This is a genomic window from Streptomyces cyaneofuscatus (assembly GCF_000718135.1).
In the GTDB taxonomy this organism is placed as follows: domain Bacteria; phylum Actinomycetota; class Actinomycetes; order Streptomycetales; family Streptomycetaceae; genus Streptomyces; species Streptomyces cyaneofuscatus.
Map to the genome: position 1 here is coordinate 1 of NZ_JOEM01000025.1, position 90,873 is coordinate 90,873.

74 protein-coding genes, 3 pseudogenes and 1 riboswitch are annotated in these 90,873 nt (G+C 72.1%); of the genes and pseudogenes, 61 read left to right on the forward strand and 16 right to left on the reverse strand.

The genetic code is table 11. The features are described from left to right. The 11 genes and pseudogenes from IF17_RS0131195 to IF17_RS0131245 all read left to right on the forward strand — a co-directional run. Nucleotides 1-681: pseudogene (locus IF17_RS0131195) on the forward strand (hypothetical protein); the annotation flags it as partial. Beyond that, nucleotides 678-1,385 carry a Pvc16 family protein gene (locus IF17_RS0131200; protein ID WP_030573221.1) on the forward strand — a complete coding sequence of 236 codons (708 nt, stop codon included), beginning with the start codon at nucleotides 678-680 and terminating at the stop codon, nucleotides 1,383-1,385. The pseudogene IF17_RS0131195 and the gene IF17_RS0131200, both read left to right, overlap by 4 nt. Next, a complete protein-coding gene (locus tag IF17_RS0131205; RefSeq protein WP_030573223.1) occupies nucleotides 1,382-3,547 on the forward strand; it encodes an ATP-binding protein in 2,166 nt (721 codons plus the stop codon). The genes IF17_RS0131200 and IF17_RS0131205 overlap by 4 nt, the downstream gene beginning before the upstream one ends. A gap of 119 nt (nucleotides 3,548-3,666) precedes the next feature. Then, the gene (locus IF17_RS0131210) at nucleotides 3,667-4,437 is read left to right on the forward strand and encodes a CoA transferase subunit A (protein WP_030573225.1); all 771 of its coding nucleotides are present in this window, start codon (nucleotides 3,667-3,669) and stop codon (nucleotides 4,435-4,437) included. A gap of 1 nt (nucleotide 4,438) precedes the next feature. After that, nucleotides 4,439-5,101: a 3-oxoacid CoA-transferase subunit B gene (locus IF17_RS0131215; protein WP_030573227.1), complete on the forward strand. Its 663-nt coding sequence runs from the start codon at nucleotides 4,439-4,441 to the stop codon at nucleotides 5,099-5,101. Nucleotides 5,102-5,287: 186 nt separating this feature from the next. Beyond that, on the forward strand, nucleotides 5,288-6,625 hold the full coding sequence (locus tag IF17_RS0131220) for an extracellular catalytic domain type 1 short-chain-length polyhydroxyalkanoate depolymerase (RefSeq protein WP_030573229.1): 1,338 nt from the start codon (nucleotides 5,288-5,290) through the stop codon (nucleotides 6,623-6,625). Nucleotides 6,626-6,652: 27 nt separating this feature from the next. Next, complete coding sequence (locus IF17_RS0131225) at nucleotides 6,653-8,095, forward strand: 3-hydroxybutyrate oligomer hydrolase family protein (RefSeq protein WP_030573231.1); 1,443 nt, start codon at nucleotides 6,653-6,655, stop codon at nucleotides 8,093-8,095. A gap of 89 nt (nucleotides 8,096-8,184) precedes the next feature. Next, nucleotides 8,185-8,982 (forward strand): 3-hydroxybutyrate dehydrogenase, encoded by a 798-nt coding sequence (locus IF17_RS0131230; RefSeq protein ID WP_051104567.1) that lies wholly within the window; start codon nucleotides 8,185-8,187, stop codon nucleotides 8,980-8,982. Between the two features lie 152 nt (nucleotides 8,983-9,134). Next, nucleotides 9,135-10,544, forward strand: a complete 1,410-nt coding sequence (locus IF17_RS0131235; protein WP_030573233.1) for an MFS transporter — start codon at nucleotides 9,135-9,137, stop codon at nucleotides 10,542-10,544. A 79-nt stretch (nucleotides 10,545-10,623) separates the two neighbouring features. Then, on the forward strand, nucleotides 10,624-12,528 hold the full coding sequence (locus IF17_RS0131240; protein ID WP_030573235.1) for a helix-turn-helix domain-containing protein: 1,905 nt from the start codon (nucleotides 10,624-10,626) through the stop codon (nucleotides 12,526-12,528). Between the two features lie 215 nt (nucleotides 12,529-12,743). Further along, nucleotides 12,744-15,824, forward strand: a complete 3,081-nt coding sequence (locus IF17_RS0131245; RefSeq protein WP_157851188.1) for a tetratricopeptide repeat protein — start codon at nucleotides 12,744-12,746, stop codon at nucleotides 15,822-15,824. A 150-nt stretch (nucleotides 15,825-15,974) separates the two neighbouring features. Here the strand turns inward: IF17_RS0131245 and IF17_RS0131250 are convergent. Then, a pseudogene (locus tag IF17_RS0131250) lies at nucleotides 15,975-16,478 on the reverse strand (DUF4394 domain-containing protein); the annotation flags it as partial. Between IF17_RS0131250 and IF17_RS0131255 the strand changes: the two are divergent. Further along, nucleotides 16,477-16,896: pseudogene (locus tag IF17_RS0131255) on the forward strand (glycosyltransferase family 2 protein); the annotation flags it as partial. The pseudogenes IF17_RS0131250 and IF17_RS0131255 overlap by 2 nt on opposite strands. Before the next feature lie 165 nt (nucleotides 16,897-17,061). Here IF17_RS0131255 and IF17_RS0131260 read toward each other — a convergent pair. From IF17_RS0131260 to gcvT, 4 genes are all read right to left on the reverse strand, one after another. Continuing rightward, nucleotides 17,062-18,447 (reverse strand): L-serine ammonia-lyase, encoded by a 1,386-nt coding sequence (locus IF17_RS0131260; RefSeq protein ID WP_030573248.1) that lies wholly within the window; start codon nucleotides 18,445-18,447, stop codon nucleotides 17,062-17,064. Between the two features lie 173 nt (nucleotides 18,448-18,620). Beyond that, nucleotides 18,621-19,880 carry a serine hydroxymethyltransferase gene (gene glyA / locus IF17_RS0131265; RefSeq protein WP_030573251.1) on the reverse strand — a complete coding sequence of 420 codons (1,260 nt, stop codon included), beginning with the start codon at nucleotides 19,878-19,880 and terminating at the stop codon, nucleotides 18,621-18,623. Nucleotides 19,881-19,906: 26 nt separating this feature from the next. After that, nucleotides 19,907-20,284, reverse strand: coding sequence for a glycine cleavage system protein GcvH (gcvH, locus tag IF17_RS0131270; protein WP_018509777.1), 378 nt, complete (start codon nucleotides 20,282-20,284; stop codon nucleotides 19,907-19,909). A 120-nt stretch (nucleotides 20,285-20,404) separates the two neighbouring features. Then, a complete protein-coding gene (gene gcvT / locus IF17_RS0131275) occupies nucleotides 20,405-21,520 on the reverse strand; it encodes a glycine cleavage system aminomethyltransferase GcvT (RefSeq protein ID WP_030573254.1) in 1,116 nt (371 codons plus the stop codon). 177 nt (nucleotides 21,521-21,697) lie between these two features. Beyond that, nucleotides 21,698-21,795, reverse strand: a riboswitch (glycine riboswitch). Nucleotides 21,796-21,959: 164 nt separating this feature from the next. On the opposite strand from gcvT, the gene IF17_RS0131280 reads away from it, so the two are divergent. The 10 genes from IF17_RS0131280 (at nucleotide 21,960) to IF17_RS0131325 (ending at nucleotide 32,334) form a co-directional block, all read left to right on the forward strand. Further along, on the forward strand, nucleotides 21,960-22,658 hold the full coding sequence (locus IF17_RS0131280) for a P-loop nucleotide/nucleoside kinase family protein (RefSeq protein WP_030573257.1): 699 nt from the start codon (nucleotides 21,960-21,962) through the stop codon (nucleotides 22,656-22,658). Nucleotides 22,659-22,728: 70 nt separating this feature from the next. After that, nucleotides 22,729-23,499, forward strand: coding sequence for an enhanced serine sensitivity protein SseB (locus IF17_RS0131285; RefSeq protein ID WP_018509774.1), 771 nt, complete (start codon nucleotides 22,729-22,731; stop codon nucleotides 23,497-23,499). Between the two features lie 313 nt (nucleotides 23,500-23,812). Further along, on the forward strand, nucleotides 23,813-24,562 hold the full coding sequence (locus IF17_RS0131290; RefSeq protein WP_051884176.1) for an enhanced serine sensitivity protein SseB C-terminal domain-containing protein: 750 nt from the start codon (nucleotides 23,813-23,815) through the stop codon (nucleotides 24,560-24,562). Nucleotides 24,563-24,815: 253 nt separating this feature from the next. Then, nucleotides 24,816-26,486 (forward strand): ABC transporter substrate-binding protein, encoded by a 1,671-nt coding sequence (locus IF17_RS0131295; protein WP_030573263.1) that lies wholly within the window; start codon nucleotides 24,816-24,818, stop codon nucleotides 26,484-26,486. An 85-nt stretch (nucleotides 26,487-26,571) separates the two neighbouring features. Then, nucleotides 26,572-27,576 (forward strand): ABC transporter permease, encoded by a 1,005-nt coding sequence (locus IF17_RS0131300; protein WP_030573266.1) that lies wholly within the window; start codon nucleotides 26,572-26,574, stop codon nucleotides 27,574-27,576. A gap of 1 nt (nucleotide 27,577) precedes the next feature. After that, the gene (locus IF17_RS0131305) at nucleotides 27,578-28,540 is read left to right on the forward strand and encodes an ABC transporter permease (protein WP_030573269.1); all 963 of its coding nucleotides are present in this window, start codon (nucleotides 27,578-27,580) and stop codon (nucleotides 28,538-28,540) included. A 6-nt stretch (nucleotides 28,541-28,546) separates the two neighbouring features. Further along, nucleotides 28,547-29,539 carry an ABC transporter ATP-binding protein gene (locus IF17_RS0131310; protein WP_018509769.1) on the forward strand — a complete coding sequence of 331 codons (993 nt, stop codon included), beginning with the start codon at nucleotides 28,547-28,549 and terminating at the stop codon, nucleotides 29,537-29,539. Beyond that, nucleotides 29,536-30,720 carry an ABC transporter ATP-binding protein gene (locus IF17_RS0131315; protein ID WP_030573272.1) on the forward strand — a complete coding sequence of 395 codons (1,185 nt, stop codon included), beginning with the start codon at nucleotides 29,536-29,538 and terminating at the stop codon, nucleotides 30,718-30,720. The genes IF17_RS0131310 and IF17_RS0131315 overlap by 4 nt, the downstream gene beginning before the upstream one ends. An 18-nt stretch (nucleotides 30,721-30,738) precedes the next feature. Next, nucleotides 30,739-31,398, forward strand: coding sequence for a trimeric intracellular cation channel family protein (locus IF17_RS0131320; RefSeq protein WP_030573275.1), 660 nt, complete (start codon nucleotides 30,739-30,741; stop codon nucleotides 31,396-31,398). Nucleotides 31,399-31,461: 63 nt separating this feature from the next. Continuing rightward, nucleotides 31,462-32,334, forward strand: a complete 873-nt coding sequence (locus IF17_RS0131325) for a thioesterase family protein (RefSeq protein WP_030573278.1) — start codon at nucleotides 31,462-31,464, stop codon at nucleotides 32,332-32,334. Between the two features lie 37 nt (nucleotides 32,335-32,371). Here IF17_RS0131325 and IF17_RS0131330 read toward each other — a convergent pair whose 3' ends face one another. Then, nucleotides 32,372-33,037, reverse strand: coding sequence for a TetR family transcriptional regulator (locus IF17_RS0131330; protein WP_030573282.1), 666 nt, complete (start codon nucleotides 33,035-33,037; stop codon nucleotides 32,372-32,374). 122 nt (nucleotides 33,038-33,159) lie between these two features. On the opposite strand from IF17_RS0131330, the gene IF17_RS1000000139380 reads away from it, so the two are divergent. The 3 genes from IF17_RS1000000139380 (at nucleotide 33,160) to IF17_RS0131345 (ending at nucleotide 35,132) form a co-directional block, all read left to right on the forward strand. Next, the gene (locus tag IF17_RS1000000139380) at nucleotides 33,160-33,315 is read left to right on the forward strand and encodes a hypothetical protein (RefSeq protein ID WP_030573285.1); all 156 of its coding nucleotides are present in this window, start codon (nucleotides 33,160-33,162) and stop codon (nucleotides 33,313-33,315) included. Nucleotides 33,316-33,399: 84 nt separating this feature from the next. Further along, nucleotides 33,400-33,810, forward strand: coding sequence for a DUF4190 domain-containing protein (locus tag IF17_RS0131340; RefSeq protein WP_030573287.1), 411 nt, complete (start codon nucleotides 33,400-33,402; stop codon nucleotides 33,808-33,810). A gap of 152 nt (nucleotides 33,811-33,962) precedes the next feature. Further along, on the forward strand, nucleotides 33,963-35,132 hold the full coding sequence (locus IF17_RS0131345; RefSeq protein ID WP_030573289.1) for a cysteine desulfurase family protein: 1,170 nt from the start codon (nucleotides 33,963-33,965) through the stop codon (nucleotides 35,130-35,132). A gap of 9 nt (nucleotides 35,133-35,141) precedes the next feature. Here IF17_RS0131345 and IF17_RS0131350 read toward each other — a convergent pair whose 3' ends face one another. Beyond that, nucleotides 35,142-35,891, reverse strand: a complete 750-nt coding sequence (locus IF17_RS0131350; RefSeq protein WP_030573292.1) for an N-acetylmuramoyl-L-alanine amidase — start codon at nucleotides 35,889-35,891, stop codon at nucleotides 35,142-35,144. Between the two features lie 61 nt (nucleotides 35,892-35,952). Here IF17_RS0131350 and mnmA point away from each other — a divergent pair, with 61 nt between their 5' ends. Further along, nucleotides 35,953-37,086: a tRNA 2-thiouridine(34) synthase MnmA gene (gene mnmA / locus IF17_RS0131355; RefSeq protein ID WP_030573294.1), complete on the forward strand. Its 1,134-nt coding sequence runs from the start codon at nucleotides 35,953-35,955 to the stop codon at nucleotides 37,084-37,086. A 6-nt stretch (nucleotides 37,087-37,092) separates the two neighbouring features. On the opposite strand, the gene IF17_RS0131360 is transcribed toward mnmA, so the two are convergent. Beyond that, on the reverse strand, nucleotides 37,093-37,890 hold the full coding sequence (locus IF17_RS0131360; RefSeq protein ID WP_030573297.1) for an alpha/beta fold hydrolase: 798 nt from the start codon (nucleotides 37,888-37,890) through the stop codon (nucleotides 37,093-37,095). 66 nt (nucleotides 37,891-37,956) lie between these two features. Further along, nucleotides 37,957-38,292: a DUF427 domain-containing protein gene (locus IF17_RS0131365; protein WP_030573300.1), complete on the reverse strand. Its 336-nt coding sequence runs from the start codon at nucleotides 38,290-38,292 to the stop codon at nucleotides 37,957-37,959. Between the two features lie 95 nt (nucleotides 38,293-38,387). Here IF17_RS0131365 and IF17_RS0131370 point away from each other — a divergent pair, with 95 nt between their 5' ends. The 16 genes from IF17_RS0131370 (at nucleotide 38,388) to IF17_RS0131445 (ending at nucleotide 60,040) form a co-directional block, all read left to right on the forward strand. After that, complete coding sequence (locus IF17_RS0131370; protein WP_030573303.1) at nucleotides 38,388-38,927, forward strand: LOG family protein; 540 nt, start codon at nucleotides 38,388-38,390, stop codon at nucleotides 38,925-38,927. A gap of 24 nt (nucleotides 38,928-38,951) precedes the next feature. Beyond that, nucleotides 38,952-39,641, forward strand: a complete 690-nt coding sequence (locus tag IF17_RS0131375) for an SDR family oxidoreductase (RefSeq protein ID WP_030573306.1) — start codon at nucleotides 38,952-38,954, stop codon at nucleotides 39,639-39,641. Nucleotides 39,642-39,720: 79 nt separating this feature from the next. Beyond that, on the forward strand, nucleotides 39,721-40,749 hold the full coding sequence (locus IF17_RS0131380; RefSeq protein WP_030573310.1) for a methionine synthase: 1,029 nt from the start codon (nucleotides 39,721-39,723) through the stop codon (nucleotides 40,747-40,749). A gap of 32 nt (nucleotides 40,750-40,781) precedes the next feature. Next, nucleotides 40,782-43,034 (forward strand): NAD-dependent DNA ligase LigA, encoded by a 2,253-nt coding sequence (ligA, locus tag IF17_RS0131385; RefSeq protein ID WP_030573313.1) that lies wholly within the window; start codon nucleotides 40,782-40,784, stop codon nucleotides 43,032-43,034. Nucleotides 43,035-43,400: 366 nt separating this feature from the next. After that, on the forward strand, nucleotides 43,401-45,554 hold the full coding sequence (locus IF17_RS0131390) for a putative bifunctional diguanylate cyclase/phosphodiesterase (protein WP_030573315.1): 2,154 nt from the start codon (nucleotides 43,401-43,403) through the stop codon (nucleotides 45,552-45,554). A 114-nt stretch (nucleotides 45,555-45,668) separates the two neighbouring features. Continuing rightward, a complete protein-coding gene (gene gatC, locus IF17_RS0131395; RefSeq protein WP_003966094.1) occupies nucleotides 45,669-45,965 on the forward strand; it encodes an Asp-tRNA(Asn)/Glu-tRNA(Gln) amidotransferase subunit GatC in 297 nt (98 codons plus the stop codon). Between the two features lie 5 nt (nucleotides 45,966-45,970). Then, nucleotides 45,971-47,473 carry an Asp-tRNA(Asn)/Glu-tRNA(Gln) amidotransferase subunit GatA gene (gatA, locus tag IF17_RS0131400; protein ID WP_030573318.1) on the forward strand — a complete coding sequence of 501 codons (1,503 nt, stop codon included), beginning with the start codon at nucleotides 45,971-45,973 and terminating at the stop codon, nucleotides 47,471-47,473. Between the two features lie 5 nt (nucleotides 47,474-47,478). Continuing rightward, nucleotides 47,479-47,712: a hypothetical protein gene (locus tag IF17_RS0131405; RefSeq protein ID WP_018509752.1), complete on the forward strand. Its 234-nt coding sequence runs from the start codon at nucleotides 47,479-47,481 to the stop codon at nucleotides 47,710-47,712. A 17-nt stretch (nucleotides 47,713-47,729) separates the two neighbouring features. Beyond that, a complete protein-coding gene (gene gatB / locus IF17_RS0131410; RefSeq protein WP_030573320.1) occupies nucleotides 47,730-49,238 on the forward strand; it encodes an Asp-tRNA(Asn)/Glu-tRNA(Gln) amidotransferase subunit GatB in 1,509 nt (502 codons plus the stop codon). Nucleotides 49,239-49,337: 99 nt separating this feature from the next. Beyond that, complete coding sequence (locus IF17_RS0131415; RefSeq protein WP_032772892.1) at nucleotides 49,338-50,597, forward strand: arsenic transporter; 1,260 nt, start codon at nucleotides 49,338-49,340, stop codon at nucleotides 50,595-50,597. A 123-nt stretch (nucleotides 50,598-50,720) separates the two neighbouring features. Continuing rightward, entirely contained in the window at nucleotides 50,721-52,832 is a 2,112-nt protein-coding gene (locus IF17_RS0131420) for a phosphocholine-specific phospholipase C (RefSeq protein ID WP_030573326.1), read from the forward strand. 179 nt (nucleotides 52,833-53,011) lie between these two features. Further along, nucleotides 53,012-55,252, forward strand: a complete 2,241-nt coding sequence (locus tag IF17_RS0131425; protein ID WP_030573329.1) for an MMPL family transporter — start codon at nucleotides 53,012-53,014, stop codon at nucleotides 55,250-55,252. Beyond that, complete coding sequence (locus IF17_RS0131430; protein WP_030573331.1) at nucleotides 55,230-55,787, forward strand: GNAT family N-acetyltransferase; 558 nt, start codon at nucleotides 55,230-55,232, stop codon at nucleotides 55,785-55,787. The genes IF17_RS0131425 and IF17_RS0131430 overlap by 23 nt, the downstream gene beginning before the upstream one ends. A 71-nt stretch (nucleotides 55,788-55,858) precedes the next feature. Then, the gene (locus tag IF17_RS0131435; RefSeq protein ID WP_030573334.1) at nucleotides 55,859-56,494 is read left to right on the forward strand and encodes a hypothetical protein; all 636 of its coding nucleotides are present in this window, start codon (nucleotides 55,859-55,861) and stop codon (nucleotides 56,492-56,494) included. Nucleotides 56,495-56,762: 268 nt separating this feature from the next. Next, a complete protein-coding gene (locus IF17_RS0131440) occupies nucleotides 56,763-56,954 on the forward strand; it encodes a hypothetical protein (protein ID WP_030573337.1) in 192 nt (63 codons plus the stop codon). Continuing rightward, nucleotides 56,951-60,040, forward strand: a complete 3,090-nt coding sequence (locus IF17_RS0131445; protein WP_030573340.1) for a helix-turn-helix transcriptional regulator — start codon at nucleotides 56,951-56,953, stop codon at nucleotides 60,038-60,040. Before IF17_RS0131440 ends, IF17_RS0131445 begins: the two co-directional genes overlap by 4 nt. Here IF17_RS0131445 and IF17_RS0131450 read toward each other — a convergent pair. Next, nucleotides 60,025-60,951: a sigma-70 family RNA polymerase sigma factor gene (locus tag IF17_RS0131450; protein WP_244890564.1), complete on the reverse strand. Its 927-nt coding sequence runs from the start codon at nucleotides 60,949-60,951 to the stop codon at nucleotides 60,025-60,027. The two genes, IF17_RS0131445 and IF17_RS0131450, sit on opposite strands and share 16 nt — an antisense overlap. A 47-nt stretch (nucleotides 60,952-60,998) precedes the next feature. On the opposite strand from IF17_RS0131450, the gene IF17_RS0131455 reads away from it, so the two are divergent. After that, the gene (locus tag IF17_RS0131455) at nucleotides 60,999-61,358 is read left to right on the forward strand and encodes a DoxX family protein (RefSeq protein ID WP_030573346.1); all 360 of its coding nucleotides are present in this window, start codon (nucleotides 60,999-61,001) and stop codon (nucleotides 61,356-61,358) included. Nucleotides 61,359-61,397: 39 nt separating this feature from the next. Here IF17_RS0131455 and IF17_RS0131460 read toward each other — a convergent pair whose 3' ends face one another. The 3 genes from IF17_RS0131460 to IF17_RS0131470 form a co-directional block, all read right to left on the reverse strand. Further along, on the reverse strand, nucleotides 61,398-61,712 hold the full coding sequence (locus IF17_RS0131460) for a DUF6191 domain-containing protein (RefSeq protein WP_030573349.1): 315 nt from the start codon (nucleotides 61,710-61,712) through the stop codon (nucleotides 61,398-61,400). Between the two features lie 69 nt (nucleotides 61,713-61,781). Further along, nucleotides 61,782-62,993 (reverse strand): PQQ-dependent sugar dehydrogenase, encoded by a 1,212-nt coding sequence (locus tag IF17_RS0131465; protein ID WP_030573351.1) that lies wholly within the window; start codon nucleotides 62,991-62,993, stop codon nucleotides 61,782-61,784. A 123-nt stretch (nucleotides 62,994-63,116) separates the two neighbouring features. Next, the gene (locus tag IF17_RS0131470; RefSeq protein ID WP_030573353.1) at nucleotides 63,117-64,073 is read right to left on the reverse strand and encodes an aldo/keto reductase; all 957 of its coding nucleotides are present in this window, start codon (nucleotides 64,071-64,073) and stop codon (nucleotides 63,117-63,119) included. 163 nt (nucleotides 64,074-64,236) lie between these two features. Between IF17_RS0131470 and IF17_RS0131475 the strand changes: the two genes are divergently transcribed. The 10 genes from IF17_RS0131475 (at nucleotide 64,237) to IF17_RS0131525 (ending at nucleotide 78,808) form a co-directional block, all read left to right on the forward strand. Further along, entirely contained in the window at nucleotides 64,237-65,199 is a 963-nt protein-coding gene (locus tag IF17_RS0131475) for a 2-hydroxyacid dehydrogenase (RefSeq protein ID WP_030573356.1), read from the forward strand. A gap of 325 nt (nucleotides 65,200-65,524) precedes the next feature. Continuing rightward, a complete protein-coding gene (locus IF17_RS0131480) occupies nucleotides 65,525-68,344 on the forward strand; it encodes a putative bifunctional diguanylate cyclase/phosphodiesterase (RefSeq protein ID WP_030573359.1) in 2,820 nt (939 codons plus the stop codon). Between the two features lie 232 nt (nucleotides 68,345-68,576). Further along, on the forward strand, nucleotides 68,577-70,433 hold the full coding sequence (locus IF17_RS0131485) for an acetolactate synthase large subunit (RefSeq protein WP_030573361.1): 1,857 nt from the start codon (nucleotides 68,577-68,579) through the stop codon (nucleotides 70,431-70,433). A gap of 23 nt (nucleotides 70,434-70,456) precedes the next feature. Next, the gene (ilvN, locus tag IF17_RS0131490; RefSeq protein ID WP_006127785.1) at nucleotides 70,457-70,984 is read left to right on the forward strand and encodes an acetolactate synthase small subunit; all 528 of its coding nucleotides are present in this window, start codon (nucleotides 70,457-70,459) and stop codon (nucleotides 70,982-70,984) included. A gap of 109 nt (nucleotides 70,985-71,093) precedes the next feature. Continuing rightward, complete coding sequence (gene ilvC, locus IF17_RS0131495) at nucleotides 71,094-72,095, forward strand: ketol-acid reductoisomerase (RefSeq protein ID WP_030573364.1); 1,002 nt, start codon at nucleotides 71,094-71,096, stop codon at nucleotides 72,093-72,095. A gap of 263 nt (nucleotides 72,096-72,358) precedes the next feature. Beyond that, complete coding sequence (gene serA / locus IF17_RS0131505; RefSeq protein WP_030573368.1) at nucleotides 72,359-73,951, forward strand: phosphoglycerate dehydrogenase; 1,593 nt, start codon at nucleotides 72,359-72,361, stop codon at nucleotides 73,949-73,951. Nucleotides 73,952-74,146: 195 nt separating this feature from the next. Then, entirely contained in the window at nucleotides 74,147-76,585 is a 2,439-nt protein-coding gene (locus IF17_RS0131510) for a Tox-REase-5 domain-containing protein (RefSeq protein WP_030573371.1), read from the forward strand. Between the two features lie 81 nt (nucleotides 76,586-76,666). Continuing rightward, entirely contained in the window at nucleotides 76,667-77,365 is a 699-nt protein-coding gene (locus IF17_RS0131515) for a serine/threonine-protein kinase (protein ID WP_030573374.1), read from the forward strand. Nucleotides 77,366-77,402: 37 nt separating this feature from the next. Next, nucleotides 77,403-77,948, forward strand: a complete 546-nt coding sequence (locus IF17_RS0131520; protein ID WP_030573376.1) for a hypothetical protein — start codon at nucleotides 77,403-77,405, stop codon at nucleotides 77,946-77,948. A 77-nt stretch (nucleotides 77,949-78,025) separates the two neighbouring features. Then, nucleotides 78,026-78,808, forward strand: a complete 783-nt coding sequence (locus IF17_RS0131525) for an isoprenyl transferase (RefSeq protein ID WP_030573379.1) — start codon at nucleotides 78,026-78,028, stop codon at nucleotides 78,806-78,808. 32 nt (nucleotides 78,809-78,840) lie between these two features. Here IF17_RS0131525 and IF17_RS0131530 read toward each other — a convergent pair whose 3' ends face one another. Further along, the gene (locus IF17_RS0131530) at nucleotides 78,841-80,022 is read right to left on the reverse strand and encodes a PucR family transcriptional regulator (RefSeq protein WP_030573382.1); all 1,182 of its coding nucleotides are present in this window, start codon (nucleotides 80,020-80,022) and stop codon (nucleotides 78,841-78,843) included. Nucleotides 80,023-80,234: 212 nt separating this feature from the next. Here IF17_RS0131530 and IF17_RS0131535 point away from each other — a divergent pair, with 212 nt between their 5' ends. Together IF17_RS0131535 and pruA are read left to right on the forward strand one after the other, a co-directional pair. Then, the gene (locus IF17_RS0131535) at nucleotides 80,235-81,161 is read left to right on the forward strand and encodes a proline dehydrogenase family protein (RefSeq protein WP_030573385.1); all 927 of its coding nucleotides are present in this window, start codon (nucleotides 80,235-80,237) and stop codon (nucleotides 81,159-81,161) included. 53 nt (nucleotides 81,162-81,214) lie between these two features. Beyond that, nucleotides 81,215-82,846, forward strand: a complete 1,632-nt coding sequence (pruA, locus tag IF17_RS0131540) for an L-glutamate gamma-semialdehyde dehydrogenase (RefSeq protein WP_030573388.1) — start codon at nucleotides 81,215-81,217, stop codon at nucleotides 82,844-82,846. A gap of 146 nt (nucleotides 82,847-82,992) precedes the next feature. Here pruA and IF17_RS0131545 read toward each other — a convergent pair whose 3' ends face one another. Beyond that, complete coding sequence (locus tag IF17_RS0131545; RefSeq protein WP_030573391.1) at nucleotides 82,993-83,703, reverse strand: nitroreductase family protein; 711 nt, start codon at nucleotides 83,701-83,703, stop codon at nucleotides 82,993-82,995. Between the two features lie 228 nt (nucleotides 83,704-83,931). Between IF17_RS0131545 and IF17_RS0131550 the strand changes: the two genes are divergently transcribed. Together IF17_RS0131550 and IF17_RS0131555 are read left to right on the forward strand one after the other, a co-directional pair. Continuing rightward, nucleotides 83,932-85,008, forward strand: coding sequence for a S1 family peptidase (locus IF17_RS0131550; protein WP_030573394.1), 1,077 nt, complete (start codon nucleotides 83,932-83,934; stop codon nucleotides 85,006-85,008). A gap of 99 nt (nucleotides 85,009-85,107) precedes the next feature. Next, on the forward strand, nucleotides 85,108-85,659 hold the full coding sequence (locus IF17_RS0131555) for a GNAT family N-acetyltransferase (RefSeq protein WP_030573396.1): 552 nt from the start codon (nucleotides 85,108-85,110) through the stop codon (nucleotides 85,657-85,659). 69 nt (nucleotides 85,660-85,728) lie between these two features. Here the strand turns inward: IF17_RS0131555 and IF17_RS0131560 are convergent, their stop codons facing one another. Continuing rightward, nucleotides 85,729-86,742: an NADP-dependent oxidoreductase gene (locus tag IF17_RS0131560; protein ID WP_030573399.1), complete on the reverse strand. Its 1,014-nt coding sequence runs from the start codon at nucleotides 86,740-86,742 to the stop codon at nucleotides 85,729-85,731. Nucleotides 86,743-86,888: 146 nt separating this feature from the next. Here IF17_RS0131560 and IF17_RS0131565 point away from each other — a divergent pair, with 146 nt between their 5' ends. From IF17_RS0131565 to IF17_RS0131580, 4 genes are all read left to right on the forward strand, one after another. Then, nucleotides 86,889-87,806 carry a LysR family transcriptional regulator gene (locus IF17_RS0131565; protein ID WP_030573402.1) on the forward strand — a complete coding sequence of 306 codons (918 nt, stop codon included), beginning with the start codon at nucleotides 86,889-86,891 and terminating at the stop codon, nucleotides 87,804-87,806. 231 nt (nucleotides 87,807-88,037) lie between these two features. Continuing rightward, nucleotides 88,038-88,166, forward strand: a complete 129-nt coding sequence (locus IF17_RS1000000140165) for a hypothetical protein (RefSeq protein WP_018509719.1) — start codon at nucleotides 88,038-88,040, stop codon at nucleotides 88,164-88,166. 116 nt (nucleotides 88,167-88,282) lie between these two features. After that, on the forward strand, nucleotides 88,283-89,326 hold the full coding sequence (locus IF17_RS0131575; RefSeq protein WP_030573404.1) for a 3-isopropylmalate dehydrogenase: 1,044 nt from the start codon (nucleotides 88,283-88,285) through the stop codon (nucleotides 89,324-89,326). Between the two features lie 257 nt (nucleotides 89,327-89,583). Next, entirely contained in the window at nucleotides 89,584-90,687 is a 1,104-nt protein-coding gene (locus IF17_RS0131580; protein ID WP_030573407.1) for a branched-chain amino acid aminotransferase, read from the forward strand. Nucleotides 90,688-90,873: the final 186 nt, after the last annotated feature.

Sequence of the window (90,873 nt, forward strand, 5' to 3'; positions counted from 1 at the left end):
GCCCCGCGCCCCCCGGCCCCCCTGCCGCCAGCGCCCCTGGCCGGCCCCGGCGTCGTGGTGCGGGCCCAACCCAGCCCCGGCTACGTCGGCGGCAAGGTCGTCGTCACGTACACCGTGCGCAACGGCCGGAACGCCACCGCCACCGGCCTGCGGCTCCAGCTCGGCCTGCCCGGAACCATCCCGTCCGGCCCGCTCCCCGCAGGCTGCACGGCCGGACTGTGCACGCTGCCCGACCTGGGACCCGGCGCCTCCACCGTCGTACGCGTCGTCCTCTCCCCGGACCGCGCGCTGCGCACGAGCATCACCGCGACGCTCACCACCACCGGCACGGACGCGAACCGGAGCGACAACCGCTCCCGCATCCCGCTGCGCATCCTCCAGCCCCGCATCATCGCGGTGCCCGCCATCGGCAAGCCCGGCTTCGTCACCTCGGTGCGCGGCAAGGACTTCCCGCCCGGCGCGCCCGTGAAGCTCAGCTGGAAGCCGGGGATCACGGCGGCGGCCGCGCCGACCCTGCCGAACCCGGACGGCACGTTCATCGCCCAGCTGCTCATCCTGGCCAAGGACCGGACCGGGCCGCGCGTCATCACGGCCAAGGGCCCCGGCTTCTCCCCGGTCACGACGGACTTCCTCGTGGTGCTCGGCACCATCACCCCGCCGGACGAGGTGATCCGCCGATGATCCACGAAGTCGACGAAGGGCTCCGGCTGTTGCTGGTCGACGCCGGGCTCGAGGAGAGCGGGGTCGACCTGGTCTTCGACGCACCGACGAAGGACTGGTCGGCCCGGCGCAACGCCCCCACCATCAGCGTCTTCCTGCACGGCATCCGCGAGGACGCGGGCAGGCGGCGCACCGGCACGGCCGAGGAGCACGACGAGAGCGGGATGGTCATCGGCTGGCGCACCCCGCCGCGCTGGTTCGAGCTGACCTATCTCGTCACGGCCTGGACCAACCGCCCGCAGGACGAACACCGTCTGCTCTCCGAGGTGTTGCGCTGCCTGATGCGGCACGACACGCTGCCCGCCCCGATGCTCACCGGCAGCCTCGCCGAACTCGCCCTCACCGTGGAACTGGAGGCGGCGGGCCCGCGCACCGACGGACCCTCGGCCTCCGACGTCTGGTCCGCGCTCGGCGGCGAGCTGAAGGCCGCGATCGACCTGCGCGTCCTCGCCCCGCTCGCCGGCGAACGGGCCCCGGCCGGACCGCCGGTCACCGAGGGCCTCGTGATGAAGGCCGCCCCCGCCGTCGACGGCACGGCGGCCGACGACCCGGGCCGCCGCCTGCGGTACGAGGGAGCGGCCGACCTGGACGCGGAAGGGTTCGCCGCGACACGGGAACGGCAGCTGCCGCCCGGCCGGCGCAAGCGGGGGAGTGCCGCGCGATGACGGTGGCGGAGAGCGCGCCCGGCCTCCCCGCGATGGTGGACGTCGAGGTGCTGTGGGAGCGGCTGACCCGCGTCGAGGAGCGTGTCCGGCACGCGGTGGCGGCCCGGCGCGCCACCGACCCGGAGCCGGACGATCCGTACCGGGGGCAGTACCTCACCCCGGACGCGGTGGAACGCGTCCTGGAGTCGCGGGACGCGTTCGCGCCCGTACCTTCGTACGGTGCCGAGCCACCGTCGTACGTCACCGAGCCCGGTTCCCGGCTCGGCCGGCTGGCCCGGAGCTTCGGTCTTGCGGAGCTCGACGTGGAGCTGCTGCTGGTCGCGATGGCGCCGGACATCGACGCCCGGTTCGAGCGCCTCTACGGCTACCTCAACGACGACCTGACCCGCCGCCGCCCCGCCATCGGCCTGGCGCTGGAACTCTGCGGGCTGCCCGCGGCCGGCTCCGGCCGCTTCCGGTTCCAGCCGTCCGCCCCGCTCGTCGCGGGCGGGCTGCTGGAGGTGACGGACCCCGAACGCCCCTTGCTCTCCCGCACGTTGAGAGTCCCCGACCGCATCACCGCTCACCTCCTCGGCGACGACGAGCCGGACGGACGGCTGCGCGGCCTGGCCCAGGTGCCCGCCCCCGGCAGCACCACCCGGAACGGCCGCGTCCACGACGACAGCACCCGGGACGACGACCGGCCCGAGGCCCACCGCATCGCCGCCGCCCTCGCCACGGGCAGCGGCCTGGTGCACCTGCTCGACCGGGGCGGCGACCCCTCCGGCCTGGCCGTCGAGGCGCTCACCGCCGCCGGCCGACGCCCCCTCGTCGTGGACATCGCGGCGCTCGCGGCGGCCGGTGACCGGGCGGCCGAGCTGGTACGGACCCTGGCGGCCGAGGCCCGCCTCACCCACGGCGGCATCGTGCTCGGCCCGCTCGAAGCGCTCGCCCCCGAACGCCCGGAGGGGGCCCGCCTGCTGGCATCCCTCTGTACGGCGGTGAGCGGCACGCCCCTGATCGCGTACGGGAAGAAGAACTGGGACCCGCTCTGGACCCGGGACAGCCCGGTCCCGGTCGCCGTCCTGCCCCCGGGCCCGGCGGGCGCGGCCCGCCGGTGGCGGCAGGCGCTCGCGGAGGCGGCCCGGTCCGTGGGGCTGCCGGACGCACAGGCGCCGGCCGACGACGACCGCCTGATCGAGGCCACCGCCTCCTACCGGCTCGACTCCGACCAGCTGCGGAAGGCCGCCACCGTCGCCTCCCGCCTCGCCGTTCTGGAGGGCCGCCCGGTCCACCCGGACGACCTGCGCACGGCGGTCCGCGCCCAGAACGGCGCCGGTCTCGAACGGCTCGCCCGCCGCATCGAGCCCGCCGTCGGCTGGGACGACCTGGTCCTGCCCCCGGCCACCCGCACCCAACTCACCGAACTCGCCCTCCGGGCCCGCCACCGCGAACAGGTGCTCGGGCAGTGGGGGATGCGGCCGGGCGGCGGCCGGGGGCGCGGGGTCATCGCCCTGTTCGCGGGCGAGTCCGGCACCGGCAAGACCATGTCGGCCGAGGTGGTCGCCCGCGAACTGGGCATGGAGCTCTACGTCGTCGACCTCTCCACGGTGGTGGACAAGTACATCGGCGAGACCGAGAAGAACCTGGAGCGGATCTTCGTCGAGGCCTCCGACGTCAACGGCATCCTGCTCTTCGACGAGGCCGACGCGATCTTCGGCAAGCGGTCGCAGGTCAAGGACGCCCACGACAAGCACGCCAACGTCGAGTCGGCGTACCTCCTCCAGCGCATGGAGTCCTTCGACGGGATCGCCGTGCTCACGACCAACCTCCGGGCCAACCTGGACGAGGCGTTCACCCGCCGCCTGGACGTGATCGCCGAGTTCCCGATACCGGACGCCGAGCAGCGCCTCGCCCTCTGGGACCGCTGCCTCGGCACCTCGATCCCGCGCGATCCGGCGCTGGACCTGGAGTTCTGCGCGGCCCGCTTCGAGCTGGCGGGCGGCTCGATCCGGGCCTGCGCGGTGACCGCCGCCTACCTCGCGGCGGAGTCGCGGGCCCCGCTGACCATGGACCAGCTGGTCACGGCGGTGCTCCAGGAGTACCGCAAGCTGGGGCGGCTGGTGCTGGAGAGCGAGTTCGGGCCGTGGCTGGCGAAGGAGCGGGAGCGCGGGAAGCGGTAGGGCCTTGCGTGGCCTGCAACCACTCTCACCAGCGGCGATGTGTGGGTCGACGCCATCGCCGTACACCGTCCTCCGTTCCTAGTCTCGTCGCATTCGACGCGGTGGGAGAGGACGGACGGATGAGTGTGGACAAGGTGGTCGCCGACCCGGCGGACGCGATCGCGGACGTGCCGGCCGGGGCGTCGCTGGCGGTCGGCGGATTCGGGCTCTGCGGCATCCCCGGCGTGCTGATCCATGCCCTGCTGGAGCGGGGCGCGGGCGGGCTGCGGGTGGTGTCCAACAACTGCGGAGTGGACGACTGGGGCCTCGGCCTGCTGCTGCGGGCGGGGCTGATCTCCCGGATGACCAGCTCGTACGTGGGGGAGAACAAGGAGTTCGCCCGGCAGTACCTCCACGGTGAGCTGGAGGTGGAGCTGGTCCCCCAGGGCACCCTGGCGGAACGGCTGCGGGCCGGCGGCTCGGGCATCCCAGCGTTCTACACCCCGGCCGGTGCGGGCACCTGGATCGAGGAGGGCGGACTGCCCTGGCGGTACGGTGCCGACGGCTCGGTCGCCGTCGCCTCACCGCCCAAGGAGACCCGGGTCTTCGACGGCCGGGACCACCTCCTGGAGGAGGGCATCACCACCGACTTCGCCCTGGTCCGCGCGGCCGTCGGCGACCGGCACGGCAACCTCCGCTTCCACTCCTCCGCCCGCAACTTCAACCCGCTGGCCGCCATGGCCGGACGCGTCACGATCGCGGAGGTGGAGGAGCTGGTCGAGCCCGGCGAACTCGCCCCCGACGACATCCATCTGCCCGGGATCTTCGTCCAGCGGGTCGTCCCGGTCGCCCCCGGTGATCCGCGCGCGGAGAAGCGCGTGGAGCGCCGGACCGTACACATGGAGGCCTGAGATGGCACTGACCCGTGAGCAGCTGGCGGCCCGGGCCGCCCGGGAGCTGGCCGACGGCAGTTACGTCAACCTGGGCATCGGCCTGCCGACCCTGATCCCGAACTTCCTGCCCGAGGGCGTGGAGGTGGTGATCCAGTCGGAGAACGGCCTGCTGGGCGTCGGCCCGTACCCGGAGGAGGGCGACGTCCTGCCCGATCTCATCAACGCGGGCAAGGAGACCGTGACTCTGCTGCCCGGCGGCTCCTGCGTCGACTCCGCGCTCTCCTTCGCGATGATCAGGGGCGGCCACATCGACGTGGCGGTCCTGGGGGCCATGCAGGTCTCCGCCTCCGGGGACCTGGCGAACTGGGTGATCCCGGGCAAGATGGTCAAGGGGATGGGCGGGGCCATGGACCTCGTCCACGGGGCCCGGCACGTCATCGTGGTGATGGAGCACACCGCGCGGGACGGTTCGCCGAAGCTGCTGGCCGAGTGCACGCTGCCGCTCACCGGGCGGGGCGTGGTGCACCAGGTCATCACGGATCTGGCGGTGCTGGACATCACCGCCGAGGGGTTCCTGCTGCGGGAACTGGCGGACGGCGTGACGGTGGACGAGGTCCGGGCGGCCACGGAAGCGGAGCTGACCGTACGGCTGGATTCCGACGCTCCGGCCGTACGCGTGTAGCAGGGGGGCGCGCGCTCCCGCAACGGGTGGCGGCGCCTCGTTCCGGGCCGGGTTGTGGCGCGCACCGCCATTACCCGGCCCCGCGCGCGCTTCCTACGGTGACGGACCTCGGAGGCTCTGCGGGACAGGGCCGCCGGGGCCACGGGATCACGGGCGATCCCGTGCCGCCGCCCACGGGAGGTCACGTTGCCGTACGTCACGCCATCGCACCCGGCACCATCACCAGGCAGGCCGCGACGCGGCGGGCGCTGGAGCCGCACGGTCTCCGCGCTCGCCGCCGCCGTCACGCTCGCCACCGGAGCCGCGCTGCTCAGCCCCGCCACGGAGGCCCGCGCGGCCGCCGCGCCGACCGCCGGGGCCCAGGCCGCAACTGCCGCGCCGGCTGCCGCTCCACGGGCCGCCGCCCTCGAACGGGTCGCCGACTTCGGCGCCAACCCCGGCGCCCTCACCATGTACGTCCACCGCCCCGCCGCCCTCCCCGCCAAGGCCCCCGTCGTCGTCGCCCTGCACGGCTGCACCCAGAGCGCCCAGCTCTACGCCGACAACTCCGGCCTCAACACCTTCGCCGACCGGCACGGCTTCCTGGTCGTCTACGCCGAGACCACCACCGCCAACAACGCCAACAAGTGCTTCAACTGGTTCCAGCCGGGCGACACCCGGCGGGGCCAGGGCGAGGCCGCCTCGATCCGGCAGATGGTCGCCCACGCCACCACCGCGTACGGCACCGACCCGGCCAAGGCCCACGTCACGGGCCTCTCGGCGGGCGGGGCGATGACCTCGGTGATGCTCGCCGCCTACCCGGAGGTGTTTGCCGCGGGCGCGGTGGTCGCCGGAATCCCCTACGGCTGCGGGGTCGACGTGGTCTCGGCGTTCAGCTGCATGAGCCCCGGCGCCGACCGCACCCCCGCCGCCTGGGCGCAGGCCGTACGCGACGCCCACCCCGGGTTCGCCGGACCCTGGCCGAGGGTCGCCATCTGGCACGGGGACAACGACGCGACCGTGGCCCCGAGGAACGCCGACGAGCTCCGCGACCAGTGGACGGCGGTCCACGGCCTCGGCCAGACCCCGTCCCGTACCTCCACGCTCGGCCCCAACAACACCCGCAGGAGCGAGTACGGGCCGACCCCCGGACAGGCGGCCGTCGAGGTCGACAAGGTGCCGGGCATCGGCCATGGCACCCCGGTCGCCCCGGGCAGCGGCCCGCAGCAGTGCGGCGCCACCGGCACCCAGCACTTCATCGCCTCGATCTGCTCCAGCTACTGGATCACCGCCTTCTTCGGGCTGGACGGTACGACGACCGAGCCGCCCACCGAGCCTCCCGTGGACCCGCCCACCGAGCCCGCCGCCTGCTGGACCGCCAGCAACTACGAACACGTACGCGCGGGCCGCGCCACCACCACCGGCGGCTACGCGTACGCGAAGGGCTCCGGCCAGAACCTCGGCCTCTACAACACCTTCGTGACCCACACCCTCAAGGAGTCCCCGGCGGGCCACTACACGATCGCCACCGGCTCCTGCCCCTGACCCGCTCCGACCTCAAGGAGGCCCCCCGTGCCACCCGCCCCCCAGAGACGCCACCGCCACCGCCCCCGCCGATGGCTCCGCCTCGCAGCCCTCGCCGCAGCCGCGCTGACCGCCTGGACGGCCGCCCCGGCCACCGCCGCACCTCCGCTCCCGGACACCGCCAAGGCCGCCGCCCCCTGCTCCCGTACCGACACGCTCAAGGTCCCGGGAGCCGCCCACCAACGGGCCTCCTGCCTCACCGAGTTGACCACCGCCGGAACCGTCGCCTCGGGCCACACCGACCCCGCCGACTGGGCGGGCCTCACCCCGGCCGGACTGGCCACCCCCACAGGCGTCCCCGGCATCCAGATCGACGGCTACTTCCCCGACACCTCCACCACCAACACCAACCACGGCTGGAACTACGACTCCCAGTTCGTCATCCGCCTCCCCGACCGCTGGAACGGCGGCCTGGTCGTCTCGGGCGCGCCGGGCGTACGCGAGCAGTACGCCAACGACCGGGCCTTCGGGGACTGGGCGGTCGCCAACGGCTACGCGTTCGCCGCCACCGACAAGGGCGCGACCGGCGCCGCCTTCCACCGCGACGGCGAGGCCCCCGGCGACGCCCTGGCCGAAGGCAACCACCGGGTCACCCAACTCACCCGGGCCGCCCGCCAGGTCGTCGCCCGCCGCTACCACCGCCCGCCCGCCCGCACCCTGGCGATGGGCATGTCCAACGGCGGCTACCTGGTGCGCTGGCAGCTGGAGAACCACCCCGAGCTGTACGACGGCGGCGTCGACTGGGAAGGCACCCTCTGGCGCACCGAGGGACCGAACCTCCTCACCTTCCTGCCGCCCGCCCTGCTCCACTACCCCTCGTACGCGGCCGGCGGCGCGGGCGCCGAGCAGGCCCACCGGGCGATGAGGGCGGCGGGCTACCCGGTCGGCTCGGAGTTCCTCTGGCCCTTCCACCACCAGCACTACTGGGACCTCACCCAGCGGATCTACCGGGAGGAGCTGGACCCGGGGTTCGACGGGGCGACGGAGGCCGGGACCCCGTTCTGCGCCCCGAAAACCCCGGCCTGCGACGCCGACTACGTCTACGCCGACCGGCCGAAGGAGGTCAGGAAGGCGGTCGCGAAGATTGCCCTCACCGGCAGGATCGGAAAACCGCTGATCAGCTTCCACGGCACCTACGACGTGCTTCTGCCGATCTCCCGCAGCTCGGACGTGTACGCGCAACTGGTGAAGCGGGAGGGCCGGGGCCATCTCCACCGGTACTACCGGGTCGAGGCGGGCACCCATGTGGACTCGCTCGCCGACGCCTTCCCCGGCCGGGTGCGCCCCCTGGTGCCCTGCCACCGCTCGGCGGCCACCGCCCTGGAACGCTGGCTGGACCACGGCGTACGCCCCCCGTCGAGCCGCACGCTGAAGCTGCCGGCCGGGGCGGACGCCGGGAAGCTGCTCACGTACTGCCCGCTGACCGGCTAGACAGTGGTGGCGGCCGCCATACCGGCCGCCTCCACTGTGGCGATCCGGCCCATGGGATGTCCGGCCGGGTATCTCTAGCGTTTCCGGCCATGACGAGCCAATTTCACGCAGCGTCCGGTCCTCCCGCGCAGGGCCCCGGAGCCGTGGACCTCAGCGGGCGCACCGCCCTGGTCACCGGCGGCGGCAGCGGCATCGGACGGGCCACCGCCGAGGCGCTCGCCGCGGCCGGGGCCCTCGTCCACGTCGCCGACCGCGACGCCGACGCCGCCAAGGCCGTCGCCGCCGCGACCGGCGGGGTGGCCCACGTCGTGGACCTCGCCGACGCGGAGGCGGTCGGGGCGCTGCCGAGAGCCGTGGACATCCTGGTCAACAACGCCGGGCTCCAGCACGTGGCGCCCATCGAGGACTTCCCGGCCGACCGGTTCGAGCTGATCCAGAAGGTGATGCTGACCGCCCCGTTCCTCCTGATGCGGCACTGCCTCCCGCACATGTACGCCGGAGGCTGGGGCCGGCTGGTCAACGTGTCCAGCATGCACGGCCTGCGGGCCAGCCCCTTCAAGTCCGCGTACGTCGCCGCCAAGCACGGCCTGGAGGGGCTGAGCAAGGTGGCCGCCCTGGAGGGCGCCCCGCACGGGGTGACGAGCAACTGCGTCAACCCCGGCTACGTACGGACCCCCCTGGTGGAGGGCCAGATCGCCGCCCAGGCCGCCGCGCACGGCATCCCGTCGGACGAGGTCGTCGCCGATGTCCTGCTGGACCGGTCCGCCATCAAGCGGCTGATCGAACCCGAGGAGGTGGCCGCCGTCTGCGTCTGGCTCTGCTCCCCCCACACCTCGTACATCACCGGAGCCTCCCTCCCGGTGGACGGAGGCTGGGGCGCCCGCTGACCGCACGCCCCCACCGGTCTCCGGCCCCACCGAAACCGGTCGAACGACGAGCACCACCCACACCCCTCGCTCCACCCGCTCTACCTCGCATCACCCGCTCCACCCGCACCCCCGTCCCTGCCCCACCTGCCAACGAAACGCGGTGACTCACCATGGGTTCCCCAACCTCCGCCCAGCCCCCCGCCCCGGCCTCGCCCGGCACCAGCCGCATCGGCCGGATCGTCGCGGCCAGCCTCGTCGGCACCACCATCGAGTGGTACGACTTCTTCCTCTACGGCTCCGCCGCCGCGCTCGTCTTCAACACGCTCTTCTTCCCCAGCAGCGACCCGCTCGTCGGCACCCTCCTTGCCTTCCTGACGTACGCGGTCGGCTTCGCCGCCCGGCCGCTCGGCGGCGTCGTCTTCGGCCACTACGGCGACAAGATCGGCCGCAAGAAGCTCCTGGTCATCAGCCTGCTCCTGATGGGCGGCGCCACCTTCGCCATGGGCCTGCTGCCCACCCACGCCGGCATCGGCGTCTGGGCCCCGATCCTGCTCACCGTCCTGCGCCTGGTCCAGGGCTTCGCGCTCGGCGGCGAGTGGGGCGGCGCCGTCCTCCTCGTCTCCGAACACGGCGGCGACAAGCGGCGCGGCTTCTGGGCCTCCTGGCCGCAGGCCGGAGCCCCCGGCGGCAACCTGCTGGCGACCGGTGTCCTGGCGCTGCTCGCCGCCGTCCAGTCCGACGAGGCCTTCCTCGCCTGGGGGTGGCGCATCCCGTTCCTGCTCTCCGGCGTCCTCGTGATGCTCGGCCTGTGGATCCGGATCTCCGTCGAGGAGTCCCCGGTCTTCCTGGAGGCGCAGAAGAAGGCGCAGGAGCAGGCCGCGGCGGGCGTCAAGGAACAGCCCCCGGTCGTCGAGGTGTTCCGCAGGAGCTGGCGCGAGGTGCTCCTCGCCATCGGCACCCGCTTCGGCGAGAACATCTCGTACTACATCCTCACCGCGTTCCTCCTGGTCTACGTGACCGTGCACCTGGAGATGTCCAAGAGCGACGCGCTGAACGCCGTACTGATCGGCTCGGCGGTCCACTTCGTCACCATCCCGCTGTGGGGCGCCCTCTCCGACCGGCTGGGCCGTCGCCCGGTCACCCTCATCGGCGCCCTGGGCATGGCGGTCTGGGCCTTCGGCTTCTTCGCTCTCCTTGACACCAAGTCGTTCCCGGTGATCGTCCTCTCGGTCACCGTCGGCCTGCTGCTGCACGGGGCGATGTACGGGCCGCAGGCGGCCTTCATCTCCGAGATGTTCGACACGAAGGTCCGCTACTCCGGCGCCTCGATGGGCTCCCAGCTCGCCTCGATCATCGGCGGCGCGCTCGCCCCGCTGATCGCGGTCGAGCTGCTCAAGGACTACCGCTCGTCCGTCCCGATCTCGCTCTACCTCTGCTTCGCCGCTCTGGTCACTGCGGTGACGGTGTGGATCGCGAAGGAGACCCGGGGCCGCGACCTGGCCAAGGACGGCCTGGCGGACTCGGTCCCGGCCGCGCCGGCCGCCACCACCCGCAAGGACTCGGTCAGCCTCGGCGGCTGACCATCCGACCTCCCTCTCCCGCGCGCCCGGCCCCACGGAGCGCGCGGGAGAGACCATTCCTCCGGGAGGCGATCACCGTATGCTCACCGGCGTGACAGCCCCCGGCCCCCAGCACTCTGCAGTGGCCCTGCGCCACCTTCTCGACCTGCTGGCCCAGGGCGCGGCGGCCGAGGAGTTCGACCGGCTCGCCGCCACCGCCCGGGAGGCGGGCGCCCCCGCCGGCGAACTGGCCGGGATCGCGGAGGCCACCACCGTGGCGCTGCGCATCCGGCGCACCCTCAGCCAGCACCGGGTCCGCGAGGCCCAGCTCACCGCCCTCTTCGACACGGCCAGCGACCTCGCGGCCCTGCGCGACCTGGACGCCGTCCTGCGGGCCATCGTCCACCGGGCCAAACTGCTGCTCGGCACCGATGTCACCTACCTCTCGCTCAACGACGACGCGGCGGGCGACACCTATATGCGGGTCACCGACGGCTCGGTGGCCGAGGCGTTCCAGCGGGTCCGGCTCGGCATGGGCGAGGGGCTCGGCGGACTCGTGGCCCAGACGGCCCGCCCGTACGCGACCGGCGACTACGCGGCCGACACCCGCTTCCACCACACCACCACCATCGACAGCGCCGTCCTGGACGAGGGCCTCCGCGCGATCCTCGGCGTACCGCTGCGCCTGGGCAGCCGCATCATCGGAGTCCTGTACGCCGCCGACCGCGCACCCCGCGAGTTCACCGCCGGGGAGGTGGCGCTGCTCTCCTCGCTGGCCGACCACGCGGCCATCGCCATCGACGGGGCCCGGCTGCTGGAGGAGACCCGGGCCGCGCTCGTCGACCTCAACGCCGCCTCCGAGACCATCCGGACGCACAGCGAGGCGATGCGCCGGGCCGAGGAGGCCCACGACCAGCTCACCGACCTCGTGCTGCGCGGCGGCGGCGCGGACGACGTGGCCGCCGCCCTCGCCGACGTCCTGGACGGCGGGATCCTCATCCATGACGCGGACGGCGCCGAACTCGCCCGCGCCCGCACTGGACCACACCCCCCGCCCACCCCGGCGGTCGCCGCCTCCCGGGCGCGTGGCCGCGCCGTGCCGCTCAACGGCACCTGGGTCTGCGCGGTCCTCGCCGGACCCGAACTCCTCGGCTCCATCGCGCTGACCGGCCGGGCGGGCCTCGCGGACGCCGACCGCCTGCTCTTCGAACGGGCCAGCGTGGTGACAGCCCTGCTCATGCTGCTGCGCCGCTCGGTCGCCGAGACGGAGGACCGGGTACGGGGTGAGCTGCTCGGCGACCTGCTCTCCCGCACCGGCGACCCGGGCACCCTGACGGCCAGGGCCCGCCGCCTCGGCGTCGACCTGGGCCGCCTGCACAGCGTGTTCGTGGCCCACAGCGACGCGGCCCCCCGCCACCGCCTGCTGGCCGCCGCCGCACGGTGCGCCCAGACCCGCAACGGTCTGGCCGGCCTCCACCACGACCACGTCGTCCTGGTCGCCCCCTCCGACACCCCGGGCCCCGACGCCCAGGCACTCGCCGCCGAACTGGGCCAGGCGGCCGGCTGCCCCGTCACCGTCGGCGCGGCAGGCCCCGCCACCGGCCCGGCCGAACTCCCCGACACCCACAGCGAGGCGGACCGCTGCCTCTCCGCCCTGCGCACACTCGGCCACACGGGGAGCGGCGGCGCCACGGCGGACCTGGGGTTCATCGGCGTACTCCTGGGCGACCAGGCCGACCTGGGCGGTTACGTACGCAGGACACTCGGCCCGGTCCTGGACTACGACACGGCGCGCTCCACGGACCTGGTCACCACCCTGGACGCGTACTTCGCCCAGGGAGCGAGCCTCACCCGCACCAAGACCCTGCTCCACGTCCACGTGAACACGGTGGTGCAGCGCCTCGAACGCATCGGCCGTCTCCTCGGCCCGGACTGGAACGAGCCGCCGCGCGCGCTGGAGATCCAACTGGCGCTGCGCCTGCACCGGCTGACGCGGGGTGGATAGAGGCCCGGGGACGGCAGAGGACCGATACGGGCAAGGGGCATCGCGCGGACGGAGACGACCGGTGTGAGGCACCATGGCCTGACAACATCTCGGACGGGTCTCGGGGCGGGGGCTGGATGGCGGCGCGGACACCTTCACGCCAGGAACTGATCAGGCGGCGCCGCAGCGGCGGGTTCGTCGGCCGACAGGACCAGATCGCGACCTTCAGAGACTGCATGAGAGGGGCCCCGGAGGACGCGGCGCAGTTCCTCTTCCACATCCGTGGCCCGGCCGGCGTCGGAAAATCCACCCTGGCCCGCCGCCTGGAGGGCATGGCCCGCGAGGAGCGGGCGGTCACCGCCTACGTCGACGAGGCCGCGACCGACGCGGTGGAGGCGATGGAGACGATCAGCGCCCAGTTCGCCCAGCAAGGAGCGGCGCTGAAGGCTTTCGACAAGCTGCTCGCCACCTACCGGCAGCGACGGCACGAGGCCGACGCCGGTGCCGCCGCTCTCAGCGCCGGGCCAGGGGCTGACCCGACGTCGGACGGGACACCCGGAGCGGGCCGCGACGGAGGAGGGCCGGGTCCGTCACCGTCCCCGTCGCCCTCCCCGTCCAGCGTGGTCGCCTCGCAGATCGGCCTGGTGGGACTCGGGATGATCCCCGGCGTCGGCGCCTTCACCGGTGCGGTCGACCCTGGCCACCTGGCGGCCGGAGCGGACCGGGTCAAAGCTCTGCTCAGCGCCAGGCTGCGCAACCACGATGACGTCCGACTGGTGCTCTCCCCGCTCCAGTCCCTGGTTCCGGTCTTCCTCACGGAACTGGCCGAGGTCGCACGGCGCCACCCCTGGCTCGTCCTGTTCTTCGACACCTACGAGCGCTCCGGCCCGCAACTGGACGCCTGGCTCCGGGACATTCTGGTGAGCGACCGGTACGGGGAAATGCCGGCCAATGTGCTGGTGGTTCTGGCCGGCCAGCCGCGGCTGGCCACGCGCACGTGGGAGGACTGGCTCGACGTCGTCACCGACTGGCCGCTGGAGGTGTTCACCGATGCCGAGGCCCGTCAGCTCCTGACGGCGAAGGGCGTGACCGACGAGCGTGTCGTCGATGTGATCCTCACCCTGTCCGAACGGCTGCCGGTCCTCGTCTCGACGCTCGCCGAGGCCCGGCCCGCCGGCGTGTCCGACATCGGAGACCCCAGCGGAACCGCGGTCGAACGCTTCCTCAAGTGGGAGACGGATTCCGTCCGCCGGGCCGCCGCCCTGTCCTGCGCCCTTCCGCAGGAACTGGACGAGGACGTGTACCGCGCCGCGGTCGATGCGGAGGCGTCCGAACTGTTCGGATGGCTGAGGGCGTTGCCCTTCGTCACCGACCATGCGGGCCACTGCCGCTACCACGACGTCGTACGCAACGCCATGCTGCGCCTCCAGCGTCAGCAGTCACCGGCACGCTGGCAGCAGCAGCACACCCGCCTCGCCGACGCCTTCCGGGACAGGCGTACCCAGGTCGAGGAAGGCACGGCCCCTCCCGAAGGCTGGTGGGGCGACGACCGCTGGCGCGCCGCCCGCCTTCAGGAGACCTACCACCGGCTCTGCGCCGGCCCCCACGCCGCTCTGCCCGACGCCCTGCGGGAACTGCTGGACGCCTACGACCACGGGGGCGGCACGCTGCGCCGGTGGATCCAGACACTCTCCCGCGCCGGACGCGACAGCGGCGCGCCCGCCATCGACAGCTGGGGCCGGCGGCTGCTGGCGGCAGTGGAGGAGAGGCACACCGCTATGGGGGTGCTGACCGTCCTCCTCACGCACGGCGGGCTCGATCCCCAGGGCAGGTCCCTTGCCCACACCCTGCGCGGCCGGGACCACCGGAACGCCGGCCGGTACGACGAAGCGGTGGAGGACTACTCCCAGGCCATCGCCCTGGTACCCGACGCCGGACGGGCCCGCTACGGCCGTGGCTGGACCCTCAGCCTCCAGGGGCAGTATGGAGAAGCCCTTGCGGACCTCGACCGTGCCGTCGAGCTGAGCCCGGGCGAAGCCGACACCTTCGTAGCCCGGGGTCTCACGTTGTTCGGCCTGAGGCGGGATGAGGAGGCTGTTGCCGACTACGACCGTGCAATCGAGCTCGACCCGGGCGACTTGCTGACCTTCGGCTTCCGTGGCCGTGCACTCCTGCGGCTGGAAAGACACGACGACGCTCTCGCGAGCTGCGGGCACGCCCTTGAAGGGGATCCCAAGTGTGCCTACGTCCTGGCCGTACGGGGCGACATCCTCCAGGATGTGGGGCGTTCTGATGAGGCTCTGGCTGATTACGGCCGTGCCATCGAGCTCGACCCTCGCGGGAGCTATTGCCTGTCCGGCCGTGCGGAGATTCTCCGTGAGGTGGGGCGTTTCGATGAGGCTCTGGCTGATTACGGCCGTGCCATCGAGCTCGACCCTCGCGGGAGCTATTACCTGTCCGGCCGTGCGGAGATTCTCCGTGAGGTGGGGCGTTTCGATGAGGCCCTGGTTGACTATGGCCGCGCCATCGAGCTCGACCCGAAACCGAGTTTTGTTCTGACGCGCCGCGCGAAAGTCCTCCAGGCAACCGACCGGTACACAGAAGCCTTCGCAGACTTGGACCGCGCCGTCCACGCGGATCCCAGCGACATGTTGGCTCTTGTGCTCCATGCCCGGGCATTGCAGGGCATGGGACGGTACGCCGAAGCCCTCGCCCAGCTCGACCGGGCCCGCGAAATCGACCCGTCCAGTGCCCTCGCGCTCTCCCTACGCGGCAAACTCCATCGCTTGACAGAGCGGTACGCCAACTCGCTTCTCGACCTGGACCGGGCCATCGAGCTGAGTCCGGATGACACGTTCGCGTTGAATGAGCACGCGCTCTCCTGCCATATGACAGGGCGGTACGAGGACGCCGTGAGCGACCTGGACCGCGTGATCGAGATCCGGCCGGACAACTCGTGGGCCCACTACGAGATGGCCATCGTCCTCCGCGTTCTAGGACGGCCCGGGCATGAGCGCTTCCTGTACCGTGCCGCAGAGCTTCTTGCCGCCGAGAGCGACGAGGACGGACAGGACACCGTCTCCGTCGCGCGTGTGGGAAACCGCTTCCTCGTCCAGTTCGCCCTGGGCCACCAGAGTGAGCTGTCGGCCCTCTTCGAGGAATTCCTGCGGATCTGCTCCACACGAGGCCAGATCGACGAACTGCTCGCGGACCTGTCCGCCCTGCTCGACGCCCTGCACTCGGAGGGGGATCGTGCACTTCCCTTCGTCCACCGGCTCCGGGAGGCGCGTACGTCGGTCTCGCCGACGGCCTACTGAGCCGGCGGAACGACGCCGGGCCTTACCGTCGGCCGGACCGCCACGCCCCCCAAGGACGACGTCCCCACGGTTGAAGTCCCGCAACCTCGGCCATGCCGGACTTCGCCTGATCACCTGCGGTCCGGGGCCGATGACTCAGCGGGCTGTTGCTCAGCGCTGCTGGTCGAGGGGAAGGGCGAGGTCGGTCACCTGCCGGCGCTGCGGGAACGCACCGAGATCGCGGGCGGCCCCGGTGAGCACGTCGACCGCGTACAGGCGGGCGGCACCGGCGGTGTTCAGGGCGGCGAAGCCCTGGTTGGTGCCGTACTCGGGCGAGAAGTAGATGTCGAAGCCGGCGTCCGGGCCCGCGTTCACGCCGAGGTTCCCGGTCGGGGCGAGGGTGCCGGCGTTGGCGGGTGACTGGAGGGAGACGCGGTCGGCGAGGGTGTCGATGTCGAACAGGGTCGTCGCGGTGGCGGCGTCGAGGTCGTTGTTGGTGTACGCGGCTCCGGTCACGCCCATGGCGGTGGAGGGCGGCATGGTGGGGTTGGTGAGGGTGCCGTCGGCGGTGGTGCCCAGGGGAGCGGCGCCGTCGTCGATGTTGTGCCGCAGGTTCTGCCCGGTGTTGCTGATGACGCGCAGCCGGTTGGCGGCAGGGTTGAAGTCGACGCCGAACATGGTCCGCCGGGACGCCTACGACCGAGCCGGCGGCTGGCCCGGCGACTTCTTCCTCTTCCACGAAGGCGTCGAACTGGCCTGGCGGCTGTGGGACCTGGGGCGCACCGGCCGGTACGTGCCCGACATCGTCGTCCACCACCCCGCCACGAACCCGGCCCGTCACGACACCTTCTACCGGCTCGACGCCCGCAACCGCGTCTGGGTCGCCCGCCGCAACCTGCCCCGGCTCCTCGTCCCCGTCAACCTCGCCACCTGGCGCCTGATCACCCTCTGGCGCATCCGCGACCGTAAGGCCCTCCGCGTCACGCTCGCAGGGTTCCGCGAAGGGCTCTCCGGTGGACAGGGCCGGAGGCGGCCCATGTCCTGGCGAACCGTGCTCCGGCTCACGACGGCCGGGCGACCGCCCATCTTCTGACGCTCCCGCACCGGCCGGCCCCCTGCACGAACTTCTCGGCGGTCCAGGCCGGCTGAGGGGCCGGTGAATTGGTCAGGTCCGCCGCGAGGGCGCTGGGTGCCGTCGAACGCAGAACCATGTAGCCGTTCACCTACGACCAGCGGTGCTGGGCCGCTTCGAGTCCGGTCAGCACTCGATGATGTTCACCGCGAGCCCGCCCCGGGCCGTCTCCTTGTACTTGACGCTCATGTCGGCGCCCGTCTCCTTCATGGTCTTGATGACCTTGTCCAGGGAGACCTTGTGGCTGCCGTCTCCGCGCAGCGCCATCTTCGCCGCCGTCACCGCCTTCACCGCCGCCATGCCGTTGCGCTCGATGCACGGGATCTGGACCAGGCCGCCGACCGGGTCGCAGGTCAGGCCCAGGTTGTGCTCCATGCCGATCTCGGCGGCGTTCTCCACCTGCTCGGGGGAGCCGCCCAGGACCTCGGCCAGGGCGCCGGCCGCCATCGAGCAGGCCGAGCCGACCTCGCCCTGGCAGCCGACCTCGGCGCCGGAGATGGAGGCGTTCTCCTTGAAGAGCAGGCCGATCGCGCCGGCGGCGAGGAGGAAGCGGACGACGCTGTCCTCCTTCTCCGTCTCGGTGCAGCCGTGGGCCGCGAAGTTCATGTAGTAGTGCAGGACGGCCGGGATGATGCCCGCCGCGCCGTTCGTGGGGGCGGTGACCACGCGGCCGCCCGCCGCGTTCTCCTCGTTGACCGCCATCGCGTAGAGGGTGATCCACTCCATCGCGTGGGCCTGCGGGTCGCCCTCGGCGCGCAACTGGCGGGCGGAGTTCGCGGCGCGGCGGCGGACCTTGAGGCCGCCGGGGAGGATGCCCTCGCGGGACATGCCACGCGAGACGCAGGCCTGCATGACCCGCCAGATGTCCAGCAGCCCGGAGCGGATCTCGGCCTCGGTGCGCCAGGCCAGCTCGTTCTCCAGCATCATCTGGGAGATGGAGAGGCCGGTCTCGCGGGCCAGGCGCAGCAGCTCGTCGCCGGTGCGGAAGGGGTGTCGCAGGGCCGTGTCGTCCGGGACGATCGGGTTCTCGCCCGCCACCGCGTCCTCGTCCACCACGAAGCCGCCACCGACCGAGTAGTACGTCTTCTCCAGGACCGGGGCGCCCTCGGTGTCGTACGCGAAGATCGTCATCCCGTTGGCGTGGTACGGGAGCGCCTTGCGGCGGTGCAGGATCAGGTCGTCGTCGAAGGCGAACGCGATCTCGTGCATGCCGAGCAGGTTGATCCTGCCGGTGGAGCGGATCTCGTCGACCCGGGCGTCGGCCGTCTCCACGTTCACGGTCTGCGGGGACTCGCCCTCCAGGCCGAGCAGGACCGCCTTCGGGGTGCCGTGGCCGTGGCCGGTCGCGCCGAGGGAGCCGTACAGCTCGGCCCGTATCGATGTCGTGTGCGCGAGCAGGCCCTCGTTCTTCAGGCGGCGCGCGAACATCCGGGCGGCCCGCATCGGGCCCACCGTGTGGGAGCTGGACGGGCCGATGCCGACCGAGAAGAGGTCGAAGACCGAGATGGCCACGGGAGGACTCCTTGGGGGGTTGGAAGACGCCGTTGTCTGCCTGGGCGGTGCGGGGACAAGCGGGGCAAGCAGGGTGAAAACTTCGAGCGAGGGGCAAGGAACGGGGCACCGCGCTCACTCTCCTCAGTGTGCGCGGTGCCCCGTCCGGATGCGCGGAACCGCAGGCCAGGGTGCTACTTCAGGCCGGGGTACAGCGGGAACTTCTCGGCCAGCGCCACCACGCGGGCCTTGAGGTCGTCCGCGTCGTACGACGGCTTGAGGGCGGACGCGATGATCTCCGCGACCTCCGTGAAGTCCTCGGTGCCGAAGCCGCGGGTGGCCAGCGCCGGGGTGCCGATCCGCAGGCCCGAGGTGACCATCGGGGGGCGCGGGTCGTTCGGAATGGCGTTGCGGTTGACCGTGATGCCCAGCTCGTGGAGCCGGTCCTCGGCCTGCTGGCCGTCCAGCTCGGAGTTGCGCAGGTCGACCAGGACCAGGTGCACGTCGGTGCCGCCGGAGAGGACGGAGACGCCCACCTCGGTGACGTCCGGCTGCACCAGGCGCTCGGCGAGGATGCGGGCGCCGTCCAGGGTGCGCTGCTGGCGCTCCTTGAACTCCTCGCCCGCCGCGATCTTGAACGAGACCGCCTTGGCCGCGATCACGTGCTCCAGCGGGCCGCCCTGCTGGCCCGGGAAGACCGCCGAGTTGATCTTCTTGGCGAGCTCCTGGGTGGAGAGGATCACGCCACCGCGCGGACCGCCGAGCGTCTTGTGCGTGGTGGTGGTGACGACGTGGGCGTGCGGCACCGGGTTGGGGTGGAGACCGGCCGCGACCAGGCCCGCGAAGTGCGCCATGTCGACCATCAGGTACGCGCCGACCTCGTCCGCGATCCGGCGGAAGGCGGCGAAGTCCAGCTGGCGCGGGTAGGCGGACCAGCCCGCGACGATCAGCTTCGGCTGGGACTCCTTGGCGAGGCGCTCGACCTCCTCCATGTCCACGACACCGCTCTCGTCGACGTGGTACGGGACCACGTTGTAGAGCTTGCCGGAGAAGTTGATCTTCATGCCGTGGGTCAGGTGACCGCCGTGGGCCAGGTTCAGGCCCATGATCGTGTCGCCCGGCTTCAGCAGCGCGAACATCGCGGCGGCGTTCGCCTGCGCACCGGAGTGCGGCTGGACGTTCGCGGCCTCGGCACCGAACAGGGCCTTGATCCGGTCGATCGCGATCTGCTCGACCACGTCGACGTGCTCACAACCGCCGTAGTAGCGGCGGCCGGGGTAGCCCTCGGCGTACTTGTTGGTGAGGACGGAGCCCTGGGCCTCCATGACGGCGACCGGAGCGAAGTTCTCCGAGGCGATCATCTCGAGGGTGGACTGCTGACGGTGGAGCTCGGCGTCGACGGCGGCGGCGACGTCCGGGTCCAGGTCGTGGAGGGAGGAGTTCAGAAGCGACATCAGGGGGTCCCTTAAGGTCTCAGGTCTCAGTTGCCGGAGAACGCGGTGTACTCGTCGGCGGAGAGCAGGTCGGCCGGCTCCTCCGTGACGCGCACCTTGAACAGCCAGCCGCCCTCGAAGGGAGCGGAGTTCACCAGCGAGGGGTCGTCCACGACGTCCTGGTTGGCCGCCGTCACCTCACCGGTCACCGGCGAATACAGATCGCTGACGGACTTGGTCGACTCCAGCTCACCGCAGGTCTCGCCCGCGGTCACCGTGTCACCGACCTCCGGAAGCTGGGCGTAGACGACGTCACCGAGCGCGTTGGCCGCGTACTCCGTGATGCCGATCGTGGCCACGCCGTCCTCGACGGCCGACAGCCACTCGTGCTCCTTGCTGTACCGCAGCTGCTGGGGGTTGCTCATGACCTGAATTCTCCTGTACGCGGGGGAGTGCTGATGAACGGTGGTCTTACGGTGTGAGACGGAGGTACGTCACTTCCGTGACGCCCGAGTGGAGCGAGAGGCCCGGGTTCTTCCGGGATATCACTTCTGGCGCTTGTAGAACGGCAGCGCGACGACCTCGTACGGCTCGTGCGTGCCCCGGATGTCCACGCCCACGCCCTCGGTGCCCGGCGCGGCGAAGGCCGCGTCCACGTACGCCATGGCGATCGGCTTGCCCAGGGTGGGGGAGGGGGCGCCGGAGGTGACCTCGCCGATCACCTTGCCGTCCGCGACCACCGAGAAACCGGCACGCGGGACTCGGCGGCCCTCGGCGATCAGGCCGACCAGCTTGCGCGGCGGGGCGCTCTCGGCGCGCTCGGCGGCGGCCTGGAGCGCCTCGCGGCCCACGAAGTCGCCCTCCTTCTCGAACTTCACGACCCGGCCCAGGCCCGCGTCGAACGGGGTCAGGGCCGTCGTCAGCTCGTGCCCGTACAGCGGCATGCCCGCCTCCAGGCGCAGCGTGTCCCGGCAGGAGAGGCCGCAGGGGATCAGCCCGTGGGACTCACCGGCCTCCGTCAGCGCGCGCCACAGGGCCTCCGCGTGCTCGGGCGCGACGAAGAGCTCAAAGCCGTCCTCACCGGTGTAGCCGGTACGGGCGATGAGCGCCGGGACCCCGGCGACCGTGCCCGGCAGGCCCGCGTAGTACTTCAGCCCGTCCAGGTCGGCGTCGGTGACGGCCTTCATGATGGCCGGCGACTCCGGGCCCTGGACCGCGAGCAGCGCGTACGCGTCCCGGTCGTCGCGCACCTCGGCGTCGAAGCCGCCGACCCGCTCGGTCAGCGCGTCCAGCACGATCTGGGCGTTGCCCGCGTTGGCGACGACCATGTACTCGCTCTCGCCCAGGCGGTAGACGATCAGGTCGTCCACGATCCCGCCGTCCTCCTGGACGATCATCGTGTAGCGGGCCCGGCCGTTGCCGACGGTGGCGATGTTGCCCACCAGCGCGTAGCTCAGGAAGGCCGCGGCCTCGGGTCCGGTGACGGTGATCTCGCCCATGTGCGACAGGTCGAAGAGACCGGCCCGGGTGCGTACGGCGTTGTGCTCGTCGCGCTCACTGGCGTACCGCAGGGGCATGTCCCAGCCCGCGAAGTCGGTCATGGTGGCGCCGAGCGAGCGGTGCAGCGCGTCGAGGGCGGTGAGACGGGGGGCAGTGCTCATGGATACGGCTCCAGGGCATGACGACGTCAGGACGAATCCTCCCCATCTGTCATCGGAACCTGAGAGGTTCGCCGATAGCCCCTGACGGGGTATGCCCCCGGAGAGGGGCGCCCCTGTTCACAGGGCTCGGCTTGCACCTTGGGTGGAGCCGCAGGGCGGCTCGCTTTTCAGATCTGCCTCATCCACGCGGTACGGGGCCTGAGAGATTCAAGGGAGGATCTTGCTCCTTCGGCGCCCGGCTCACACTGTGGCCGGAACTCTCCCGCGCGGATTCGAACGGCCGGTATGCAGTTGGCGGGGTCATCATCGCACGCCTTGCGGCAGAGTGGGGCGGCCGGTCGGCAACGCTTGTGCGAACAGCGAGGACGGTTGTGGAGCCTTGCCATTTCTTTACACTTCAAGGGCAGGCTCGGGTGGCCCGACAGCAGGGGGATGGGCGATGGCGTTGCAGCGGTCGGTACCGACCGCGGGGATCGCGCACAGCGCGATGCCCGCACAGCCCGGCGCACCCGGCCGCGAGCTGCTGAAACCCCGTGCGCCGGTTGTACGCGATCTGCGCGGGCGCACCGACCACGGTCCGTACAGCCTCGACTTCACCCCCGGTGACATCGTGGTCGTCTCCGGGCTGCCCGGCGGGGGCAAGTCCACCCTGATCCGGCAGGCCGTGAGCGGCCCCGCCATCGACTCCCAGAACACCCGCGACCGCTGGGCCGCCGCCCTGCCCCGGTTACTGCCGTACGCCCTCTACCGCCCCCTGGTCCGCGCCGCCCACTACCTCGGGCTCTGGGCCGTCCTGCGCTCCGGCGCCTCCGTGGTCGTCCACGACTGCGGTACGCAGACCTGGGTACGCCGCTGGCTCGCCCTGCACGCCGCCCGCCGGGGCCGCACCCTGCACCTGCTCCTGCTCGACGTGGACCCCGTGACGGCCCGCCAGGGGCAGCGGGAACGCGGCCGGGGCGTCTCCGGGTACGCCTTCGCCCGCCACCGGCACGCGGTGGCCCGGCTGATCCGCGACACCGAGCAGGGCACGCTGCCCCCCGGCTGCGCCTCGGCGGTGCTGCTGGACCGGGAGGCCGCGAGCGCGCTCAGCCGGATCTCGTTCGGCGACGGGGAGGCCCCGGCCGCCTGCGCCGGTTAGGGTTCTGGCCGAGCGACGACAGCCCAGCGGCGACAGCCCGGCGACGACAGCTGAGAGAGGCACAGAGGCAGTGGACATTCCGGCACCGGTCCAGGCGCACCCCCAGCACGCGTGGCCCGCCAACGAGCTCGAAGAGGTGCTGACCGCCTCCCTCGGCGTCGCCGACGCGGGCGGCCGCCTGGTCGAGGTGCTCGGCCGCAGCTCGGTCTGGGTCCCGCTGCCGGCCGGGGGCTCGCCCGCCAGCGCCGATCTCGACCTGCCGATGATGGACATCGACGGCGCCGCGTACGTCCCCGTCTTCAGCTCCGAGGGCCAGTTCCTCAGCTGCGTCGGCAGCCACATGTCCTTCGCCGTGGCCCCCGCCCGCGACTTCGCCCGGGGTCTGCCCCCGCAGGTCGGCATCGCGGTGAACCCGGGCGGCGCGGTCGGCATCCCGCTGCCGCCGCCCGCCGTCGCCGAGCTCTGCCGGGCCGGGCGCACCGCCCTGGACGGGCCCGCCAGCGGCGGGCGGGTCAAGCTCTACGAACCGGACTGGCAGCACGACCCGGTCGACTTCCTCACCGCCGTCTCCGCCGAGTTCGAGGCCACCGGAGTGGTCTCCACCGCCCGCCGGGCGCTCGCCAGCATCGAGGGCGGCGACCCCGTCCTCTTCGTCGGCGTCGAGTTCGCCACCTGGGACGGCGCGGGCCAGAGCGCCCCCATGGACGCCCTGGGACGGGCGCTCGGCCGGATCGAGGTGCCCTGGCCGGTGAACCTGGTCCTGCTGGACGTGGCCCAGGACCTGGTGGGCGACTGGATGCGGGAGAAGGTGCGCCCGTTCTACCGGCGCGAGAGCCACTGAACGTACGGCGCGAAAGCCACAGAACGTACGGCGCGAAAGCCACAGAACGTACGGCGCGAAAGCCACAGAACGTACGGCGCGAAAGCCACAGAACGTACGGCGCGAGAGCCACAGAACGTACGGCGCGAGAGCCACCGACCCCCCAGGGACCGGGCTCCGCCCGACCGTGGCGTCAAGTCGGTGTCAGAAGTGGCGCATAAGCTGGTTTGATGGCGAGGCCGCTCCCGTGTGCCCGGGAGCGTCGACGGAACGATGAGGGGCGGGACCCAGGGTGAGTGCGTCAGGCACTGCGGCGGCCGGTCAGGTCGAGCACATGCTGCGCCAGGTCAGCCCCGGGCGTTACGACGCCTACGAGGCGCTGCTCGCGGCCCTCGCCGACAGCCAGGTCTGGATGCTGCTCTGGCACGGCACGGCCGGCTCACCGGACGCGCAGTACGGCTCCATGGAGGTCGACGGCCTCGGATACGCCCCATGCGTCACCTCCGCCCAGGAGCTCTCCGCCAGCGGCTGGAGCCGGGCCCACGAACTGGTCTCCGGCCGGGACATCGCCCGCACCCTCTTCCCCGACCGCTGGGGCATCTGGCTCAACCCGCACGCCCCCGGCGGCGGCGTCGGCATCCCCTGGCTGGACCTGCGCCGGATCTCCACCGGCCTGGACCGGCTGCCCGCGGGCCCGCTCCGGCTGACCGAACCCGCCGTGGAGCTCCCGCAGTTCTACGCCCAGCTCACCCAGAACGCCCACCGCACCCCGGCCGTCCGCTCGCTACGCCGCGCCTGGGTGCACCCCGCCGTCGGCGTCCCGTACCTCGCGATCGGGCTCGACCTGTACGACACCGGGCGGGCCTCCGTCGACGCGGTGCGCGCGATGATGCGGCAGTCGATCGGCGCGGTCCCCGACGGGCTGCCCGTCTCCACCGTCGCCATGTCCGACGAGTACGACCCGGTCGCGATGTGGCTGCGCGCCAACGCCCGCCCGTTCTACGACCGCGAGGCGCACGCCCCCGCAGGACCCCCGCCGGCCGCCGCCCCCGGTTACGGATATCCGCCCCAGCAGCACCGCTGAGCTCCCAGCAGCACCGCTGAGCTGCGGGTCCATCCGGCGCCGCCGATCCGCGTCACGGGACCGTCCTCACCGAACACCCCCAGATGTCCGGCTTGTTAACCGGGCCCGGAGGGATGTCCCGGAACTGGACGGTTTGTTAACTGTCCGGGTCTCGACTAGGTCTCACCGCTATCCGGACTGTTCTCTTGCGGTGCACCCCGTCTGTAGTGTGCGGCCATCAAACCTCACCACATGGCGAACCAGGGGTGGACCCATGCGCATATTCAAGTCCCGGGCTGTCCGGGCGATCACGACAGCGGTCGCTGTCGGTCTGATCGCCACGGGCTGTTCCAGCGAGCGGGACGAGGGCGGCTCCAAGGGGGGCGACAAGGACACCTTCGTCTTCGCCGGATCCGGTGACCCCGGCTCCCTCGACCCGGCCCTCGCGAGCGACGGCGAGACGTTCCGCGTCACCCGTCAGGCCTTCGAGGCGCTGCTGGAGCACGAGCCCGGCGGCAGCAAGCTGGTCGGCGGCCTCGCCGAGAAGTGGGAGAGCGACGCGGCCGGCAAGGTCTGGACGTTCAACCTGCGCCAGGGCGTGAAGTTCCACGACGGCGAGGCGTTCAACGCCGCCGCGGTCTGCGCGAACTACGACTACTGGTTCAACTGGAAGGGCACGTACCAGTCCAGCGCGGTCTCCTACTACTGGCAGACCATCATGGGCGGGTTCGCGAAGAACGAGGACCCCGAGACGCCCAAGCCGAACTACAAGTCCTGCACCGCCAAGGACGAGAACACGGCCGTCATCGAGGTGAACGAGCCCTCGGCGAACCTGCCGGGCGGATTCTCCCTCCAGGCGCTCGCGATCCACTCGCCGAAGGCGCTCAAGGAGTACGCGAAGCAGAACGCGACCGCCAAGGGCGACGCGATCACGTACCCCAAGTACAGCCAGGAGGCCGGCACGGTCGCCGGCACCGGCCCGTACAAGATCGTGAAGTGGAACAAGGGGAACAAGGAAGTCTCCCTGGAGCGCTTCGACGACTACTGGGGCGACAAGGCCAAGGTGAAGAACCTGGTCTTCCGCACCATCTCCACCGAGGAGACCCGCCGCCAGGCGCTCCAGGCGGGTGACATCGACGGCTACGACCTGGTCGCCCCCGCCGATGTGACGACGCTGGAGAAGCAGGGCTACGAGGTCCCGACCCGTGACGTCTTCAACATCTTCTACATGGGCATGAGCCAGTCGGCCAACCCTGCGCTGAAGAAGCTGGAGGTCCGGCAGGCGATCACGCACGCCATCGACCGCGAGAACCTCGTCAACACCCAGCTGCCCGAGGGCGGCAAGGCCGCGACCCAGTTCGTGCCCGACACGGTCGCCGGCTTCTCCGACAAGGTGAAGACGTACCCGTTCGACACCGCCAAGGCGAAGGACCTCCTCAAGCAGGCCGGCGAGGAGAAGCTCTCCATCGACTTCTGCTACCCGACCGAGGTCACCCGCCCGTACATGCCTGCCCCGCAGGACATGTTCGAGCTGATGAAGGCCGACCTGGAGAAGGCCGGCATCACCGTCAAGCCGAAGGCCATGAAGTGGGCCCCGGACTACCTGGACGCCACCGAGGCGGGCTCCTGCGCCCTGCACCTGCTCGGCTGGACCGGTGACTTCAACGACGGCTTCAACTTCATCGGCACCTGGTTCGCCGGGCCCGACAAGCAGTGGGGCTTCAAGGACAAGAAGGTCTTCGACGCCGTGAACGCGGCCTCCAAGGTCACCGACCCGGCCGGCCGCACCGAGGCGTACAAGAAGGCCAACGAGGCGATCATGGAGTACGTCCCGGGCGTGCCGATCTCGTCGTCGCCGCCGGCCATCGCGTTCGCCAAGAACGTCAACCCGCCGAAGGTCTCCCCGCTGACGCAGGAGAACTTCGCCGAGGTCTCCTTCAAGTAATCGCACACCAGCGGGTCCGCCCGGCCACAGCAGTCAGGTGGCCGGGCGGACCCGCATCGACGCACGTGAGAAAGGGGCATGCGGGGTGCTGCGACTCGTCGTAAGAAGACTTCTCCAGCTCATTCCCACCCTGCTCGGCCTGTCGGTCCTGCTGTTCCTCTGGCTGAACCGACTGCCCGGCGGACCCGCCTCAGCGATCCTGGGCGAGCGGGCCACCGAAGCCGAAGTGGCGAGAATCAACCGTGCACTCGGGCTCGACGAGCCGGTGCACGTCCAGTACTGGCGCTTCCTGAAGCGCATCTTCGAGCTCGACCTCGGAACCTCCACCCAGACCGGACAGCCGGTGTGGGACGAATTCGCCCTGCGCTTCCCGGCCACCGTGGAACTCAGCGTCGCCGCCATCCTGATCGCCGTGGTCGTGGGCATCCCGATGGGCTACCTCGCGGCCAAGCACCGCGGCGGCTGGCTGGACGTCGCGTCCGTCTCCGGATCGCTGCTCGGCATCTGCATCCCGGTCTTCTTCCTGGCCATGCTGCTGCGCGGGATCTTCTCCGTCCAGCTGGGCTGGTTCCCCAGCCAGGGCCGGCTCACCACCGGGCTCAACGCCACCGACGTCACCGGATTCTCGGTCCTGGACGGGTTGCTGACCGGTGAGTTCGACGCGAGCTGGGACGCGATCATGCACCTGATCCTGCCCGCCGTCGCGCTGGCCTCGATCCCGCTCGCCGTCATCGTCCGGATGACCCGCGCCAGCGTCCTGGAGGTGCTCGGCGAGGACTACATCCGTACCGCCGAGTCCAAGGGCCTGGACAAGCGCGTCGTCCGCGGCCGCCATGTGCTGCGCAACGCGCTGCTGCCGGTGATCACCGCCGTCGGCCTGCTGACCGGCAGCCTGCTCTCCGGTGCGGTGCTCACCGAGTCCGTCTTCGACTTCGGCGGCATCGGCTCGTTCATCCGTACCGCGATCGACGGCCGCGACTACCCGGTCCTCGTCGGGTTCATTCTCTTCATCGCGATGGTGTACGTGCTCATCAACCTCCTGGTCGACCTCGCGTACAGCATCATCGACCCGAGAGTGCGGGTGCACTGACGTGACGCTTCTGACCAACAAAGCAGACAAGATCGACCGTCTCGCCGAGCTGACCCAGAGCTCCGAGTCCGTCGCCGGCACCAGCCTGTGGCGCGAGGCGTTCCGCCGGATGCGCTCCAGCAAGATGGCGATCATCGGAGCGGCGATCATCGCCGCCTTCGTCCTCGTCGCCATCGTCGGCCCGATGCTCGCGCCGCACGGCCCCACCGCGCAGAACTGGCGCAGCGAGGTCTTCCCCAACCAGGGCAAGTTCGTCGGCATGCGCGGCGAGAACTGGTTCGGCCTGGACCACCTGGGCCGCGACATGTTCTCCCGCTGGCTCGTCGGGGCCCGGCAGACCCTCCTCGTCGGTGTGGTCTCCATGCTCATCGGCCTGATCATCGGTGCGGCGGTCGGCATCCTCTCCGGCGCCGCCGCCACCCTGGGCGGGAAGATCGGCCAGCGCATCGACACCGTCGTCATGCGGTTCACCGACATCATGCTGTCGCTGCCGTCCCTGCTGCTGGCGGTCTCCATCGCCGCCGTGCTCGGACAGTCGCTGACCACCGTGATGATCGCCGTCGGTGTCGTCCAGATCCCCATCTTCGCCCGCCTGCTGCGGGGTTCGATGCTGGTCCAGGGCGGCGCGGACTACGTGCTCGCCGCGAAGGCGGTCGGCATCCGGCGCAAGCGGATCGTGCTGACCCAGATCCTGCCGAACTCGCTGAGCCCGGTGATCGTCCAGGCGACGCTGAGCCTCGCCACCGCGATCATCGAGGCGGCGGCCCTGTCCTACCTGGGGCTCGGCAACCCCGATCCGGCCGTTCCCGAGTGGGGCGTGATGCTCTCGCAGGCACAGCGCTTCTTCGACAACGAGCCGATGATGGCCGCCTACCCGGCCATCGGGATCATCATCACGGCGCTCGGCTTCACCCTGCTCGGCGAGTCCATGCGCGAAGCCCTCGACCCGAAGCTGCGAGGCTGACGTCCTATGGCACTGCTCTCAGTTGAAGAACTCAGCGTCACCTTCACCGCGCGCGGACGCAAGGACGCCACGGCCGTGGACGGCGTCTCCTTCGACGTCGACCAGGGCCAGGTCGTCGGCCTGGTGGGCGAGTCGGGGTGCGGCAAGTCCGTCACCTCGCTCGCCCTGATGGGGCTGCTGCCGCGCAAGGGTGTACGGATCGGCGGACGGGCGGAGTTCGACGGCCAGAACCTGCTGGGCATCAGCGAGCGCAAGCTCCGCGACATGCGCGGCAGCCAGCTGGCGATGATCTTCCAGGACCCGCTCTCCTCGCTGAACCCGGTCGTCCCCATCGGCATCCAGGTCACCGAGATCCTCCAGCGCCACCGCGGCCTCAAGGGCGAGAAGGCCCGCAAGGAAGCGGCGTCGCTTCTGGACCGGGTCGGCATCCCCGACCCGGACCGGCGGCTCAAGGAGTACCCGCACCAGCTCTCCGGCGGTATGCGCCAGCGTGCGCTGATCGCCATGGCGGTGGCCTGCGCTCCCCGCCTGCTGATCGCCGACGAGCCGACCACGGCGCTCGACGTGACCATCCAGGCGCAGATCCTGGAGCTGCTCAAGGAGCTGGTCGACCAGGAGGGCACCGCCCTGCTGATGATCACCCACGACCTCGGTGTGGTGGCCGGACTCTGCGACGAGGTCAACGTGCTCTACGCGGGCCGGGCGGTGGAATCGGCGGGCCGCCGCGAGCTGTTCGCCCACCCCACCCACCCGTACGCGCACGGGCTGCTCGGCTCCATCCCGCGCCTGGACGCCCCGCGCGGTGAGCCGCTCAACCCGATCCGCGGCTCCATCAACGACAAGATCGCCTGGGCCGACGGCTGCGCCTTCGCACCCCGTTGCGACCACTACACGATGGAGTGCCTCACCGGCACCCCCGAACTGACCGAACCACGCGCCGCCGGACACCAGGTCCGCTGCGTCAACCCGGTCCTGCCCAAGGCGGAGGTCCCGGCATGAGTCTGCTCGAACTGGACGGCGTCAAAGTCCACTTCCCGGTCAAGAAGGGCCTCTTCTTCGACCGTACGGTGGGCCATGTCTACGCCGTCGACGGTGTCTCGCTCAGCGTGGAGGCCGGCCAGACGTACGGCCTGGTCGGCGAGTCGGGCTGCGGCAAGACGACGCTCGGCCGCGCGGTGCTGCGGCTGAACGACATCACCGACGGGGCGGTCGTCTTCGACGGCACCGACCTCGCGAAGCTGCCCTCGGAGGAGATGCGGTCCTTCCGCCGCCGCCTTCAGATGGTCTTCCAGGACCCGCTGGGCAGCCTCAACCCCCGGCAGAACATCGAGTCGATCCTGTCCGAGGGCATGGCCGCCCACAACATCGGCAAGGACCAGGCCGAGCGCCGGGAGAAGATCAAGGAGATCCTCGCCAAGGTCGGCCTGCCGTCCAACGCGATGTCCCGCTACCCGCACGAGTTCTCCGGCGGCCAGCGCCAGCGCATCGGCATCGCCCGCGCGCTGGTCCTGGAGCCCGACGTGATCATCTGCGACGAGCCGGTCTCCGCGCTGGACGTCTCGGTCCAGGCGCAGGTCATCAACCTGCTGGAGGAGCTTCAGGAGTCCCTCGGCCTGACCTACCTGGTCATCGCCCACGACCTCGCCGTCGTCCGGCACATCTCGGACGTCATCGGGGTCATGTACCTGGGCGGCCTGGTCGAGGAGGCGCCGAGCGACGCGCTGTACGCGGGGCCCCGGCACCCGTACACCAAGGCGCTGATGTCGGCCGTCCCGGTGCCGGACCCCGAGGTCGAGGACCGCCGCGAGCGCATCCTGCTCCACGGCGACCTGCCCTCCCCGGCCAACCCGCCGGCCGGCTGCCGCTTCCACACCCGCTGCCCGTGGGTCCAGGAGACCAAGTGCGCGACCGAGCGCCCGCCGCTGCTCGACACCGGTGACGGGCACAAGGTGGCCTGCCACTTCACGGCCGAGATCGAGGCCGGGACGGTGAAGCAGACGCTGGCGACGGGGATCGAGGCGGTGGTCGCCACGGAGGCGGTCGCGGCCGAGGCGGTGGAGGTCTCGGAGGGGGACGCGGAGGTCCCTGATGCTCCCGCGAAGACGGAGGAGCCGGCGACCGTACCGGCTCAGGCCGACGCGGGCGAGGCCGAACGGGCGGAGGAGAGCCCCAAGGCCTGAGACCGGCACAATTGCCCGGTGCTCACCGAACTGTTCACGCCCTCCGTCCAGCATGCGCTCGACCTCGTCGGGATCTTCGTCTTCGCGATCTCGGGCGCCCTGCTCGCCGTACGCAAGAACTTCGATGTCTTCGGCATCGCGGTCCTCGCCGAGGTGACAGCGCTGGGCGGAGGGCTGTTCCGTGACGTGATGATCGGCGCGATCCCGCCCGCCGCCTTCACCGATCTCGGCTACTTCATCACCCCGCTCTTCGCCGCCGGCCTGGTCTTCTTCCTCCACCCGCACGTGGAGCGCATCCAGGTCGGCGTCAACGTCTTCGACGCGGCGGGGCTCGGCCTGTTCTGCGTGACCGGCACGGTCAAGGCGTACGAGTACGGCCTCGGGCTCACGGCATCCGCGGCGCTCGGGCTGGCCACCGCGGTCGGCGGCGGTGTGCTGCGGGACGTACTGGCCAACGAGGTGCCCTCGCTGCTGCGCTGGGACCGCGACCTGTACGCGGTGCCCGCGATCGTCGGCGCGACCATGGTCGTGCTGTGCATCCGCTTCGACACCCTCAACGCCTTCACCAGCGGTACGGCGGTCATCGCCGCGTTCACCCTCCGCCTGCTGGCGCTGCGCTTCCACTGGCGGGCGCCCCGCGCGTACAACCGGTCCTCCGCGCGGGCGGAGGAGGCCTAGATCCGGGATTGGGCGTCTCGAAAAGCTACCGCTCAGTAACGCAGTCCATGTACCGTGCATGCCATGGCACAGGCAGCGACAGAGGCGGCGGCACAGACCGCTCCGGCAACCATCGGCGACAGCGAGTTCGACCGCGACACCGCGGTCACCCTGCGCGAGGAGGGCGTCTACGACGCCGAGCTCTCCGCGGGCTGGACCATCATCCACGCCGTCAACGGCGGCTACCTGCTGGCCCTCCTCGGCCGCGCGCTGGGCGAGGCCCTGCCGCACTCCGACCCGTTCTCGGTCTCCGCGCACTACCTCACCGCCTCCGTCCCCGGCCCCGCGGTGATCCGGACCCAGACCGTCCGCACCGGCCGCACCCTCTCCACCGGACAGGCCTCCCTCTTCCAGTACGCGGAGGACGGCAGCGAGATCGAGCGCATCCGGGTCCTCGCCACCTACGGCGACCTGGACGCCCTCCCCGACGACGTACGCACCACCGCCCTGCCGCCCGCCATGCCCGACCGGGACCACTGCCTCGGCCCGAGCGACGGCGCGCCCAGGATCCCCGGCAGCTCCGCCATCACCGACCGCCTCGACATCAAGCTCGACCCGGCGACGGTCGGCTGGGCGGTCGGCGCCCCGTCCGGCAAGGGCGAGATGCGCGGCTGGTTCGGCCTCGCGGACGGCCGCGACCCCGACGCGCTCTCGCTGCTGCTCACCGTGGACGCCCTGCCGCCGACCTCGTTCGAGCTGGGCCTCACCGGCTGGACCCCCACGGTCGAGCTCACCACCCACATCCGCTGCCGCCCCGCCCCGGGCCCGCTGCGCGTCTCCATCACCACCCGCAACCTCGCGGGCGGCTTCCTGGAGGAGGACGCCGAGGTCTGGGACAGCGCCGACCGCCTCGTCGCCCAGTCCCGCCAGCTGGCGAAGGCCCCGCGCGCCACGTAGGGCGTACGCGTACGACGTCTCCCGCGCCCGCCCCGGCTCAGTCCCGGGCGGGCGCCTCGTCGAGTTCTCCGTCCCGGGCGGGCGCCTCGTCGAGCCAGTGGGCGCGGCCGATGGAGACCAGCCGCAGCCGCCGCCGGGCCTGCCGGACCACGGCCCGCTCGTTCTCGGGGCCCGCGTCCAGCAGCGCCGACGCGGTCATCACCATGTGGTCCACGTAGAACCCGCCCAGCATCAGCAGGTCCTCCTCGCTCCACCCGGCCGACCCCGGCTCCTGGCCGAGCGCGCACGCCACCTCCTCCGCGAACCGGAACAACTGCGCCGCGATGGCCTCGCGCACCGGGCCCACCCCGCCGTGCTGCTCGCGCGCGATGAACCGGAAGTGCGCGGGCTGCGCGCCGACATGCCGCGCTATCACCTCCACGCTGCGGTCCACCCGCTCCTGGCTGTCGCCCGTCTCCGCGAGCACCGCGGCGATCAGCCCGTGCAGGCTGCCCAGGGTCTCCTCCACCAGGGCCACCCCGAGCGCCGCGGTGTCCGCGAAGTGCCGGTAGAAGGCGGTGGGGGTGACCCCGGCGGCCCGCGTCACCTCCCGCAGCCCCAGGCTGCTCAGGCTCTGGTGCTCCAGCAGCAGGAGTGCGGCGTCGAGCAGGGCCTGGCGGGTCTTCAGTTTCTGGTTCTGACGGATTCCGGCGGTGTGACTCATGCCATTCAGTAAACAACCGTTCTCCGAGTCAAGGAAGGGGCCGGAGGTTTAGGCTGGCAATTCAGTGAACACTCGTACTCCGAACGGCTTTCGTCTTCGTCGTCGTACAGAGAGGTCCCGCCGTGCTCGTCCTCGTCGCCGCGCTGCTTGTGCTGGGAATCGCCCTCGGGGCGGTCGCGCAGCTCCCGGTCCCGGTCTCCCTGGCCGCCGGGGCCGTGATCGGCTGCTGGCTGCTGATCTTCGCCGCACGTGAGCGCCACGCGCGCCGCACCCGCTGACCCGCGCCCACCCCGCCGTACGCGCACCAGCAACCGCACCCGCCGAGCCTGCCGCACCCGGACCGATCCGAAGGAGCTCGCACCATGACCCTCACCCTCATCGACCGCACCCGCCGCACGGACCATGCCACCGACCACGCCACCGAGCAGGGCGCCGGCCAGGGCGCCGACCACGCCACCGACCAGGGCGTGACCCCCGAGGCGGCCCCCGAGGCGCCTTCCGCCCAGGCCCCCGACCCCGCTCCGCGCCAGGCCACCGGCCGGGAGGCGGACGGTCTCGCCGTCGCCTCGTTCGTCCTCGGCCTCATCGGCCTGCTGGCGTTCAACCTGCTGCTGGGTCCCACCGCGATCGTGATGGCGCTGCTCTCCCTGGCTCGCCGCACCCGCCGCCCCGGCCGCGCCTACCTGGGCCTCGCGCTCGGCGTCGCCGACCTCGTCGTACTGGCCGTCCTCGTCACCGTCAACGGCGCGGTCGCCTGGAACCTCGGCGCCTGACGCGGGCGCCCTGAGCCGCTCCCCCCGTTCCGGATCGGGCTCCGGACCGGGTTCCGGGCGGGTCCGCGCATCCCGGCACGACCGTGCGCGGTCGCCGCACCGGGACGCGCCCGCCATGCGCCCCACCCCGGGCTCGTAGAATCGGCCCCACCATGGCCTACCTCGACCACGCCGCGACCACGCCGATGCTTCCCGAAGCGATCGAGGCGATGACCGCCCAGCTCTCCGTCACCGGCAACGCGTCCTCCCTGCACGCGGCCGGGCGCAGGGCCCGCCGTACCGTCGAGGAGTCCAGAGAAGCCCTCGCCGACGCCCTCGGCGCACGCCCCAGCGAAGTGGTGTTCACCTCCGGCGGCACGGAGGCCGACAACCTCGCAGTCAAGGGCCTCTACTGGTCCCGGCGCGACGCCGACCCCCGCCGCACCCGGGTCCTCGCGGGCCCCGTCGAGCACCACGCGGTCCTGGACGCCGTCGACTGGCTCGCCGAGCACGAGGGCGCCACCGTCGACTACCTCCCGGTCGATCGCTACGGCCGGGTCCACCCCGAGGACCTGCGCGAGGCGATCCTCCGCAACCCCGACGACGTCGCGATGATCACCGTGATGTGGGCCAACAACGAGATCGGCACGATCATGCCGGTACGGGAACTGGCTTCGGTCGCCGCCGAGTTCGGGATCCCGATGCACGCCGACGCGGTGCAGGCCTTCGGTCAGCTGGAGGTCGGCTTCGCCGCCTCAGGGCTGGCCGCGATGACGGTCAGCGGCCACAAGATCGGCGGCCCGTTCGGCATCGGCGCGCTGCTGCTGGGCCGCGACCACACCCCCGTACCCGTTCTGCACGGCGGCGGCCAGGAGCGGCACGTGCGCTCGGGCACCCTGGACGTGCCCGCCATCGCTTCCTTCGCGGTGGCGGGGCGGCTGGCGGCCGAGAGGCGCGAGCACTTCGCCCGGCGCGTCGGCGGACTGCGGGACGACCTGGTGGCCGCTGTGCGCCACGCCGTCCCGGACGCCGTCCTCGGCGGCGATCCGGACCCGGCCGGGCGGCTCCCGGCCAACGCGCACTTCAGCTTCCCCGGCTGCGAGGGCGACTCCCTCCTGCTCCTCCTGGACGCCCAGGGCATCGAGTGCTCCACCGGCTCCGCCTGCACCGCCGGGATCGCCCAGCCCAGCCACGTACTGCTGGCCACCGGCACCGACCCGGACCTGGCCCGGGGCACCCTGCGCTTCTCGCTCGGCCACACCTCGACCGAGGAGGACGTGAAGGCGCTGGCCCAGGCGATCGGCCCGGCGGTGGAGCGGGCGCGGACGGCCGGACTGAGCTGAGACCGGCTGTTACTCGGCGCGTGTGGCGGAAGGCGACGGCGTCGGCGGTGCCGTCGCCGCCCGCTTCACCAGCTTCAGATAGCGGTCCCAGTCCCAGTGCGGCCCAGGGTCCGTGTGGTCGGTGCCCGGCACCTCCACATGCCCGATGATGTGCTCCCGGTCGACGGGTATGTCGTACCGCGCGCAGATCGACGCCGTGAGCCGCGCCGACGACTCGTACATCGCCTTCGTGAGGTCCTTCGGCCGGTCCACGAAGCCCTCGTGCTCGATGCCGACGGCCCGCTCGTTGAAGGAGCGGTTGCCCGCCTGGTACGCCACGTCCAGCTCGCGGATCATCTGCACCACCCGCCCGTCCTGGCCCACGATGTAGTGCGTCGCGGCCCGGTGGGCGGGGTCCTGGAAGACCCGTACCGCGCTGTCGAAGCTGCCCTGGGTGACATGGATGATCACGCGGTCGATCCGGAAGTCGTCCGGGCGGTCCGCCCGCCGCCAGTTCGCCTCGGACGCGGCGACCCAGGTGGCGGCCCCGTAGTCCAGCTCACCGGGCTTGCGGGGCTTCTCCACGCCCGGCACCCGCCACCACGCCCGCTTCACCTCGTCGCGCACGAGCACGGCGACGGTCCCGGCCGCCACCACACCGCCGCCGCCGATCAGCAGCGCGCGCCGGCTGACGCCGCCGGAGGGCTTCTTCCGCGAAGCCCTGCGTGACGACGTGCCTGAGGGCTTGCCCGACGCCCCGGTGCTCCCGTTGTTCCCCATGTGATCGTCAACGCTTATCCGCGAGCGTTCGGTTCCCGGCGCCCCGTACTCTGGAGGGGCTATGACTCAGACTTCCCAGCGCCCCCTGCGTGTCCTCGCCGCGATGTCGGGCGGCGTGGACTCCGCCGTCGCCGCGGCCCGTGCCGCCGAAGCGGGCCACGACGTGACCGGTGTCCACCTCGCCCTGTCCGCGAACCCCCAGTCCTTCCGGACCGGGGCGCGCGGCTGTTGCACCATCGAGGACTCCCGGGACGCGCGCCGTGCCGCCGACGTCATCGGTATCCCGTTCTACGTCTGGGACCTCGCGGAACGTTTCCGCGAGGACGTCGTGGACGACTTCGTCGCGGAGTACGAGGCCGGGCGCACGCCCAACCCCTGCCTGCGATGCAACGAGAAGATCAAGTTCGCCGCGCTGCTGGACAAGGCCCTCGCCCTCGGCTTCGACGCCGTCTGCACCGGCCACTACGCCGCGGTCGTGCTCGCCGAGGACGGCAGCCGTGAGCTGCACCGCGCCTCCGACATGGCCAAGGACCAGAGCTATGTGCTGGGCGTCCTGGACGAGAAGCAGCTCGCCCACGCCATGTTCCCGCTCGGCGACACCCTCACCACCAAGGACGAGATCCGCGCCGAGGCCGAGCGCCGGGGCCTGGCCGTCGCCAAGAAGCCCGACAGCCACGACATCTGCTTCATCGCCGACGGTGACACCCAGGGCTTCCTGGCGAACCGCCTCGGCGGCCCGGCCGAGGGCGACATCCTGGACGAGTCCGGTACGAAGCTGGGCACCCACGACGGCGCGTTCGGCTTCACCATCGGCCAGCGCAAGGGCCTGAAGATCGGCCACCCCGCCCCCGACGGCAAGCCGCGCTACGTGCTCGACATCTCCCCGGTGAACAACACGGTCACGGTCGGCCCCGTCGAAGCTCTGGACGTGACGTCCCTGACCGCGATCAAGCCCCGCTGGTGCGGAACGCCTCCGTCCGGCCCGGGCTCGTACACCGCCCAGCTCCGCGCCCACGGCGGCGAGACCGAGGTGACGGCCGAGCTGGTGGACGGCTCCGAGCTGCACGTCACCTTCACCGAGCCGGTACGGGGCGTGGCCCCGGGCCAGGCGGTCGTCCTGTACGACGGCAGCCGGGTCGTCGGCTCGGCCACCATCGCGACGACGGTGCGGCGCGAGCGAGTGAGCGCGGGCTGAGCCGGCCTACGACGCCTGGCGTACGTAGACGTCCCGGGCGAAGAAGTCCGCCAGCACCGGGGCGAGTACCTGCGGCGCCACCTCCCGCATCTGGCCCGTCAGCGTGCGGTGCCGGGCGCGCGGCAGGGCCTCGGCCAGGGTCCGGGTGGACGCCCGGGCCCTGGCCGAGCTGAAGCCGCCGCAGACCACCAGCGTGCGGGCGGTGACGGCGGTGAACCGCTCGGCCGGGATCGCCCCGTCGCCCAGCAGCGCGTCGTCGTACGCCAGGGTGTGCGCCAGCGCCTCCAGGCCTGCCCACAGGGGCGCGCGCCGCATCCGGGCCACCGTGGCCGGGTCGACGCCCGTCGCCGTGAGGAACAGCTCCACCGCCCCGGCCCGGTCCCCGGCCGCCAGCAGCCCGTGCAGCCGGTCCGTGCAGCGGGCCTTGAAACGGAGGCCGGAGGCGCCGGGGGTGTAGGGCGGTTCGTAGACGGCGAGCAGGCCGACGGGGAGCCCGGCGGCGGCCGCCTCCAGGGCCAGCGCGCCGCCGGAGGACATCCCGAACACCGACGCGCCGGTGCCCGCCGCACGTACGACAGCGCTCAGGTCCTCGATCTCCCGGCGCACGCCGTCCGCACCGCTGCCACTGGCGCCGCGCCCCCGGCGGTCGTACGTGACCACGGTGAAGCGCGGCGCCAGCAGGGCCGCCAGGGGCGCGTCGGTCGCCGCGGTGCTCAGTGCCCCGCCCACCAGCACCAGCGGTGGCCCCTCGCCCTGACGGCGGTAGGCGATCGGCGTGGAGTCCGCGGAGAGAATCCTGTCCATGGGAGGGGAGACCGGGGCGGACCGGAAAACTCATCGCTCCGGCGGAAGAATCCCGCGCGGCGCAGGTCAGTCGGCCACCGGCTCCGTCTCGTAGAAGCAGAAGTGGTCCTGGATCGCGGCGACTTCCGGCTTCGGGTCCGGGTAGGCCCAGACGAGGTCGGCGGCGCCGGGGAGCGACCAGTAGGAGGCGTCCCCCTTGAACGGGCAGTGGGTGGTGGTGTCCGACGGGGTGAGCAGCTCGGTACGGACGTCCTCCGGCGGCAGGTAGTAGCGGTCCGGGCAGCCCGTCTCGCGCAGGATGAGGGGGCGGCGGCTCTCGGCCAGCACCTGGCCCTCGTGCACCGCCCTGACGTGCACGGTGCCCGGCTCGACGGTGATGTGGTGTCCTCGGGTGGAAGTCATGCTTCTCTCAGCGGCGTACGGACCGGGAAACTTCCCCGAACGCCGGACCTTCCCCACAACGGGGGAGTGTCCGAGGCGGGTCGTACGGTGGTTCCATGAACATCTGCGTCTTCCTCTCCGCCGCCGACCTCGACGACCGCTACACCGTGCCCGCCCGGGAGTTCGCCGAGCTGCTCGGCAGAGGCGGGCACACCCTGGTCTGGGGCGGTTCGGAGAGTGGCCTGATGAAGGTCGTCGCGGACGGGGTGCAGGAGGCGGGCGGGCGGCTCGTGGGGGTCTCGGTCGACTTCCTGGCCGCGAAGGCCCGCGAGAACGCCGACGAGATGGTGATCGCCCGCGACCTCGCCGAGCGCAAGGCCCTCCTCCTGGCGAAGTCCGACGCGATCGTGATCATGGTCGGCGGGACCGGGACGCTGGACGAGGCCACCGAGATCCTGGAGCTGAAGAAGCACGGCAAGCACACCAAGCCGGTCGTCCTGCTCAACACGGCGGGCTTCTACGACGGGCTGCGCCAGCAGTTCCAGCGGATGGAGGACGAGGGGTTCCTCCCGCTGCCCCTCACCGAGCTGGTCTTCTTCGCGAAGGACGGCGTCGGCGCGCTGGCGTATCTGGAGGAGTCCGCCGGTCTTCAGTAGAAGAGCCGGATCTAGGATCGCCCCATGCCTACCCACCTCATCACCGGCGCCGGTTCCGGCATCGGGGCCGCTGTCGCCCGCCGCCTCCTGGAGCGCGCCGACGACCTCGTCCTGCTCGCCCGTGACGCCGGCCGCGCCAAGGAGTTCGCCGACCGCTACCCGGGCGCGCGGACCCTCGTCGGCGACCTCTCCAACCCCGACCGGCTCTCCTGGGCGTTCGGCCAGCAGCCCATGCCCGAGCGGATCGACACCCTGCTGCACATCGCGGGCGTCGTCGAGCTCGGCACGGTCGGCGAGCTCACCCCCAAAGCTTGGCACTTCCAGCTCAACGCCAACCTCATCGCCCCCGCCGAGATCACCCGCCTCCTCATCCCGCAGCTCCGCGCCGCCCAGGGCCACGTCCTGTTCGTGAACTCCGGCGCCGGGCTCAACGCCCACGCCGGGTGGAGCGCGTACGCCGCGAGCAAGCACGGCCTCAAGGCGCTCGCCGACGCGCTGCGCCACGAGGAGCACGGCAACGGCGTGCGGGTCACCTCCGTCTACCCCGGGCGCACCGCCAGCCCCATGCAGGCCAAGGTGCACCAGCAGGAGGGCAAGGAGTACGACGCCGCCCGCTGGATCGACCCCGAGTCGGTGGCCACCACGATCCTCATGGCGATCGACCTGCCGCGCGACGCCGAGGTCAACGACCTCACCGTCCGCCCCGGCCGCTGACCCCCGGAAGCCGTTCCCGGCCGCTGACCCCGGCGCCCCGCGTACGCCGAGCGCACGCGGGGGACCGTAGGCTTCCCGCGTGAGCGAGAAGAGCAAGTTGAGCGGGTGCCCGGCGACCGGGATCGGGTCGATGCCCGGGGGAGACGCGAGGGAGGCGGCGAAGACCGTCACCGGCTCCTTCGCCGACGGCCAGGGCATGCCGTACCTGGCGGAGCTGCCGGCGCGCGGACCGGGCGCCGACATGATCGGCCGGACCATCGGCATGCTCGTCGAGATGTACGGACACGTCGAGCCGAGCGGCTGGCGGATCAGCGACCGGCCCGGCCGCGACACCCGCCGCGCCCGCTCCTGGCTGGGGGAGGACCTGGACGCCCTGGAGGAGTTCACCCAGGGGTACGAGGGCCTGCTCAAGGTCCAGGCCGTCGGCCCGTGGACGCTGGCCGCCGGCCTGGAACTGCGCGGCGGCGAGGCGATGCTGGGCGACCCCGGAGCCTGCCGTGACCTGGCCGGTTCGCTGGCCGAGGGGCTCCGCGCCCACCTCGCCGAGGTGCGCCGTCGCATGCCCGACGCCGAGGTGGTCCTCCAGCTGGACGAACCCTCCCTGACCGCCGTCCTGCTGGGCCGGGTCCGCTCCGCCAGCGGCTACCGCACCTACCGGGCCGTCGACCGCCAGGTCGTCGAGTCGGCGCTGCGCGACGTCCTCGCCGTCGCGGGCGAGGAGGGGACGACGATCGTCCACTCCTGCGCCCCCGAGGTGCCGTTCGCGCTGCTGCGCCGGGCCGGGGCCGCCGGAATCTCGTTCGACTTCTCCCTCCTCACGGAGCGTGAGGAGGAGACGATCGGGGAAGCGGTCGAAGGCGGCACCCAGCTGTTCCTGGGCGTGGTGCCCTCCACCGACGCGGCAACGACGGCATTGTCGGACCCGGGCGGTAGCGTCATGGGGGTCAGGACGCTGTGGAGCAGGCTGGGGCTGAATCCGGGGACTCTCGCCGAGTCCGTCGTGATCACTCCGTCGTGCGGTCTCGCGGGCGCGTCGCCCGCCTATGCCCGCGCCGCGCTCGCCCACAGCGCCCGGGCGGCGAGGTCGCTCGCGGACAACCCTGAGTGACGGGGACGACGGGTACACAGGAGGACGGGACGATGGCGGGCGAAGAGCGGGTGGAGCAGGAGAGTTCGGTCCCGGCGGGCGTGCGGGAGACCCACGCACTGCTGGCCGAGCAGATCGAGGAGCACCGCTTCCGGTATTACGTGAAGGACCAGCCGGTCGTCAGCGACGCCGAGTTCGACCGGCTGATGCGCTCCCTGGAGGCCCTGGAGGACGAGTATCCCCAGCTCCGGACCCCGGATTCCCCGACCCAGAAGGTGGCGGGGCCCTACATCACGGAGTTCACCTCCGTCGAGCACCGCGAGCGGATGCTCTCCCTGGACAACGCCTTCGACGACGAGGAGCTGGCCGCCTGGGCCGAGCGCGTCGCCAAGGACGTCGGCACGCCCGACCACCACTTCCTGTGCGAGCTCAAGGTGGACGGGCTCGCCGTCAACCTCACCTACGAGCACGGCCGGCTGACCAGGGCGGCGACCCGGGGGGACGGCCGCACCGGTGAGGACATCACGCCCAACGTCCGCACCATCGCCGAGATCCCGCACCGCCTCAAGGGCGAGGACATCCCCGCGTTGGTCGAGATCCGGGGCGAGGTCTTCTTCCCGATGGAGGCCTTCGAGGAGCTGAACGCCCGGCTGGTGGCCGCCGACGACAAGCCGTTCGCCAACCCGCGGAACGCGGCGGCCGGTTCGCTGCGCCAGAAGGACCCCAAGGTCACCGCCACCCGCCCGCTCCACATGGTGGTGCACGGCATCGGCGCACACGAGGGCCTCACCCTCGACCGCCTCTCCCAGGCCTACGAGCTCCTCCACACCTGGGGCCTGCCCACGGCCAAGCACAACAAGGTCGTCGACTCCCTCGCAGGCGTACGGGAGTTCATCGCGTACTTCGGCGAGCACCGGCACTCCGTGGAGCACGAGATCGACGGGGTCGTCGTCAAGCTCGACGAGATCCCGCTCCAGGGCCGGCTGGGCTCCACCTCGCGCGCCCCGCGCTGGGCCATCGCCTGGAAGTACGCCCCGGAAGAGGTCAACACCAAGCTGGTCAACATCCGCGTCGGCGTCGGCCGCACCGGCCGGGTCACGCCGTACGCCCAGGTCGAGCCGGTCGAAGTGGCCGGTTCCGAGGTCGAGTTCGCCACCCTCCACAATCAGGAGGTGGTCAAGGCCAAGGGCGTCCTCATCGGCGACACCGTGGTCATCCGCAAGGCGGGCGACGTCATCCCGGAGATCCTCGGCCCTGTCGTCGACCTGCGCGACGGCACCGAGAAGGCGTTCGAGATGCCGACGCACTGCCCCGAGTGCGGTACGGAGCTGCGCGCGATGAAGGAGGCCGACATCGACCTCCGCTGCCCCAACGCCCGCACCTGCCCCGCCCAGTTGCGCGAGCGGGTCTTCTATCTCGCCGGGCGCAAGAGCCTGGACATCGACCACTTCGGCTATGTGGCCGCCGCCGCCCTGACCCGGCCCCTGGAGCCCGCCGAGCCGGTCCTCAAGGACGAGAGCGGCCTGTTCGACCTCACCATCGAGGAGCTGCTGCCGATCCGGGCGTACGTCCTGGATCAGGACAGCGGGCTGCCCAAGCGCGACCCGAAGACGGGTGAGGAGAAGATCGCGACGGTCTTCGCCAACAAGCAGGGTGAGGCGAAGAAGAACGCGGTGGCCATGCTGGAGGGCATCGCCGCGGCCAAGGAGGCGCCGCTGGCCCGGATCCTCACCGGGCTCTCCATCCGGCACGTCGGCCCCGTCGCCGCCCAGGAGCTGGCCCGCCAGTTCCGCTCCATCGACCGGATCGACGAGGCCACCGAGCAGGAGCTGGCCGACGCGGACGGCGTCGGCCCCATCATCGCCGCCTCCGTCAAGCAGTGGTTCGCCGAGGACTGGCACCGCGAGATCCTGCGCAAGTGGCGCGAGGCCGGGGTCCGGATGGCCGACGAGGGTTCGGACGAGGAGCAGGGCCCCCGCCCCCTCGAAGGGCTCACCGTCGTCGTCACCGGCACCCTCACCGCCTACACCCGGGACGGCGCCAAGGAGGCGCTCCAGAGCCTCGGGGCGAAGGTCACCGGATCGGTGTCGAAGAAGACCGCCTTCGTGGTCGTCGGCGACAACCCCGGCTCCAAGTACGACAAGGCCATGCAGCTGAAGGTCCCCGTGCTGGACGAGGCCGGGTTCGCCGTCCTCCTCGAACAGGGCCCCGACGCGGCCCGGGATGCGGCCCTGTCCGTACCGGAAGCGGCCCCGGGAGCCGCGCCGGAAGCTGACGCGGAAGCCCCGGAAGCCGCGCCCGAGTAGACCACCGCCCCCCGGCGACGCGCCCGCCACTCCCGGACATCCTCTGTTCGCCGGATCGAGACGACTTCGAGACGTGGCCCCGGCGTGGCGCGCCCCGGGTGGGGAAGAAACGGGGCAGAGGGGCGAAGAAGGGTCGGCCGGAGCCCGAACGGCCCACCGACGTCACCCGTTCGGCGCATAGCAGATGGTGACGGGTCGTCGGTTCGCCTTCGGCAAGAGCTGTAGAGCGCTGCCCCTGGAAGCCTTTCGCGGCCTACTGTTGAGGGGTAGCGCCTGCCGTGCACCGGCCGCCCGTACGGGGCCGTGCGAGCAAGGGAGCGGGGGCCACCGAGGGACTTCGGCACCGCCGGCTGTGAGAGGGACGGAATGAAACCGACCGAGAGCGCCGCCCCGGTGTCGCGGCTGCAAGGTTTCGTCGGCCTCACGTCCCCCGTGGGCGCCGCCGTCATCGGGATCGCCGCGTTACTTCTGGCGGCCGGCTTCTACCGGACCGTGCAGGACGGCCACGCCCTCTTCCCGGACGGCACCGTGGGCTGGTCGATCGCCGTGCTCACCGGGATCATCGTCGGCCATCTGGTCGCGCTCGGCCGCGACCGCTGGTGGGGCGGCACCGGCTCCGGGGCCGCCCTCACCCTCGCCGTGCTGCTGCTCTACGGCTGGCTGCCCGCGGGTCTGGTCAGCCTGGTCGTCGTGGTCCTCGTCGGGAGCGCCCGCAGACACCGCTGGTGGCAGGGGCTCCTGCACGGCGCGGTGGACATCCTCGGCATCGCGGCGGCGGCGCTCGTGCTGGCCGCGTTCGGCGAGGTGCCGACCGTGGAGCGGCCCTGGCTGCCACTCGACTGGGGCATCGCCGCCGTCCCGGAGCTGCTCCTGACGGCGTCGACGTATCTGCTCGTCACCCGGGTCCTGCTGTGGTACGCGGGAGCGCCCCAGAACGGCGGGCTGCCGACCATCGCCCGCACCGCCCTGCTGCGCCAGGGGCTCGTCGCCGTGGCCCTGCTCGGCCTCGCCCCGCTGATCTGCGTCGTCGCGATGTCCATGCCCGTCGTGCTGCCGCTCTTCGCGGTCCCGCTGATCGCCCTGGACTCCACGCTCTGGATCGCCCGCGCCCGCGCCGAGGAGCAACTGCGCGACCCGCTGACCGGCCTGCCCAACCGCCAGTGGCTGCTGGAGCGGACCTGGTCGGCCCTGGAGGACGCCGAGAGCGTGGGCACCAGGTCGGCGCTGGTCCTGATCGACCTGGACCGCTTCCGCGCGGTCAACGACACCCTCGGCCACCTCGCCGGGGACCGGCTGCTGCTCCAGATAGCGGAACGCCTCCGCCTCGCCCTGCCGCCCGGCGCCGAGGCCGCCCGGCTCGGCGGCGACGAGTTCGCCGTACTCCTGCCGCAGGCCGACTCGACCACCAGCGCCCAGCGGGTCGCCCGCCACCTGGTGGCCGAGCTGTCCTCACCGCTCGACCTGGACGGTCTTGTCCTCGTGCTGGAGGCCAGCGCCGGGGTCGCCGTCTACCCGGACCACGCGCTGGACGCCGAGGGGCTGCTCCGCCGCGCGGACGTCGCGATGTACCAGGCCAAGCGCGACCGTACGGGCGTGGAGGTGTACGAGTCCAAGCGGGACAGCAACACCCCCGACCGGCTCGGGCTCCTGGGCGACCTGCGCCGGGCGCTGGACGCGGGCGACGTCGAGCTGCACTACCAGCCCAAGGTCCGCTTCGACGGCCAGGTGGCCGGCCTGGAGGCGCTGGTGCGCTGGGTGCACCCCGAGCGCGGCCGGGTCCCCCCGGACGAGTTCATCGCCATCGCGGAGTCGTCGGGGCTGATGCCGCACCTCACGGAGTACGTCCTGGAGACGGCGCTGGCGCAGGTCGCCCGGTGGCGGGCGCAGGGCCTGTTCGTGCCGGTCGCGGTCAACGTCTCCCCGCGCGACGTGCACACCCCCGGCTTCGCGGGCGGTGTCGCCGCCCGCCTCGCCCGGCACGGCGTCCCGGCCTCGGCGCTCCAGCTGGAGATCACCGAGCACGTCCTGCTGGAGGACCCGCAGCGGGCCGCCGACACCCTGGCCGGGCTGACGGCGCACGGCGTGAAGATGTCCCTGGACGACTTCGGTACGGGGTACTCCTCCCTCGTCCATCTGCGCCGGCTGCCGGTGAGCGAGCTGAAGATCGACCGGTCCTTCGTGGCCCGCCTCGCCCTGGACCACGAGGACGGCGAGATCGTCCGCTGCACGATCGACCTGGCCCACTCGCTCGGCCTGGTCGTCGTCGCCGAGGGCGTCGAGGACGACGAGACCTGGGAGCGGCTGCGGGACCTGCGGTGCGACGCGGTGCAGGGCTGGCTGGTGGCGGCCGCGATGCCGCCCCAGGAGACGACGGCCTGGCTCCGGGCCCGCGGCCGGCACGGCTGGCGCCGCCCCGCGGAGCTGGAGGCCCAGGCGGCGGCCGCCGCGGCGAACGGCAAGCCGGACGCCGAGCAGCACCAGCCCCAGGGGCGTACGGTCTCGGGCCCGGCGACGACCTGAGGCACGGCGGCGGGCCGGGCAAAAAGGGTGGGCCGATCGGGGTGGGGTACCCGGCCTCGGGGGACCCCATAGGATTGGGCCCAAAACCACACACCAACCCCTGAGGATCGCTGCATGCCTGGCATCACGCGCGAGGAGGTCGCCCACCTCGCCCGGCTGGCGCGTCTGGAGCTGAAGGGCGAAGAGCTCGATCACTTCGCCGGTCAGCTCGACGACATCATCGGCGCGGTCGCCCGCGTCTCCGAGGTCGCCGACCAAGACGTACCGCCGACCTCCCACCCGCTGCCGCTGACCAACGTCATGCGCGCGGACGAGGTCCGTCCGTCGCTCACCCCCGCGCAGGCGCTCTCCGGCGCCCCGGCCCAGGAGCAGCAGCGTTTCAAGGTGCCGCAGATCCTGGGGGAGGACTAATCGCCATGACGGACCACAGCACCATCATCAAGCTCACCGCGGCCGAGATCGCCGCGAAGATCGCCTCCGGCGAGCTCACGGCCGTCGAGGTCACCGAGGCCCACCTGGCCCGGATCGACGCGGTAGACGAGAAGGTCCACGCCTTCCTGCACATCGACCGCGAGGGCGCCCTCGCCCAGGCCCGTGCCGTGGACGCCAAGCGTGAGGCGGGCGAGAAGCTCGGCCCGCTGGCCGGTGTCCCGCTCGCGCTGAAGGACATCTTCACCACCAAGGACATGCCGACCACCGTCGGTTCCAAGATCCTTGAGGGCTGGGTCCCGCCGTACGACGCCACGCTCACCCAGAAGCTGCGCGCCGCCGACGTCGTCATCCTCGGCAAGACCAACATGGACGAGTTCGCCATGGGGTCCTCCACCGAGAACAGCGCCTACGGCCCCACCGGCAACCCGTGGGACCTCACCCGCATCCCCGGCGGCTCCGGCGGCGGCTCCTCCGCCGCCCTCGCCTCCTACGAGGCCCCGCTCGCCATCGGGACGGACACCGGCGGCTCGATCCGCCAGCCCGCCGCCGTCACCGGCACGGTCGGCGTCAAGCCCACCTACGGCGGCGTCTCCCGCTACGGCATGGTCGCCTTCTCGTCCTCGCTCGACCAGGGCGGGCCCTGCGCCCGTACGGTCCTGGACGCTGCCCTGCTCCACGAGGCGATCGCCGGGCACGACCCGCTGGACTCGACGTCCATCGACGCCCCGGTCCCGCCGGTCGTCGAGGCCGCGCGCAACGGCTCCGTCCAGGGCATGCGCGTCGGCGTCGTCAAGCAGTTCCGCGGCGAGGGCTACCAGGCCGGTGTCCTCCAGCGCTTCGACGAGTCGGTCGAGCTGCTGAAGTCGCTGGGCGCGGACATCGTCGAGCTGGACTGCCCGTCCTTCGACCTGGCGCTCTCCGCGTACTACCTGATCGCGCCCTCCGAGTGCTCCTCCAACCTGGCCCGCTTCGACGCCATGCGTTACGGCCTGCGGGTCGGCGACGACGGCACGAAGTCGGCCGAGGAGGTCACCGCGCTCACCCGCGAGGCCGGTTTCGGCGACGAGGTCAAGCGCCGCATCATCCTGGGGACGTACGCGCTCAGCTCCGGCTACTACGACGCGTACTACGGCTCGGCCCAGAAGGTCCGCACCCTCATCACCCAGGACTTCGAGAAGGCCTTCGAGCAGGTCGACGTGATCGTCTCCCCGACGACCCCGACCACCGCCTTCCCGATCGGCGAGCGCGCCGACGACCCGATGGCGATGTACCTCGCGGACCTGTGCACCATCCCCACCAACCTGGCGGGCAACTCCGCCATGTCGCTCCCCTGCGGCCTGGCCCCGGAGGACGGGCTGCCGGTCGGACTGCAGATCATCGCCCCCGCCATGAAGGACGACCGGCTGTACAAGGTCGGAGCCGCCGTCGAGGCCGCCTTCGTGGAAAAGTGGGGGCACCCGCTGCTTGAGGAGGCTCCGTCGCTGTGAGTGCCATGGCAAAGAAGGCCAGTAACTTCAAGAAGTCCAAGACCGGGCTGTACGTCGCGCTCGGCAGTACCGCGTTCGGCGCGATCAGCGTCGCCAAGCAGGCGAAGCTCGCCCGCAACGACAACGACGTGCTGCGTCTCGTCGACGCGGCCGTCTCCGCGGCCGCCATCGTCACCGGACTCGCGATCCTCTATCGCGAACTGAAGCGTCTCGGCGACGACGACGTCCTGCTGGGCTGAGAGGGAAAAGTTTCACCGTGACTGTCACTGACCTGGTGTCGTACGAGGACGCGCTCGCGTCCTACGACCCCGTCATGGGCCTCGAAGTCCATGTCGAGCTCGGAACGAAGACGAAGATGTTCTGCGGCTGCTCCACGGAGCTGAAGCAGGACGCCAACTCCCAGACCTGTCCGGTCTGTCTCGGACTGCCCGGCGCGCTGCCGGTCGTCAACGAGATCGGCGTGGAGTCGGCCATCAAGATCGGCCTCGCGCTCAACTGCGAGATCGCCGAGTGGTGCCGCTTCGCCCGGAAGAACTACTTCTATCCGGACATGCCGAAGAACTTCCAGACCTCCCAGTACGACGAGCCGATCGCCTTCGACGGCTATCTGGACGTCCAGCTGGAGGACGGGGAGATCTTCCGGGTGCAGATCGAGCGCGCCCACATGGAGGAGGACACCGGCAAGTCGACGCACGTCGGCGGCGCCACCGGCCGTATCCACGGCGCGTCCCACTCCCTGCTCGACTACAACCGGGCCGGCATCCCGCTCATCGAGATCGTCACCAAGCCGATCGAGGGAGCGGGCGCCCGCGCCCCCGAGGTCGCCAAGGCGTACGTCGCCGAGCTCCGCGAGCTGATCAAGGCGCTCGGGGTCTCCGAGGCGCGCATGGAGATGGGCCAGATGCGCTGCGACGTGAACCTGTCGCTGCGCCCCAACGGCACCGAGAAGTTCGGCACCCGCTCCGAGACGAAGAACGTGAACTCGCTGCGTTCCGTCGAGCGGGCCGCGCGCTTCGAGATCCAGCGCCACGCCGCCGTGCTGTCCTCGGGCGGCACGATCGTGCAGGAGACCCGGCACTTCCACGAGGAGGACGGCTCCACCACGGCCGGCCGCATCAAGGACAACGCCGAGGACTACCGCTACTTCCCCGAGCCCGACCTGGTGCCCGTGGCACCCGCCCGCGACTGGGTCGAGGAGCTCCGCAAGGGCCTCCCCGAGCTGCCCCGGCTGCGCCGGGCGCGGCTCAAGGAGGAGTGGGGCGTCTCGGAGCACGACATGCAGTCCATCCTCAACGCGGGCGCGGTCGAGCTGATCGTCGCCACGATCGAGGCGGGCGCCCCGGCGGACCAGGCCCGCAAGTGGTGGATGGGCGAGCTGGCCCGTAACGCCAACGAGACCGGCCGCGGCCTGGACGAGCTGCCGATCACCCCGGCGCAGCTCGCCCGGGTGGCCGCGCTCGTCGCCAAGGGCGACCTCAACGACAAGCTGGCCCGCCAGGTCATCGAGGGCGTCCTCGCGGGCGAGGGCGACCCTGACACCGTCGTCGAGAAGCGCGGCCTGAAGGTCGTCTCGGACGAGGGCGCGCTCTCCACGGCCGTGGACGCGGCCATCGCGGGCAACGCGGCCATCGCGGACAAGATCCGCGGCGGCAAGGTCGCGGCGGCGGGCGCGCTCGTCGGCGCGGTCATGAAGGCCACCCGCGGCCAGGCGGACGCGGCGCGCGTGCGCGAGCTGATCCTGGAGAAGCTCGGCGTCGAGGGCTGATCCCCTGATCGTCCCGAAGGGGCGGTGCGCCCGTACGTACTCACCTACGTGCGGGCGCACCGCCCCTTCATCCGTGAACCCTCGCTCTGAGAGACCGCCCTGAACACCGTCACCGCCGAGCTCGTCTCCTTCGCCCTCCTCCTGGGCGTCCTCGCCTTCGCCGTCGTACGCCCCAGGGGCCTGCCCGAGGCGACCGTCGCCGTGCCCGCCGCCGTCCTCGTGGTGGTGGTGGGGGCGGTGTCGTGGCCCGAGGCCCGGGAACAGGTCGGCGAGCTGCTGCCCGTCGTCGGGTTCCTCGCGGCGATCCTCGTGCTGGCTCAGCTCTGCGCGGACGAGGGGCTCTTCCGGGCCGCCGGGGATCTGGTGGCGCGCGCCTGCCGGGGGCAGACCCGGCCCCTGCTCGGCGGGGTCTTCGTCGTCGCCTCGCTCATCACCGCCGTCCTCAGTCTGGACGCCACCGTGGTCCTGCTCACCCCGGTGGTCCTCGCCACCGCCGCGCGGGTCGGCGCGCGGCCCCGCCCGTACGTCTACGCCTGCGCGCACCTCGCCAACTCGGCCTCCCTCCTGCTCCCCGTCTCCAACCTCACCAACCTCCTGGCGTTCACCGCGAGCGGCCTCTCCTTCACCCGGTTCGCCGCGCTGATGGCGCTGCCGTGGCTCGCCGCGATCGCCGTGGAGTACATGGTGTTCCGCCGCGCGTTCAAGGCCGACCTGGCCGCCGGGGCGCACGCGCCGGATCCCGAGGCCGAGCGCACGCCCGTACCCGTCTTCACGCTCGTCGTGCTGGCGCTGACCCTGGCCGGCTTCGTCGTCACCTCGTTCGAGGGAGCCGAGCCGCTGTGGGCGGCGCTCGCGGGAGCGGCCGTGCTCGCCGTACGGGCCCTCGTCAAGCGCGAGACCACGCCGCTCGCCGTCGTCCGCTCGGCCAACCCGCTGTTCTGCCTCTTCGTCCTCGCGCTCGGCGTCGTCGTCAAGGCGGTCGTCGACAACGGCCTCGGCGACGGGATCGCCGCCCTCCTGCCCGACGGCGACACGCTCCCCGCGCTGCTCGGCGTCGCCGTGGTCGCCGCGCTGCTGGCCAACCTGATCAACAACCTGCCCGCGATCCTCGCCCTGCTCCCGATCGTCGCGTCGGCAGGCCCCGGACCGCTGCTCGCCGCCCTGATCGGGGTGAACATCGGCCCCAACCTCACGTACGTCGGCTCCCTCGCCACCCTCCTGTGGCGCCGCATCCTGCACGCCCACGGGGACGCCCCGGAACTCGGTCAGTTCACCCGGCTGGGGCTCGCGACCGTACCGGCGACGCTCCTCGCGTCCACCCTCGCGCTGTGGGGATCGCTGCACCTCATCGGGGTGTAGGGCGGCTCTTGGACTTCTCGTCCGACCTCTTGGACGTTCACCACCGGGCCGTACGCAGTCCTTCCCGGCGCCACCTGACCTGACTAGCTTCCCGGCTGTAACCACCGAAAACGGGAGGCTCCTTTGACCACGGACATGTCACGGCGGCGGCTCTTCGCCCTCGGCGGGGGCGCGCTCGGCGCCGCTGCGGCCGGATCGTTCCTGCCGCCGTCGCTCCAGGCAGCCATCGCCGCGCAGCCCGCCCACGCGGGGTCCGGAGGCGGAGGGCTCGGAGCCATCAAGCATGTGGTGATCCTCATGCAGGAGAACCGTTCCTTCGACCACTACTTCGGCTCCCTGCGCGGCGTACGCGGCTTCGGCGACCGTAACGCCATCGAGCTGCCCACCGGGGGGACCGTCTTCGAGCAGCCCGGCCCCTCCGGCGCCACCGTCCTGCCGTTCCCGGTGCGCGGGGCGGCCGAGGAGCAGAAGAAGGACCTCCAGTACATCGGCGCCCTCGACCACTCCTGGAACGGCGGCGCGAAGGCCTGGGGCGGCGGCTGGATGAACGGCTGGATCAGCGCGAAGACCGCGGCGACCATGGCGTACTACGACCGCCGTGACATCCCGCTCCACTACGAGCTGGCCGACACCTTCACCGTCTGCGACGCCTACCACTCCTCGATCCACACCTCCACCAGCCCCAACCGCAACCACCTCTGGAGCGGCAGGACCGGCTACGAGCCGAACGGGAAGCGGGCCGTCGGCAACGACGCGTACAACGAGGGCAGCCACCCCGGCTACGACTGGTCCACCTACGCCGAGCGGCTGGAAAAGGCGGGGCGGAGCTGGCGGACGTACACGGAGTGGGAGAACTTCACCGACAACCAGATCGAGTTCTACGCCACCTTCAAGGCCATCGCCCGCAAGGCACTCGCCAAGACCGGCGGCCCCACGTACATGGAGGCCTTCTACGCCAAGGTCCGCGGCGCCTCCGAGGCCGAGCGCACCCGGCTGCTCGGGCTGCTGGAGGAGGGCGTCGCGACCCTCACCAAGCAGGAGCGCAGCCTGTTCGAGCGCGGGCTGCGCCGGGTGCCGACCGGGACGCTGGCCGACGAGTTCGCCAAGGACGTGGCGGCCGGGACGCTGCCGGAGGTCTCCTACCTGGTGCCCTCGGCGATCGACTCCGAGCACCCGAGCGTCTCCTCGCCCGTGCACAGCGCCACCATCGTCTACAAGATCCTGGACGCGCTCGGCAAGCACCCGGACGTCTGGCGGCACACCGCCGTACTGATCAACTACGACGAGAACGACGGCTTCTTCGACCACGTCCCGCCGCCCGTCGCACCCCCCGAGGTGACCGACGAGCAGTGGGAGGGCCGCCCGACCGGCCTCGGCATCCGGGTGCCGCTGCTCGTCGTCTCGCCGTGGACCGTCGGCGGGTACGTCTGCTCCGAGGTCTTCGACCACACCTCGGTGATCCGCTTCCTGGAGCGCTGGACCGGGGTGAAGGAGCCCAACATCAGCGACTGGCGGCGCCGCGTCACCGGCGACCTCACCTCCGCCTTCGACTTCACCCGGGCCCGGCGTCAGCCCGCCGTCCAGGTGCCCGGGGCGATCCCGCCGCTCACCGGCCGCTGGCAGCCGAAGCCCCCGTCGGTCCAGCACCTCCCCGAGCAGGAGCCCGGCGCACGCCCGGCGCGCCCGCTGCCGTACCAGCCGGACGCCCAGGTCAGGCTGGGGACCGGCGGCGCGATGCGGGTGGAGCTGAGCAACAGCGGCCGGTCCTCGGCGCACTTCACGCTCTACCCGTACGCCAATGAGTTCGCGGCCCCGCTCCACAAGGACGTACGCGGTTCGGGGCACTGGACCGTTCCGCTGACGGGGGAGGCGTACCGCTTCACGGTCACCGGGCCGAACGGCTTCCGGCGCGAGTTCGTCGGGCCGGCCCAGGGCGGCGCCGAGGTCGCCACCCGCATCGACACCCGCGACCGCGACGTACACCTCACCCTGCGCAATACCGGCCGCCGCCCGCTGACCTTCCTGGTCCGGCCGCTCGGCTATGTCGAGGAGGACGACCTGCGGGACTGGACCCGCCGCGTCACGGTCAAGCCGGGCCGCAGCCGTACGGTCGTGCACTCGGCGGCCGACGCCCACGGCTGGTACGACCTCGCCGTGACGGCCGACGGGGAGGACGGCTTCCGGCGGCGGCTCATGGGGCACATCGAGAACGGCCGGGCGAGCGTCTCCGGCTGACCCGCGACCGGCGGTGCGTGTCCTATGTAGGGAGGAGATCAACCCTTGTGACCATGGCCACGAAACGGACAAAGGATCATTTTCTGCTGAGAGAGTGGCGGTCTCAGGTCATGTGACGTTTACGGGCAGATCCCTCCATCTGCGGGTAAAGGTCCACGAACCCGCAGGGAGCCCGTCCGTTGGCCGCCATCGCCCGCTGGTGCATCAAGCACCGTCTGCTCGCCGTCCTCATCTGGCTCGCCGCCCTCGGCGGCACCGCCGCCGCGGCCGGATTCGCGGGTTCCGCGTACTCCAACGACTACGAGGTGCCCGGTACGGAGTCCGGCCGGGCCACCGAGCTCCTCTCGCGCGGCTTCACCGACCTCGGGGGTGACACCGACACCGTCGTCTGGCACACCACCGGCTCCACGGTCCGGGCCGCCGACGTCGAACAGACGATGACCCGCACCCTCCACGCGATCGACGCCCTGCCCGGCGTCGGCGCGGTCACCGGCCCGTACGGAGCCGAGTCCACCGGCCAGATCAGCGAGGACGGCCGCACCGCCTACGCCACGGTCACCTTCGACCGCCCAGCCGACGAGATCCCCGTCTCCCAGGCCCAGGCCCTCGTGGACACCGCGAAGGGAGCCGAGGCGGACGGGCTGGAGGTCGAACTGGGCGGCACCGCCGTCGCCCTCACCGAGGCGCCCTCCGCCCACATCGCCGAGGCGGTCGGCGTGGTCGTCGCGGCCGTGGTCCTCTTCCTCGCCTTCGGCTCGCTCGCAGCCAGCCTGCTGCCCATCGCCACCGCCCTGGTCTCCGTGGGCACCGCCTACGCGGGCATCGTCCTGCTCGGCCATGTGATGACCGTGGCGGACTTCGCCCCGATGCTCGGCATGCTCATCGGGCTCGGCGTCGGCATCGACTACGCGCTCTTCATCGTCACCCGGCACCGCAGAGGGCTCCGGCGCGGGATGTCGGTCGACGAAGCGGCGCAGAACGCGGTCACCACCACCGGCCGCGCGGTCGTCTTCGCCGGGGCCACCGTCTGTATCGCGCTGCTCGGCATGCTGATCCTGCGGCTCAGCTTCCTCAACGGCGTCGCCATCGCCGCCTCGCTCACCGTCGTCCTCACCGTGGCCGCCTCCGTCACCCTGCTGCCCGCCCTGCTCTCCCGGATCGGGATGCGGGCCCTCAGCCGTCGCGAACGCCGGCAGCTCGCCGAACACGGACCGCGCCCCGAACTGCCCACCGGCTTCGCCGCCCGCTGGTCCGCCTTCGTGGAGCGCCACCCCAAGCTGCTCGGCGGGATCGCGGCCGTCGTCATGACCGTGCTCGCCCTGCCCGCGCTCGGCCTCCACCTCGGCACCTCCGACCAGGGCAACAACCCGGCCACCGCCACCACCCGGCAGGCCTACGACCTGATCGCCGACGGCTTCGGCCCCGGCGTCAACGGCCCCCTCACCATCGCCGCCCAGCTCGACGGCGCCGACGACCGGCTCGCCCTGGACTCGCTGCCCGAGAAGCTGCGTACCACCGAAGGCGTCGCCTCGGTCAGCCCGGTCACGTACAACAGCAGCGGCGACACCGCCTTCCTCACGGTCGTCCCCGACTCCGCGCCCCAGTCGCAGGAGACCAGCGAGCTGGTCGACCGCATCCGTGAGGACGTGCTGCCGCCGGTCACGGACACCAGCTCGCTGGAGACGTACGTCGGCGGGGTGACGGCGAGCTACGACGACTTCGCCGAGATCATCGTCGGCAAGCTGCCCCTCTTCGTCGGGGTCGTCATCGGCCTCGGCTGCCTGCTCCTGCTGCTCGCCTTCCGCTCCATCGGCATCCCGGTCAAGGCCGCCGTCATGAACGTGGCCGCCGTCGCCTCCTCCTTCGGCGTCGTCGTCGCCGTCTTCCAGTGGGGCTGGGGGAGTGAGCTGCTCGGCCTCGGCAGCGCCGGGCCCATCGAACCCTTCCTCCCCGTGATCATGGTCTCGGTCCTCTTCGGCCTCTCCATGGACTACCAGGTCTTCCTGGTCGGCCGGATGTACGAGGAGTGGCTGGAGACCGGCGACAACCGGCGCTCGGTCCGGGTCGGCCTCGCCGAGACCAGCCGGGTGATCAACTCCGCCGCCGTGATCATGATCTCCGTCTTCCTCGCCTTCGTGCTCAGCGGCGACCGGGTGATCGCCATGTTCGGCATCGCGCTGGCCACCGCCGTCGCCCTGGACGCCTTCGTCCTGCGCACCCTGCTGGTCCCCGCCCTGATGCACATGCTCGGCGGCGCCAACTGGTGGCTGCCGGGCTGGCTGGAGCGCCGACTGCCCCGGATCAGCATCGAACCGCCCGACTGTGCGGTGGATCATGCGAAGATCCCGGGTGCGCGCGTCACGGAGGAGGGCGCCGCGCCGGCAAAGGAGGAGCACGATGTTCGCCATATCCCTGGGTGACGACAAGGCCGAGCTGCGCCCGCTGGAGGTCTGGCAGGCCGAGGAGTTCCTGACCCATATGGACCGGGCCCGGGAGCTGGTCGACCCGTGGATCCCGTTCGCCTCCTTCGCCACCGACCTGGACTCGGCACGCGCCCTGCTCCGGCGGTACGCGGAGAAGCAGGCGGCGGACACCGGACGGCTGTACGGCATCTGGCTGGAAGGCACCCTCGTCGGCGGGGTCCTGTTCCGGATCTTCGACGCGGAGTCGGGCAACTGCGAGATCGGCGTCTGGCTGGAGCCCGCCGCCCAGGGCCGGGGCCTGATCACCCGGGCCGCCGAGCGGCTGATCGACTGGGCGGTGTACGAGCGGGGCATGCACCGCATCGAGTGGGACGCCTCCGCCGCCAACACCCGCTCGATCGCCGTCGCCCAGCGGCTCGGCATGACCCGTGACGGGGTGATCCGGCAGAACTACCTCTACCGGGGTGTACGCCACGACTCGGAGATCTGGTCCGTGCTGGCCCCGGAATGGCGGGCCCGCACCGGGCGCTGAGCCCCGGCGTCTAGGCGGCTCTCACCCGGACGTTAAGGGGGTTCTCATCCGGGACCCCTAGCGTGCGGCACATGAACACCACCCCCTCCAAGACGACCGACCTCTCCAAGACGGCCTCGCCCGCCGACGACCCCGAGAAGAACAGCGCCGACGCCGCCGTCACGGAGGACCCCACCGCGACCGCCGTACCGGCGGAGGACCGCGACGAGGCCGCCGTACCGGCGGAGGCCACCGACCAGGCCGAGGACGACGGCCTGGAGCCCGAGGACCTGGAGCCCGACCCCTTCACCGAGGCCCGCCACGGCGTCGGCGCGGGCGCCACGGCCGTCGTCTCCGCCGCCCTCGGCATCGTCGCCCTCACCGGCGCCTGGTCCGGCCGGGTCGCCGCCGAGCGCGAGACCCTGATGGGCCAGATCCAGACCGCCGGCGGCTCCAGCGCCGCCCAGCAGATCTCCGAGATCTACGGGGACGCCTGGCACACCACCGCCCTGGTCAACGGCGTCTTCGCGGTGCTGGCCCTGCTCGTCGGCGCCTTCGTCCTGGCCCGCCCCGCCTTCGGCACCCCCGCCACACGGCCGCAGCCCGCCTGGATCCGGGCGGTCGCGCTGGCCGGAGTCGCGCTCGGCACCCTCGGCGTGCTGATCTCCGCGGGCATGTACTTCGACCTGTTCCTCTCCCTGCCGGTAGCGGGCACACCGGCGGGCTGAGCCCCCGATACGAGGAGCTGCTGAGCCCCGGATACGAGGAGCTGCTGAGCCCCGGACAGGAGGAACTCAGGCATCCGGCTCCCGGGCCTGAGGCCTAAGGCATCCGGCCCCGGGGTCTGAGGCCCCCCGCCCGGCGAAGATGCGGCACTCACCCGATGTGGCCCCACCCCCTGGCCCACGACAGTGGAGGCACAGCGGAAGCAGAGCCCCGGCCGACCGGCCGGCCGGCTTCCCCGCCCCCGCTGCGACCGGCACCAGGGAGCATCTCATGTACGACGACGCGCTGTACCGCAGCACCTCCGCCGAGCTCATCCGCCGGGCCGACGCCGAGCGCGAGGTCCGCCTGGTCCGCCTCGCCCGCCGGGCCGAGCGCCGTGCCGGGCGCGGCGACCCCGGAGGGCGGGTGAGCCGGGGCCGGGGCCGCCTCGCCGGCTTCGTCCGCGCCGCGCTGAGACCATGATCACCAGGACGGAGAACGCTGCCGTCCGCGTGGACCCGTATGCGATGCTCCAGACCGTGGAGACCAGGTCAGTCAGTCCCCGGTTCGTCGGACGCGCCGCGGAGCTCGGTGCGCTCACCGAAGCGCTCGCCCGCGCCGGGGCCGGTGAACCGCAGGCATTGCTGATCGGCGGTGAGGCGGGCGTCGGCAAGACCCGGCTGGTGGAGGAGTTCGCCGGCCGGGCGGCCCGGCGCGACGCCGTGGTGGCCGTCGGCGGCTGCGTGGAGATCGGCGCCGAAGGGCTGCCGTACGCCCCTTTTCCCGCCGCCCTGCGCGCCCTGCGCCGCGCCCTGCCCGAGGAGATGGCCGCCGCGAGCGCCGGACAGGAGGGCGAGCTGGCCCGGCTCCTCCCCGAGCTCGGCGAGGCCCCCCGCGACGCGACCGACGAGCACAGCACCGCCCGCCTCTTCGAGCTCACCGTCCGGCTCCTGGAGCGGATGTCGGCCGACCGCCCGGTCGTCCTCGTCCTGGAGGACCTGCACTGGGCGGACGCCTCCACCCGGCACCTGCTGGCCTACCTCTTCCGCACCCTGGGCAGCGGCCGCCTCCTGGTCGTCGGGACCTACCGCGCCGACGACATCCACCGCCGCCACCCCCTGCGCCCGCTCCTCGCCGAGCTGGACCGGCTGCGCACCGTCACCCGCGTCGAACTCGGCCGGTTCAGCCACGACGAGGTCGGCAGCCAGCTCACCTCCATCCTCGCGGTGACGCCCGGGGCCGCGGTGGTGGACGAGATCTTCGAACGTTCCGACGGCAACGCGTTCTTCGTCGAGGAGCTGGCCCGCTCCATGGAGAGCTCCGGCGACAGCTCCTGCCTCTCCGCGTCGCTGCGTGACCTCCTGCTGGTGCGGGTCGAGGCGCTCCCCGACCACGCCCAGCGGCTCGCCAGGATCGTCGCCGAGGGCGGCTCCTCCGTCGAGCACGAACTGCTGGCCGCCGTCGCCGGGCTCGGCGACGACGACCTCGAAGAAGCCCTCCGCGCCGCCGTCGGCGCCAACCTGCTGCAACCCGCCCCCGACAGCGGCGGCTACCGCTTCCGCCACTCCCTGGTCCGCGAGGCCGTCAGCGACGACCTGCTGCCCGGTGAGCGCACCCGCGTCAACCGCCGGTACGCCGAAGCCCTGGAGGCCGACCCGTCCCTGGTCCGGGAGGACGAACGCACCACCCGCCTGGCGAGTTACTGGTACGCCGCGCACGACGCCGCCAAGGCCCTGCCCGCCGTGCTCCACGCCGCCGTGGAGGCCCGGCGCCGCTACGCCTACGCCGAGCAACTGCGGCTGCTGGAGCGGGCGATGGAGCTGTGGGACGAGGTGCCCGACGCGGTACGCGAGACCCTGCGCCCCTTCGACTTCGCCGAGGTCTACCCGGCCTCGGGCGACGAGAGCGCCACCACCCCGCTGCGCCACCTCGACGTGCTGGCCGAGGCCACCGTCGCCGCCCGCTTCTGCGGTGAACGCTCACGCGCCCTGGCCCTGTGCAAGAAGGCCCTGCGGACCCTGGAGACCGAGGGAGACCCGCTGCGCGCGGCCTGGTTCTGGGTCCAGCGCTCCCGGCTGACCCAGGGGCTCGACCGGGGCGACGGGTGGGAGGAGCTGGCCACCGCGCAGGAGCTCGTACGCGGCCTGCCGCCATCCGCCGTGCACGCCGAAGTGCTCACCCATGTGGCGAGCTGGCGGGCGCTGCACGAGCCGGGACCGCAGGCACTGGCCGACAGCGACCGGGCGGTGGAGTACGCCCGCCTCGTCGGCGACGAGTACATCGAGCTGCACGCCCGCCTCACCCGGGGCTGGCTCACCGCCGACGCGGGGGGCGTCGAGGACGGGCTCGCCGAGATGTACGCCGTCCGCGACCGCGCCGACGAACGGAAGCTGGTCCACCTGGTGGGCCGGGTGAGCATCAACCTGCCCTCCTCCCTCGAAGCCATGGGCCGCTCGCTGGAGGCCGTCGCCGCCGCCGACCACGGCATCGAGGTCTGCCACCGCCACGGCCTGGCCGACTCCGGCGCCTGGGTGTACGCCAACCAGGCGCAGTCCTTCTTCTCGCTCGGCCACTGGGCGCGGAGCGAGTCCGCGGCCGCGGCGGTGGAACGCCTCGCCCTCATTCCCGAGCCCAAGGGCCTGGCCGCCGTACGCCGTACCGAACTGGCCATCGCCCGGGGAGACTTCGCCGAGGCGGAGGAGCAGCTCGCGCTCGCCCGGAAGCACTTCGGCCGGCGCGATCCGCAGCCCCAGTACCAGATCCCCCTGGCCCGGCACACCATACTGCTGGCGGCGGCGCGCGGCCGGACCGCCGAGGCGCGGGAGGTCTTCGAGGAGGCGGCCGCGCGGGGCTTCCCGACGGGCACCCAGCGGGACGCGCTGCCGCTGCTCCAGGCCGCCGCCGCGATCGAGGCGGACGCCCGCGGGCTGCCCGCCACCGAGCCGGGGCGCCCGGCGGCGCTGGCCCTGATCCGCCGGCACGTCAGGCGGCTGCCCCTGCTCGTCCCCGTCTGGGCCGCGCACGGACTGGCGATCGACGCCGAACTGGCCCGCGCGGAGGGCGCCGACACCCCGGACCACTGGGCGCGCGCGGCGGCCGCGTTCGCCCCGCTCTCCCGCCCGTACGAGCTGGCGCAGACCCACCACCGCTGGGCCGAGGCGCTGCTCACCGCCCCCGGCGACCGGTCCGCCGCGGCGGATCTGCTGCGCGGTGCCCACACCACCGCCGACCGCCTCGGCGCCCGCCCGCTGGCCGAGGCGGTCCGCCACCTGGCGGCGCGGGCCCGGATCTCCCTGGACGCCGCCGGGCCGGGCTCGGGACGCGGACCCGGCGAGGAGGCGCACCCCGAGATCACCGCCGTCGAGTCCTTCGGGCTCACCCCGCGCGAGCAGGACGTGCACCGGCTGGTCGCGGCCGGCCACACCAACCGGAGGATCGCCGAGGAGCTGTTCATCTCACCGAAGACCGCGAGCGTGCACGTCTCCAACATCCTGGCCAAGCTCGGCGTCGCCTCCCGGGGCGAGGCGGCGGCCCTGGCCCACCGCCTCCGGCTCTACCCGGTTCCGTAACCCCTCGCCTCGGCGAAACGGCCATCGGCGCGGACCGAGCGCAACGTGATGCGTGTGACCCGCCCGCCTGCCGTGCCGATCTCCAGCGTGGCGAGGGGATGTCCCCCGGGGGCGATGACGTACAACGGCCGGCCGGCGGCGCTGAGGGTGCAGACCGCCGCGATGCGATCACGGAAGTGCGCCGTCTCGGCGGCGATGTCGGCCGCGCCGGTGACCGTGGTGCGGCCCCCGGGAGGCAGGAGCGCCGCGTCGGCGTCACGGACGCAGTCGGGTGCGAGCAACTGGAGCATCCGGCGGGTGTCGCCGGTCCGGGCCGCGGTCAGGAAGGCGCCCACGATCCGCGGGTCCGGCCCGTCCGCCGCACCCGTCCGCTCCGGCGTCTCCTGGGCCGGGCCGAGGCGTCGGCGGGCCCTGCTGGCGTGCTGCCGGGCACCGGCCACCGTCCCGCCCAGCACCTCGGCGACCCGGTCGAACGGCAGGGAGAACAGATCGTGCAGGACGTACGCGACCCGTTGCGGCGGGGTCAGCAGGCTCAACAGGACCATGAGCGCCCGGGAGGCGTCCTCCGTGCGGAGGAACGCCTCGTCCGCGGCCGGCTCCACGGCCGGGACCGCGTCCGCGAACAACGGTGCCTCGTTGCGACGGCGCCGGGCACGGAGCTCGTCCAGGCAGACCCGCGCGGTGACGGTCGTGAGCCACGCCGACGGGTTGTCGACCGGCGGTGAGGCCGGGGCGGTGACGGCCCGCAGCCAGGCGGTCTGAACGGCGTCCTGGGCATCCTGGGCCGAGCCCAGCATGCGGTGGGCGGCCGACAGGAGACGTGGCCGTGCCGCCTCGAACTCCTCGACCGTGACCGGCAGGGGTGTCACCTTTCCGGGCCGGCGGACGTCAGGACGGTCGATCGAACCCATTCCTGTCCCCTCCCACTTCTGTCCCCTCCCGAGGAGATGCCGACGCCATGAGCTCCGTTTCCCCACTGGTCATCGCCACGGTGGTGTGTGCCGTCGCGAACGTGTCCATCGCGATCGCGGACTACGTACGGGCACCCTTCGTCCTGGCGAACTCGGCAGCGGTCCGGGTCCCGCCCACCGCGCTGCCGTATCTGGCGACCCTGAAGCTGGCGGGCGCGCTCGGCCTGCTGGCCGGCCTGCTCGGAGCTCCCCGGCTGGGCCTGGCGGCAGGAGCCGGCCTGACCGCGTTCTTCCTCGGCGCGGTCCTGGCGCACGTCCGGGCACGAGTCTTCCGCACTCTCGCCTTCCCGGGCGGCTTCCTGCTCCTGGCGGTCGCCGCCACGGTCTTCTTCGCGACCGGGCCATGACGGTGGGGCGGGCGGGGGCCGCTGCGGTGTGCGGCCACGCTAGGGCGGCGGCCCGTCGTCCCCGTCGCCCCGGCCGTCCACCGGCTCCGTGACGACGCGCGTACGGGGAGCGAGCACGGCGTCCTGCTCCAGCGGCGCGTCCCGCATGCGCTCGGCCGGTCCTCGCTCACGCTCCGGGGCCGGCTCCGCCTCCGCCTCCGGCGCCCGGACCGTCACCTTGCCGGAGGTGAGGTCTATCGGGCCCCGGCCCGGATCACCGGCGGCGACGTCCACCCGGCTCAGCTCCAGCCTCTTCTGCTCGTCGGCGCCGTGCTTGCGCCCCGGGGCGAAGAGCTCCTCGAAGAAATTGAACACGGTCGTGCTCCCTCCGGACGTGGTGCGCGGGCCGGACATGGTGCGTGGCGCGGGGTGACGGGTGTCCGCCTACCCCACTTCGACCAGCAGGATCCTGTCGTCGCCGGGCTTCGGCTCCCCCCGGCCGTCCGTGTTGCTGGTGACCAGCCAGAGCCGGTCGCCGCCCGCGCTCACCACGGTGCGCAGCCGGCCGTGCTTCTCATCCAGGAACGACTGGGGGTCGGCCAATGGTTCCTCGGCGGAGTCGCCGGAGAGCGGGATGCGCCAGAGCCGCTCGCCCCGCAGTCCCGCCATCCAGATCGAGCCCTCCGCGTACGCGATACCGCTGGGCGAGGCCTCGGAGGTCTTCCACTGGGCGACCGGGTCGATGAACCCGTCCTCGCCCTCCTCGCCCTCGACCTCGGGCCACCCGTAGTTGCCGCCGGGCTCGATCAGGTTGAGCTCATCCCAGGTGTTCTGGCCGAACTCGGCCGCCCACAGCCGCTTCCGCGCGTCCCAGGCGAGCCCCTGCACATTGCGGTGCCCGTACGAATACACCACCGAGTCCGCCTCCGGGTTGCCGTGCACCGGCTCCCCGTCCGGGGTCATCCGCAGGATCTTTCCCGCCAGCGACTCCTTGTCCTGCGCGAGCCCGGTGTCCCCGGTCTCCCCGGTGCCCGCGTACAGCATCTTGTCCGGGCCGAACGCGATCCGGCCGCCGTTGTGGATGTTCCCCTTGGGGATGCCGCGCAGGATCGTGTCCGGGGCGCCGAGCTGCTGACCGGCCGGGCGCTTCTCGTCGTAACTCATGCGGACGATGCGGTTGTCGGAGGTGGTGGTGACGTACGCGTACACCCAGCCGTCGGCGGCGAACGTCGAGGGGACCGCGAGCCCCAGCAGACCGCCCTCGCCCGCCGGGGAGACCCCGGGCACCGAGCCGAGCAGGGTCTGCTTCCCGTTCTCGCCGTCGATCCGGTGGATCGTGCCCTCGTCGCGCGAGGCGACCAGCAGGTCACCGCCCGGCAGCGCGGTCAGCCCCCAGGGCGACTTCAGCCCCTCGGTCAGCGTCGAGACGACCTTCGCCGAGCCCTTGGCGGGCGGCAGATCGGCCGGTGCGCTCGGCGACGCGGAGGAGCCGGGGCTTCGCGAGGCGGTCGGTGAGGCGGCGCCCGTACCCGACGTGCCTTCCTCCCCGCCCGTGGAGCACGCGGCGGACAGGACCAGCGAGGCCGTCGCCAGCGCGGCCACCACCCCCCTGCGCACCACGGGGGACTGAACTGATCCGAACACAGCACCGCGCACTGGACCGATCCTTTCGACGGCTGCCCGACTGGCTCTTTCGTCCTACCTGTTCCTACCTCGCGGCCCTGCCAGAAGTTCCCGGTGCGGCCCATTCTCCCGCCACCTCCTGCCGGGCGCGCGGCCTCAGTCCCACGAACCGCGTGCCCGGGGCAGCCCGGCGATCTCCGCCAGGTCCGCCTCGTCCAGCTCCACCTCCGCGGCCCGCGCGTTCTCCACCGCCCACTTCTCCTGCTTCGCGCCCGGCACCGCCACGACGTGCGGCCCCTGCCGCAGCACCCACGCCAGCGCCACCTGGGCCACGCTCACCCCGCGCCGCTCCGCGATCCGCCGCAGACCGGCCACCACCGGCTGGTTCGCCGCCATCATCTCGGCCGTGAACCGGGGGTGCCGGGCCCGCAGATCCTCGGGTTCGAACCCCTGGCCCGGCTTGAGCGTCCCGGTCAGATAGCCGCTGCCCAGCGGCATCGCGGCGAGTACCCCGACCCCGCGCGCCGCACACCAGGGCAGCAGCTCCTCCAGCGCCTCCGGCGACCACACGGACAGCTCCGCCTCGACCGCGCTGACCGGGAAGACCTGCTGGATCCGCTCCAGTTGCCGGATCGTTCCCGCATGCGGCCCGGCGCCCGACCGGCGCGGCGCGCGCGCCCCCACCGCGCACAGCCCCAGCGAACGCACCTTGCCCGCCGTCACCAGCTCCGCCATCGCGCCCCAGGTCTCCTCCACCGGCACCTCCGGGTCGGCCCGGTGCAGCTGGTAGAGGTCGATCACATCGGTCTGGAGCCTTCGCAGCGAGGCGTCACAGGCCCGTCGTACGTAACCGGGGCGCCCGTTGGCGACGATGTGCTGATCGCCCACCAGGAGCCCGCACTTGGTGGAGAGGAACGCCTCGGAGCGGCGCCCCTTCAGTGCTCGCCCCACCAGCAGCTCATTGGTGAACGGCCCGTACATGTCGGCGGTGTCGAGCAGCCGGACACCGGCGTCGAGTGCCGCGTGCACCGTGCGCACCGAGCGGTCACCGTGCTGCTGCGACGCGCTGTAACCCCAGCTCATCGGCATACAGCCCAGACCGACCGCGCCCACGGCGAGCCCCGACGCCCCGATAGTCCTGCGCTCCAACTCCCCGAACCCTCCCTCGTTTCCCGCGGTCACGGGGCCGTACCGCACCAAACTAACCTCTGGCCCGGCCGCGACTTCGATCAGCCGTCCTGGAGCACTCGCACACCCGTCGCATAGCCTCCTGACCATGACTGAGACGACTGCCGGCGCGACGCGTGCCGATGTGTGGCTGCCCTTTCCGGCCGAGGAGATCGACGGCCTCCCCGAAGGCCTCGACTACCTCTTCTGGGACGGCGGCCCGGAGTACCCCGGCGACCCCGCGGACTGCGTGTACTACGTCGTCCCCTACCTGAAGGGTTCAGAGGTCGCCGTCCGGCCGATGGACGCCATGAGCGCCGTCCAGGTCGTGCAGACGCTCTCCGCGGGCATCGACCACGTGGAGCCCGGGCTCGGCCTGCTGCACCCCGGCGTACGCCTCTGCAACGCGAAGGGGGTGCACGAGGCGTCCACGGCGGAGCTGACGCTCGCCCTGATCCTGGCCTCCCTGCGCGACCTCCCCGGCTTCGTCCATGGCCAGGACAAGGAGGAGTGGCGGTCCGGCTTCTACCCGGCGCTCGCCGACAAGTCCGTCCTGATCGTGGGGTACGGCTCCATCGGCGCGGCCATCGAGGACCGGCTCGCGCCCTTCGAGTGCGCGCGGGTCGCGCGGGTCGCGCGCTCCGCCCGGACCACCGAGCGCGGCCCCGTACACACGCTCGACGACCTTTCGGCCCTGCTACCCGAGGCCGACGTCGTCGTGCTCTCCACCCCGCTGAACCCCTCCACGCGGGGGCTCGTGGACGCCGACTTCCTCGCCGCGATGCCGGACGGGGCCCTCCTCGTCAACGTCGCCCGGGGCGGAGTCGTGGACACCAAGGCCCTGCTGGCCGAACTGGAATCCGGACGGCTGCGGGCGGCACTCGACGTCACCGACCCGGAACCGCTGCCGTCCGGCCATCCTCTCTGGCATGCTCCGAATGTCTTGATCACGCCTCATGTGGGCGGCAGCACTTCGGCGTTCGAACCGCGCGCCAAGCGGCTGCTGGCCACGCAGCTCACCCGGTTCGCCGCGGGGGAGCCGCTCGCGAACGTCGTCAGCACCACCGGCTGAGGGTCCCGGGCCGGTCACGCCGAGGCGTGATCCGCATGCGCACAGTGCCGCCCACCTCGTGTTTCGTCACGGAGCGTAGAGAATCTATGGCACTGAGTGACCAACCTGGTGTATCGTCCGGACCGGAGGGCTGCGCCGGGGCAGGGGCGGCGCGGGGGGAGCATCGGAACGCGAGGGGGCGACGGGCGATGTGCCGGCCATGGAGAGACGATCCGAGGCGGCCGAGCGGGCTGCGGCGGCCATCGACGCTGCCCGGACGAGGTGCCCGCAGGTGGCCGGATTCCACCCCGGGCCGGCGCCCGGGGCCGGGACGGGGAGCCCTCCGGTGAGCGTCCTGGGAGCCTGGCTCTCGCCGCACTCCGCCACGGGCTCCTCGGGGCTGCGGGCCCGGATCCTGCTCGGCACCGTCTGCGCCGGATACTCGGTCGGAGCGGCCGTCGGCTGGGGCTCGCCGGAACTGGCCCGCTTCATGGGGGACTTCGGCCTCGCCGCGGCGGCGCTGGTCGCCGCCGTCTCCTGCTTCCTCTACGCCCGGGTGAGCGCCGGCCGGCTGCGGCCGGCCTGGCTGCTCTTCTCGCTCTCCTCCCTCATGGCGGCCTGCGGCAACGCCGTCTGGGGGTGGTACGAGGTGGTGCTCGGCGTCCCCGTGCCCACCCCGTCGGTGGCCGACGCCTTCTTCCTCTGCTTCGCGCCGCCCGCCATCGTCGGACTGCTCGTGCTCGCCAAGCGCCCCGTCACCCGGGCCGGCTGGGTCTGCCTGGCCCTGGACGCCTGGCTGATCGGCGGCTCCCTGCTCACCCTCGCCTGGAGCCTCGCCCTCGCGCACGCCGCGCACATGGCGGGCGTCCAGGACGCCAGCGTGGGCCCGGCGGCACTCTCGCTGGCCTACCCGCTGCTGGACATCGTGCTCGTCTCCATGGTGCTCGCGCTGCACTTCCGCCGCTCCGGAGCCAACCGCTCCGCGGTCAACACCGCGATCGCCGCCCTGGCGCTGACCGTCCTGTGCGACGCGGTGTTCACCTCGCCGCTGCTGCGCTCCACCTACCACTCGGGCCAGTTGCTCGACGCCGGCTGGTTCGCCGGCTCGCTGCTCCTCGCCTACGCGCCCTGGGGCGTACGGAGCCGGGTGCCCGGCACCGACCGCCCGGGCCCGCCGCGCGCCATGAGCCGCCCGATCGCCGGGTCGCTGGCCGCGCTGACCCCGTATCTCGCCGCCGCCGTCTGCACGCTCGGAATCCTCTACAACGTGGTCGAGGGCCGCCGGGTGGACCGGGTGGTCATCTTCACCGGCTGCACGGTCGTCCTCGCCCTGGTCGTCCGGCAGGGGATCATGCTGCTGGACAACATCTCCCTTACCCAGGAGCTGGCCCAGAAGGAGAACCACTTCCGCTCCCTGGTCCAGGGCTCCAGCGACGTCATCATGATCGCCGCCCCCAGCGGCACCCTGCGGTACGTGAGCCCCGCCGCCGCCGGGGTCTACGGGCGCGACGCGGAGGATCTCGTCGGCGCCGAGCTCTCCTCGATCATCCACCCCGACGACCTCGGCCGGGTCGTCCACGAGGTGCGGCGCTTCCTCGCCGCCCCGCCCCACGAGGAGCCCACCACCCGCATCGAGTGCCGCTTCCGCTCCGGCACCGGCGACTGGCTGCACGCCGAGTCCACCGTCAACCGGCACCAGGGCGGGCTCCTGCTCAACAGCCGGGACGTCACCGAACGGGTCAGGCTCCAGGCCCAGTTGCAGCACAACGCCGAGCACGACCCGCTCACCGACCTGCCCAACCGGGCCCTGTTCACCTCCCGGGTCCGCCAGGCGCTCACCGGCCGCCGGGCCGGCGACTCCGGCACCGCCGTGCTCTTCATCGACCTGGACGGCTTCAAGGCCGTCAACGACACCATCGGCCACCAAGCGGGCGACGAGCTGCTCATCCAGGCCGCCCGCCGCCTCCAGGAGTCCGTCCGGGCCGGCGACACCGCGGCCCGCCTCGGCGGCGACGAGTTCGCCGCGATCATCACGGGCGACGGCACCCGCGACCAGGGCGCCCGGGAGTACCAGGTCCACGAGATCGCCGACCGCCTCCGCCTCACCCTCTCCCAGCCCTACCGGATCGGCCCCAGCGAGGTCCGGGTGGCCGCCTCCATCGGCGTCGCCTTCGCCGAGCCCGGCATCACCCCCACCGACCTCATGCGCAACGCGGACCTCGCGATGTACCGCGCCAAGGCCGGCGGCAAGGACCGGGTCGAGCTGTACGCCCCCCAGATGCAGGCCGACGTCGTACGCCGCTCCGAGCTGGCCACCCGGCTGCGCACGGCCCTGCGCGAAGGCGAGTTCGCCCTGCTGCACCAGCCGGTCGTCCACCTCGCCAGCGGCTCCGTCGCCGCCGTCGCCGCCCAGGCCCGCTGGCGCTCCGCCCAGGGCATCCTCTTCACCCCCGCCGAGTTCCTCCGGGTCACCGGCGACGACGACCGCACCGCCGAGCTGGGCCGCTGGCTCCTGGAGGAGGCCGTGAAGCAGGCCGCCGACCGGGCCAGGGCCGGACACCCGGTCGCCGTCTCCGTACGCCTGTCCGCCACCCGGCTGCTCGACAAGGCCCTGCCCTTCGGGTCCATCGAGGCGCTGCTGACCCGCCACGGGCTGCCGTCCGGGGCGCTGATGATCGAGGTGGCCGACAGCGACCCCAGGGTCTCCTTCGACGAGCTGGAGCAGCGCCTGGTGGCCCTGCGCCGCCTCGGCGTCCGGATCGCCCTCGACGGCTTCGGCAGCGGCTTCGCCGCGATCAACGCGCTGCGCCGCCTCCCCATCGACGTGCTGAAGCTCGACCGGAACCTGGTCGAGGGGGTGGTGGAATCGGCCAGACTGCACAAGATCACCAGCGGGCTGCTGCGGATCGCCTGCGACCTCGGCCTCCAGTCCGTCGCCGACGGGGTCGACGTCCCCGAGCAGGTCCTCGCGCTCCGCGCCATGGGCTGCACCCACGGCCAGGGGATGGCCTTCTCCGGCCCGCTCGACGAGTACCGGCTGCGCCGCGCCCTGGTGCGTGGCCAGTTCCCCGTGCCCGGCGTCCCCGGCCCCCGTACGGTGATGGCGGGAGGCTCGATCCCGCTGCTCACCGGATCACATGCTGAGACGCCCGTCCCACCCACTTGACACGTCATGCGTGCCGGAGAGAGGGTCAATGCCATGCGCACCCGAATTCTCGTACTTGGAAAGCGCGTCGGCTGAAGCAGAGTCACTCCACGACACTCTGCGGACCGCACCCGGCGCGCTCCCCTCGCTTGCCTCACGGCACGAGGGGTTTTTTGTTGCACTGACACCTCTCAAAACGCTGCAAAACACCCGCGAAAAACCACCCGCGAAAACCCTCAGCTTCGAGAAGAGAATGCCGATGACCGAGCAGGCCACCGGGGCCCACCACCCGCAGCCGCGCGCCCGTAACGGCGGACAGCCGTCCGTCACCGTTGAGCACGTCACGGGCGCGCAGTCCCTCATCCGTTCTCTCGAGGAAGTCGGCGCCGAGACGGTGTTCGGCCTCCCCGGCGGCTGCATCCTCCCCGCCTACGACCCGCTGATGGACTCCACCAAGGTCCGCCACGTCCTGGTCCGCCACGAGCAGGGCGCGGGCCACGCGGCCACCGGCTACGCGCAGGCCACCGGCAAGGTCGGGGTCTGCATGGTCACCTCGGGCCCCGGCGCCACCAACCTGGTCACCCCGATCGCCGACGCGCACATGGACTCCGTGCCGCTCGTCGCGATCACCGGCCAGGTCGCCTCCAAGGCCATCGGCACCGACGCCTTCCAGGAAGCCGACATCTGCGGCATCACGATGCCGATCACCAAGCACAACTTCCTGGTCACCAAGGCCGAGGACATCGCGCACACCATCGCCGAGGCCTTCCACATCGCCTCCACCGGCCGCCCGGGCCCCGTCCTCGTCGACATCGCCAAGGACGCCCTCCAGGCACAGACCACCTTCAGCTGGCCGCCCACCCAGGACCTGCCCGGCTACCGGCCCGTCACCAAGCCGCACGCCAAGCAGATCCGCGAAGCCGCCAAGCTGATCACCCAGTCCAAGCGCCCCGTGCTCTACGTCGGCGGCGGTGTCCTCAAGGCCGGGGCCACCGCCGAGCTGAAGGTCCTCGCGGAGCTGACCGGAGCGCCCGTCACCACCACCCTGATGGCGCTCGGCGCCTTCCCCGACAGCCACCCGCTGCACGTGGGAATGCCGGGCATGCACGGTTCGGTCACCGCCGTCACCGCGTTGCAGAAGGCCGACCTGATCGTCGCCCTCGGCGCCCGCTTCGACGACCGCGTCACCGGCAAGCTGGACAGCTTCGCCCCGTACGCCAAGATCGTCCACGCCGACATCGACCCGGCCGAGATCGGCAAGAACCGCACGGCCGACGTCCCGATCGTGGGCGACGCCCGCGAGGTCCTGGCCGACCTGGTCCAGGCCGTCCAGGCCGAGCACACCGAGGGCAACACCGGCGACTACAGCGCCTGGTGGAAGGACCTCAACCGGTGGCGCGACACCTATCCCCTGGGCTACGACCTGCCCGAGGACGGCAGCCTCTCCCCGCAGCAGGTCATCCAGCGCATCGGCAAGCTCGCCCCCGAGGGCACGATCTTCACGGCGGGCGTCGGCCAGCACCAGATGTGGGCCGCCCACTTCATCGACTACGAGCAGCCCGCCACCTGGCTCAACAGCGGCGGCGCCGGGACGATGGGGTACGCGGTCCCGGCCGCGATGGGCGCCAAGGCCGGCGCACCCGACCGCACCGTCTGGGCGATCGACGGCGACGGCTGCTTCCAGATGACCAACCAGGAACTGACCACCTGCGCGCTCAACAACATCCCGATCAAGGTCGCCGTCATCAACAACGGCGCGCTCGGGATGGTCCGCCAGTGGCAGACCCTCTTCTACAACCAGCGGTACTCCAACACCGTGCTGCACTCCGGCGCGGACATCGACGGCCAGCCCGCCAAGGGCACCCGCGTCCCGGACTTCGTCAAGCTGTCCGAGGCCATGGGCTGCTACGCCATCCGCTGCGAGGACCCGGCCGATCTGGACAAGGTCATCGAAGAGGCCAACTCCATCAACGACCGCCCCGTCGTGATCGACTTCATCGTCCACGAGGACGCCATGGTCTGGCCGATGGTCGCCGCCGGCACCTCCAACGACGAGGTCCAGGCCGCACGCGGCGTCCGCCCCGACTTCGGCGACAACGAAGACGACTGAGAGACAGAGAGAGAACGACTCCCATGTCCGAAAAGCACACGCTCTCCGTCCTGGTCGAGAACAAGCCCGGTGTCCTCGCCCGGATCACCGCCCTGTTCTCCCGACGCGGCTTCAACATCGACTCGCTCGCGGTCGGTACCACCGAGCACCCCGACATCTCCCGCATCACCATCGTCGTGAATGTCGAGGGCCTGCCCCTGGAGCAGGTGACCAAGCAGCTCAACAAGCTGGTCAACGTCCTGAAGATCGTCGAACTCGAGCCCTCCGCCGCGATCCAGCGGGAGCTCGTCCTGGTGAAGGTCCGCGCCGACAGCGAGACCCGCTCCCAGATCGTCGAGATCGTCCAGCTGTTCCGCGCCAAGACCGTCGACGTCTCCCCGGAGGCCGTCACGATCGAGGCGACCGGAGGGGCCGACAAGCTGGAGGCGATGCTCAAGATGCTGGAGCAGTACGGCATCAAGGAGCTCGTCCAGTCCGGCACCATCGCCATAGGGCGTGGCGCGCGGTCCATCACCGACCGCTCCCTGCGCGCCCTCGACCGCTCCGCCTGACCGGCGGAAGGACGGCGCCCGCGCCGCTCGCATGGCGAGACCCGATCACGTACACGACGCCCCCGCCGTACGGTGGGACGCAACACCTGCACACCAAGGAGAAGACCCAGTGGCCGAGCTGTTCTACGACGACGATGCCGACCTGTCCATCATCCAGGGCCGCAAGGTCGCGGTTCTCGGTTACGGCAGCCAGGGCCACGCCCACGCGCTGTCGCTCCGTGACTCCGGCGTCGACGTCCGCGTCGGTCTGCACGAGGGCTCGAAGTCCAAGGCCAAGGCCGAGGAGCAGGGCCTGCGCGTGGTGACCCCGTCCGAGGCCGCCGCCGAGGCCGACGTCATCATGATCCTCGTCCCGGACCCGATCCAGGCCCAGGTCTACGAGGAGTCCGTCAAGGACAACCTCAAGGACGGCGACGCGCTGTTCTTCGGCCACGGCCTGAACATCCGCTTCGGCTTCATCAAGCCGCCGGCCAACGTCGACGTCTGCATGGTCGCCCCGAAGGGCCCCGGCCACCTGGTCCGCCGCCAGTACGAGGAGGGCCGCGGCGTTCCCTGCATCGTGGCCGTCGAGCAGGACGCCTCGGGCAAGGGCCTGGAGCTGGCCCTGTCGTACGCCAAGGGCATCGGCGGCACGCGCGCCGGCGTCATCAAGACCACCTTCACCGAGGAGACCGAGACCGACCTCTTCGGTGAGCAGGCCGTCCTCTGCGGTGGCACCGCCGCCCTGGTGAAGGCCGGTTTCGAGACGCTGACCGAGGCGGGCTACCAGCCCGAGATCGCGTACTTCGAGTGCCTGCACGAGCTGAAGCTCATCGTCGACCTCATGTACGAGGGCGGCCTGGAGAAGATGCGCTGGTCCATCTCGGAGACCGCCGAGTGGGGCGACTACGTCACCGGCCCGCGGATCATCACCGACGCCACCAAGGCCGAGATGAAGAAGGTCCTGACCGAGATCCAGGACGGCACCTTCGCCAACGCCTGGATGGCCGAGTACCACAACGGTCTGCCCAAGTACAACGAGTACAAGAAGGCCGACAGCGACCACCTGCTGGAGACCACCGGCCGTGAGCTGCGCAAGCTCATGAGCTGGGTGAACGACGAAGAGGCCTAGGCCTCGGGGGAGCGGGGCGGGTCCGACGGGCCCGCCCCGCTCCGCATCACCGGAACGGTGCGTTCCGTACGGGTGTACACCACGTCCACCCTCGTGCGGGTGATCCTTCCACCGGGGCGCAGTGGAGAGCCCTCCGCACCACTACACTTCTCAACACATACACGCGTCAGGGCCCACAGTGTCGTGCGTCTACCACGCGGCTAGCCCCTCCACCGCCTGCGGCCGTCGGGACGGCCGTCCGCACTGGACTTGTGAGGACTCACGTGAGCTCGAAACCTGTCGTACTCATCGCTGAAGAGCTGTCGCCCGCCACGGTCGACGCTCTGGGTCCGGATTTCGAGATCCGGCACTGCAACGGCGCCGACCGCGCCGAATTGCTCCCCGCGATCGCCGACGTCGACGCCATCCTGGTGCGTTCCGCCACGAAGGTCGACGCCGAGGCCATCGCCGCCGCGAAGAAGCTCCGGGTCGTCGCCCGGGCCGGCGTCGGTCTGGACAACGTCGACGTCTCCTCGGCCACCAAGGCCGGCGTGATGGTCGTCAACGCCCCGACCTCCAACATCGTGACCGCCGCCGAGCTGGCCTGCGGTCTGCTGGTCGCCACCGCGCGCAACATCCCGCAGGCCAACACCGCCCTCAAGAACGGCGAGTGGAAGCGCTCGAAGTACACCGGGGTCGAGCTCAGCGAGAAGGTCCTCGGCGTCGTCGGCCTCGGCCGCATCGGTGTCCTGGTCGCGCAGCGCATGTCGGCGTTCGGCATGAAGATCGTCGCGTACGACCCCTACGTCCAGCCGGCCCGCGCCGCGCAGATGGGCGTCAAGCTCCTCAGCCTGGACGAGCTCCTGGAGGTCGCCGACTTCATCACCGTGCACCTGCCCAAGACCCCCGAGACCCTCGGTCTCATCGGGGACGAGGCGCTGCACAAGGTGAAGCCCTCGGTCCGCATCGTCAACGCCGCGCGCGGCGGCATCGTCGACGAGGAGGCGCTGTACTCCGCCCTCAAGGAGGGCCGCGTCGCCGGCGCCGGCCTGGACGTGTACGCGAAGGAGCCCTGCACGGACTCCCCGCTCTTCCAGTTCGACCAGGTCGTCTGCACCCCGCACCTCGGCGCCTCCACCGACGAGGCCCAGGAGAAGGCGGGCATCGCGGTCGCCAAGTCGGTGCGCCTCGCCCTCGCCGGTGAGCTGGTCCCGGACGCGGTCAACGTCCAGGGCGGCGTCATCGCCGAGGACGTACGCCCCGGCCTGCCGCTCGCCGAGAAGCTCGGCCGGATCTTCACCGCGCTCGCGGGCGAGGTCGCGGCCCGGCTCGACGTCGAGGTGTACGGCGAGATCACCCAGCACGACGTCAAGGTGCTGGAGCTCTCGGCGCTCAAGGGCGTCTTCGAGGACGTCGTCGACGAGACCGTGTCGTACGTCAACGCCCCGCTCTTCGCCCAGGAGCGCGGGGTCGAGGTCCGCCTCACCACCAGCTCCGAGTCGCCCGACCACCGCAACGTGGTCACCGTGCGCGGCACGCTCTCCAGCGGCGAGGAGGTCGCGGTCTCCGGCACGCTGGCGGGCCCGAAGCACCTCCAGAAGATCGTGGCCATCGGCGAGCACGACGTGGACCTGGCGCTCGCCGACCACATGGTCGTCCTGCGCTACCAGGACCGTCCCGGTGTGGTCGGCGCGGTCGGCAAGATCCTCGGCGAGGCCGGGCTGAACATCGCGGGCATGCAGGTCTCGCGGGCGGCGGAGGGCGGCGAGGCCCTGGTCGTCCTCACCGTCGACGAGACCGTCCCGCAGACGGTGCTCACCGAGATCGCCGACGAGATCGGCGCCTCCTCGGCCCGCTCGGTGAACCTTACCGACTGACGCAGCTGACCGACCGACGCACCCGGCTGCCGGGCGCCCCTTCACCGGGGTCGCCCGGCAGCCGTTTGCGTTCGGGGGACCAATCCGCCCCTATGGGCCCCGGGTTGGGTCCTGGGGCCCACGACGGGTGAGGCGCCCCGACCCTAGGGTGACCGGTTGTCATGTCACTCATGGGCATCGGGGGTCGGATCACGTATGTCTGCTGTCGGTGGCATACCCGTAGCGGGAGGCCCGGCTCCGGCCGCCGCCCCGCACCGTGACCTCCCGGGCCCGCTCGTCGTCGTACGGGTGCTGCTCCTCGTCCTGCTCGGCGCGACGGCCCTCGGCGCGATCGGCCTCTCCGGCTCCGCGATCGCCGCCGACGCCATGGGCGCGCAGGTGCTCGGCATCCTGCTGTACGCCTCCGCCCCCGGGGTGCTCTGCGCGCTGCTGGCCTGGCACCTGCGGACGGGCGGCAGGCGGGTGAGGTGGGGGATCGTCGCCGTCCAGGTGTGGCTGATCGTCGGGGGCCTCGGCAACCTGGCGGACGGGTCCCCGGACGGGTTCACGCAACTGGTGCTGCCCGTCGTGATCCTGGTGCTGCTGAGCCGGGCGCAGAGCCGGGCGTGGTTCCTGCTGCCGCCCCGGGAGCGCGGGGAGCCGCCGAAGTTCTCGCTCCCGTACATGATCACCTGGAAGCGGGACCGTGGGCAGTCCGCGCTGGAGTACCTGGGCCTGGTCCTGATCGTGGTCGCGCTGATCGCGGCGCTGACGGTGGGGGGCCTGGGCGGCCGGATCACGGAGGGGCTCCAGTCGGCGATCTGCTCGCTGACGGGCAGCTCGTGCCCGGTCTCGGGCGGCAGCGGCGAGGTGGAGGCGGGGGACACGTCGGGCGGTACGTCGGGTGGTACATCCGGTGGTACGGACGCGGGTTCCACCGTCACGGGCGGTACGGGTGCCACGGGCGGCGACGCGACGGGCGGCACAGGCGCCGCCGGCGGCGAGACCTCCGGCTCCACGGGCTCCACGGGCTCCACGGGCTCCACGGGGTCATCCGGCACTACCGGCTCCACCACCGGCTCCACCACAGGCGGCGGCACCGGCGGCCCCGACGACGACGGGCGCCCCGGTACCGGCGAGGACACCTTCCCCGAGGACCACGAGGAGCCCGAGGCCGCCTACGACATCCCCGCCTCCGCCGAAGGCGACGGCAACGGCGAGAACGGCGGCGGCGAGCAGGCCGAGGAGCAGGAGGACTGCGGCGGCTGGGGGTTCTTCGGCTGCGCCTGGGACCGTACGACGCAGGTCTTCAAGGGCCTCGTGGTCGACGGCATCTGGGGCGACATCTCCGGGATCATCGACCTGTTCAAGCCCGAGACGTGGGCCGGCCTGGCCGACTACGGCCGTCAGCTCGGCGACCAGTGGATGAAGGACTCCCAGGGCGCGGGCGACAAGTGGAGCGACGGCGACTACCTGGGCGCGATCTGGGACTGGGGCAAGGCCTCCGTCAACACCGTGGTCACGGTCGGGGACGACGTCTTCGTCGGCGACGAGGTCCGCGAGCGCTGGAACAACGGGGAGAAGACCCGGGCTGTCACCGATGTGATCTGGAACGTCGGATCGCTCTTCATCCCCGGCTACAACGTGGCCAAGGTGGTCGGCAAGGCCGGAAAGCTCGGCAAGATCGGCAAGGTGGCCTCCGAGGTCGCGGACGCGGCGGGCGACGCGGGCGCGGCCGCGCGGCGGGCCCGCAAGGCGGCGGAGGCGGGCGACCTCGACGGCGTACGCAAGGCGGCCAAGGAGGCGGACGAGGCGGCGGACAGCGCCGAGGACGCGGCGCGCCGGACCGGCTGCGCCATCGCCTCGGGGCCACCGCTCCTGGTGCGGTACGGGGGCGGGGCGGCCGGCGGTGTCCCCGGCGACGGTACGGGGGTGCTGGCGGGCGGCTCGCCGGGCCGGGTGGTCCTGGCCAACGGCGGGTGCGACGAGGCGGCCAAGAAGGCGGCGGCGGAGGCACGGGCGGCAGAGCGCGCCGCACACCTGGAGCAGAAGCGGCTGGAGGAGCCGGAGCGGGCGCGGAAGGCGGAGCTGGAGAAGAAGCAGCACCCGGAGCCGCAGCGCAACGACACCTCCGACCCGCGCAACTACAACCCGCCGTCCTGGGCGGACGACCTCAAGAGCCGCACGCTCGGAGACGCGGACGCGGGCGACGGCTACTGGGCGAGCCGGGACCGCAACCCCGCGCCCAACTGGAAGAACGAGTCCTGGCTCCGCTACCAGGAGCAGATCACGGGGACGAACCGGGGCCAGGAGTACGTCGTACCGCACCCGCGCGAGGGCAAGCCGGCGGTGGAGTACGACGGCTGGGACTCCTCCCGGCAGACGTACCTGGAGGCCAAGAACGGCTACGGCAGCTACCTCTCCAAGACCGACCCGGGCACGCTCACCCCGTCCGGCAAGGACAAGTTCGTGGCGGAGGCGCGCGCCCAGGTGGAGGCGGCCGGCGGCAAGCCGGTGGAGTGGCACTTCTCGGACCCGGAGGTCGCGAAGGCGGCGAGGAAGGCGTTCCGGGACGAGGGGCTGCCGATCAAGGTGGTCCCCACCCCGGTGAAACCGGGCGACAGCACCAGGAAGCCCGGAGCCTTCGACGAGTAGCCGAGTAGCCTGCACGCGTGGGGGACCCGGAGCACGCGGGGGGACCCCGGAGCGGTCCGGCGACGGAGGAGAGAGATCAGCATGCGACGTGTAGTGCGGGGCTTCTGGGGTCCGAGGCCCGAGTCCGCCGACGCTCTGGCCGACCGGTGGCGGCAGACCCTGGACGGGCTCGCTGTCCTGGTCCCGCAGGCGGCGGACGCCTGGAGCCAGGTCCACGCCGACGGACCCGCGACGGCCATCACGGCCGACGGGAAAGCCCTGCTCGACGCGGTGCGCACCGCCCAGAGCGCGGCCGACTGGTCGGATCTGACCGGCACCGGGCTGCGGCTGGTCGGCACGGGCGCGCCCGGCTGGGAGGCGGAGGTCAGCGGACTGGCGGGCGGCCGGCCGGAGTTCCTGCTCCAGTCGCTCGCGGTGATCCTCCACGCCCCGGACGACGCCCCCGTCCCCGAGGAGGACATCCTCGCGCTCCTCGCCCGGGTCTGGGAGCCGGACTTCGGCGATGTGAGCGACGACGACGTACTGGACGCGCTGGAGGACGAGGCCGGGTACGCGGTCGGCGACCCGGTCGTGGGCCGGACCGGCTACCTCTCCCCGGCCCGTGCCGCCCTCGTACCGGAGGATCTGGCGGCGGTCCGCCAGGAACTCCCCGGCGGCGGCGAGCTGTTGAGCATCGCGGCCCCCGGCGACAGCGCGGCGGTGGTGCGCGCGTACGAGCGCCTGCGCGAGGCGGGGGCCCTGGCGCCGCTGCCCCGCCCGATGGACCGGGCGGTGCTGTGACCCGCGGAATCGTCTTTTCGGCCGCCCGGGCCGCGCTGTGACGGCCAGGGCGGGGGAGCCCTTCGCGCTGCCCCGGGCGGTGGCAGAGGCCGAGCAGCTCCTCGCCACCCCCGTACCGCCCACCGGCCCCACCACCGCGCAGGGCGACCCGGCGACGGGCGAATGGACCGCCACCGACGGCGCGGGCTTCCGCATCGTGCCGCTCTGGGAGGGCGACCCGCTGACCGGCGTGTACGCCCCCGAGTGGAACGACGCGGAGGAGGCGGCTGAAGCCCATCTGGCCGCCCTTGCCCAGGAGTTGGACCACCGCTGGGGCCCGCACGCCACGGTCCGCCTGCACGTGCCGCTGCGACAGTGGCAGCGCGGCGGCCCGCCCGTGGAACCCCTGTTCCAGGCGCTGTTCGCGGAGCACCTGTACGGGGACCTGACCGTCTGGGGGCCGGTCGGTGCGGCCGGCCCGGGCGGCTTGGGCGACCGCTGGTTCGCCGTGACGGTCGGCCACAGCGACGGCGACGCGCCGCTGGTGCTGGCCGCCCTGGTCAGCGAAGGGCCGCTCACCGAACCGGACGACGCGGGGTGGTGAACCACCGCCCCGCCGGACGTGGCCGGGGCCGCTGGTAGGGTCCTGCGGCATCGCCCGGCATGTGATGGAGAGGGTCCATGAAGCTGCTCCCCCTGTTCCTCCGGCGGCCCATCGAAGCGGTGTACGAGCGCCGGCTGGCCAGCACCCTGGTGGGTCTGCCGCGCCCCCAGCACGTCGGGATCATGGTCGACGGCAACCGGCGGTGGGCCCGGAAAGCCGGGCACACGGACGTCCGGGAGGGCTACCGGGCGGGCGGCGCCAAGGTGACCACGTTCCTGGGCTGGTGCACGGCCGCCGGGATCGAGCACGTGACCCTCTTCATGCTCTCCGACGACAACCTGGGCCGCCCCGCCGAAGAGCTCGGCCCGCTGATCGAGGTCATCGAGGAGACCGTCCGGGACATCACCGCCGAGGGCCGGGACTGGGAGGTCCAGGTGATCGGCTCGCTCGACCTGCTGCCCGGCGCCAGCGCCCAGGTGCTCAAGGAGGCCACCGCGGCGACGACCGGGCGCGGCGGGCTCAAGGTGGACGTGGCGGTCGGCTACGGCGGCCGGCGCGAGATCGTCGACGCCGTGAAGCGGGCCTTCGAGGAGCACATGGCGGCGGGCGGTGACCCCGCCGACCTGGTCGCACGGTTCGAGATCGACGACATCTCCCGCCACCTCTACTCACCCGTGGCCGACCACACCGACTTCATCATCCGCACCTCCGGCGAGCAGCGGCTGTCCGGCTTCCTGCTCTGGCAGTCCGCCTATGCCGAGATGCACTGGGTGGACTGCTACTGGCCGGCCTTCCGGCACGTGGACTTCCTGCGCGCCCTGCGCTCGTACGCGAACCGGGAACGCCGCTTCGGCAAGTGACGGGCGCGCGGCACTTCGAGGCCGGAGCGCCCCTACAGCCGCGCCCGCTTCACCGCCATGTGCAGCAGCAGCCGGTCCTCGCCGTCGCCCAGGTCGAGGCCGGTGATCTGCTCGATGCGGGAGAGGCGGTAGTAGAGCGTCTGGCGGTGGACGCCCAGCTCGGCCGCCGTCCGGCTCGCCTGGCCCGCGCAGTCCAGGAACACCTCCGCCGTGTGCGCCAGCTCCTTGTGCAGCGGGGTCAGCAGGGCGGCGACCGCCGGGTCGGCCGGGTCCGTGCCGGTGCCCGGGAGGGCGGTGAGCAGGCGGTACGGGCCGATCGCCGACCAGCGGGCGACCGGGCCGAGACGGGTCTCGGCGCGGGCCGCGCGGGCCGCCGCCGTGGCCTCGCGCCACGAGGCCGGCAGCGCGTCCAGGCCCCGGCGCGGTGCCGCGATCCCTCCCGTGGCCCCCGGGCCCGCCCCCGTACGCAGGCGCTCCGCGGCGCCCGTCGCCGGGTCCAGCCGGTCCGCCGAGCGCAGCCGGATCAGCGCGGCCAGCGACACGGCCCCGGTGCCGCGCGGCCCGGAGCCCGCCGGCCCGCCGGCCGCCGCCCCGGTGATCGTCGCCAGCGCCGCCGCCGACGCCACTCCTCGTACCGACGGCGTGTCCTCCGCGCCCCACGGGGTCACGCACACCACCGCGTGCAGCCCCTCCGCGTCCTGCCCCAGCGCCTCCCGCAGCGCCGCGACCGCCGTGTCGTGCTGCCGACCGGGCCCGGCCGTCAGCACGGCGCCGAACTCCCGGGAGAGGTCCGCGCCCGCCCGGGCCTCGTCCGCGAGCAGCGCCCCGATCCGGGCGGTGACCTCCATGGCGGCGGCCAGCCGCTCGTCGGTCGGGCCGGGGTCGGTGTCGAGGAGCCAGACGTAACCGAGGACGACACCCCGATGGCGTACCGGAAGGCAGATCCTGTCCCGGAAGACCCCGGCCTCGGGCGCGGCGGGGATGCGGACCGGGCCGGTCGCCCGGGTGATGCCGAACCCCTCGAACCAGGCGCGGACGGCGGGGGTGGAGCGCCGGGTCAGGATCGAGCGGGTGCGGACCGGGTCCATCGCCGTGTCGTCGTCGCTGTCGTGGGCCCCGAAGGCGACCAGGCCGAAATCACGGTTCTCCAGGGTGGCGGGGGCGCCGAGGAGGGCGGAGATCTCGTCGACCAGTTCCTGGTAATCGCCTGTCACTCCGCCATTCTCGCACCCCTCCCCGCCTCCCTTCATACAGATGTCTGAGATGGCGGCCACGGATGCGTGACAGGTGTCGATGGCACAGGGCGGGAGCGGTGCCTAGATTTCACAGTGGTTATCCGTGCCGTACCGGTCTGTTCATGCCCGTTCACCTACGTTCATGTTCGTACCGTTACGGCCCCTCGTCCGTACATTCGTGGAGGTGCCCCGTGCTGGGTCCCGTGATTCTCGCCGCATCCCGCAGCGACAAGATGCGCCGGTTCATCTCGGCCGCGCCCGGCACCAAGCAGGTCGTCGACCGCTTCATCGCCGGGGAGACCGTCGACCAGGTCGTGCCGATCGTCGAGGACGCCGCGGACAAGGGCCTGGAGGTCACGCTCGACGTCGTCGGCGAGGACATCACCACCCCCGCGCAGGCCGAGGCCGCCCGTGACGCCTACCTGGAGCTCATCGAGCGCCTGAAGGCCCTGGACCTCGGCCCGCGCGCCGAGATGTCCGTCAAGCTGTCGATGTTCGGCCAGGCGCTGGAGGGCGGCCACGAGCTCGCCCTCGCCAATGTGCGCCCCGTCGTCGAGGCGGCGGCCGCCATCGGCACCACCGTCACCCTGGACGCCGAGGACCACACCACCCTCGACTCGATGTTCGCCATCCACGAGGAGCTGCGGAAGGACTTCCCGCAGACCGGCTGCGTCATCCAGTCCTACCTCTTCCGCACCGAGGACGACGCCCGCCGCCTGGCCGCCGCCGGCAGCCGCGTCCGCATCGTGAAGGGCGCCTACAAGGAGCCCGCCTCCGTCGCGTACCAGGACAAGGCCGAGATCGACAAGGCGTACGTCCGCATCACCCGGATCCTGATGGAGGGCGAGGGCTACCCGATGATCGGGTCGCACGACCCCCGTCTCATCGCCATCGCCCAGGAGCTCGGCCGGCAGACCGGGCGCAAACTGGATGAGTACGAGTTCCAGATGCTGTACGGCATCCGCAGCGACGAGCACATCCGGCTCGCGGCCGAGGGCCACCGGATGCGCGTCTACACGGCGTACGGCACCGACTGGTACGGATACTTCATGCGCCGCCTCGCGGAGAAGCCGGCCAACCTGCTGTTCTTCGGCCGCTCGATCCTCACCAAGGGCTGAGCAGCCCCCGGGCTGACCCACACCCCCGCCGACACCAAGGAGACAAGGCACTCATGGACGCCGTCACCCAGGTCCCCGCGCCGGTCAACGAGCCGGTCCACTCCTACGCCCCGGGCTCCCCGGAGCGCGCCCGCCTGGAGGTGAAGCTCAAGGAGCTTAGCCACAACCCGATCGACCTGCCGATGACCATCGGCGGCGAGAAGCGGATGGGCGGCGGCGAGCGGGTCGACGTCGTACAGCCGCACAACCACCAGGCCGTCATCGGCACCTTCGCCGGGGCCACCGAGCAGGACGCCCAGGACGCCATCGACGCGGCCCTCGCCGCCGCTCCGGCCTGGCGCGCCATGGCCTTCGACGACCGCGCCGCGATCATCCTGCGCGCCGCCGAGCTGCTGTCGGGCCCCTGGCGCGAGACGCTGGCCGCCTCCACCATGCTCGGCCAGTCCAAGACCGCCCAGCAGGCCGAGATCGACACCCCCTGCGAGCTCGTCGACTTCTGGCGCTTCAACGTGCACTACGCGCGCCAGATCCTCGCCGAGCAGCCCCCGGCCAACTCCCCGGGCGTGTGGAACCGCATGGACCACCGCCCGCTGGAGGGCTTCGTCTACGCGATCACGCCGTTCAACTTCACGGCCATCGCGGGCAACCTCCCCACCGCCCCCGCCCTCATGGGCAACGTCGTGGTGTGGAAGCCGTCCCCGACCCAGACCCACGCCGCCGTGCTGCTGATGCAGCTCCTGGAGGAGGCCGGGCTGCCCAAGGGCGTCATCAACCTGGTCACCGGTGACGGCAAGGCCGTCTCCGAGGTGGCGCTGAACCACCGCGACCTGGCCGGTATCCACTTCACCGGTTCGACCCCCACCTTCCAGCACCTGTGGAAGACGGTCGGCAACAACATCGCCAACTACCGCACCTACCCGCGGCTCGTCGGCGAGACCGGCGGAAAGGACTTCGTCGTCGCGCACCCGAGCGCCGACCGCGCCGTGCTGAAGACCGCGCTGACCCGCGGCTCCTTCGAGTACCAGGGCCAGAAGTGCTCCGCGTCCTCGCGTGCGTACGTCCCCGCCTCCATCTGGAACTCCGGTTTCAAGGAGGAGTTCGCGGCCGAGGTCGACGCCATCAAGATGGGTGACGTCACGGACCTGACGAACTTCATCGGCGCCGTCATCGACGACCGCTCGTTCGCCAAGAACAAGGCCGCGATCGACCGCGCCAAGTCCGACCCGGCGTGCACGATCGTCGCGGGCGGCACCTACGACGACTCGGTGGGCTACTTCGTCCGCCCGACCGTCATCGAGTGCTCCGACCCCGAGAACGAGGTCTTCACGACCGAGTACTTCGGCCCGATCCTCGCGGTCCACGTCTACGAGGACGAGAACTACGACGCCATGCTGGAGCAGATGGAGTCGGTCTCGGACTACGCGCTGACCGGCTCGGTCATCGCGGGCGACCGCGCGGCCGCCCGGTACACGATGGACAAGCTCCGCTACGCGGCGGGCAACTTCTACATCAACGACAAGTCGACCGGCGCCGTGGTCGGCCAGCAGCCCTTCGGCGGCGGCCGCGCCTCCGGCACCAACGACAAGGCGGGCGCCCCGCAGAACCTCCAGCGCTGGACCCTCACCCGGGCCATCAAGGAGACCCTGGTCGCGCCGACCGAGTACACCTACCCCCACCAGGGCTGACGCCCTTCCCCGGGGCGCCGCAGCACGACGCCCCGGGCTCCAGGGCCTTGACGAAGGCCCCCTGAGCACCGTCCCCCGACCGGTCCCCCAACCGGCCGGGGGGCGGTTTCCATGTGCCGTCCCGTACGAGGCCGTCGGCGGGCTCCTCAGATCTCCACCAGCACCTGGTCCAGCGACTTGCGTACGAGGTCGGGGACCTCGCAGTCGTCGGCGGGATGGCCCACGGGGATCACGGCGAACGCCTTCTCGTTCTCCGGCCGGCCCAGCACCTCGCCGAGGAAGCGCATCGGGCTCGGGGTGTGGATCAGCGCGGCGAGCCCGGACAGGTGCAGGGCGCTGAGCAGCATCCCCACCGCGATGCCCACCGACTCGTCCACGTAGTAGTGCTTGCGCTTGGTGCCGTCCTCGCCGAGCCAGTAGCGCTGCTGGAACACCACGATCAGGGCGGGCGCGTCCGTCATATGGGCCTTGACCGCGTCGGTGCCCAGCGGGCGCAGGGCCGCGAGCCACTCCTCGCCGAGCCGCCCGTCGTAGCTCAGCTTCTCCTCGTGCTCGGCGGCCTCCCGGATCCGGCGGCGTACCTCGGGGTCCTTGACCAGGACGAAGGTCCACGGCTGCTGGTGGGCGCCGGAGGGGGCGGTGGCCGCGCAGGCGATGGCGTCGCGCAGCACCTGCTCGGGGACCGGGTCGGGGGAGAAGGCGCGGACGGTCCTGCGCTCGTCCATGCGCTCCCGCAGCCGGGCGGCGCGGGCCAGCGACTCCTCGGGGGCGGTCCGCTCGGGGCAGTAGGGGGCGGGGCGGTACGGGGCGCCGTGGGTGGGCGACCACTGCCGGGGTGCGGGTGTCGTGTCGGACATGGGCGCAGTGTGCGCGGCGGGGGCGGCCGGGGGAAGCGGGGGACCGGCCAGGGCGGGGGCCGGTCCCGGTCAGTGTCCGCTGACCGGGACCGGTTGTTTGCCGGCGTACGCCTCGGGGCGCTCCTCGGGGCACTCCTCCAAGTGACGCGGTCTTGTGGTGCAGGTAATGAACATGTCAAATTCCTACTCGGTACGTCCCCACACGTCACCCGAGAAGGAGCTCCCCCCATGAGACGCAACTCCCGCGCCCGCCTGAGCCTTTCCCTCCTGCTCGTCGCCGGTGCCCTCGGCCTCGGCGCCACCCCCGCCACCGCCGCCGAGGTGCACGCCGCCGCCGCTGCCACCCCCTCGGCGATCCCCTCCGCGTCCGCGTACGCACTCGACGCCGCCGTCGAACGCACGCTGGGCGCCGACACCGCCGGAACCTACCTCGACCGGAAGACCGGCGAGCTGGTCGTCACCGTCACCACCGACCGGGCCGAGGAGCAGGCCCGCGCCACCGGGGCCACCGTGCGCCGGGTGACCCGCAGCGCCGCTCAACTCGACTCCGCCATCGCGACCCTGGAGGCCGAGGCGAAGATCACCGGCACCTCCTGGGGCATCGACCCGCGTACCAACCAGGTCGCCGTCGAGGCCGACTCCTCCGTCTCCGCACGGGACATGGCCCGCCTCGAAGCCGTTGCCGAGCGGCTCGGCGGAGCCGTGAGCATCAGCCGCGTACCCGGTGTCTTCCACCGCGAGGTGCTGGGCGGCGGGGCCATCTACGGCGGCGGCAGCCGCTGCTCGGCCGCCTTCAACGTCACCAAGGGCGGAGCCCGTTACTTCGTGACCGCCGGACACTGCACCAACATCTCCGCCAACTGGTCCGCCACCTCCGGCGGTTCGGTCATCGGCGTCCGGGAGGGCACCAGCTTCCCGACCAACGACTACGGCATCGTCCGCTACACCGACGGCTCCTCGCCCGCCGGAACGGTCGACCTCTACAACGGCTCCACCCAGGACATCGCCTCCGCCGCCAACGCCGTCGTCGGCCAGGCGATCCGCAAGAGCGGCTCCACCACCAAGGTGACCTCCGGCACCGTCACCGCCGTCAACGTCACCGTCAACTACGGTGACGGGCCGGTCTACGGCATGGTCCGCACCACCGCCTGCTCCGCCGGAGGCGACAGCGGCGGCGCCCACTTCGCCGGTTCCGTCGCCCTCGGCATCCACTCCGGCAGCTCCGGCTGCTCCGGCACAGCGGGCTCGGCCATCCACCAGCCGGTGGTGGAGGCGCTCCAGGCGTACGGCGTCTCGGTGTACTGAGCCGGGTGAGATGCGGGGTACGGAGCCGCCTCGACCGGCTCCGTACCCCGTATCGCCCCTGCGTGCCTGGTGGGAGCGGGTGCCTGGGAAACTGGGATCATGACCGAGCTCCCCGCGGTGCACGCCGCCCACACCTATGAGCTGACCGCGGCTGTACGGGACGAGATCCGCACCCTGCTGGACACCGCCTTCGAGGGCGACTTCAGCGACGACGACTGGGAGCACTCCCTCGGCGGCGTCCACGCCCTGGTGCGCGACACCGGCGGACTCCTCGTCGCCCACGGCTCGATCGTCCAGCGCCGGGTGCTCCACGACGGCCGCTCGCTGCGCGCCGGATACGTCGAAGCCGTCGCCGTCCGCCCCGGCCGCCGCCGCCAGGGGCTCGGCCACCGGGTGATGGGCGCGCTGGAGCGGGTCGTCGACGGGGCGTACGAGTTCGGCGCGCTGTCCGCCTCCGACGCGGGCGCCGCGCTCTATGCGGCCCGCGGCTGGCAGGTGTGGCCGGGGGGCCTCGCCGCCCTCGGACCGCACGGGACGGTGGCGCTGCCGGAGGAGGAGGGCTCCACGTACGTCCGCCCGGCCGCCGGGCACGTACTGCCCGTCGCCGGCCACCCGCTGGTCTTCGACTGGCGCGACGGCGACCTGCTGTAGCGCGACGGCGACTTGCCGCGGGACGGCGACGTGCCGCGGAACGGGCGGTCAATTCCCTTCCGAGCGTCCTCAGTCGGCGACCCGGATCAGCATCTTCCCGGTGTTCCCGCCCCGCAGCATCCCGAGGAACCCCTCCACCGTCCGCTCGAATCCGTCCACCACCGTGACGTCAGGCACGACCGCCCCGCTCTGCAGATGCGGCACCAGGAAGTCCTCCAACTCCTGCTGCACGTCCCCGTAGTTGCGCACCATCACCCCTTCCAGGCGCAGGCTCTTCTCCACGATGTCGAACAGGTTGCGCGGGGCGGCCGGCGGCTCGTGCGCCGAGTGGTACTGGGAGATGGCGCCGACCCACGCGATCCGCCCGTGCTCGCGGAGCACCGAGATCGCGCCCTCCAGATGGTCCCCGCCGACGTTGTCCACGTAGGCGTCGATGCCGCCGGGCGCCGTTTTCGCCAGCAGCTCTCCGACCGGGCCGTCGTGGTAGTCGAACGCCGCGTCGAAGCCCAGCTCCCCGGTCAGCCAGGCCACCTTCGCGGGCGATCCCGCGCTGCCGACGACCCGCCCGGCGCCGAGCAGCCGGGCGATGCGCCCCACCGCCGTACCGACCCCGCCCGCCGCCGCCGAGACGAAGAGGTCCTGGCCGGCCCGGAACTCCAGCGTGCGGGTGAGCGCCACATAGGCGGTGAGCCCGGTGCCGCCGAGGATCGACAGGTACGCGGTGAGCGGGACCCCGTCGTACGCGGGTACCTTGCGCACCCTGCCCTCGCCGGGCTCCACCACGGCATGGGTCCGCCACCCCTCACGGTGCAGGACGAGGTCGCCCTCCGCGAACCCGGGGGCGCGGGAGGCTGTCACCCGGCCGAGGGCCCGGCCCTCCAGCGGGACGCCCAGCGCCCAGCCGCCGTCGTCCATCGCCTCGCGGTGGTACGGGTCCACGGAGAGGTAGAGGTTCTCCACCACGGCCGTGCCGGGAGCGGGCTCCGGTACGGGTGCCTCGTGGACGGTGAAGAGATCCGGCGTCGGGAAGCCGTGCGGGCGGGCGGCGAGGTGGAGGGTGCGGGCGGTGCGCTGTGTCGTCATGCCGCCGACGGTAGAAGGGAACGCGATGGCCGGACAGGGGGTCCCGTCGATGGAAGAATCGTTTCCATGAGCAGCTTTCATGGGTCTTCGGCGCCGCGTCGGTCTTCGGCGCCCCGCCCGGTCGCGGGCGTGGGGCGGGCCTCGCGATGACCGATCTCGGCCCGCACGAGCTCCGCGTGATCGTCGCCGTCGCCGACGTACGCGGGTTCTCCGCCGCCGCCCGGGAGCTCGGCATGACCCAGTCCGCCGTCTCCCACTCCGTCCGCTCCAGCGAGCGCCGGATCGGCGCCGTCCTCTTCGAGCGCGGCCGCCGGGGCGCCACGCCGACCCCGGCCGGTGAGGTGGCCGCCGCGCACGCCCGCCGCATCCTGCGGCTGCTCGACGTGATGGGCGCCGAGGCGCGGGGAACCGCCACCGGACCCGGCGGCGCGGACACGGTCGGCGGGCCGCTGCGGATCGCCGCGTTCCGCGGTGCGGCCCTGCATCTGCTGCCACCGGCCCTGGAACGCCTCAGGGCCCGCCACCCCGGCATCGAGCCCGTGGTGCGGATGGTGCGTGAGGTGGGGCGGGGGACGGCCGGTGAGGTGCTGGACGGGCGGGCCGATCTGGCGGTCGCCACGCTCGGGACCACCTCGGCCGTGCAGCCCGGCCTGGTCGGCGGCGTACTGCTGGAGGAGGAGTACGCCCTGGTGCACCCGGCCGGGCACCTCGCGCCCCGGACGCTGCCGCTGGTCGACTGGGCCGAGAACTGCACCTCGTACACCCGCGACTGGTGGGCGGCCCAGGCCTGGATCCCCCGGGCGACGGTGGAGGCCGAGGACGACGGAGCGGTGCTCTCGATGGTGTCCCGTGGTCTCGGCATGGCGATCATGCCCGGTCTGTCCCTGTACGGAGCACCCGACGGAATCGAGATCACTGCTCTCGGAGCGGACCGCCCGACCCGCTCGATCGGCTACCTCACCACCCCTGAGCAGGCACGATCCCTCGCCGTACGGGCGCTGATCCGGGAGCTGAGGGCGGAGCGCGGGGGAGCGGCCGTCTCAGATAGTAGGAAGTCCGACTAACTGTAGAGACAGAGCGGCCCGACTGTCCTAGCTTTGTAGGAGCCGAACGAATCGCTCGATCGAGCGTCTGTGGCGGTTGAGGGCGCACGCCCCGAAGCAGGTCACCCCCTGCGGCGTACGCTCCCCGCTCCTTCCGGCACCTCGAAATCCGATCCCGGCCCGGCCTCGGCGCCGCACCACGCTGTGCGGCCTGCCCCCGGCATCCATGCGATCTCAAGGAGTCGATCCATCATGGCCAACACCACCACCCGCCGCGTCCGCCACTCCTCCGGCCAGGCCGAGGCCGAGCGCAAGAACGCCGCCGCCGCCCTGCAGCGCGCCCTCGACCGCCGGGACAACGGCGGCGCGACCGGCCACTGAGCCGCAGAGGCCCGCAGACCCTTCGCCCCCACCCCGAGCACCCGAACACGCTTACCTTCCGTCCATATGGTGGACGTCGGATGTCATGGGGTGGGACGCACCGTTAGGCTTCCCGCATGTCTCGCAGCATCGATCTCGCAGTGATCCCCGGTGACGGAATCGGCCAGGAAGTTGTGGCCCAGGGCCTCAAAGTCCTCAACGCTGTCCTCCCGCAGGATGTGAAGCTGGAGACCAAGGAGTACGACCTTGGCGCCCAGCGCTGGCACCGCACCGGCGACACCCTCCCGGACGCGGAGCTGGAGGCGCTCAAGAACCACGACGCCATCCTCCTCGGCGCGATCGGCGACCCGTCCGTGCCGTCGGGCGTCCTGGAGCGCGGGCTGCTGCTGAAGCTGCGTTTCGCCTTCGACCACTTCATCAACCTGCGCCCGTCCAGGCTCTTCCCGAACACCGCGACCCCCCTCGCCGGCCGCCCCGACATCGACTTCGTCGTCGTCCGCGAGGGCACCGAGGGCCCGTACACCGGCAACGGCGGCTCGCTGCGCACCGGCACCCCCGCCGAGGTCGCCACCGAGGTCAGCGTCAACACGGCGTACGGCGTCGAGCGCGTGGTCCGGGACGCCTTCGAGCGAGCAGCCGCGCGGCCCCGCAAGAAGCTGACGCTGGTCCACAAGAACAACGTCCTCGTCTACGCCGGCCACCTGTGGAAGAACACCTTCGACAAGGTCGCCGCCGAGTACCCGCAGGTCTCCACCGACTACCTGCACGTCGACGCCGCGACGATCTTCTTCGTCACCCAGCCGGAGCGCTTCGACGTCATCGTCACCGACAACCTGTTCGGCGACATCCTCACCGACCTCGCCGCCGCCGTCACCGGCGGTATCGGCCTGGCCGCCTCCGGCAACATCAACCCGACGGGCGCTTTCCCGTCGATGTTCGAGCCGGTCCACGGCTCCGCCCCCGACATCGCGGGGCAGGGCAAGGCCGACCCGACCGCCACGGTCCTCTCCGTCGCCCTCCTGCTGCGCCACCTCGGTTACGAGGCCGAGGCCGTGCGCATCGAGGACGCCGTCTCCGCCGACCTCGCGGAGCGCGACGGCGCTGCCACGCGTACGACCGACGAGATCGGTGACGCGCTCGCGGTACGCGTAGCGAGCTGACCCGACGACTCCACTTCGAAGCCGCCGGGTCGCATCAGCGCCCGGCGGCTTCACCTGTGCGGCCCCCGGGTGCCACCATCGACCCCTGGACCGCATTCCCACCATTTCGTGCCTGGCCCCCCGCAAGCGATAATCGAACGCGGGGCCGTGGCTCGTGGTGAAGCTCGGACGTCCTAGGACCTGACCGGAAAGCGTCGGGAGGAGGACGGGCGTGGGCGCGGTCCATCACACACAAGACCGGTGAAGGACACGCACTCATGACGACGCCCACGATCGAGCTCAAGCCCTCCTCGAACCCGCTGTCCGACGCGGAGCGCGAGGCGATCCTGGCCAACCCCGGATTCGGCCGGCACTTCACCGATCACATGGTGACGATCCGCTGGACCGAGGGCCGCGGCTGGCACGACGCCGAGCTGGTCCCGTACGGCCCGCTGTCGCTGGACCCGGCCAACATGACTCTGCACTACGCGCAGGAGATCTTCGAGGGGCTGAAGGCCTACCGCCAGCCCGACGGCTCGGTCGCCTCGTTCCGCCCCGACGCCAACGCCCGCCGCTTCCAGCGCTCGGCCGCCCGCCTGGCGATGCCGGAGCTGCCGGTCGAGACGTTCATCGAGGCGTGCGACGCGCTGGTCCAGCAGGACAAGGCATGGGTCCCGGCCCACGGCGGCGAGGAGTCCCTCTACCTGCGCCCGTTCATGATCGCCACCGAGGTCGGCCTCGGCGTGAAGCCGGCCAACGAGTACCTCTTCCTGGTCATCGCCTCGCCCGCCGGCGCCTACTTCCCCGGCGGCGTGAAGCCCGTCTCCATCTGGCTCTCGGAGAACCGCGTCCGCGCCGTCCCCGGCGGCGTCGGCGACGCCAAGACCGGCGGCAACTACGCCGCCTCCCTCCTCGCCCAGGCCGAGGCCGCCGCCCACGGCTGCGCCCAGGTCGCCTACCTCGACGCCGTCGAGCACAAGTGGGTCGAGGAGCTCGGCGGGATGAACCTCTACTTCGTGTACGAGCAGGAGGACGGCTCCAAGAAGATCATCACGCCCTCCCTCACCGGCTCCCTCCTCGCCGGCGTCACCCGCGACTCCCTCCTCAAGGTCGCCCGCGACCTCGGTTACGGCTCCGAGGAGGGCCGCGTCTCCATCGACCAGTGGCGCGACGACACCGCCAAGGGCACCCTCACCGAGGTCTTCGCCTGCGGCACCGCCGCCGTCATCACCCCGGTCGGCATCGTGAAGACCGCGAACGGCGAGTGGACCCAGGGCGACGGCACCCCCGGTGAGGTCACCATGAAGCTCCGCGACCGCCTGTTGGACATCCAGCGCGGCATCGCCGAGGACACCCACGGCTGGATGCACCCGCTCGGCTAGGCGCCCCTCCGCCCAGGATCAGGCCGCACCGGCTCCTCGCAGGTGCGGCCTTTTCCCTGCCCGAGAGATAGAGCGCCGCTCGAACGGGAGCGCAAGAAACTTCCGTACAGCTTCACAGCATGGTTAGAGTGACACTCTAATCCCCCGCGATCAGGAGCCCCCCATGCCTCCCATGCCCGCCACTCC

Excerpts from the sequence above, each read along its gene's own strand:
- IF17_RS0131555 (WP_030573396.1), top strand. The coding sequence starts at position 85,108 with ATGACCGAGCTCCCCGCGGTGCACGCCGCCCACACCTATGAGCTGACC.
- IF17_RS0131310 (WP_018509769.1), top strand. The coding sequence starts at position 28,547 with ATGGCACTGCTCTCAGTTGAAGAACTCAGCGTCACCTTCACCGCGCGC.
- gcvH (WP_018509777.1), bottom strand. The coding sequence starts at position 20,284 with ATGAGCAACCCCCAGCAGCTGCGGTACAGCAAGGAGCACGAGTGGCTG.
- IF17_RS0131295 (WP_030573263.1), top strand. The coding sequence starts at position 24,816 with ATGCGCATATTCAAGTCCCGGGCTGTCCGGGCGATCACGACAGCGGTC.
- IF17_RS0131365 (WP_030573300.1), bottom strand. The coding sequence starts at position 38,292 with ATGACTTCCACCCGAGGACACCACATCACCGTCGAGCCGGGCACCGTG.
- ilvN (WP_006127785.1), top strand. The coding sequence starts at position 70,457 with ATGTCCGAAAAGCACACGCTCTCCGTCCTGGTCGAGAACAAGCCCGGT.
- IF17_RS0131315 (WP_030573272.1), top strand. The coding sequence starts at position 29,536 with ATGAGTCTGCTCGAACTGGACGGCGTCAAAGTCCACTTCCCGGTCAAG.
- IF17_RS0131455 (WP_030573346.1), top strand. The coding sequence starts at position 60,999 with ATGAGCTCCGTTTCCCCACTGGTCATCGCCACGGTGGTGTGTGCCGTC.
- IF17_RS0131280 (WP_030573257.1), top strand. The coding sequence starts at position 21,960 with ATGGCGTTGCAGCGGTCGGTACCGACCGCGGGGATCGCGCACAGCGCG.
- IF17_RS0131360 (WP_030573297.1), bottom strand. The coding sequence starts at position 37,890 with ATGGACAGGATTCTCTCCGCGGACTCCACGCCGATCGCCTACCGCCGT.
- IF17_RS0131205 (WP_030573223.1), top strand. The coding sequence starts at position 1,382 with ATGACGGTGGCGGAGAGCGCGCCCGGCCTCCCCGCGATGGTGGACGTC.
- IF17_RS0131445 (WP_030573340.1), top strand. The coding sequence starts at position 56,951 with ATGATCACCAGGACGGAGAACGCTGCCGTCCGCGTGGACCCGTATGCG.
- IF17_RS0131200 (WP_030573221.1), top strand. The coding sequence starts at position 678 with ATGATCCACGAAGTCGACGAAGGGCTCCGGCTGTTGCTGGTCGACGCC.
- IF17_RS0131430 (WP_030573331.1), top strand. The coding sequence starts at position 55,230 with ATGTTCGCCATATCCCTGGGTGACGACAAGGCCGAGCTGCGCCCGCTG.
- IF17_RS0131235 (WP_030573233.1), top strand. The coding sequence starts at position 9,135 with ATGGGTTCCCCAACCTCCGCCCAGCCCCCCGCCCCGGCCTCGCCCGGC.
- IF17_RS0131525 (WP_030573379.1), top strand. The coding sequence starts at position 78,026 with ATGAAGCTGCTCCCCCTGTTCCTCCGGCGGCCCATCGAAGCGGTGTAC.
- IF17_RS0131475 (WP_030573356.1), top strand. The coding sequence starts at position 64,237 with ATGACTGAGACGACTGCCGGCGCGACGCGTGCCGATGTGTGGCTGCCC.
- IF17_RS0131370 (WP_030573303.1), top strand. The coding sequence starts at position 38,388 with ATGAACATCTGCGTCTTCCTCTCCGCCGCCGACCTCGACGACCGCTAC.
- IF17_RS0131560 (WP_030573399.1), bottom strand. The coding sequence starts at position 86,742 with ATGACGACACAGCGCACCGCCCGCACCCTCCACCTCGCCGCCCGCCCG.
- IF17_RS0131545 (WP_030573391.1), bottom strand. The coding sequence starts at position 83,703 with ATGTCCGACACGACACCCGCACCCCGGCAGTGGTCGCCCACCCACGGC.
- IF17_RS0131215 (WP_030573227.1), top strand. The coding sequence starts at position 4,439 with ATGGCACTGACCCGTGAGCAGCTGGCGGCCCGGGCCGCCCGGGAGCTG.
- IF17_RS0131450 (WP_244890564.1), bottom strand. The coding sequence starts at position 60,951 with ATGGGTTCGATCGACCGTCCTGACGTCCGCCGGCCCGGAAAGGTGACA.
- IF17_RS0131510 (WP_030573371.1), top strand. The coding sequence starts at position 74,147 with ATGTCTGCTGTCGGTGGCATACCCGTAGCGGGAGGCCCGGCTCCGGCC.
- gatA (WP_030573318.1), top strand. The coding sequence starts at position 45,971 with ATGACGGACCACAGCACCATCATCAAGCTCACCGCGGCCGAGATCGCC.
- IF17_RS0131245 (WP_157851188.1), top strand. The coding sequence starts at position 12,744 with ATGAGAGGGGCCCCGGAGGACGCGGCGCAGTTCCTCTTCCACATCCGT.
- IF17_RS1000000140165 (WP_018509719.1), top strand. The coding sequence starts at position 88,038 with ATGGCCAACACCACCACCCGCCGCGTCCGCCACTCCTCCGGCCAGGCC.
- IF17_RS0131240 (WP_030573235.1), top strand. The coding sequence starts at position 10,624 with ATGCTCACCGGCGTGACAGCCCCCGGCCCCCAGCACTCTGCAGTGGCC.
- IF17_RS0131350 (WP_030573292.1), bottom strand. The coding sequence starts at position 35,891 with ATGGGGAACAACGGGAGCACCGGGGCGTCGGGCAAGCCCTCAGGCACG.
- IF17_RS0131485 (WP_030573361.1), top strand. The coding sequence starts at position 68,577 with ATGCCGATGACCGAGCAGGCCACCGGGGCCCACCACCCGCAGCCGCGC.
- gcvT (WP_030573254.1), bottom strand. The coding sequence starts at position 21,520 with ATGAGCACTGCCCCCCGTCTCACCGCCCTCGACGCGCTGCACCGCTCG.
- IF17_RS0131515 (WP_030573374.1), top strand. The coding sequence starts at position 76,667 with ATGCGACGTGTAGTGCGGGGCTTCTGGGGTCCGAGGCCCGAGTCCGCC.
- mnmA (WP_030573294.1), top strand. The coding sequence starts at position 35,953 with ATGACTCAGACTTCCCAGCGCCCCCTGCGTGTCCTCGCCGCGATGTCG.
- pruA (WP_030573388.1), top strand. The coding sequence starts at position 81,215 with ATGGACGCCGTCACCCAGGTCCCCGCGCCGGTCAACGAGCCGGTCCAC.
- ligA (WP_030573313.1), top strand. The coding sequence starts at position 40,782 with ATGGCGGGCGAAGAGCGGGTGGAGCAGGAGAGTTCGGTCCCGGCGGGC.
- IF17_RS0131330 (WP_030573282.1), bottom strand. The coding sequence starts at position 33,037 with ATGAGTCACACCGCCGGAATCCGTCAGAACCAGAAACTGAAGACCCGC.
- IF17_RS0131375 (WP_030573306.1), top strand. The coding sequence starts at position 38,952 with ATGCCTACCCACCTCATCACCGGCGCCGGTTCCGGCATCGGGGCCGCT.
- IF17_RS0131435 (WP_030573334.1), top strand. The coding sequence starts at position 55,859 with ATGAACACCACCCCCTCCAAGACGACCGACCTCTCCAAGACGGCCTCG.
- IF17_RS0131440 (WP_030573337.1), top strand. The coding sequence starts at position 56,763 with ATGTACGACGACGCGCTGTACCGCAGCACCTCCGCCGAGCTCATCCGC.
- IF17_RS0131405 (WP_018509752.1), top strand. The coding sequence starts at position 47,479 with ATGGCAAAGAAGGCCAGTAACTTCAAGAAGTCCAAGACCGGGCTGTAC.
- glyA (WP_030573251.1), bottom strand. The coding sequence starts at position 19,880 with ATGTCGCTTCTGAACTCCTCCCTCCACGACCTGGACCCGGACGTCGCC.
- IF17_RS0131290 (WP_051884176.1), top strand. The coding sequence starts at position 23,813 with ATGCTGCGCCAGGTCAGCCCCGGGCGTTACGACGCCTACGAGGCGCTG.
- IF17_RS0131340 (WP_030573287.1), top strand. The coding sequence starts at position 33,400 with ATGACCCTCACCCTCATCGACCGCACCCGCCGCACGGACCATGCCACC.
- IF17_RS0131575 (WP_030573404.1), top strand. The coding sequence starts at position 88,283 with ATGTCTCGCAGCATCGATCTCGCAGTGATCCCCGGTGACGGAATCGGC.
- IF17_RS0131550 (WP_030573394.1), top strand. The coding sequence starts at position 83,932 with ATGAGACGCAACTCCCGCGCCCGCCTGAGCCTTTCCCTCCTGCTCGTC.
- gatC (WP_003966094.1), top strand. The coding sequence starts at position 45,669 with ATGCCTGGCATCACGCGCGAGGAGGTCGCCCACCTCGCCCGGCTGGCG.
- IF17_RS0131325 (WP_030573278.1), top strand. The coding sequence starts at position 31,462 with ATGGCACAGGCAGCGACAGAGGCGGCGGCACAGACCGCTCCGGCAACC.
- IF17_RS0131565 (WP_030573402.1), top strand. The coding sequence starts at position 86,889 with ATGACCGATCTCGGCCCGCACGAGCTCCGCGTGATCGTCGCCGTCGCC.
- IF17_RS0131580 (WP_030573407.1), top strand. The coding sequence starts at position 89,584 with ATGACGACGCCCACGATCGAGCTCAAGCCCTCCTCGAACCCGCTGTCC.
- IF17_RS0131390 (WP_030573315.1), top strand. The coding sequence starts at position 43,401 with ATGAAACCGACCGAGAGCGCCGCCCCGGTGTCGCGGCTGCAAGGTTTC.
- IF17_RS0131210 (WP_030573225.1), top strand. The coding sequence starts at position 3,667 with ATGAGTGTGGACAAGGTGGTCGCCGACCCGGCGGACGCGATCGCGGAC.
- IF17_RS0131230 (WP_051104567.1), top strand. The coding sequence starts at position 8,185 with ATGACGAGCCAATTTCACGCAGCGTCCGGTCCTCCCGCGCAGGGCCCC.
- IF17_RS0131345 (WP_030573289.1), top strand. The coding sequence starts at position 33,963 with ATGGCCTACCTCGACCACGCCGCGACCACGCCGATGCTTCCCGAAGCG.